This window comes from Rhizobium sp. NFR07 (genome assembly GCF_900111905.1).
In the GTDB taxonomy this organism is placed as follows: domain Bacteria; phylum Pseudomonadota; class Alphaproteobacteria; order Rhizobiales; family Rhizobiaceae; genus Neorhizobium.
The window spans coordinates 565,348-657,692 of the sequence record NZ_FOKM01000002.1 but is presented as its reverse complement, the minus strand read 5'-3'; the positions used below and the strand labels follow the sequence as shown (position 1 = coordinate 657,692).

Below are 92,345 nucleotides of genomic sequence, written 5' to 3'. Positions count from 1 at the left end.
GTGATGTTGCCCGAGCAATAGCCGCAACACCAGAATACGTGCAGTCACGGCATCGCCGTAAGAAGGTCGAGATGCTCTTTGCTCACCTCAAGCGCATTCTCCGGATGGCGCGCCTGAGACTGCGAGGTCCATGCGGTGCCCGCGATGAATTCCTGCTTGCAGCGACCGCCCAAAACCTCAGGAGGCTTGCCAAGCTGAGGCCACTGCGAACGCCGCAAGGCGCTATCGCCGCCTGACGGCGGCGGAGATGAAACCCTGCGCCGAGGCGCGGGGATCGAAAACGCAAACCCGCCGTCCAAAAGGAAAAAACGGCAGGACGAGCGGAAAATCAGTCGAGTTTTTCAACGATATCGGCGCATTTCAGCCATAGCGGCATCCGGCCAATTGCGGACATCGCTTGGAAGGGTAGACTGCCTATCAGAATTGAGGGCAGATAGATTGCACCAGACAATTACGCTTAATGTGGATCCGTACCTTTCCGATGAACAATGGGCAAAAGTTCACGAAGTTTACCGTGGCATGGACGGGTGGATCGACAGGGCTCAGATACCGTGCTGGTACGGTACAGCCAGCAACGAGCCATATATCACTGCTTCAGTCGAGCCAAGCGGCCTTGTCTTCGAAGGTAATGTTGAGCCTATTTTGTGGACGGGATGGATTTCGGTCATCTGTGCGAGGTTGACGCAAACGCTCGGCACTGCGGTTCATGATGCAGAAATGTAGAAGCGGTTCTCACACGTCGGCGCGCATCACGTCTATTGGCGCAAACCAGCCATGATATCTCTCGGCCCAAAGCGGTCCTATGGTGTTGCGACATGCAGGTCCGGTTGATGGCCGGTCACGTCAGCCGGGCGGGCGCTCAGAAGGAATGGCGTAGACGTGGGCCGACGGATCAATGTGGAACTGGGCATTGTGCCTGATGCACCAATCTTCCAGTTCCTTCTTCAATGCGTGCCAAAGAGGTCGCGCCCATTCTGGCCCACGTCGCTCCCATTCCGCCTCAGTTGGGAGATATGCAGACAATACACCGATTGGGAGTTCGAGAACGAAGGAGCCGCCGCTTCCCGAAACCACCAATTCTTCTTTCCAACGTGTATGAAAGCGAAACACTTGCTCTGCCATACCAAAGTTATACGGCACACAGATATCGGTGCAACTCATTGGATTGTCGCCCGAGCGAAAGCTTGTTTCCTAAACGTCCTCCCGACGTCGCCTGACGACCCTAACGGGACAACGATCAATGAACAGTTGCCACCTGAGCAAATACGCGGGTAAGGAAATCTCGGAGAATGGGAGTGACCTGCTCTCTGGGAAGGCGATGGCCGCCTTCTAGCGCGTGAAACTTTACAGGAACCCCTGCACGTGCAAGAGCCTCGGAAAATCGTTCAGCCTGATCGACCAATGCGCGATCATCGTATTTGCCGTGAAGAAGCAGTGTTTCTGATCGTATGTTATGAGCGTGATAGAGCGCAGACCGATCTAGGAAGGCTTCGTGTGAAAGACCCGCTTCTTTCTGAATAGCATGTTGGAGGCCTCGCCCGCTGTTCATATATGCGTCTCTCAAATCATAGACACCGCCAGTCAGGATGATGGCTTTGAGATCGGCCACCTTAGCTGCCACCATGGCAGAGGCGACAGCACCACGGCTATTTCCGTATAATACGATACGCTCTGGATCGACCGACGGCTGCAACTTGAGGAAATTCAACGCCGCGACAATGGCGTTCTGTGTCGACGGTCCGCAGAAATCCTCTGGACCGTCCGATGTCCCGAAACCAGGCTGCGATACGGAGGCCGCTGTTATGCCGAGGCGCGAGGAGAACCGGACGAGTGATCCGTCATCAACCGCCTCCTGCCCACCTATAAGAAGCCCACCCTGATTGCCGTGAACGAACAGTATCGCTCCGCTCCGTCGATCTGACGCACGGGCCTGGAATAGCTGAACACGAGCGCCATCGCCCCGATCTATGGTGTGTTCTGTTACCTCAGACATGGCAGTCATCCCGTTGCAACTGCTGGTGAGGATATGATGGCGAGGCCTACTGTTAATAACAGCTAATCGCGCAAAGCTGCCGAAACGACGCGAGGGTCGCCGCTCAGCCTTGGAGCGGTCAGAAGCAACCGGAAACAAAGCAGGCGCGGGATGGATTTGTAAGTAGGCCGACATATATGGGGCAGGCGGGCAATTTGTGGGCGAGGACATTGGAACTTCTCCCGAAGTTTCCGATTGACTTCGCCGTTACACTTTTCAATTTCCGATCAAAGGCCCCATGAACCGTTCCCCAGTCGATCTTACCAACTGCGACCGCGAGCCGATTCACCTGCTCGGCGCCATCCAGCCAATTGGTTTCCTTCTCGCAGTCACTCTCGACTGGATCATTGCCCGCGCATCGGCCAACGTGGCGGAATTCCTGCCGGAAACGGACGGCGACCTTGTCGGGCTTCCGCTCAACGAAGTTTTTCTGTCCGAAACGATCCATAGCCTGCGCAACAGGCTGGCGACGCTTCGCGGGGCAAATGCCGTCGACAAGATCTTCGATGCCAAGCTGACCGATCGCGGCCCCCTGTTCGACATCGCCATACACACATCCGGCGGACAGATCGTGATCGAGGCACAGCCGTCGGCGACCCGGCACGGCGACACGACGGGCATGGTTCGCTCCATGATCTCCCGGCTCGATCTCATGGGCGAGCCCGAAGCCTTCTATCGGGAGGGTGCGCGGCAGGTGCGGGCACTCACGGGTTTCGACCGCGTGATGGTCTACCGGTTTGCGGAGGACGGATCGGGCGAGGTCGTCGCCGAAACCTGCAAGCCGGGCATCGGCTCGTTCAAGGGCCTTCACTACCCCGCCAGCGACATTCCCGCCCAGGCACGGGAATTGTACAAGCGGAACCTTCTGCGCGTTATTTCCGACGTGGATGCGGTGCCGGTACCGGTGCTGCCGCAACGGGACGAGAAGGGACAATTGCTCGATCTGTCCTACTCGATCCTGCGGTCGGTCTCGCCGATCCACATCGAATACCTGAAGAACATGGGCGTGCGGGCTTCCATGTCGATTTCCATCATGGTCGACGGGGAACTCTGGGGCCTGTTCGCCTGCCATCACTATTCGGCAAAGTCGCCGAGCTTCGAGACCCGATCGGTCTGCGAACTCTTCTCGCAGATGTATTCGATGCGCCTGGAAAGCCGGGAACGCAAGGAAGTGATGGAATACGAGCGGCGGGCGCGGGATATATCCGACCAGCTTCTGGGCGCGGTCGCGACCAACGAGATGCTGCTCAACGATCCCGAATGGCTCGCAGGGATCCTGACCGATGTGATCCCCGCCGAAGGCGTGGGTGTGTGGATCAACGGCAATTATGCCTTCTGGGGCGTGACGCCTTCCACCGAGCAGTTCGCACGCATCGTCAGGGCGCTTAACAGCGCGGCCGCAACACGCGTCTATGCCACCGATGAGATCGCATCGCTGGTGCCGGAGGCGGAGGAATATACCGATAGCGCTGCAGGCATGCTGGCCATCCCCATCTCGCGTTCTCCGCGCGACTACGTGATCCTGTTTCGCGGGGAGCTGGTCCGTTCGGTAAGATGGGCGGGCGATCCCCACAAGCCTGTCGAATATGGTCCGAACGGGCCGCGCCTGACCCCTCGGGAAAGCTTTGCCGAATGGCAGCAGCTCGTTAAGGGCCGAAGCCTGCCGTTCACCGCCCCGGAAAAGCGCGTGGCGGAGACGCTTCGGGCAACGCTGATCGAGGTGGTCCTGCGCCTTGCCAGCGAGGCGAGCGCCCAGCGGGACGCGGCGAACCGAAAGCAGGAAGTTCTCATCGCCGAGCTGAACCATCGGGTTCGCAATATCCTCGGTGTGATCAGAGGTCTGATCCGGCAGGCCAAGCCCTCGTCCGACAAGATAGAAGACTTCGTCGATCTGGTGGACGGCCGCATCCACGCCCTGGCGCGGGCGCACAACCAGATTACCGACGACCACTGGGGACCCGCGCCGATCGGCGCTCTCATCGACGCGGAGGCGCGCGCCTTCCTGGATGACAAGGACAAGGGGATCCATGTCACGGGCGAGCCGGTGCTGCTGAACCCGCAGGCCTATTCCACCATGGCTCTCGTGGTGCACGAGCTGGTGACGAACTCGACCAAATACGGCAGCCTTTCCGATGGCGGTCATGTCGATGTCTCCTGGTCGCGCATGCAGGATGGCGGATTGCTGTTCGAGTGGCAGGAGCGCGGCGGCCCGCCGGTGCAGCCGCCAACCCGCAAAGGGTTCGGAACCACGATCATCGGCCGCTCGGTCCCTTACGATCTGGGGGGCCAGGCAAAGATCGACTACGCGAGCACGGGGGTCCGGGCCACGTTCCAGATCCCGGCACGTCATGTGTCGGATACGGCCGGGCCGCAATCTCCCGCGCCGATCAGGCACACCCGGCACTCCCCCGCTCACCCGATGAGGAAGGTCGAAGAGAAATTCCTTGCCGAGCAGAAGGTTCTGCTGGTCGAGGACAGCCTCATCATCGCACTCGATGCCGAAGATATCCTGACGCGGCTCGGGGCGGAGGTCATGACCGCATCCTCCGTCGAGAGCGGACTGGAAATCGTCGACACAGACCCGCCTACGCTTGCGGTGCTGGACATCAATCTCGGCGACCAGACGAGCTTTACCGTCGCGGATCGCCTCGACGATCTCGGCACGCCCTTCATATTCGCGACCGGCTACGGCGAACAGGCGATCCTGCCCGAGCCCCACCAGCATCGAACGGTGGTTCAGAAGCCTTACACCCTGGAAGGCATCGCCCGCATTCTGGAGGAACTGGTCGCGAAGTAGCGGCCAGCGAATAGAGAAGTTCGATTTCCGGACTTCGAAAAATTATCTGTCGTGCAGTCAACATTCGCAACGCCGCATGCTAGTCGAGAGACGCATTCAAGGGTGTTCCGGCATGGGCGACAGCGGCTCCACTACAATCGTGAGGATCGAGAACCAGGCGCTGCAGCGGGCCGAGGCAGAGCGGCATCTGGCCGCCGGGCACCGCCTGCAGTTCGTCGACTGCCCGATGGAGGAGAACGATTTCTCGGGCCTCGATCTTTCCGGCTCGAGCTTCGAACGTTGCATGCTGACAAGGGCGGTGTTCGACGACGCCAGCCTGGAGAGCGCCCGGTTCGTTTCCTGCCGCGGATCGTTTGCGAGCTTTATCGATGCCGACCTGACCGAGGCGGTCTTCAGCGACAGCGATTTCGCCAACGCCAACTTCCGCCGTGCCACCCTCACCCATGCGTCGATCCGCTCCTGCAAGATGCTGGGCGTGGACTTTTCCGACATCAAGGCGATCACCATGGACCTGCAAGACGTGGGTATGGCGCTTGCCAAGCTGCCCGGGCTTTCGTTTCGAAAGGCACGGCTGACGGGCGTCGATTTCAGCGAGGCGGATCTGCATGACTGCGATTTCCGCGAGGCGATCTTCCAGAAATCATCGCTGAGAGACGCCAATCTGGTGGGATGCCGCTTCACCAATGCCGACCTGAGGGGCGCCGATCTGGGTGGCCTGCGGCTCAACGACGCAAGGCTTTTCAAGGGGGCGATGATCTCGCGCGATCAGGCGGCCGAACTGCTTGGACAGATGGGGCTCAGGATCGGCTAGCGCTCCCCGCGGACGAGGCAGGGCGGGCATGCGGCGGATCGCCCGCTGTGCCACGGCCAGCGCTCGGCATTAACCTGTCGGGACCCAAGCTGCTGTTTTCACACATTAGCAAATAATAAAATAGTTAAAATCTGCGCCCGTCTTAACGACTTGTTTACCATGTTTTCCGACATAGTGGGCGATCCGGCGGCGCGAAGCATTTACCCCGTAAATCAGCCGCAGCCGCCATAGTGGCAAGTCTTGCGTAAGGTTCTTCTTATATTCGAACTTACTTACGGAATGAATCTCCGAGTCAGAGTTCATAGAGTGGAATAGCAGGACCAACGTCGAAGCGAGCGAGCACATGAACGGATCACGATCAGCACCTCCGCGTCACGGCGACCGCTCATCCCTGGATGCGTTGAACCGCACCATCGAGGGACTTGAAGCGCGCATCCAAGGACTGATGGCCGGCGCAGGCCGGACCGCCTACCAGGAACGGGCCGTCGTGGGCGCGCCGGCTCCGGTGGCCGCTGCAGCGCCTTACCCCGCCACCCTGCCACCGGCACAGCACGGTTCCCAGCACACGGGCGGCACGACCCGCAGCGTGCTGGCCGAGATCCGCGAAAGACAAAGGGCGCTCGAAGACGCCGCCCAGCGCGTGCAGGCTTCGCAGCCGGCAAAAGAGACCTATGTCGAGGCACCCCGCATGCCGGCCCCGCGCATGGCGGAACGCCCGGCCGCACCGATGCACGAGCGCGTGCAGCAGACCGAAGCGCGCCGAGGTGCCGCACCGCTGGCCGATCCTTCCCGCCAGCGCATGGTTGCCGCCCGCCTTTCCGACGCGACCCATCGCGGCGATGCAGGTGCAGCCCCGGGTGCGGCCTCGGGCATCCAGGATTTCAACGACGCATTGGCCAGGCTTCGGCAGGACCTGAAGCGTGATTTCTCCGACGGTTTTGGCCGCGAGATGAAGGCGCTCAGGGACGAGGTGCGGGCAATCAAGCTGCAGGCAGAGGATCACCGCCTGTCGCCGAATGTCGAATCCGATCTCACGCGGCTTGCCCAGGGCATCGATCAGCTGACCATGCAGGCGACGCCGGAGGCGGCCGGCCTGCGCGCCGAGTTCGAGGAATTGCGGGTCGTGATGGACGGTCTTGCACGCGAGACCTCGCTGCAGCAGATGCAGAACCAGTGGCAGGGACTGGAAGAGCGCATTCAGGAAGCGGATGCGTCCGCGCTCAGGGAGGAGATCGTCGCGCTCGCCTATCGCACCGACGAGATCCGCAACCAGCTCGGCCTGATGGCCGACAGCCCGGTCATCCGGGCGCTGGAAGAAAAGCTGCTCAGCCTTGCCGGCATGATGGAAAAGCTCGGCACGCGCATGCAGCCGACCGATGCGGAACTGGGCAAGCAGTTCGGCATGCTGGACCAGCGTCTCGACGAAATCAGCCGCGCGATCGCCGCCAATGTCCGCGCCCCGGCCTCCACCGCACTCGATGATATCGCGCTGCAGCGGCTGGAAGGCCGCCTCGGCGCGTTGATGGACCATGTCGAGGACATCGGCCGTGCGACTTCCGACACCAAGGCCACCGATGGCCTGTCGCTACGCATTGAACTCCTAGCCGGCAAGATCGAGGAACTGGCCGAGGAGCAGGCCGCCGCACGGCTGGAAGAGCGTATCGAACAGCTGACGGCGCTGATCCACGAATTGCAGCCGCCGGCCGGACAGACCGAAGAGCTGACAGGCTATCTCTCCGACATTTCCCGCAAGATCGATGCGCTCGATTCGAACTTTACCGAACACGGTCTCGGCGAACGGCTCGAATATCTGGCGCAGCGCATCGATGAGATGGAGAAGCAGCCGGCTGCCGACGAGGAGAGCAATGCGGCCTTCGGACGGATCGAGGACCGGCTGAGCGACATCGCCGCGCGCCTCGACGAGGCTTCCGCCGCGCCGCAGAACAATGACGACGCCCTGCGCGGGCTGGAAGCCCAGATCGCCCATCTTTCGACGCTGATCTCCCAGCCGAGCGGCACGTCCGCATGGTCGCCGGAATTCGACACGCGCATGGCGGCGATCGAAGGCTATATGGCGACCAATGACGAATATATCGTCGAGGCCGCCCGCCAAGCCGCCGAGACGGTGATCGAGGCCTATTCGCGCAATCTGGTGGCCGGCACGGCAAGCTCGGGCGCCGACGTTGCAGCGCTCTCGGGACTGGCCGAGGACCTCAAGCACCTGGAAGACCTGGCGCGCAATTCCGAAAACCGCACCCACCAGACCTTCGAGGCTCTGCACGGAACGCTCGTGCAGATCGCCGAGCGGCTGGACAAGCTGGAAGGCCAGATCAGTGGGGGCAGCGCCCGCGCGCCCCATGCCGAAGAGGCACCTCGCCAACAGATGTTTGCCTCCGCAGCGCCGGCGCGCCAGCAGGTGGCACCGGCCGTCGCTGCCACCGATCCGGCCATGGCACCGGCGCTCTCCGTCGAGCTCGTCGAAGAGCTTGCCGGCATGAATACCGGGCAGACCGAGGCAAAACTGCGCGACAGCAGCGCGATTTCCTCGACCCTTTCCGACCACATTCCTGCGCACGCCGAGCCCGTCGAAATCGATGGCGAGGACGAACAGGCACCGGCAAAGAGCGGTCTGCTCAGTGGCCTGACTCGGCGTTTCCGCTCAGGCGGCAAGCAGGAGGCGGCGCCCGTCGCCCGCACACTGGTCGAACCGGCACCATCCATCGATCCGTCGGAAGCGATGGGCGACGTTCTTCCGCCGGAACGTGAAAACGACCTGCTGGAGCCGGGCTCCGGCGCACCGGACGTCAAGAAGATCCTCGAGAAGGTTCGTGCCAGCCAGGCAGCCGGCGAGTTCGATCGCGAGAAAAGCGGCGAGCGCGCCGATTATATCGCTGCCGCCCGCCGCGCCGCTAAGGCCGCCGCACAGGAAGCCGACCCCTCGCAGCGCGGCTCCCTGCCGAAGGCAGAGGTCAAGTCTGGCAAGGGTAAGGTCGGCGCCGCAAAGGCAGCCAAGGGCCCGTCCGCCTTCTCGCAGCACCGCCGGCCGATCCTGATGGCGGTCGGTGCCGTGCTTCTGGCGCTGATGGCCATGCCGCTGATCAAAACGGTGACCACCAGCCAGGAGCCGCAGATGGCGGCCGTCGAGGCGCCCGCAGAGGAGAATACCGAGCAGTCGGCTGCACCGGAAACCACACCGGCGACAACCGCCGACAGCACGACCACCGATATGGCGACCGACCAGCCGCCGATGCCGGAGGTACAGACGCCGCCGGATACCGGCAGTGAAATGGCCGCCGAAGGGAACGGCACGGACGGGCCGGCGAATGACGCCACCTCCGATGCGACCGCACAGGATGGCGCAATGCCCGAGAGCCTGGCGGAAATGCCGGAGCCGACGAGGACGCAGTCTGAGACCGCCCCCGCCGCCTCCTCCGAGCAGCCCGCCGCGACAGCATCGGCCGACATCGTCGTGCCGGCCGGGATCGAGCCGAAATCGCTTGCCGATGCCGCTTCCGGCGGTGATGCCAATGCATTGTTCGAGATCGGCGCCCGCTTCAGCGACGGTCGCGGCGTGAAGGCCGATCCGGCAGAGGCTTCCAGATGGTACCGCCTCGCAGCCGACCGCGGCCTTCCGCCAGCGCAGTACCGGCTGGGCAACATGCTGGAAAAGGGAACCGGCGTCGTCCGCAATCTCGACGAGGCCCTCTCCTATTACCGGCTTGCAGCCGAAGCCGGCAATTCCAGCGCGATGCACAATCTCGCCGTCCTCTACGCCTCCGGCGTTACCGGCAAGCCCGACTATGCGGCAGCCGTTGAGTGGTTCCGCAACGCGGCCAATCATGGCGTCGTCGACAGCCAGTTCAACCTGGCAATCCTCTATGCCCGCGGCAACGGGGTGAAGCAGGACCTGGAAGAAAGCTACAAGTGGTTCGGCGCAGCCGCCAATGGCGGCGACACGGATGCCGCGGAGAAGCGCGACGAAGTGGCCAAGGCGATGCGCAAGGAGCAGCTGGACAGTGCCCGCGCCAAGCTTGATGCCTGGAAGGCGATGCCGCTGGATCCGAAGTCCAATTCTGTGGACATTCCCGATGAATGGGCCTCCGGCAAGGGTGTAACGACGGCCTCAGTCGACATGACGAAGGCGATCCGCAACATACAGGCCATCCTCAACCGCAACGGCTTTGACGCCGGCACGCCGGACGGAAAGATGGGCGCCAAGACGGTTGCCGCCATCAAAGCCTTCCAGAACTCGATCGGCCAGGAAGCGACCGGCAAGGTGAATGACGCGCTGGTGCGCGAACTTCTGGCGCGCAACGGCTAGGTCCGGCCGGACAACAGCTCTCCAGCGGCTGGATCGGGTCAACGCATCCAGTCCAGCTTTTTTTGCGCGCTGGCCTCGGTCAATGCCGACGCGCGACGGGACGCGGCGCAAGCAAATCTCGACTTAACCGACCGGGATTGCGGTGACGCGGCATATTCGCCACGCAACGGGGAAATCAGCCTGAATCAAGAGCTTGCGACATCATTCGGTGTTCGCAGCGGTTTGACTTGGGCCGTGATGCGGGCGCATGAGGATAACCATCTTCATGCCTTGTTCACCGGGCATGTGAGACCATCTGCTGCCATTCACGCGGAGCGCCGTAAATCGGGCGATTCCGCCATTTCGCCTTGTCGGGGTCAACCGTGACTGTGTACCTGCCCATAGCAGAGCTTTCGGTGAATATTTTCATCATCCTCGGCATGGGCGCGGCTGTCGGTTTTCTCTCCGGCATGTTCGGCGTCGGCGGCGGGTTCCTGATCACGCCGCTCCTGATCTTCTATAACATCCCGCCGGTCGTGGCCGTCGCCACCGGGGCAAACCAGGTCGTCGCCTCTTCGGTTTCCGGCGCGATCACCCATTTCCGACGCGGCACGCTCGACATGAAGCTCGGGACGATCCTGCTTATCGGCGGCCTTGTCGGGGCGACCGTCGGCGTGTGGATCTTCTCCTGGCTGCGCAGCATCGGCCAGCTCGACCTGTTCATCTCGCTGCTCTACGTCGTGCTGCTGTCGACCATCGGCGTGCTGATGCTGCAGGAAAGCGTGCGCGCCATGCGCAAGGCGAAGCTGAACCAGCCGCTTCCCTTGAAACGTCCCGGCCAGCACAACTGGGTGCACCGGTTGCCGCTGAAGATGCGGTTCAAGAAGTCGAAGATCTATCTCTCGGCGATCCCCGTCGTCATGCTCGGATTCTTCATCGGCATTCTCACCTCGATCATGGGTGTCGGCGGCGGCTTCATCATGGTTCCGGCGATGATCTATCTCCTGCGCATCCCGACCAATGTCGTCGTCGGGACCTCCCTGTTCCAGATCATCTTCGTCACCGCCTATACGACCATGGTACAGGCGGCGACCAACTATTCCGTCGATATCGTTCTCGCCTTCATCCTGATGGTGGCCGGTGTGATCGGAGCGCAATACGGCGTGCGCGTGGGCCAGAAGCTGCGCGGCGAACAGCTGCGCGCATTGCTGGCGCTGCTGGTTCTGGCCGTCGGCATACGCCTGGCGATCGGCCTTTTCATCCGCCCGGAGGATCTCTACTCAGTCGCGGTCGGAGGGATAGGCTACTGATGCTGAAGCAGCTCGCCCTCCTCTCAATGTTCATTATCGCGCCGGCCGGCGTGAGCCTCGCACAGCTGCCGCTCGGCGAGGCTTCGAGTGCACAGGAAGGTCTCGACATCGGCGTCTCCTCCAACGAGATCGCCATTACCTCGGATTTTCGCGGCGCCGACCTGACGGTTTTCGGTGCGATCACCAATGCCGACGACCTGCTGCTCGCGATCGGTCAGTACGACATCATCGTCACGCTGGAAGGGCCGCGCGACTATGCCACCGTACGGCGGAAAGAGCGTGTGCTGGGCATCTGGATCAACACCGAATCGATGACCTTCGAGCAGGTGCCCGAGAGCTATTCGATCGCCAGCACGCGCCAACTGGACGACGAGACCCAATTGACCGCGCTCGACAATATCGGTGTCGGCATCGAGCACCTACCGCTCAACCCCACCGGCTATATTCGCGACGTCGGCCAACTGTCGGAATTCCGCGAGGCCTATCGGCGCCTGAAACTCTCCGGCGGGCTCTACCAGAAGGAGACGAGCGGCGTGCGCTTCGTGTCTTCCAGCCTTTTCCGTGCTTCGCTGCGGCTGCCGGCCAACGTACCGGACGGCGTTCACATCGTGCGTGCCTATCTGTTCAAGGGCGGCACGCAGGTGACCCAGCGGGAAATTCCGCTTCGGGTGGTCAAGACGGGTCTCGAACAGGCGATCACCGACGCGGCCCATGACCGGCCGCTCGCCTACGGCGCGTTCTGCGTGCTGATCGCCATGTTGACCGGCTGGGGTGCGAGCCTCGTCTTCCGCAAGGATTAAGCCGCGTGACCGATCAAGAGCAGCAACCGGTTCCTAACGAGGATCAACGCCCTAGTTTGCAGGAGACGTCGAAAACGCTCACTACGGCCATGCTGCAACGCCTTATCGCAAGACTGCCCGATTTCCGCATCCTGCTCGATCCGGCGCAGCTGCGCGTTCTCATCCGCCGCAGCGAGTTCGGCCTGATCCTGATCGCGGCCGTGGTCGGCATCCTGGCCGGCCTGGCGGTTGCGGCGATGAGCTTCATCGCCCATGCCATCCAGATGCTGGTCTACGGCATCGGACGCCACGAAAGACTGAGTGCCACGCCGGGGCTCAATCCCGAGATCGTCATCTGGGCGCCTGCCGCCGGCGGCGTGATCATGGGCCTCCTGTTCCTCATCCTGCGCAGATGGCGCAAGAAGCCGATGGTCGACCCGATCGAGGCGAATGCGCTGCATGGCGGACGGCTGTCGCTGACCGACAGTATCGTGGTTGCGGTTCAGAACCTGATCTCCAACGGCTTCGGCGCCTCCGTCGGGCTGGAGGCCGGCTATACGCAGCTTTCCGCCGGCATCGCCTCGAAGCTCGGCTTTCTCTTGAAGCTGCGCCGCCAGGATTTGCGCGTCCTGCTCGGCTGCGGTGCCGCGGGCGCCATTGCTGCCGCCTTCAATGCGCCGCTGACCGGTGCCTTCTACGCTTTCGAGCTGATCATCGGCACCTATACGATCGTAAGCCTGGCGCCGGTCGTCGTCTCGGCGCTCGCTGCGACCTTCGTGGCAAGGCTCTTCGTCGGCGACGAATTCATGATCGATATCGGCGAAATCGGCGCCGTCGTGCCGGCCGATTACCTGCCGGCCGTGGTGCTGGGCATGGTCTGCGCCGGCGGCGGCATCCTGCTCATGCAGGGCGTAAGCCAGGTGGAGGAACTGGCGCGCAAGAGCTCCATATCACCGATCTTCCGGCCGGCGCTCGGCGGTGTCGTGGTGGGCCTGCTCGCGCTGGTGGACCACCAGGTCCTGTCGGCCGGTCATGGCGCGCTGCATGCAAGCCTCAACCAGGAGATGGCGGTGGGCGCGGTGATCGGCCTGCTGCTCATCAAATCGCTCGCCTCCGCCATCTCGATCGGTGCCGGCTTCCGTGGTGGCCTGTTCTTCGCCTCGCTGTTTCTCGGTGCGCTGATCGGCAAGCTGTTCGCGTATTCGGCACCCTATCTCTTTGCCCATGCAACACTGACGCCGGTCATCTACGCGGTGGTCGGCATGAGCGCGATGGCGGTCGCCGTGATCGGCGGGCCGCTGACAATGACGTTCCTGGCGCTGGAAGTGACCGGCGACTTCCCCATCACGGCGCTGGCGCTTGCCGCCGTCATCACATCCTCGGTCGTCGTGCGAACCACATTCGGCTACTCGTTCGCGACGTGGCGTTTTCACCTTCGCGGCGAGAGCATTCGGAGCGCGCATGACATCGGCTGGATCCGCAACCTGACGGTCGACAAGCTGATGCGCGCCGACGTGAAGACGGCCAAGGCTGGCCTGTCGCTCGATGAGTTTCGCAAGGAGTTTCCGCTCGGCTCGTCGCAGCGGGTGATCGTGATCGACGAGAGCGAGAAATATATCGGCATGATCCTGACGCCGGACGTCTATGCGGCGCCGACCAAGGACGGCGAGGAGAAGCCCGAGCTGTCCTCCTTCATCCGCTACAAGAACGACGTGCTGCTGAGAAGCATGAACGCCAAGCAGGCGGCCGCGATCTTCGACAAGACCGAAGCGGAAGCGCTTGCCGTCGTCAACAACCAGATCGAGCGCAAGGTCGTGGGCCAGCTATCGGAAAGCCATACGCTGCGGCGCTACACGGAAGAGCTTGACCGGCGTCGGCGGGAAATTTCGGGCGAGCTCTGATACGAAAAGGGCGAAGCCTGATGCTTCGCCCTTCTTCTTCAAAACGCGACTGCCGGCCTACATTGCCGGAAGGATGGCGATGTCGCGGACTTCGTTGTCAACGCCGGTGATGGCACCGACCTCGGTCGCGGCACCGGTTTCCAGGTTGACGGTGTAGAGCATCTTGCCGGCGGCGAGATAAGCGGTGTTCTTGCCGCCTTCTTCCCCCTGGATATCGAAGGCATAGGTGGCCGGCATTTCCTTGAGGCCAAGCTTGCCGATCGCCTTGAGCGTGCCGTCATTCGGCTTGGTCTGCTGGATCAGCGCGCCGATCGTGGCGTCGATATTGTACATGGCCGTCTTTTCCGGCTTGCCGATCGAGTTGGTGTAGGCGGCAGCGACGATGTTCGGGGTTTCGCCCTTGTGCATGTCGCCCTCCTCGAAGGCGAGCGTGCCATCGACGGTCACCGCACCGGTGTCCGGATGGACGCGGTGATTGGTGGTGCCGGTCATGAAGCGCAGACGGTCGGCCATCGGGTTGAAGTCGACCACGACCGGGGCTTCCGTCATGGTCAGCATCTTGTCCATCTTGGCGACTTCTGTGGCGGCACCGGTTTCGAGGTTGATCGAGACGATGGCGTGGTCCGGGGTGACGCCGATGACGGTCTTGTTACCGGGGCGGAAATCGATGCCGACGAGCTTGTCGACGCCGGTGACCTCCATCGTCTTGGTGACCTCCGGCTTTGCCGTGTCGAACATGACGAGCGTCTTGTCGCCGGCAAGGCCGAGGACGGGGGCGGCGGATGCGGCAGCGGCCGAGGCGACTAGCATCGTGGATGCGACGAGTGCGGTGCGAGCGATGGTCATGAGTTTCTCCCGTTGTGTTTCCAAAATCATGGAGAGCGTTCCGGCACTTGGCCTTTTCGTTGCTCTCGGAAGGGAGACACATGGCGAGGCGCGCCTGGATGCAGCGTCGAAAAATAAATTCCATCCTGCATCCATTTCCGCCGTCCGCGTGTCTTCTACATGCGGCTTCATAACGGTCGCTGCCCCTTTGAAGACTGGACGAGAGCATGTCCGCCGTGGCAACAGCAGAGACGGAATATTCGCAAACCGGCAAATATTCAGGGAGAGAGGACGCACTGGCCTTGGTGACAGACCAATCGACGGATCTCGGAGCGGCGCTTGCCGCCTGTGCAGCGGGCGACCGCAGCGCCCTGCGCCGCATCTTCGACGAGGAGGCCGGCAGGCTGGTGGCGATGGCGCAGCGGATCGTCAGGCGGCGGGACCTCGCCGAGGAAGTGGTGCAGGAGGCGTTTATCCGCATCTGGACCCATGCCCATCAATATTCGCCGGAGCGGGGATCGGCGCGCGGCTGGATCTACGCGATCGTGCGCAACCGGGCGCTCAACCTTTTGCGTGACGGCAGCCGGGAAGACCTCGTTGCAGATGATAGGTTGGAGACGCTGCAGGATAGCGAACAGCTGGAGCAGATCATGGCCGCCTGGCACAGGCTGGACCGCAACAGCCGGCTGAAGGAATGCCTCGGCCGGCTGGACGAGACGAGGCGGCGCGGCATCCTGATGGCCTATGTCGGCGGCTATACCCATGGCGAGATCGCCGGACGGCTGAGCCTGCCGCTCGGGACCGCCAAATCCTGGATAAGACGCGGGCTCCTGTCACTGCGGGAGTGCATGGCATGAAGCTCACGCCCAGCGAATTTCCCGCTATCGCCGACGAATACGTGCTTGGCCTGCTCGACGAAGCGGACAAGGTGGCGGTGGAAACCGAAATCGAGCGCAACCCCGCGCTGGCCGAGGCCGTCGCCGAAGCTCGGGAGAGCTTCCTGCCGCTCGATACGAGTGTCGATCCCGCCGCCGTTTCTCCGGTTTTGTGGGAGGCGATCGAGAGCCGACTGCCGGAACAGGGTGTATCGCCCTCCCCGACTGCGCCCCCTATCGCGGCTGTTCAGCCCGCGTCACCGATGGCTGCCGGCAACGACAATGCCCGCGCGGGCGGAGTGAGTTCCGGCTGGCGGGCAGCAGCGGTTTCGGCCATCGCCGCTTCGCTGATCCTGGCCGGCGGGCTGGTGTGGAGCGTGACGCGAACGGTCGATCCGCTGGTCGTCGCGGTGCTGTTGAACGAGGCCGGCGAAGTACAGGCCGTGGTGGAGGATTTCGGCAACGACACGGCAAGCATCCGCCTGCTCGCCGATTTTGCCGTTCCCGCCGACAAGACGATGCAGGTCTGGACGCTGCCGTCCCGGGAAATGGGGCCGATGTCGCTCGGGCTCCTGGAAGACGCGCATTCGACGACGCTGCATGGCCCGGCCTTGCCGCGACCGCAGGACACGCAGCTCTATGAGATCACGCTGGAACAGGCCGGGGGTTCGCCGACAGGGCGGCCAACCGGGCCGATCCTCGCCAAGGGGTTTGCCAAGCTGGCCCGCTGACGAGGCTGTTGGCAAAATCGCGATCTTGACGCAGGTCAAGGCAGGTTCGCCGCCCGGGTTCATTCTTCTCCTCAAGACAGGAGAAGACGATGTTCAAGCATGTGCTCATTCCAACCGACGGTTCGGCGCTTTCCACGCAGGCACTCGACAGGGCGCTCGACTTCGCAGCCGAGGTCAAGGCCGAGGTGACGATCCTGGCGGTGATCGAACCGATGCAGGTGTTCACCATCAACCCGACCGGCATGGACATCGCCTATGCCGAATACGAGCGCTACAGCAACGAGGAGGCGGATGCCATCCTTGCGGCGGGCGAGGCAGCGGCGACCAAGCGCGGGCTGTCCTGCGAGACGGCCAAGATGCTGAGCGTCGATCCAGCCGGCTGCATCGTCAAGACAGCGGACAAGCACGGCTGCGACGTGATCGCCATGGCCTCCCATGGCCGCTCCGGCTTCAAGGCCTTCATGCTAGGTTCGGTGACGATGAAGGTGCTGGCGGGGTCGAAGATCCCGGTGCTGGTCTATCGGTAAGGGTAAGGCCCCAGCCCTTCGCTTTCGCTCAGGGCGTTCGTCGCTGCAATCGATTCACTGGATCGATTGCTCAGGCTTCGCCTGACCGCTCCTCACCCCATAAGGCTGCCGTAGCGCACCGAATAAATCCGGTCTCGGCCCAGCAGATGGGCGACCAGCGTTTCCTTGCGGAAAAGGCCCTGCATCGCCTTGTGGCGCAGATCGAGGCCGCCGGCGAGCACGCCGAAGGCCGGCATAAGAAGCCGGTGGCCGTCGCTGGCGAAGCATGGGCGGCGGACCGACTTTTCACGGCGACGCACGGTGGCTGCGGGATGGAGGTGGCCGGCGATTTCGCCCTTAGCGGAGATCAGGCTCGGCTCGTGGCGGAATACGAGGCCGCCATAGACGAGTTCGTCACTCGACAGGCCGGGCAAATCAGTGGTGCCGTCTGGATCGTGGTTGCCGTTGATCCAGATCCAGTCGCGGCCACGCGCCATGTCGGTGATCATTTTCCGCAGGTCGGTGGGCAGGTGCTCGGAGCCTCTACGATCATGGAAATTGTCACCCAGCGAGACGACGACCTTCGGGTCGTAGCGGGCGATGACGGCGGCCAGGATGTTGAGCGTGGCGATCGTGTCATAGGGCGGCAGCATCATGCCGCGGCGAGCGAAGGCCGCACCTTTTTCCAGGTGAAGATCGGAGACGACGAGCATGCCCGTTTCCGGAAGGTAGAGGCCGCCGAGCGGATCGCAGACGGCCGCGACACCGTGGACGAGGATTTCCTCGGTGCCTGCGGCGAGGCCGTTTGTCAGGACTGTGCGGGCGGCGAGGCCCAGGCGATGCATCACGTGTTTTTCGTCTTTCTCGAAACACCCTCACTCCTGTGCTCGTCACAGGAATCCAGCAACCGCGCGTCTGCGCGGTTAAAGACTCTTCCCAGCCCAAGGACTTGGGCTGGCTGGATCCCTGTGACAAGCACAGGGATGAGGGAGCTTATGTCTTTTCTCTCACCACAAATCACGGCGCCATCGCCTCCGCGATCAACTCGTCGGCAGCCTCCTGGAGCACCGCGTCATGGGCTTCGCCGGGCACGCTCTCCTTGCCGATCTCCAGCATGATCGGAACCGCCAAGGGCGAGACGCGATCGAGGTTGCGGTGGGTGATATGCCCCTTGATTCGGCCAAGCATATCGCCCAACCGGCCGATATCCAAAAGTCCCGTCGCCGCATCGCGCCGGGTCGCCTCCAAAAGCACGTGGTCGGGCTCGTGGGAGCGCAGCACGTCATAGATCAGGTCGGTCGAGACCGTCACCTGCCGGCCGGTCTTTTCCTTGCCCGGGTGACGGCGCTCGATCAAACCGGAAATCACGGCGCAATTGCGGAAGGTGCGCTTCAGCATGTAACTTTCATCGAGCCAGGCTTCGAGATCATCACCCAGCATGTCCTCGTCGAACAGGTCGGAGAGGCTGAGCGAACCATCCGCGATCATCGCACCCATGTCGTTCAGCCCCCAGATCGCGAGCGAATAATCCGTGGCGACGAAGCCGAGCGGGCGGGCCCCGGCGCGCTCCAGCCGGCGGGTCAGAAGCATGCCGAGGGTCTGGTGCGCCAGTCTGCCCTCGAAACAGTAGGCGATCATGAAGAAGCGTTTGCCGCGGGGGAAGGTTTCGATGAGGAGCTCGTCCTGCCTGGGCAGCATGGAGCGTTCGAGCTGGATCGAGAGCCAGTCGCGGACCTGATCCGGCAGGGCCGTGCGGCGCTCGGGTTCGGCCAGCATGGCGCGGACCTGATCGGCCAGATAGGTGGTGAGCGGGAATTTTCCGCCAGCATAGGCGGGGATTTTAGGATCGAGCGAGAAGGCGTTTGAGACGAGACACTCATTCTCGCGGATGCCTTCGAAGCGCAGCACCTTGCCGGCGAAGAGGAAGGTGTCGCCCTGGACGAGCTGTTCCAGGAAATATTCCTCGACCTTGCCCAAAGTCATGCCGCCTCGGCCGATCGTGCCCTTTGCGTTGCGCTTGACCAGACGCACGTTGAGCTCCGCCGCCTCGACGATGGTACCGAGGTTCATGCGGTATTGCTGGGCGATCTGCGGATTGGAGACGCGCCAGCGGCCGTCCTCCATTTTGCGGATCTTGGCATAGCGCTCGTAGCTGCGCAGCGCGTAGCCGCCGGTGGCGACGAAATCGACGATGCGCTCGAACATTTCCCAGGAGAGGGTCGCATAGGGCGAGGCCGAGGTGATCTCGTCATAGAGCGCGACAGGATCGAAGGGTTCGGCGCAGGCCATGCCGAGGACGTGCTGGGCCAGCACGTCGAGCGCACCTTCACCGACAGGAGGCGTGTCCTGGGCGCCGAGATAATTGGCATCCAGAGCCGCCTGGCACTCCATCACCTCGAAACGGTTGGCGGGCACGAGGATGGCCTTCGACGGCTCGTCCATGCGGTGGTTGGCGCGGCCGATGCGCTGGGCAAGGCGCGAGGCGCCTTTCGGTGCGCCGACATGGACGACCAGATCGATATCGCCCCAGTCGATGCCCATGTCGAGCGTCGAGGTGGCGACGACGGCGCGGAGTTTGTTGTCCGCCATCGCCGCCTCCACCTTGCGGCGCTGGCTGGCATCGAGCGAGCCGTGATGCAGCGCGATCGGAAGGTTATCCTCGTTGATGGTCCAGAGCGTCTGGAACAGGAGTTCGGCCTGGAAGCGGGTGTTGACGAAGATCAGCGTCGTCTTGTGGCGCCTGATCTCCTCGTAGACCTCGGGGATGGCATAGGTGGAGACGTGGCCTGACCAAGGAATGCGGGTGTCGGTGCCCAGAATGCTGATATCGGGCGCGGCACCGCCTGTGACATGGACAAGGCCGGCGGGCGGGGCCGGGGTTTCACCTTGAGGGACCAGCCAGCGCTGCAGATCCATCGGATCGGCGACAGTGGCGGAGAGGCCGATCGTCTGCATGTTTGGTGCGTGCTTGCGCAGGCGGGCAAGGCCGAGCGAGAGGAGATGCCCGCGCTTGGACGTGACGAGCGAATGCAGCTCGTCAAGGACCACGTATTTCAGGTCCTTGAAGAAGCGCGCCGCCTCCTTATTGGCCAACAACAGCGCAACCTGCTCGGGCGTGGTGAGCAGGATATCTGGCGGATTGAGTTTCTGTCGCTGGCGCTTGGCCTGCGGCGTGTCGCCGGTGCGGTTTTCCACCGTGACGGCGAGGCCCATCTCGTTGACTGGCTTCATCAGGTTGCGTTCGATATCAACGGTGAGCGCCTTGAGCGGCGAAATGTAGAGAGTGTGGATGCCGGTAAAGGCCGAGCCGGGCGGGATTTTTCCGCACGCCACAAGATCGGTCAGCGAAGGCAGGAAACCGGCCAGCGTCTTGCCGGCACCGGTCGGCGCGATCAAGAGCATGTTCTCGCCGGCCTGAGCGCGGGCGAGAAGCTCCAGCTGATGGGCACGCGGCTGCCAGCCCTTCTCGGCGAACCAGTTCAGGAACGGCCGGGGCAAAGTGGCGGCTTGGCTGCCGGAGGGTTTGGTTTCGACGAGATCCACGGGAGACAAGATAAGTCTTCACCCAAGGAAATGAAGAGCGGCTACCTGACGATATAGCGATCCGTGCGGTGGTTGATGGCGAGCGTCAGGTTCAACGTCACCGCTGCAAGGACCGAGCAAGCGATCACGAGCGGGTCGGCAACGAAGAAGGACAGGATCAGAACCACGCAATCCAGTCCCAATTGCACGAAGCCGGCCCGCCAGCCGAACCTGTCCTGCAGGTAAAGCGCCAATATGCCGAAGCCGCCGAGCGACGCCCGGTGGCGAAACAGGATCAGCATGCCGCAGCCGATCAGCAGGCCGCCGAACAGGGCGGCGACGATCGGCTGGATATCCTCGATGACGATGAGTTTCGGCAATATGCCGGTCAGCACCGAGGTGAGCGCAACGGCCGCGAAGGTTTTTACCGTAAAGACGGCGCCGAGGCGTTTGTAGGCCAGCCAGTAGAAGGGCAGGTTGAGCAGGAAGAAGGCGGTGCCGAAGCTGATATCGACCGAATAACGCAACAGGAAGCCGAGGCCGGCAGTCCCGCCGATCAGCAGTTCGGCGCTCGACAGCATTACGACGCCGAGAGCGGCCAGCATGGAGCCGGCGACGATGCCCTGCATGTCCTCGATGATCGAATGCTTTTCGGTCGAGGAGGCCCAGAAGCCGATCGGACTTTTCTTGTCGACCGCGCCCGCCATGTCAGCGCACCGCGATGTAGCGGTCGGAACGGTGATTGATGGTGAGCAGCAGGTTCAACACCACGGCGCTCAACAGCGACCAAAGGACCGTCATCGGGCTGACGACGAAGAAGGCGGCGGCCATGACGCAGAGGTCGAAGGCAAGCTGCACGAGGCCAGCGGGGATCTTGAAACGGTCCTGGATGTAGATGGCCAGAATGCCGATGCCGCCGAGCGAGGCGCGGTGGCGATAAAGCCCGAGCAGGCCGAAACCGATCAGGATGCCGCCGAGAAGTGCGGCCCAGAACGGATCGAGATGCTGGATGACGATGAACTGCCGCTCAAGCTCAGTGATGAAGGAGACCATCAGGATGGCGACAAAGGTCTTGAACGAGAAGCCGATGCCGAGGCGTTTGAACGACAGGTAGTAGAACGGCAGATTGACGACGAAGAACAGTACGCCGAAGGGGATGTCGAAGGCGTAGTGCAGAAGGAATGCGACGCCGGCCGTGCCGCTGGTCAGAAACCCGGCCTGGCTGAGTAGATAGAGGCCGAGAGCCGCGACCATCGAACTGATGAACAGGCCCTGCGCATCCTCGAGCTTCGTGTGACGCGCCGGATCGAGACTGTAGAAACCCAGACGGCGCTTGCTCGCGCTCTGTTCTGCTGCCACGTGTTTTCCCCTTATGGCCGTTCTTTCCGGCCAATTGTTTCATCTGCAATTGTGCATCGCAGCACGGATTTCATCAAGCGGGATCAGGGCAATCGATCACGCTTGCGTGAAAAAGCAAGAAAGCCTTGTTCAGCCGCGTTTTCGCGACAGAAACAGAATACCGTGAACGGGTTTTCCGGCATCCATGCGAATGGCGGTTTTCTTGGAGGAGATGAAGTCGAGGCAGTGGCCGTCGAGAAGCGCGCGGATATAGGGCTCCGCATGGGCATAACGGAGCGAATCCCGCAGCAGGAACCCTGCTTCGCCCTCCCCTGCATCTTCGACCGAAAAGGCAAACAGGCCGTCGGCCGCCAACAGAGCCGTCACCAGCGGGAAGACCGTTTCGAGCGAGCCGAGATACATGAGCACGTCGGCGGCGGAGACGAGATCGGCGCGATGGCGCGGAAGACCGGGACCGAACAGGCCGGCCTCGTCTTCCGCCAGGCTGAGATCGGCCTGGCCGAGATGATCGTAAAGGCCCTTGTCCTGCGCCTTAGCGAGCATGTTGGCGGAAAGGTCGAAGCCTTCCAGTTGCGTAACCCGATCGCGGATCTCGGCGCCGAACAGGCCGGTGCCGCAGCCGAGATCGACGGCCAGCGAGAAAGGCGCGTGCGGCATGACCAGGGCCGCGAGCTTGCCGGGCACGGAATAATCGAGTTTTTCGACCAGCGCCGTATCGAAGCGATCGGCATAACCGTCGAACAGACTTTCCACATAGCGGCTCGGCGGCTGGTCGGGTGCCTCTTCCGCGCCGATAACAGCGAGTTTCAATGTGGCGCCGAAGACGTCCTCAGGTTCCAGTTCGAGCGCCTGACGATAGGCGCCTTCCGCCGTCTCGAGCATAGCTTTCTCGCGATACTCGCCCAGGCGGAACCAGCCGGCGGCCCATGACGGCGCCAGTTCAAGCGCCTGTTCCATGAGTTCGGCAGCGGCAGCGAAATCCTTACCGTCGGCCAGCATGCGGGCATAATCGGCACGGCGGTCGGCGATCACGTCGCCGGAAGAGAACTGGCTCATCATCTATTGTCCTGAAATCCTGCCGCTCATTGCCGGAGCCACAAAAAAACTCAAGTTCTATTTGAGAGGCGGATGGCAATGCCTACCTTATGGGCTATCTGACGGTTGCGGGACAATCCCGGCGCCGTTATGGCATGAAGACACCCTTCGAGGGCAACGGAGACAGTTGAGAATGGCGGATGGCGTGAACAAGTTCCTCGGCGACTCGATCGCCCGCACGATCATCAAGCTGATCGTGGTCTGCCTGATCGTCGGCTTCGTGCTTGCGTTCTTCGGCTTCACGCCGGACAATATCGTCGACAACATCCGCTACTACTTCCTCGACCTCTGGTACAACGGCTTTCGCGCGCTCGGACGGGTGGGAGACTACCTGCTGCTCGGCGCGATCGTGGTGGTCCCGATCTTTGTCGTGCTTCGCTTGATGAGCTATCGCCGCTGACATGACTGTTTCCACGATTTCTTCCCGCCGCGGGTTCCTCGCGCTGACCGGCTTAGGTCTCGTTCTCGCCGGCTGCTCCACCACGTCCGTTCTGGCTCCAACACCGGGTTCGGAAGACGAGACGGCGGCGGCCCTGCCGATGGTCAACAAGCTGCGCGCGAGCAAAGGCCTCTCGGCTCTGACGCTCGACACGCCTGCGCGCAAGGCGGCGGTGATCCAGTCTATCCGCATGGCCAAGGCGGAAGAGATGAAGCACCTGATCGGCCTCGGCGACAATTTCGGTTCGCGGATGAAGAAGAGCGACGTGGCTCTGCCGGCGGCGGAAAACATCGCGGCCGGCCAGCATACGGTGACCGAGGCCGTGCAGGCCTGGATCGACAGTCCCAAGCATCTGGAAAACATGCTCGGCAACTATCGCGGCCTTGGCGTGGCAGTGGCAAAGGCCGAGAACGGGCGCACCTACTGGGCGATGGTGCTTTCCGGCTAATCTTCACTCATCGGGCGGGGGCCTGACGGCAATGACGGTACAGCAGGCGGCAGGCGATGAGGTGTCCGCTCCGGGCGTAACCGAGCGCCCGTTCACCGTGACCCATCGAAGCGTCCTGTCGATCGCCATCCCTATGACGCTGGGTTTCCTGACGACGCCCCTGATCGGGCTGACGGGCACCGGCGTCGTCGGCCGCCTCGGCGACCCCGCAGCGCTTGCGGGCCTTGCGATCGGTGCCATCCTGTTCGACCTCATCTTCGGCAGCCTGAGCTTCTTCCGTACCTCGACCACCGGACTGACCGCCCAGGCCTTCGGGCGCGGTGACGGGCAGGAGGAACAGGCGGTCTTCTGGCGCGCCTTCATCAGCGCGATCGGGCTCGGCATGCTCATGCTGGCCATGACGCCGCTCATTCTGGCCTTCGCGCCCGGTCTGATGACCGACGATACGGCGGTCGCCGACGTGACGCGGCATTATTTCGGCATAAGGGTGCTGAGCAGCCCGGCGACCTTTATCAATTTCGCGGTTCTCGGCTATGTGCTCGGACGCGGCCAGGGGATGACCGGCCTCGTGCTGCAGATCATCATCAATGGCTGCAACATAGCCTTGTCAATCTATCTCGGGCTTCATCTTGGCTGGGGCGTCGATGGGGTTGCGACCGGGACGGCGATTGCCGAGGTGGCCGGCGCATGCGTCGGACTTGCCGTCGTGCTGCGGCAGTTTTCGGCAAACACCGCGAGCCGGCCGAGCTTCCGCCAGATTCTCGACCCCAACCGGCTGAAGGCACTTTTCCAGCTCAATGCCGATATCCTGATCCGCTCGCTGGTGCTGAACGGTGCCTTTGCGCTGTCGACACGGATCGGCTCGAGCTTCGGTCCGGTCACGCTTGCCGCCAATGCCGTGCTGATGAACATCTTCATGCTCTGCTCGTTCTTTCTCGACGGACTGGCGGGTGCGGCCGAGCAACTGGCGGGACGGGCTGTCGGCGCGCGTTACCGCCCCGCTTTCGACCGGGCGCTGAAGCTGACGGCATTCTGGTCGTTTGCCATGGCGGGCGCGCTGGCGCTGTTCTTCCTCGCTACGGGAACGGGCCTGATCGATGCTTTGACGACTTCGCCGGCAGTGCGCGCCGAGGCCTATGCCCATCTCGGCTGGGCGGCGCTGACCGGGCTTACCGGTGCGCTCGCCTTCCAGATGGACGGGGTCTTCATCGGCGCCACATGGTCGCGGGCGATGCGCAACATGATGCTCGCCTCGCTTCTCGGCTTCTGCATCTGCCTTGCGGTGCTCGTACCGCCCTTCGGCAATCACGGCCTGTGGCTGGCGCTCAACCTGTTTCTCGCCATGCGCGGGTTCTTCCTGCTCGCGATGCTGCCGGCAAAGGCGCGTCAGAGCTTCTGATCAGAGAACCTGACCGGCCCAGTGATCGGTGCGGGTATCGCGCAGGTCGCAGATCGAGCGCGTACCGTCCCGGTCGAGAAGTTTCGACAGACCGCGAACGATCGTGGCAGGCAGGCCCGGTCCCTCGTAGACCATGCAGGAATAGAGCTGCACGAGATCGGCACCGGCGCGGATCTTTTCCAAGGCATCTTCCGCGCTTGCAACGCCGCCGACGCCGATGATCGGCAGGTCCGGCCCAACGCGCTTGCGCACCTTTGCCAGCACCGCCGTCGAACGGGCAAACAGCGGAGCGCCGGAAAGGCCGCCGCTTTCCTTCGCATTCGTCCGGTTCTTAAGGCCATCGCGCGACAGCGTGGTGTTGGAGACGATCAGGCCGTCGAGCGGATGGGCCAGCGCTTCGGCCGCGATGTCGTCCAGCCCTTCCTCGGTCAGATCAGGTGCGATCTTCAGGAAGACCGGCAGCGTCTTGCCGGTACGCTCGGCCTCTTCGGCGCGGGCGGCCAGCACTGCTTCGAGAAGGGCTGCGAGGCTTTCACGTGCCTGCAGATCGCGCAGGCCCGGCGTGTTGGGCGAGGAGATATTGGCGGTGAAATAGGTCGCGACGGGATAGAAACGGCGGATGCCGGTGACGTAGTCGGCGATGCGATCGGCCGAGTCCTTGTTGGCGCCGATATTGACGCCGACGATACCGGATGCCGGGCGACGCGCGGAGAGCCGCTGGAAGGCTGCGTCATGGCCCTCGTTGTTGAAACCGAGGCGGTTGATGACGCCGCGATCCTCGACGAGCCGGAAGATGCGCGGCTTGTCGTTGCCGGCCTGGGGTTTCGGCGTGATCGTGCCGACTTCGGTAAAGCCGAAACCGAGCTTGAGCATGGCGTCCGGCACTTCGGCATTCTTGTCATAGCCTGCGGCGAGACCGAGCGGGTTTTCAAAGCGGATGCCGGCCACCATCTGAACAAGGCGCGGGTCGCTCTTCACCACGCAGGATGGCAGGACGCCGGCCTTCAGCGCCGCGATGGACATGCCGTGGGCGGTTTCTGGATCAAAGGCGAAGAGGCTACGGGAAGCGAGTGCAGAGAGACGATTGATCAAGTCATTTTTTCCGGGAAAGCGTGCTGGCCGTCAACGCCGATCAGAAGCGGCATCTCCCAAAGCACAGCGGAGAGCGGCAGGGTGCCGTAGAGATGGGGGAAGAGATCGCCGCCGCGGGACGGCTCGAATTTCAGGGCCTCACCCAGAACCGGCGTGTTGACGGCGACGAGAAGAAGCCCCGTCAGTCCGGCAAAATGCAGCTTTGCCGTTTCACGCGCCTGGTCGGCAGTGGAAAAGTGGATATAGCCATCGCGGTGATCGATCTCGGCGCCGTCGAAGACGCCTTTCTGCTTGGCTTCACGCCACAGCGCCTCGGGCACGATCTTGTAAACGGTATCCGTCATCACACATTCCCAACATTGGCCCGATCAGAGGCCTATCAGGAGCCCGTCGAAGGCTCAATCGAGGTGGTGCCGCATCGTTTGCCGCAAAGCCCGGCGAATGTCCACCGTCATAGAGGAGAAGACGCCATGCGCACAGCCCTAACCCTTACAGCTTTGGCCGGATCCGTCGTTCTCGCCGCCGGCGCGGCAGAGGCGCAACAGCGGTTCCAGATGGAACGCAGCGAAGGCGGGATCATCAGGCTCGACACCGAGACCGGCGCTATCACCACCTGCCGCGACCAGAGCGGCGAACTGACCTGCCGGATGGCGCCCGACGAACGGGCGGCCTACGAGACCGAGCTGGATCTTCTGGAAAAGCGGGTGAGCGTGCTTGAGGAACGCCTCAGCCAGACGCCGCCGGACCGGCTGCCGAGCGACGCGGAGGTCGACCGGTCGCTGTCGATCATGGAACGGTTCATGCGGACCTTCATGGGGATCGTGCGGGAATTCACCGGAGAACCGGAGAAGGAACCGCAGCCCGACCGGACGTGAGTTCAGCTGAATTCGGTGACATAGAAATCGAGGCAATCACTTTCCGGCTCGATCCCGACGGCAAGCGCACGGTAACCGAGATCCCGGATGCCGAAACGCAAATAGGGTTTGGTGATCGGTGACGCCGCGATGAAGGACGCGGCATCGCGATCCTGCACGAAGCCGGTTTCGAACAGGGCATCCCCTTGGCCGGGAGCAACGCCGCACCAGCGCGAGGTGATCAGGCTGTCGAGAAAACCGTCCTCCCTGACATCAACCAGGGACAGGCCGGCAAAGACCCCGCGCGCCTGCTCGTCGTCGATCTCCAGCAGGAGGCCGACCTTGTCCGGTGGAAGCCTGGACAGCGTCGGATCGATGCCGCTCAGCCATTGCAGCGCCAGCAGGACGAGGCAGGCAAAGGCGAGGAAGACGATCGCCGCAATCTTTTTCAACACTCTCAACCACCTTCCGCAAACCGGACTGATCCACGACGCGAGCGAGGCTTAACGCCGGAACGAACCTGCCAAAACCTCGCCCTTGTCTCGACTCACGAAGGAGGTTACAAATTCAACCAGGCCTTGAGGAGGGCCTTAGGGCATCCAGCCCGAGCACGACTATGCCTTTGGGAGGGGGCGTGGGAATGCAGACACTCACAATCATCATCGCAGACGACCATCCGCTGTTTCGCGGCGCGCTCGTGCAGGCTTTGCAGGCCATGGCCGAGAAGCTCGTGATCATCGAATGCGGGGAGTTTGCCGCAGCCCAGCAGGCGGCCGCCGACAATCCGGACGCCGACCTGATGCTGCTCGACCTCGCGATGCCGGGGGTCAGCGGCTTTTCCGGGCTGATGACACTGAGGGCTCAGTTTTCGGCGCTGCCTATCGTCATCGTCTCGGCGACCGATGACTGCACGACGGTGCGGCGGTCGCTGGAACTCGGCGCGTCCGGTTTCATCGCCAAGTCGTCGGGTCTCGACGAGATCCGGGCCGGCGTCCAGACCGTGCTGGAGGGCGGCGTCTGTGCACCTGCCGGCGATATCGGCCAGATGGAGGACGATCCGGGCCTGACCGAGATCCTCGACCGGTTGAAGACGCTGACGCCGCAACAGGCCCGGGTGCTGACCATGCTTGCCGAAGGGCTGCTCAATAAGCAGATCGCCTACGAACTCAGCGTGTCGGAGGCGACGATCAAGGCGCATGTCTCAGCCATCCTCCTGAAGCTCAACGTCGACAGCCGCACCCAGGCGGTCATCAAGCTCGGCAAGATCAACATGGCAATGGTGGCCTGATCCGTCTTTGAAGGGCGAGAGGATTTTATTCCTCTCCTCTCTTTACGGAGACCTGCGGCTCCGCTAAAATCAGCGGCGCCGTATGAGATGGTCATCATGAGACCGTCTCCGGCATTTTCGCGCGAGCGGCGATCGCCGGGCGCTTCATTCTGATCGGAGGCCTTGCCTCGCCCCGCCTGGGCGGCAAGGGCCGGGGCACGGGCGACGATGCTGTCACATGAAACCATCTGGATCGCGATCGACAGGCTCGCCGAGCGTCACCAGCTGACGCCATCCGGCCTTGCCCGTCGCGCCGGCCTCGACCCGACATCCTTCAACCGATCCAAGCGCCTCGGCCCCGACGGGCGGCTGCGCTGGCCATCGACCGAGTCGATCGCCAAGGTGCTCGATGCCACGGGTTCGACGGTCGACCAGTTCATGAGTTTCTTGCCGGCGGGAGGCCGCGGCCAGATCCCCGATGGCAATTTTCCGCCACAGAGCGGCAACATCCCGCTGCTCGGCTTTGCCCAGGCGGGCGCAGGCGGTTTTTTCGACGATGGCGGCTTTCCGGCCGGTCAGGGCTGGGACGTGGTGGATTTTCCCGTCGATCCCGCCCGCAAGCCGGGCGTTTATGCACTCGAGGTGCAGGGCGACTCCATGATGCCGCTCTATCGCGACGGCGACGTGCTGATCGTCGAGCCGGGCGCACCGGTAAGGCGCAACGACCGTGTGGTCCTGAAGACCCGCGAGGGCGAGGTTATGGCCAAGGTCCTGGCCCGCCAGAGCCCGCGTAGCGTCGAGGTGATGTCACTCAACCCGGAGCATCCGAACCGGGTTTTCGACCTGACCGATGTGGAATGGATGGCCAGGATCATCTGGGCAAGCCAGTAACCATCCGCCCTTTATCCTGCAAAGACCGGACCCGTTCCGATCCCCATGCGCTAGGACCAAATTCCCAGGCAATCAGACGCCCTCAATAGAGGCCACTCGGGAAATAGCGAAGGTAGAGATCCTGCAGCCGGCCGTTGCGTGACAGCGCAGCCAGCGCCTGGTCAAAGGCGGAAACGAGGATCGGGTCGCTCTTGCGGACCATGACCGACAGGCCTTCGCCGAGGAATTTTTCCGAAAGATAGGGGCCGTCGAAGAGTGCGCAGCATTTTTCCGACGCCTCGCTGGATATCCAGAAGGGCAGTCGCAGGCCATCGGCGAAGACCGCGTCGACCGCGCCCTTCTTCAGTCCCTCGGTCATTTCCCAGTCATTGCCGAAAGGCACCGCCTGGATTGCCGGGAAATAGGCCTTCAGCATCATTTCGTGGGCGGTATCCTTGACCACGCCCACCTTACGGCCGGAAAGCGCTGCGGCAGTCTCTCCGGGGATCTGCGCCTTGAGATTGCGGGCGAAGCGGGCGGGGATGCCGATATAGGGGCGGGAGAAGAGAAAACGGTCGCGCCGCTGCGGTGTCGCGGCAATGCCCGCCATGACCGCCTCGCCGCCATTGCCTTCCAGCGCCTTTTCGAGATCCTCGAAAGGCAGGGCCTGGATCTGGCATTTGGCCTCAAGCTTCAGCTCGGCGCATATCTCGCGCGCCAGATCGACGTTGAAGCCGGAAAGCCGGCCGGTCTGGTCGGCGAAATTGAACGGCGGGAAATCGACCGTCGTCAGGATGCGGACGCGCACCACCGCCGACAGATCCGGGCGAGCCAGTCGTTCGCGGCCGTCGAACATCGACGGCAAGGCATCTTCCTTACCGGCTTCCTGCGCCATTACCGTGGACGCCGAGAGGGCAAAGAGCGGCGCAAGCAGCGCCGCGGCGAGCATGCCTGCCTGCAGAAGAGCGACTGCCCCCCGCCAAACTGGGGATGTATTCATCCTGTGCCCCCTTAAAATGCTCTGCGGGACAGGCTGGGACGTCCCTTTCGGGGACGGTGTAACAGAACCATGCGCATCGGGGAATATCCGCCGCAGGGGGCGGATGCACATGACGATTTTTCCGCAACAACCGAGGCCCTTCAGGCGGGCGTGGGCGACCCGCAACAGATTCCGCCGGATATCCCGCAGGGAGAACTCGGCGCACTGGCGGCACTCGGCTTTTCCAAGCCGCTGATTGCTGCCATGGTCGATCTGGCTCGGCAGAACGGCACCTCCGTCGAGGCGGAACTACTGAGGTCGGGTCATGTGAAGGAAGAGGCTTATTACGGCGCCATGGCCCGGCTCCTCCGCCTGCCTTTCATAGAGACCATCGAACCGGGGACGGTGCAGGACAGGGCCACGCTGGACAGTCAGTTGATCCGTCCAAACTCCGTGCGGATAAATGGCCGAAACCGCGCGCCACAGATGGCAATCGTGCCGGAGGCGGCCCGTCTTGCCGAAATTGCCTCCGCGCTCATCACCATGCCGCTGCTCGGCCGCGATCTCGCGATTACCACCCCGACGGCGATCCGCGATGCCGTCTGGGCGACCGGTGCGGAACGGCGTGCCCGCGAGACGACAAACGGGCTGTTCGAGGCAAACCCTGCCCTTTCGGCGCGAACGATCCTTACCGGATCACAGGGTTTCGTGGCAGGCATGATCGTAGCGACGGCCGGGGCCACGCTGCTGATGGCGACGGCCGATATGCTTCTCTTTGTGCATGTGCTCCTTTCGCTTCTCTATCTCGCCTCGCTGGTGCTAAGGCTGACAGCGCTTGCCGGACGGATGCGTCGGCGGGAGATGGTGGAGCCCGTGCCGATGCCGTCCGGGCTTCTGCCACGCTACACGGTCATGGTGGCGCTCTACCGGGAGGCGGAGATGGCCGGGCAGCTGGTCGGCTCGCTGAAGAGGCTCGACTGGCCCGTATCGCTGATCGACATCAAGCTGGTCTGCGAGGCTGACGACGAGGAGACGATCACGGCTCTGGAGGCCGTTGGCCTGCCGCCGCAATTCGAGATCGTCCGGGTGCCGCCGATCGGGCCGCGGACGAAGCCGAAGGCGCTGACCTATGCGCTGGCTTCCGCGCGCGGAGAATTGCTGGCGATCTATGATGCCGAGGATCGGCCGCATCCGCAGCAGCTGCGCGAAGCCTTTGCGCGGTTTCACCACGGGCCGGCAGAGCTTGCCTGCCTGCAGGCACCGCTGATCATCACCAATGCCCGAGCCTCATGGCTGAGCGCGCTGTTCTCGCTCGAATATTCCGCGCTGTTTCGCGGGCTGCTGCCGATGCTCGGGCGCCAGCGGATGCCGCTGCCGCTCGGCGGCACCTCCAACCATTTCAGGACGGCACTGCTGAAGGCCGTTGGCGGCTGGGACCCCTACAATGTCACCGAGGATGCCGACATGGGGCTTCGCCTTTCGCGGATGGGATACCGGTCCGACGTGCTGACGCGGCAGACGCTGGAGGATGCGCCGGTCGAATTTTCCGTCTGGATGGCGCAGCGCGCCCGCTGGTTCAAGGGCTGGCTGCAGACATGGCTGGTACTGATGCGAGATCCCGGCCGGCTGATGCGGGAAATGGGTTTTCTGCCCTTCCTCACATTCCAGCTGCTCGTCGGCGGCATGCTGGTCTCGGCGCTGCTGCATCCGTTGATCTTCGTCTTCCTGTGGCTCGGTGCTTCGGCCATGCTCGATGCGCCGAGAGACGACCTGCCGCTTGGCGTCATCACCCTGTTCGTCATGGATTTCGTCAACATCCTCGGAAGCTACCTGATCTTCCTCGGGCTTGGCGTCGGCTCGATGATAGACCACGAGAAGCGGCTGCTTGGATGGCGCTGGGTCTTCGTGCCCTTCTACTGGCTGATGATCTCGCTTGCGAGCTGGCGGGCGGTGATCGAGCTCAGGACCCGGCCTTTCCACTGGAACAAGACACCGCATCATCCGAGCCGGAAGAAATAGAGACGTGGGGAGCCGCCGCCTGTTCGCTCAGAGCGAAGAGTTGGCCGTGACCCCGTTGGTCGCCTCGACGATCATCGGGAGCAGGGACTTCATCACCTGGGCGCTGCCGAAATTGGTGAGGTGGGCCGCGTCGAAATAAAGGAGGCGGCCCTCGTCCATGTAGGGGCAGCGCCCGGCCTGACATTCGACCGCGATCGGATCGATGAATGTCGCACCGGCGGAGACCTCCCGAAGCTTGGCGTTGAACTCGCCGTCGACAACCGAGAACCAGCTTGCACGAAGATCGTCATGGGTGCGGTTGGCATAGGCGATGACATCGACATTGATCACGAAGGCGGGCGACTGGCCGATCACCACGACCTTCACGCCGAGCGAGCGCAGGGTGGCAATCGTGCCCGACAGCAGATCCACCCCGCGGGAGCGCAGGTCGATCCAGCGCGCCGACAGGACGACAGTCTTGATGTCGAGCGACTTGATGATCTCCACGGCCTTTTCGTTGAAAGTGCTGCAGGAGGGTCTGGCATAGGAATAATAGGCGAGAACCGGCGGGCAGCCGGCATAGGTATATTGATAGAGCCGGCCCGGCACGAGATTGGCATTGGCGGTGAGGCCCGGCACGTAATGCGCGGCAAAGGAATCCCCCCAGAGGAGTGTGGCGGGTCCCGGGCCGGGGTCTGATACGAGCGCGCAATCCTCAGCCTTCCAGTTGCCGAAGGGCTGTCCTTCCTCGAAGAAACATTTACCGTTGCGCCAGGTATTGGTCGGCTCGGACTTTGCCATTTCCACTGTCCGGCTCTTCATCGCGAGATAATCCGGAAAACGCCCCGGGAACCCGTTGCTCCACATGCCTGCGCCGCCGAGAACGGCGAGCGCCGCGAGCGTGGCGACGGCACCGACCAGCACTGTGCGGGTGTTGCGCGCACCGGTGGCACGGCGGACGCGGAACGGACGCTCGACGAACCACCAGGAAAAGATCGCCAGCGCGAAACTGGCAAGGATGATCACCACGCAGTGGAGCGCGGTCGGCTCTTCCAGCGTGACGTAACGGATGAAGACCGTGACCGGCCAGTGGGCGAGATAGAGGGAATAGGAAATCTTGCCGATGAAGACGATCGGTCTTGTCGACAGGACGGCGCCGATCGGCGTGTTCCGGCCGGTCAGGATGATTAGAAACGCGCCGAGGCAGGGCGGCAGAGCGGTCAGGCCCGGAAACGGCGTCGCTTCGGTATAACCGAAGACGGCAATCGCGATCAGCAGGACACCGACGATCGCCGCGATGCCGTTGAAGCGCCGCGGCAGGCCGTGCGCACCGGAAATCGCCAGCAGGGAGCCGAGCAGGAGTTCCCATGCACGCGTCGGAAGCAGGAAGAAATTCGCCGTGGGGGCTACGCTTGTCGCATAGACGCTGAGCGCAAGGGACAGCACCGCCGCGATGGCGAGCCCCCAGAACAGAAAGCGCCTGGCATATCTGTGAAGCAGCCACATCGCGATGGGCATGACAATGTAGAACTGCTCCTCGACCGCCAGTGACCATGTATGCAGCAGCGGGCGCAGTAGTGCCGTGTTTTCGAAATAACCGGAATTCTTCCAGAAATAAATGTTGGATGTGAAGGTACCGACCGCGACGAGGCTGCGGCTGAAATCCTCGAAGAAAGACGGAAGCAGCAGGACCCATGCCGCCACGAGCGTGGTCAGCGAAAAGAACGCAAGCGCCGGAAGAATGCGCCGGGCGCGCCGCTCGTAGAATGTCAGGATGGAAAAGCGCTTCGCCTCGAGTTCCTCGGCAATGATGCCGGTGATCAGGAAACCGGATATGACGAAGAAGATGTCGACGCCGACGAAGCCGCCGTCAAAGCCGGGCACGCCCGCGTGAAAAAGTAGAACCGGCAGGATGGCAAGCGATCTGAGGCCATCGATTTCCGGACGATAACCCAGCTTCGGGTGGTGCGCCGCCTTTGCAGGGGCGTCTGATCTAGCATTCACGGAAATCGACACGTCCCGCCTGTCCCCGATATCTGACGATGGAATTCGCACTCAGGAAGATTGCAGGCAAGTTATGCGGACGCTCAATTGGATTACAAGTGCAACTTCTGACACATGCTCACCACCCAATCGCCTACGAGAATGCAATAAAGTGGTAGAGTTCAAGCTGCCGCGTTCCGAGAGATAGGCAAGCACCAGGGTTGCCTTTCGACGCGACGGTAAGCATGACAGAAATGTGGCGCGCCCCTCTTCCCTCCGCTCAAGCGAGCGCTATCTGCCTCAAACATAAGTCTTTTTGAGGAGCACCCCAGCATGTCGATCCTGATCAGCCTATTGATAACATTCCTTGTCATCGTCCTCGTGCTCTATCTGATCGCGCGCCTGCCGATCGATGGCCGCGCCAAGCAGATCGCCCAGGTGATCGTGATCATCATCGGCATCATCTCGCTGCTGCGCTATCTGGCGGTGTTCTGATCGACTATCGATAACTGGCGGATATCGAAATGCCCGGCTGATCATCAGCCGGGCATTTTCCGTTCAGGGCGTGCGGCCCAAGAGCCAGGCCGCATTATCGGAATCGGTGATGATGGCAGTCGCGAGACCAGCTTCGATACAGGCCCGCAGGATCACCCGCTTGTGGGCGCCGCCGGAGGCGATGATGCGGGTGCGGATCTTTCGGTAATCGTCGAGCTCCGGCGAGATGACTTGACGGTTGAGCGGGTGGTCAAGCTCCCTGCCCTCAGCATCGACATAACGGCCGAGCAGGTCGCCCACCGCGCCCGCCGCAACGAGCTGATCGATATCGGTGTTCGGCGGCAGGCCGTAGCGCACCTGCAGGGATTGCGGCGTGACATCACCGACGCTGAGGAACGAGATATCGACGGTCGCGGCCTCCTTCAGCAGGCCCTGGAACACCGTCTGCGCCACGATCGTGTCGCGCGAGGCCGGGTCGTCGGCATAGATCGGCGCGGCCAGGTAGTGGCACTGGGCATTGAGAACCTGAGCGAAGCGGCGGACGATCTCGAACGTGTTGATCTCCGAGCCACGTGTCAGGCCGCCCATCATGGAACGGACCTTCACATCGGGCACATTGGCCGGCGCCATGTGATGCACTGTCTCCCGCAGCGTCGCGCCCCAGCCGACGCCGAGTGAGGCGGGTTCGCTCGCCTGGATCAGCTGTTCGAGAAACATAGCACTGGCACGGCCCATCACCACATGCATCTGGCCGGGATCGGCAGGGGTGGGAACGATGACCACATCCTGCAGGCCGAAACGGCTACGGAGATCAGCCTCCAGCTCGACATTTTCGGCAAGCGGCGAATTGAAGCTGATCCTGACGATGCCCTGGTCGAGCGCTGCGGCGAGCAGTTCGTTGACCTTGCGACGGGTCAGGAGCATGCGCTCGGCAATCTGCGCCTGGGTCAGTCCCTCGACGTGATAGAGCCAGGACGCCCGCACCATATGCTGCTGGTTTGCCATACACACCCCCTCCCAAATGTCACATGAGCGTAACATTTGTAACCTAGAGCTACGCCAAGCCGGCGGGGCGGTAAAGCGGCTTTATTCGATCACAGCCCGCCGACGGAAAATTCATCTGTCGATTTCATGCGACGCCTGACGCGACGGCACAAAGCCTTCGCGATCGACGCCGTGTACCTGCATTGTCGTTGCTCTCTATAGGAGAAATCCATGCTATCCATCAACCGTCGCCATGCGCTGGGCCTGATGTCGGCCGCAGCTGGCAGCATCATTCTGCCGCGCATGTCGTTTTCCCAGGGCGCCCGCCCGTCGATCACCATCGCGGTCCAGAAGATCACCAACAACAACACGCTCGACATCTGGAACGAGCAGTCGAACGTCGGCGAACGCATCTTCTACCCGAACCTCTGGGAAGGCCTGATCAACCGCGACTGGATGGGCAACCAGGGTCCGGTTCCGGGTCTCGCCACCGAATGGAAGCGCATCGACGACAAGACGCTGGAACTGAAGCTGCGCGAAGGCGTGAAGTTCCACAATGGCGACGAGATGACGGCTGAAGACGTCGTCTTCTCCTTCTCCAAGGAACGCGTGTTCGGCAATACCGAACCGGCCGGCGGCAAGACGATCTTCGAAGCCGACAACAAGCCGGCCACCGTCAAGGAACTGCCGGCGATCGTTCCGGGCGTCGGCCGTCGCCTGTGGCCGGCACTTGCCGGTGTGGAAGCCGTAGACAAGTACACCGTCCGCTTCCACAATACGACGCCGGACGTGACGCTCGAAGGCCGCCTCTATTCCGGCGGCAGCCAGATCACCAGCCGTCGCGCCTGGGACGAAGCCAAGAGCTACATGGATTGGGCCCGCAAGCCGATCACCACCGGCCCCTACATGGTCGGCGAATTCAAGCCGGACGTCTCGCTGACGCTCGTCGCCCACGACGAATACTGGGGTGGACGCCCGCCGCTGCAGGAAATCCGTTTCCTCGAAGTTCCGGAAGTGGCTTCCCGCGTCAACGGCCTGCTGTCCGGCGAATACGACTTCGCCTGCGACCTGCCGCCGGACCAGATCTCGGCCATCCAGAACGCTCCAGGCCTCGAAATCCAGAGCTCGACCATCTGGAACCACCGCGTCTCGGTATTCAACACCCAGAACGAGATCCTCGCCAACCCGCTGGTTCGCCGCGCCATGACCCATTCGATCGACCGCCAGGCGATCGTCGAGGCTCTCTGGGCCGGCCAGACCGCGGTTCCCGCCGGCCTGCAGTTCGAATCCTTCAAGACCTCGAACATGTTCATCGACGGCTGGACGGCACCGGAATTCGATCCGGAACTGGCCAAGAAGCTGCTCGCCGAGGCGAACTACAAGGGCGACGCGATCCCATATCGCCTGCTCAACAATTACTACACCAACCAGACTGCCAATGCGCAGATCATGGTCGAGATGTGGAAGCAGGTCGGCCTCAACGTCGAGATCCAGATGAAGGAAAACTGGGCGCAGATCCACGACCCGCAGGGCGTTAAGGGCGTGCGCGACTGGTCCGCCTCCAACACGATCAACGACCCGATCACCCCGATGGTCGTGCAGTTCGGGCCCAACGGCGAAATCCAGCAGAAGAAGGACTGGGCGAACGAGGAGGTCAACAAGCTCTCCCTCGTGCTCGAGACCTCGACCGACCGCGACCTGCGCAAGAAGGCGATTGCCCGCATTCTGGAAATCACCGAGCGCGAAGACCCGGTCTACCAGGTCCTGCACCAGAACGCCGTGTTCACCGGCATGAAGAAGTCGCTGAAGTGGAAGGCCGCGCCGGCCTTCGCGATGGACTTCCGCGCTTCGAACTGGAACGCCTAAGCACGTTCGATCCCGCGCCGGCCGCCCCCAAGCGGCCGGCGTCTTCTATTCTAGAGTAGTTCCGCTTTTCTCCGAATCGCGAACCCACTCTATCTCGTTGATTTGACGCAGTTCCGGACGCAAAACCGCTTCGCACTTTTGCTGGAACTGCTCTAGAAATGGAGATGAGCTCCGATGGCTTCCAATCTCGTGGAACTGCGCGATCTCAAGGTCGCTTTCGACGGTGTCAAGGTCCTGCACGGCATCGATCTCGACGTGGCCCGAGGCGAGGCGATCGGCCTTGTCGGCGAATCCGGCTGCGGAAAATCCGTGACATGGCTTGCCGCACTCGGCCTCCTGCCCGGCAAGGCGACGATCTCCGGATCCGTGCGCGTCGACGGCCAGGAAATCCTTGGGCAAGCCCGGACGGTTCTCGAAGGCGTGCGCGGCAAGCGTATCGCGATGATCTTCCAGGATCCATCGAGCTCGCTCAATCCCGTCCTGCGGATCGGCCGGCAAATCACCGAGGCGCTCGCCATCCATCGCGGCCTTCTCGGCGCGGCGGCGAAAGCCGAGGCGCTCAGGCTGCTCGACATGGTCGGCATTCCCGACGCTCGCCGTCGCTTCGACCTCTTCCCGCATGAATTTTCCGGTGGCCAGTGCCAGCGCCTGATGATCGCGATGGCGCTTGCCGGCGAGCCCGATCTGCTGGTCGCCGACGAGCCGACGACGGCGCTCGACGCGACGATCCAGGCACAGATCCTCGACCTCTTGATCGAACTTCGCGCCGAGACCGGCATGGCGACGATCTTCATCAGCCATGATCTCGGCGCCGTTTCCCAGGTCTGCGAACGCGCCTGCGTCATGTATGCCGGCCGCATCGTCGAGCAGGGTACGATCGAGGCGCTGTTCGACAATCCGCAGCATCCCTATACGCGCGGCCTGTTCGACGCCATTCCACGGCTCGATGGCCCGCGTGAGCGGCTGATCCCCATTCCCGGCACGGTGCCCAATCCGCGCCATCTGCCGGAAGGGTGCGCCTTTTCGCCCCGCTGTTCGCATGCCGCCGTCGACTGTCGCACCCGCCGGCCGGAGCTTTTGTCGATGGGCGACGGCCGGCTTCTGTCCTGCTTCCACCCGGTGGGCCTGAATTCATCCGATGAGACCCGTCAGACCGAGACATGCTTATTGGAGACCGCATCGTGACCGCTCCCCTGATCGAAGCGAAAGAGCTGGTAAGGACTTACGAGACGCGCCAGGGCATGTTCGGCAAGGTGACGCCGGTGCGGGCAGTCGACGGGATCAACCTGACCGTCATGCCGGGCGAGACGCTCGGCATCGTCGGCGAATCCGGATCCGGCAAGTCGACGCTCGGGCGCATGCTGCTCGGCATCGATCCGCCGCAGGAAGGTGAGACCTTTTTCGAAGGCCAACCGATGCCGAAGCTCGGTACGCCGGAATGGCGGGCGCTCAGGGCCAGAATGCAGCTCGTCTACCAGGACCCGCTGGCAGCACTCGACCGTCGCCTGACGATCGCCGAACAGATCGCCGAGCCGCTTGCGATCCACAAGCTGGTGCCGAAGGAACATCGCGCCACCCGCGTGGCCGAACTGATGGCCGCTGTCGGCCTGCGTCCCGATCAGGCCGATCGTTATCCCCACGAGCTTTCCGGCGGCCAGCGCCAGCGTGCAGTCATCGCCCGTGCCCTTGCCGCGCGACCGAAACTGCTCGTCTGCGACGAACCGGTCTCGGCGCTCGACGTGTCTATCCAGGCGCAGGTCGTCAACATGCTGCGCGACCTGCAAGAGAATAACCGTATCGCCATGGTGTTCATCAGCCACGACCTGAAGGTGGTGCGCAACATCGCCGACCGGGTGGCGGTGATGTATCTCGGCCGCATCGTCGAGGAAGCGTCCTCCGACGTGATCTTCGCCTCGCCGCTGCATCCCTATACCAAGGCGCTGGTTTCCAGCGTGCCGGTGCCGGGCAAGCCGCTCAAGGGCCGCGTCATCCTGCAGGGCGAGCCGCCGAACCCGGCCAACCGCCCGTCCGGCTGCGCCTTCCATCCACGCTGCCCGCTGGCGGCCGATATCTGCCGCAGCAGCGTGCCGCCGCTTCGCCAGGTCGCGGATGGCCGCACCGCCGCCTGCCACATGGTGGCCGGCGTCGACCAGCCCGTCGCAGCATAAGGAGCGCCCAGAAGATGCTTCGTTTCGTTTCCATCCGCCTCCTGCGCGCGCTGATCACCATTCTCGCGGTGCTGACCTTCGCCTTCGTCGTGCTGCGCATGTCGGGCGATCCGGCCCAGGTCATGCTCGGCCCCGACGTGCCGCAGGAATCCGTCGATGCCTTCCGCAAGGCCTGGGGCCTCGACCAGCCGCTGTGGATCCAGTATCTCGCCTATATCAAGGCGATCTTCACCGGCGATTTCGGCGTCTCGATGCGCGACAAGGCGTCGGCCATGCAGCTCGTCATCGACCGCATACCGGCGACCCTTCAGCTGACCATTCCGGCGCTGTTCCTCAAGGTCGTGATCGGTATTCCGGCCGGCGTCTATGCCGCCCTGCACCGCCAGAGCGCGGTCGATCGCGGCGTGATCCTCGCCGCCATCTTCGGCTTCACCATCCCTTCCTTCGTCATGGGCCTGCTGCTCGTGCTGATCTTCTCGATCACGCTCGGCCTCTTACCCTCCGGCGGGCAGGATACCTGGCAGCACGGCATCCTGCCGACGCTGACGATGAGCATCGGCGGCATCGGCATCCTCGCCCGTTTTTCGCGTAGCGCGATGATCGAGGTGATGGGCCAGCCCTATATCCGCACGGCGTCGGCCAAGGGCATGCCGTGGCAGGACGTCGTCTGGCGCCATGCGCTGCCGAACGCCGCCGTGCCGATCGTCACCATCGTCGGCTTCATGGTCGGTTCGCTGATTGCCGGCGCCGTGGTGGTGGAATCGATCTTCTCCTGGCCGGGCATCGGCCGCCTGCTGGTGGTCTCCGTCACCAACCGCGACCTCGCGGTCGTCCAGTGCATCCTGCTGATGATCGCCGCCACCATGGTCGTCTCCAACCTGATCGTCGACCTGCTCTACGGCTGGCTCGATCCCCGGCTTCGCGCCCAGAGCGCTCACTAAGGAGGAGGACGACCATGACCATCGTAGACGCCACCCGCCCGCAATCACCCGAACTTCCGCTCTTCACCCGCTTCATCAAGCAGGTGCGCAAAGTGCCCTTCTCCGTCGGCCTCGGCATCTTCTGGCTCGCCGCCATGGTGTTCGTCGCCTTCTTCGCCGACCTGATCCGGCCCTATGGCATCACAGCCATGGATCTTCGCGCCCGCCTGTCGATGCCGGGCCATCCGTTGCATCTGCTCGGCACCGACGAACTCGGCCGTGACGTGCTTTCGCGTCTCATCCAGTCGATCCGCGTGTCGCTGGCGATCGCCTTCGGCGCGACGATCATCTCCGCCGTCTTCGGCACGGCACTCGGCTTTGCGGCGGCAAAATTCCGCGGCGCTGTCGAGCATTTCGTGCTCGTTCTGGCCGATTTCCAGGCCGCACTCCCCTTCCTCATCATGTCACTGGCGGTTCTCGCCTTCTTCGGCTCGTCCATGCCGCTGCTGATCGGCCTGATGGGTTTCTATGGTTGGGAACGTTACGCCCGTATCGCCCGCGGTCTCGCCATCTCGGCAAGCGCACAAGGCTATGCCTCGGCCGTGGTGCAGCTCGGTGCAACACCGATGCGCGTCTACATGAAGCATATCCTGCCCAACGTCGCCTCGACGCTGATCGTGTCGATGACGCTTACCTTCCCGGAAATCATCCTGATGGAAAGCGGGCTCTCCTTCCTCGGTCTCGGCGTGCAGCCGCCGGAAACCAGCCTCGGCAACATGGTGGGCTTCGGCCGCGAATACCTGACGCGCGCACCGTGGATCATGCTGGCGCCCGCCTTCGTGATCATGATGACGACGCTTTCCATCTCGCTCGTCGGCGACTGGCTGCGCGACAAGCTCGACCCCACCCTTCGATAATCTCTCTTCATTCCCTGAGGATATTTCGCATGACGAAGACAAAGATCACCGGCCATCGCGGCGCCCGCAACATCTGGCCGGAAAACTCGCTGACCGGTTTCCGCAACGTGCTGGCGCTGGACGTCGACGCGGTGGAATTCGACGTGCACCTCACCGATGCCGGCGAGCTCATCGTCATCCACGATGCGACGCTGGACCGCACGACGGACAAGACCGGCGAAGTGCGTGTACTGACGCCTGACATGCGCGGCGAAACGCATCTGGAAGGCACGGCCGACACCGTGCCGACGCTTGCCGATGTGCTGGCCGTATTGGCCGAAAAGGACGGCAAGCAACTGCATGTCGAGATCAAATCGGATGCGGCGAAGCAGCCCTATCCGGGCATCACCGAAAAGGTCGTCGCCGAGATCGAGCGCTTCGGCTTGGCCGACCGCTGCCACCTGACCTCCTTCGACGTGACCGTGCTGGAAGAATGCCGCCGCGTCGCGCCAAACATTGCCCGCCTCGTCTCGGTCAATGCCGAATGGGCAGCGAAGCAGGGCGGCCTTGAGACCTTCCTGGACAATGTCGAGGGTCTCGCAGCGATCGTTGCCATCCATCACGAACTGATGGCCGCCGAGTGGGATCTGATCACCGCAAAACTGCCGCTGGAGCGGCTTTGCGTCTGGACACTGAACGAGGAGGCACTGATGCTGCCCTGGCTGGAGCGCGGCATCGGCCACCTGACCTCCGACAGCCCGGACCTCGCACTGAAACTGCGCCACAACATTCAATCGCACCGTGAACCGGCCTGACAGGGAGAGACAGACAATGGGTAATATCATCGCCACCGGCTTCAATGCCGGTTCGGAAGACGGGGAAATCGCCAGCCTCGAGCAGGAACTGCGCGTGCTGGCCGATATCGGCGTCGACACGGTCGAACTCGGCCTGACGAGCCTCGACCTGATCGCCGGCGGCAGGATCATCGAGGAACGCGTTTCGCGCCTCGTCGCCCTGACCAAGCAGTTTAATTTCCGCTACACCGTGCACGGTCTCGTTTCCTCCAATTTCATGGACCCGACGACCTGCCGCTACCAGATCGACGCCGCCAAGGCGCTGGCGCAGATCTGCGACCGGATCGGCGCACGTATTCTCGTGCAGCACGGCGGCAACCTGCGCGCCGAACAGATCGACGAGCGGGCGCAGGCCGACGCCAGGGAGCGCGAGGCCCTGTTCGAGCTTGCCGAAGTCTGCAAGCCCTATGGCGTGCGCATCGCCTTCGAGAACATCTTCTCCACCGAACCCGGCCAGTATCGCCAAACGCCGACCCAGGTCGCCGAGACGGTGAAGGCGGTCAACCATCCCAATCTCGTGGCGCTGATCGATTTCAGCCACGCCTATATCGAAAGCACCTATCGCGGCCTGAACTTCCGCGACGAGCTGCGCGCCATGGCGCCGGTTGCCGGACACCTTCATGTGCATGACTCGTTCGGCCGCCCGCAGGCCTTCTACAAGGCCTATCACCCGCAGGAAAACACAGCCCTCGGCATCGGTGACCTGCATATGCCGCTCGGCTGGGGCGATATCGACTGGGAAGACATCTTTTCCGAACTGACCTTCCTGCCGGACACGGTCCTGATGATGGAAATCGGCCGCCGCTACCACGCAGAGCAGCCGGCAAGCCTTGAGCGCGCCAAAAATCTGATGGCTCTCAATGCCGGCAAGACGGCGATCGCCGCCGAATAATGCTGCAAGACAAGCACTCCTTCGCGGCGGATGGTTCGCGAAGGAGTTCCCGCTCGACGGTATGACCGTCAGCAGCACTCTAGTATCAGTCTGTACGGATAGCTGGAGCGGGTGAAGGGAATCGAACCCTCGTATTCAGCTTGGGAAGCTGCTGCTCTACCATTGAGCTACACCCGCCTGTACCAAGCAGGTTTCCAGCAACGACCCGGTTCTGTCAAGGCCGCCGCCTGCATCTGATCTTGCAGGCCGCGATCGTACAGGGTTTAGCCGCGAAAATGCTTCGAGAGCTTCAGGCCCTGGGCCTGGTAGTTGGAGCCGAGGCCGGAGCCGTAGAGCCCGCCCGGCGCCTCCAGCATGTGCTCGTAGACGAGGCGGCCGACGATCTGGGCGTCTTCGAGGATGAAGGGCACCTCGTGACTGCGCACTTCGAGCACGGCGCGGCTGCCGCGGCCGCCGGCTGCCTCGTGGCCGAAGCCCGGGTCGAAGAAGCCGGCATAGTGGACGCGGAATTCACCAACCAGCGGATCGAAGGGGGTCATCTCGGCCGCGTAGAGCGGCGGCACATGCACGGCCTCGCGGGAGACGAGGATGTAGAACTCGTCCGGATCGAGGATCAGTTCGTTGCGGCCGCGGCTGTAGAGAGGCTCCCAGAAGTCGAATATGTCGTGCTGCGCCTTCTTGTCGACATCGACGACGGCGGTGTGGTGCTTGCCGCGATAGCCGATCAGGCCGTCCTTGTCGCCGGCCAGATCGATGGAGAGCGCGATACCGCCGCCGGAGACATTCGGCTTCGAAGCCGCAACCAGCGTTTCGGTCTCGTGCAGGTTCAACAGTTCCGGTTCGGTCAGCAGCGCATTGCCGATGCGGAAGCGGATCTGCGACAAGCGGGAGCCCTGGCGCACGACGATCGGGAAGGTGCGCGGCGAAATCTCAAGATAAAGCGGCCCGGAATAGCCAGCCGGGATCTTGTCGAATTCCTGCGCATAGTCGGTGATGACGCGGGTGAAGATGTCGAGACGGCCAGTCGAGCTCTTCGGGTTCGCCGAGGCCGACATGTCTGCCGGCAGATCGAGGCGCTCCATCAGCGGCACGATGTAGACGCAACCGGTTTCCAGAACGGCGCCTTCGGACAGGTCCACGACATGCAATTTCAGCCGGTCCAGCTTGTCGGAGACGAGGCTGTTCGGACCCGGCATGAAGGACGCGCGGACACGATAGGCCTTGGTACCGAGGCGCAGGTCTAGGCTTGCCGGCTGGATCTGGTCACTATCCAGTTCCCGCTCGGTTTTCAGCCGTCCGCTATCGAAGAGCGCCGCAATCGCGCGGTCCGCCAGAATTCCCGTCGTCCTGTCCATCGCCATAGTCCCGAATATCAAGTGCAACACAAAAACAAAATCGCGACCGTTGACGCAAGCACGGAGCGGGATTAAGGCAGTGTTATCCCGTGGTGATTTGGCCGGTCGGCTTGCAGCCACGTTAAACAAGTGGCTAAAAAGACCGGGTTCAGAACCGGTCTGCTTTTGCGACCGGTTTTTTTGTATCACGAAGGTGGTCAGTACATGAGCAAGATCCCGAACAAGAATTGGCGTCCCGCAACCACGCTCGTGCATGGCGGCACGCTGCGCTCGCAATATGGCGAGATGTCGGAAGCGATCTACCTGACGCAAGGCTTCGCCTACGACTCTTCCGAATCCGCCGAGGCGCGGTTCAAGGGAGAGACCGAGGGCTATATCTACGCCCGCTACGGCAGCCCGACCAACGACATGTTCGAGAAGCGCATGTGCGCGCTGGAAGGTGCGGAAGAAGCCCGCGCCACCGCCTCCGGCATGGCCGCCATCACCGCCGCCCTGCTCTGCCAGCTTCGCGCCGGCGACCACATCGTCGCCGCCCGCGCCCTGTTCGGATCCTGCCGCTGGGTGGTCGAGACGCTTGCACCGCGCTACGGCATCGAATGCACGCTGGTCGACGGCCGCGATCTCGCCAACTGGGAAAAGGCGATCAAGCCGAATACCAAGGTGTTCTTCCTGGAAAGCCCGACCAACCCGACGCTCGAGGTGATCGATATCGCCGGCGTGGCTGCGCTCGCGAACCAGATCGGCGCGCGTGTCGTGGTCGACAACGTGTTCGCCACGCCGCTCTTCCAGAAACCGCTGGAACTCGGCGCGCATGTGGTCGTCTATTCGGCGACCAAGCATATCGACGGCCAGGGCCGCAGCCTTGCCGGCGTCATCCTCTCCGACCGCGAGTGGGTCACCGAGCATCTGCAGGACTATTATCGCCATACCGGCCCGGCCATGTCGCCGTTCACCGCCTGGACGCTGATCAAGGGGCTCGAGACCCTGCCGCTGCGCGTTGCGCAGCAGACGGAAAACGCCTCCAAGATCGCGGACTTCCTGGCCGAACAGCCGCAGGTCGCCAAGGTCATCTATCCCGGCCGAAAGGATCATCCGCAGGCGGACATCATCGCCAAGCAGATGACCGGCGGTTCGACGCTGGTCTGCTTCGAGCTGAAGGGTGGCAAGGAAGCGGCCTTCAAGCTGCAGAACGCGCTGGAAGTGGTGACCATTTCCAACAATCTCGGCGATACCCGCAGCCTGATCACCCATCCGGGCACGACGACGCACAAGAACCTGACGGACGAAGCGCGCACCGAACTCGGCATCTCGCCGGGCACAGTACGCTTCTCGGCAGGCATCGAAGACGCCCAGGACATCCTGGACGATTTCGCCAAGGCGCTGGCCGCGATCTAGCACTACGGCAGGGCCTTCGGAGTGGTGGATCCCAGAATAGTGGGATTCACCATATCAGTTATCCCTAATTTCAAGAACGTTTCACGGCTTAGCGCCTAAGCCGTGAGTTTTCTTGACGTTTGAGGCGCCCTGTACAATATCCGACACGAGTGAGTTGAGGTGTTGTCCATGTATCGCGCCCGGACAAGAGACATAGAAGTCGTCGTAGAGCCGTTCTATCTGGAGGAGCAATCCAGCCCGGAAGACAGCCGCTATGTCTGGGGCTACAAGATCGTGATCGAGAACCACTCGATGCTGACGGTGAAACTGGTGCATCGCTACTGGCACATCACCGACGAGAACGGCTTGGTGGACGAAGTGGACGGCCTCGGCGTCGTCGGAGAACAGCCGAGCCTGAAGCCGGGCGATTCCTACGAATATTCTTCCGGCTGCCCGCTTGATACGCCTTCGGGCATGATGTTCGGCCATTACGACATGCAGACGGACGAAGGCGAGGTGTTCAAGGTCGACATCCCCGCCTTCTCGCTGGATTCACCGGGCATCGTCCGCGTCCTCAACTGAGAACGCGGCCAAGGCTGGATTCATTTCAGGCTGCGACAAATTCCGAGACTTCGTAGCGATAGGTCGTCGAGCAGAACTCACAGGTGACGGCGATCTGGCCATCTTCCTGGGTGTCCCTGATCTCGTCGGCCGTGAAGCCGTCGAGAACACCCTTGATCTTGTCGCGCGAGCAGCTGCAGCGGTCTAAGACCGTCTGCGGCTCGTATACCCGCACGCCGCGCTCGTGGAAGAGCCGGTAGAGAAGCCGCTCGATGGCGACCTGCGGATCCGTCAGCTCGTCGGTGTCGATCGTCTCGACCAGAGTACGGGCCTCGTTCCAGGCGTCGTCGGCGAGATCGGTATCGCGCTCGTCACCATCGCCGCCATGGAGGTCCGGATGGCGCATGCGCTCGGGGGCCTGCGGCAGGAACTGGGCGATCAGACCACCGGCCCGCCAGTTGTGGCGCGGCTTGCCATCCTCGTCACGGTCGAAGAGTTCGGCGACGCCGAGGCGCACGCGCGTCGGGATCTGTTCCGACTGACGGAAATAGACACCGGCGATTTCTTCAAGCGACGAGCCGTCGAGCGGCACGATACCCTGGTAGGGCTGCATGCCCTGACCCTGGTCGATGGTGAAAGCAAGCACGCCCTCCCCGAGAAGCTCAGGCGGCGAAATCCTGCCGTCCTTGACCGCGGCCTCCAGCGCTTCCTCGTCGAAACGGGCATAGGCGCGCAGGGAGTCCGGCGTCGAGAAATCGGCAACCAGAAGATCGACCGGGCCGTCGCCCTTGGTCTGGATGGTGAACTTGCCGTCGAACTTCAGCGAAGTCCCCAGCAAGGCCGTCAGCACGACTGCCTCGGCGAGCAGGCGCGCGACCGGCGCGGGATAGTCATGCCGGCCCAGGATCGCGTTCAGGAGCGGTCCCATCTGCACCGCGCGGCCGCGCACATCGAGCCCTTCCACCTGGAACGGCACAACGCGATCATCACCGGCAAAGTGGAGATCCTTCAGTTCCACAATCGCTTCCGCCATCATTCTCTCCTTCGCGCCGATCACCTGGGGTCTCGCCCCCGACCTTTACACAAACGGCAAGGCAAGCGGAACCGCTGGCCGCCGGAAAGGTATCGGCAATGTGTGTTGAAGCGCCGATTACACGAGTAAGGCGCAGACTGAAAGCCGACAGATGGTATCGGCTTCAGGTCAGTTCAAGATCGGGTGATTTTGCCGCTCAGACGACGCCAAAACACCAGGCAAGGATCGACTTCTGTGCATGAAGGCGGTTTTCCGCCTCATCGAAGACGACCGACTGCGGTCCATCGATAACCTCGTTGGTGACTTCCTCGCCGCGATGTGCCGGCAGGCAATGCATGAAGAGTGCATCCTGGTTGGCACGCTTCATCAGTGCCTCGTTCACCTGGTACGGCTGGAAGATGTTGTGGCCGCGGGCCTTGTGCTCCTGGTTCATCGACACCCAGGTATCGGTGACGACGACATCGGCGCCGTCGACCGCACGCTCGGCATCATGGCAGAGCATGATATTACCGCCATTGTCGCGGGCCCAGTTGAGGATCTTGTCGTCCGGCTCCGAGCCCATCGGCACGGCCATGTTCATTCGGTAGCCGAAACGGGCCGAGCCTTCGACCAGCGAATGCAGCACGTTATTGCCGTCGCCCGTCCAGGCGATCGTCTTGCCTTCGACCGAACCGCGATGTTCCTCGAAGGTCATCAGGTCGGCCATGATCTGGCAGGGATGGGTGAGATCGGTGAGCGCATTGATGACCGGCACTGTCGCATGCTCGGCCATTTCCATCAGGCGCGCATGCTCGGTAGTGCGGATCATGATGGCATCGACATAACGCGACAGGACCTTGGCGGTGTCGCCGATCGTCTCCGCCCGGCCGAGCTGCATTTCGGTGCCCGACAGGAACAGGGTCTCGCCGCCGAGCTGGCGCATGCCGACATCGAAGGAAACGCGGGTGCGGGTGGAGGGCTTCTCGAAAATCATTGCCAGCATCTTGCCGGCAAGCGGCTTGTCGGCGGTGCCGGCCTTGGTGGCCTGCTTGCGCACCTTTGCGTCATCCAGCATGACGCGCAGGTCAGCCGACGAAACGGCGGAAAGATCGAGGAAATGCTTCGGTGATGCCATTGACTGGTTCCCTATCCGAGGGAACCGGAAAAGGTACCCTCTCTGATATCCGCTTAGGCGGTTTTCTTGAGCTGTTCGGCGGTAAGCGCTTCGGCGGCACGCTCGATGCGGGCCAAGCCTTCGCGTGCTTCTTCCGCAGTGACGGTGAGCGGCGGCAGAAGACGGACGACATTGTCGCCTGCCGGAACTGCCAGCATGTGTTCGTTGCGCATGCCCGCCACGAGTTCGGCCGCCGGCGGCTTTGCCTTGATGCCGAGCAGCAGGCCTTCACCGCGGATATCTTCGATCACTTCCGGAAAGCGATCCTTGAGCGCGGCAAGGCCCTGACAGAAGACGAGTGCGACATCGCGGACGTTTTCAAGGAATCCGTCGGCCAGAACGATATCGAGCACGGCATTGCCGCAGGCCATGGCCAGCGGATTGCCGCCATAGGTCGTGCCGTGGATGCCGGGCTTCATGCCGGAAGCCGCCTCGGCGGTCGCAAGGCAAGCGCCGAACGGGAAGCCGCCACCGATGCCCTTGGCGATCGCCATGATATCGGGCGTGACGCCGGACCATTCATGGGCGAAGAACTTGCCCGTGCGGCCGACGCCGGTCTGAACCTCGTCGAGGATCAGCAGCAGGCCCTTTTCGTCGCAGATACGACGAAGTTCGCGCATGAATTCCTTCGGCACGGGACGTACGCCGCCCTCGCCCTGGATCGGCTCGATGAGGATGGCGCCGGTGTTTTCGTTGATCGCCGCATTCAGAGCATCAAGATCACCGAACGGAACCTGGTCGAAGCCTTGGGCCTTCGGACCGAAGCCTTCCATGTACTTTTCCTGGCCACCGGCGGCAATCGTCGCGATCGTGCGGCCGTGGAATGCGCCTTCGAAGGTGATGATGTGGAATTTTTCCGGGTGGCCCTTGGAGAAGTGATAGCGACGCGCCGTCTTGATGGCGCATTCCAGCGCTTCCGCACCCGAATTGGTGAAGAAGGCCTTGTCGGCGAAAGTGGCTTCCGTCAGGCGGCGGGCAAGACGCTCCTGCTCCGGGATCTCGTAGAGGTTTGACAGGTGCCAGACCTTCTCTGCCTGCGACTTCAGCGCATTCACGAGATGGGGATTGGCATGACCGCAGGAGGTGACCGCGACGCCGGCGCCGAAATCGAGATATCGCTCGCCGCTTTCCGTCACGAGCCAAACGCCCTCACCGCGCTCGAAGCGCAGCGGAGCCCGGGCAAAAGTGTCGAAAAGCGCAGATTCAGCCATGGCGACATCACTCCTGAGGTAGTCATCGTCCCTTTGGCAAAGGACATTGCAAAAAATCAAAATGCCGCCCTCGGGGCGGCGGGGGCACTATCTTAGCTCAGTGCCGGAATGTCAACAAAAGCCGCGGAAAATCAGGGCTATCAGCACCCAATGACACCACCGTCGGCTGTGACAAAAATGACTCTTCGGGGAAGCAAGTTGGGGAAAACCGAGAAATCGATTCACGTCGATTCGCCCGACTCTTGCCACGGAGTCCGCCTGCTACTAGGTTAAAGATCAATTACTAGACTGCATGCGGCGGAACTAGTCACCAAAAGCATAGATATAGTGCCTGTTGCGGAATGACTTCCGTAGCAACGGTGAGGGATTCTGCATGCCTAAACGTTCAAACGGCGGAGAACGGGCATGAACTGGACGGACGAGCGCGTTGAAAAACTCAAGAGACTTTGGTCGGAAGGCCTGAGCGCCAGCCAGATCGCGGCACAACTGGGCGGTGTAAGCCGCAATGCCGTCATCGGCAAGGTCCATCGCCTGAACCTTCCGGGCCGAGCGAAAGCCGGCGGAACCGTTGCCACCAACCGCGCGGTAAAGCGCCCGGCGGCCGCTCCCCGTCCGCAGACCTTCGCAGCGCGCACCGCGACCCGCACGGTAGCCCGTCCGGTCGGTGCGACCGCCCTGAAGGAAGAGGTCGAATTCGAAGCTTCGCAGGAACTGGTCTACCGCCCGGCGTCCAACGTCGTGCTGCCGATCTCCCGCAAGCTGGCTCTGACCGAGCTGACCGAACGCACCTGCAAGTGGCCGGTCGGCGACCCGCTGACCGACGATTTCCACTTCTGCGGCTGCGAAAGCCCGGACAATTCGCCCTACTGCACCTATCACGCCAAGCTGGCCTACCAGCCGGTTCACGATCGCCGCAAGGCATCGGCGGCGCGTGCCTGATCAGGCAATTTGCGAGATTATGAAAGCGGGCTCAGGCCCGCTTTTTTTGTGCCTGTGGTCAATGCCTGCCCCTCTGCGCAAAGCTGCCTTGCCAAGTTGCAGCTTGCCCACCGGCAAACGAACGCCTATCTAGTGCCTGCGAGGACGACCTCCCCCAGCATGGGTGCAATCGCCGGGACGACCCGGCAGAACCCAAGGGGTCAGAGATTATGCGCACTACACGTGACCGCATCCGCCACGCCATCAGCTTCGAAATCATCGGACTTGCCCTGTTCATTCCGTTCAGCGCGGTCCTATTCGGCATGCCCATCGAACATATGGGCGTCATCGGCATCGTCTCTTCGACGCTCGCGACGATCTTCAACTATGTCTACAATCTCGGTTTCGACCACCTGATGCAGAGACTGCGCGGCAGCACCGAGAAGACGCTCCCGCTCAGGGTCATCCATACCGTCCTGTTCGAACTCGGACTGCTTATCGTGCTTCTGCCGTTCATCGCCTGGTATCTCGGCGTGACCATCTGGCATGCGCTGGTGATGGATATCTCGTTTGCGCTCTTCTACCTGGTCTATGCCTTCGTCTTCAACTGGGCCTATGACCGCGTGTTTCCGCTGCCGGAATGGCGGGAGAAGGCCGAAGCCTGATCAGCCGACAACAAAACAAATCAGCCCGGGAACGGCGACCGCTCCCGGGCTGAATTCATTCGAAGCAGGTTTTCGCCGGATCAGGCTTCCATCGAATAGCCGGCGCCGCGAACGGTGCGGATGACATCCTGCATGTTGGAGAAGTTGAGCGCCTTGCGCAGGCGGCCGACATGGACGTCGACGGTGCGTTCGTCGACATAGATGTCGTGGCCCCAGACGCCGTCCAGGAGCTGCGAACGCGAGAAGACGCGACCCGGCGAGGTCATCAGGAATTCCAGCAGGCGGAATTCCGTCGGGCCGAGGCGCACTTCGCGGGTCTTGCGATGAACGCGATGGGTCTCGCGGTCGAGCTCGATGTCGCCGCAGCGCAGGACGCTGGAGAGAACTTCCGGCTTGGCGCGACGCAGCATCGCCTTGACGCGGGCCATCAGTTCCGGCGTCGAGAAGGGCTTTACCACATAGTCGTCTGCGCCGGTGGCGAGGCCACGAACCCGTTCACTTTCCTCGCCGCGTGCCGTCAGCATGATGATCGGCAGCCGCTCGGTTTCGGGCCGCATGCGCAGGCGACGGCACAGCTCGATACCGGAAACGCCGGGAAGCATCCAGTCGAGGAGCAGAAGGTCGGGCGCCCGTTCCTGCAGCCTGATCTCGGCTTCGTCACCCCTGAGGATAGTTTCGACCTCGTAGCCTTCGGCCTCAAGGTTATAACGGAGGAGGACGCTCAGCGCCTCCTCGTCTTCCACGACAGCAATTCTTGGCTGCATTTCGTCTCTGCTCCGTCACATTGCCTTGGCGGTCGCCAGCCGACCTCAGTCGGCGAGCGCGCCGACCGTGTTCGACGTGTCGTCCTTCGGACGCTCGCCTTCCGGTTGCGCGCCGGTCGTCATGTAGTAAATGGTCTCGGCGATGTTGGTCGCATGATCACCGATGCGCTCGATGTTCTTGGCGCAGAACAGGAGATGGGTGCAGGTGGTGATGTTGCGCGGATCTTCCATCATGTAGGTCAGAAGTTCGCGGAACAGCGAGGTGTACATCGCGTCGATCTCTTCGTCGCGGGCGCGGATGGCTTCTGCCTTTTCAGCCGAACGGCTGGCATAGACGTCAAGCACTTCCTTCAGCTGCACCATGGCGAGATCGGAGAGATGCTCCAGACCGCGGGCGAGCTTGCGCGGAACGCCGGTGCCCTGGACGGCGATGACGCGCTTGGCGGTGTTCTTGCCAAGGTCGCCGACGCGCTCCAGGTCAGCTGCAATGCGCAGCGAGCCGATGATTTCGCGCAGGTCGCTTGCCACCGGCTGGCGGCGGGCGATGGTGACGATCGCCTTGTCGCCGATCTCGCGCTCGGCGTGATCGAGGATCACGTCGTCGGAGATGACCTTCTGGGCGAGAGCCGCATCGGAATTGACCAGAGCGCGCACGGCATCGCCGCACATCTGCTCAGCCAGGCCGCCCATCTCGGAAATGCGGCGGCGCAGGTATTTCAGTTCTTCGTCGTAAGCCGACAGGATATGCGATGAAACCATCTTCTTGTCCTCAAGATCCGTAGCAGGCGACAGCGCTGATCAGGCGATCAGCCGAAGCGACCCATGATGTAATCCTGGGTGCGCTGGTCATCCGGATTGGTGAACATCTTGTCCGTGTCGTTCTCCTCGACCAGCTGGCCGAGATGGAACATGGCGGTGCGCTGGGAAACGCGGGCTGCCTGCTGCATGGAGTGGGTTACGATAACGATCGTGTAGTTGGCGCGAAGTTCGTGGATGAGTTCCTCGACCTTGGCCGTCGCGATCGGGTCGAGCGCCGAGCAGGGCTCATCCATCAGGATGACTTCCGGCGAGACGGCAACCGCACGGGCGATGCACAGACGCTGCTGCTGACCACCCGAGAGACCGGTGCCGCCTTCGTGAAGACGATCCTTCACTTCCGACCAGAGGCCGGCGCGCTGCAGGGATGCTTCGACGATCGCATCCATATCCGCCTTGTTGCGGGCGAGACCGTGAATGCGCGGGCCGTAGGCGATGTTCTCATAGATCGACTTCGGGAACGGGTTCGGCTTCTGGAAGACCATGCCGACACGGGCGCGAAGTTCCACGACGTCGATTTCCTTGTCGTAGATATCGTCGCTGTCGAGCGTGATCTTGCCGGTAACCTTGCAGTTCTCGATCGTGTCGTTCATGCGGTTCAGCGTCCGCAGGAAGGTCGACTTGCCGCAGCCCGATGGGCCGATCAGCGCGGTCACGGTGTTTTCGCGGACGTTGAGGTTCACGTCGAAAAGCGCACGCTTCTCGCCGTAATAAACCGACACGTCCTTGCCAATCATCTTGTACGCAACGTCATTCATCTTCTTGTCCAGAGCCTTTTCAACTGCTGCTTCTGACAACATATTCATTGTGTCGATCTCCTACCACCGGCGTTCGAAACGCCGCCGCAACAGAATTGCACCAACATTCATGACAATGAGGAACAGGAGCAGGATGATGATCGCTCCCGAGGTTCTTTCAACGAACGCGCGTTCCGCCTCGTTCGCCCACATGTAGATCTGCACCGGCAGGGCCGTGGACGGATCCATCGGCGTCGTCGGGTAATTGGCGACGAAGGCGACCATGCCGATCAGCAGAAGCGGCGCGGTTTCACCGAGCGCGTGCGCCAGGCCGATGATCGTGCCGGTCAGGATGCCCGGCATGGCAAGCGGCAGGACATGATGGAAGATGGTCTGCATCTTCGATGCGCCGAGGCCGAGAGCGGCCGCGCGGATCGACGGCGGGACCGCCTTCAGCGCCGCGCGAGTGGCGATGATGATCGTCGGCAGCGTCATCAGCGTCAGCACCAGACCACCTACCAGCGAGGCCGAGCGGGGCAGGCCCATGAAGTTGATGAAGACAGCGAGACCCAGCAGACCGTAAACGATCGAGGGCACGGCCGCGAGATTGTTGATGTTCACTTCGATCAGGTCGGTGAACTTGTTCTTCGGCGCGAACTCTTCGAGATAGATCGAGGCAGCGACGCCGATCGGCAGCGAAAGCACCAGCACGATCAGCATCATGTAGAAGGAGCCGATCAGGGCGACGCCGACGCCGGCGGCTTCCGGACGGCTGGAATTGCCGTTGACGAAGATGCCGCCGTTGAAATGCTTGGCAAGCGAGCCGCTTTCGGCGAGCTGGTTCATCCAGCCAACCTGCTGGTCGGAAACCTTGCGGTTGTTTTCCGACACGGTGAGGTCGATCTGGCCCTTCCAGGCGCTGTCGATGTCGCCGGCCGCGAGAAGCGAGACCGTCTGGGTCGTGCCGATGATCTGCGGATTGGCGACGACCATGTCGCGCAGCTGGCCGCGGACGCCGTCCGAGATCATCTGGTTGACAGCGCGCAGGCCCTGGCGATCGTTTTCGGCAACGCCGAGCGCCTTGGCCACCGCGTTACGGGCGATGACGGGATAGTTGGCCGTCATCAGCTTGGTCGGGTCGGTGGCGCGCTCATTGTCCTTGTCGATGATCTGCTCGGAAAACTCGACCGGAACGGTGATCATCGTCTGCTGGAAGGCGGTGTAGCCCTTGGACACGACCGACCACAGCAGGATGAAGAGAAAGAGGATGCCGAAGGACAGAGCAGCAATGCCATAGGCACGGAAGCGGCGTTCTGCGGCGTAGCGGCGCTTGATGCCGATGTCGCGACGGGCGGGCTTCGCCAGGACGCCGGCGGGGGTGGAAACCACGTCGGTCATTCGTACTGCTCCCGGTATTTGCGCACGATGAAGAGCGCGTAGATGTTAAGGCAAAGCGTGATGGCAAACAGCGTGATGCCGAGTGCGAAGGCAACCAGCGTCTGCGGCGAGGTGAATTCAAGGTCGCCCGTCAGCTGGCTGACGATCTTGACGGTCACCGTGGTCATCGGTTCGAACGGGTTGAGCTGCATGCGGGCGGCGACGCCGGCGGCAAGCACCACGATCATGGTTTCGCCGATGGCGCGCGAGGCGGTCATCAGAAGCGCGCCGACAACACCCGGCAGCGCTGCCGGCATGACGACCTTCTTGATGGTTTCCGACTTGGTGGCGCCGAGACCGAGCGAACCGTCACGCAGGGCACGCGGCACGGCGGTGATGATGTCGTCCGACAGCGAGGAGACGTAGGGGATCAGCATGATGCCCATCACGAAACCGGCGGTCAGGACGCTCTGCGCCTGGATGAAGTTGGCAAAGTCGCCGGTGGCGATGCCGTTGATCTGCGAAGACAAGTCACGCAGGAACGGACCGACCGTGGTCAAGGCGAAGAAGCCGTAGACGATGGTCGGGATGCCGGCCAGGACCTCGAGCAGCGGCTTGGCCACCGAGCGAACCTTGGGCGAAGCATATTCCGCCATGTAGATCGCCGAGAACAGGCCGACCGGAACGGCGACCAGCATGGCGACGAGGCCGATATACAGCGTGCCGAGCAGCAGCGGGATCAGGCCGAACTGGCCTTCCGACGCGGCAGCACCGGCGGCGGCAAAGCGCGGATCCCAAACCGTGCCGAAGAAGAATTCCCAGGCGGGAACGCGGCCGAAGAAATGCCCGGCTTCCGTCAACATCGACAGGACGATGCCGATCGTGGTGACGATCGCGATCGACGAGGCGAGTACGAGAGCGCCTAGAACAACCCGCTCGACCCTGTTGCGGGCACGGAAGCGAGGGGAGATGCGTGTATAGGAGAAACCGGCACCGGCGAGAGCGACAATCAGCACGAGGGCGGTCATCACCCGGTTGCTGATCTTGGTCATGGCATTCAGATCGCCGGCGGATTCGACCATGTAGGGCTCGGGATCGCCGGCAAGCGGCACGCCCTTGGCGCCGAGCGCGGAGCGCAGCTCAGCCGGATTGGCACCGACGCGATCGATTTCCTCGAGCGTCAGCACGTCCATGCCGCGCGCGACGGAGCTGATCATGCCGAAGGCAAGGCCCTGTTCCGCTTCAGACTTGGCCTTGATGTCTTCGGGAAAGCCGCCGCGGACAGCGGAATTGATATAGAGCGGGCTGGCAATGAGCCAGGCGGCAAGAAGAATGGCTGCCGGCAGAACCGCGCAGAGCGCAACGAACGTGCCGTAATAGCCGGGACGAGAGTGCAGCTTGGAGGACACACCGCCGGCAATTGCCAGCGCGTGACGCGTCCCGACGACGTAACAGACGATCGCGATGATCGCCAAAATCAACAAGATCAATGGTGTGCTCATCACAATCCCCCGGCCTACCGCCATCGGCGGCAGCCACTACCGCACAAATCCCATCACCGGAACCCAATTATTCGCAAATGCCCAACTTCGGACTTGCCCTAAAGGCCTGCCTTGCGAGGGCAGCGGCCGCGAAGCCGAGAAACCGGCGCCGCCCGAAAGGCGGCGCCGGATCGTTCATTACATGGTCTTGCCAGCTTCGAAGTCCTTGCGGACTGCTTCGCGCTGGTCGTCCGGAGCGGCAACCAGGCCGTATTCGGCGAGCGGGCCTTCCGGGCCGACCATGTCATCAGAGATGAAGAATTCGACGTATTCCTTCAGGCCCGGGATTACGCCCAGGTGAGCCTTCTTGACGTAGAAGAACAGCGGACGGGAAACCGGGTAGGTGCCGCCGGAGATGGTTTCGGTCGACGGAACGACGTCCGAAACGGTCGCAACCTTCAGCTTGTCCATGTTGTTTTCGTAGAAGGCCAGGCCGAATACACCGAGGCCGGTCTTGTTGGCAGCGATACGCGCGAGCGTCTCGGTGTAGTCGCCGTCGATGTCAACAGCTACGCCGTCCTTACGGATGGCAACGCACTTGGCAGCAGCCTGCTTGGCGTCGGAGATGGCAGCCTTGATGACGTCGGTGGCGCCGGCTTCCTTGCAGCCTTCAGCCATGATCTTCTCTTCGAAGACTTCGCGGGTGCCGTGCTTGGAGCCCGGGATGTAGGCAGCGATCGGGCCCTTCGGCAGGGTCTCGTTGACTTCCGACCAGTTCTTGTAGGGGTTGGCGACGAGCTTGCCGTCAACAACAACTTCAGCGGCGAGAGCCTTGTAGAGGTCCTTCGGCTCGATCTTCATGTCGCCGTTGGAGCTATCGGCAGCAAAAACGATACCATCGTAGCCGATGCGGATTTCCTGGATGTCGTTGACGCCTGCAGCCTTGCAAGCTTCAGCTTCGTTCTTGTTGATCGGGCGCGACGCGTTTGCAACGTCGATCGTGCCTTCGCCAACGCCAGAGCAGAACGCCTTGAGACCGCCGCCGGTGCCGCCAGACTCAACAACCGGAGCCTTGAAGTTCGGGAAGGTCTCGGCAAAGGTCTCAGCAACGATCTTCGCATAAGGAAGAACGGTGGAGGAGCCGGCAACCTGAACCTGGTCGCGCGCAGCAGCAGCGCCAGCAAAGGCTACAGAGGCGACGAGGGCCGCTGCGGAAAGTTTCAACATGTTCATCGATGTTCTCCCGTGATGGGTTTTGTGAAAGCGTTTATCGCCGGCTTTCGCGCTTGCCGGCTTCGGCCCGCTCGTCATAGCGGCCGTTGGCCCTAGCTTTTATGTCACTTCGATGAAACATTTGTGACAAATTAAGTCACTGTTTTTGCTTTAAAAATTTACAGCACACCTGTGCAGTGCAACCGTTATATGTCAAAATCTTACGGTAAACTCGGAACCGGTCCCCAAACGCGACTTCACGATGAGCCGGGCACGGTGCCTCGTAAGGATATGCTTGACGATGGCCAGCCCCAGTCCGGTCCCCTTCTTGGAGCGGCTGTCGGCAACGCTGACCCGATAGAAACGCTCGGTCAGACGGGGAACGTGCTCGGCGGGAATGCCCGGGCCGCGATCGACGACGCTCACTTCGGCGGGCTGGGAGCCGCCGCCCCTCAGATAGACATCGACGAACTTGCCTTCCTGCCCGTATTTGCAGGCATTCTCGATCAGGTTTTCGATGACCTCGATCAGTTCGTCGCGATCGCCCATCACCTCGATGCCGTTTTCCGGCAGGTGAAGACGGATTTCGACCCCGAGATCCTCCGCCAGGGGCAAGAGAGCGTCGCGCACATGGCCGATCAGCGGCTTCAGGTCGACGGTCTGGTCGGGGGCGATATGGGACTTGAGCTCCAATCTGGAGAGGGAAAGGAGATCATCGACCAGACGGCTCATGCGTGTCGCCTGATCGAACATGATGCCGAGGAAGCGATCCTGCGCTGCGGGATCGGATTTCGCCGGGCCCTGCAGGGTCTCGATGAATCCGCGCAGCGAGGCCAGCGGCGTGCGCAGTTCATGGCTGGCATTGGCAACGAAATCCGAGCGCATGCGGTCGATGCGCCGCAGTTCTGAAATATCGCGGAAGGAGAGGAGATAGAACCGTTCGGAGACGATGGCGGGATCGGCATCCATCGGCGCGATCCTCACAATATAGACTCGCTCCGAGGGAAGTCGTTCGGAATGCTCGATCTGGTTCGCCTCGCCGGTCGCGATCGTTTCGTTGACCATGTCGAGAATGCCGGGGGAGCGCAGGCGGGCCGAGAGATGCGCATCAATAGGGAGCGAACCCAGCGCCCTTTCGGCGGCCTTGTTCTGGGACAGCAGGACAGCCTCGCCGTTCAGAACCAGCACCGGCATGTCGAGCGCCGCAAGGGCCGAGGCGATATGGGGCAGCGAATCCTGCGGCTCCTCCTCATCATCGCTCTCTTCGGGCAGCGGCTCCGACGCCGAAACGGCGACGGGTTTTCGGCAGAGGCAGGCGATTACGATCAGCAGCCAGCAGGGCAGAACCGCATACCATCTGATGCCGCCCACGAGCGCGATCAAAGCCACCAGCGAAACAAGCAGCAGGATGGGACGCTCGCGCCGCGCGGCCGCAATAATTTTCCCTGCAATATCGCGCAGCTTCGCTTCCATGATGCCCCGCTCGAATCCCGGCTCTTTCACGATGAACAGTTGGTCATATAAGCCTTACATGACACTTGTGCATCACGGGCTATGGAAAACCTCGTGCCTCCGGCCGGCTGTGCACTAGATAAGCAAAACCAGCGAATTCGCGTTCAAGAGGAGAGCAGAATGCCGGGTGCCAGCGAAAGCAGAGCCGTCGACCTTAATATCAACGGCAAGCAGCGACGCTTCGATATCGACGACCCCAAGCTTCCGGACTGGATCGGCGACCGCGATCTCTCCTCAGGCGGCTATCCTTACGAGGACAAGCTGAAGAAGGACAAATACGAAAAGCAGCTGGAGGCCCTCCAGGTCGAGCTGGTGAAGATGCAGTTCTGGCTGCAGGCGAGCGGCAAGCGGCTGATGGCAATCTTCGAGGGCCGTGACGCCGCCGGCAAGGGCGGCACGATCTTCTCGATCCGCTCCTACCTCAATCCCCGCTCCGCCCATGTCATCGCGCTCACCAAGCCGACAGAACGCGAGGCGGGACAATGGTATTTCCAGCGTTATGCCTCGCATTTTCCGACCAAGGGCGAGATCGTGCTCTACGACCGCTCCTGGTACAACCGCGCCGTCGTCGAGCCGGTGATGGGCTTCTGCACACCAGCCCAATACGACGGCTTCATGAAGGCGACGCCGCGGTTCGAGAAGCTGATCGTCGAGGACGGCGTCCACTTCTTCAAGTTCTGGCTGGATATCGGCCAGGAAATGCAGCTGAAACGGTTTCACGACCGCAGGCATGATGAGCTGAAGATCTGGAAACTGTCGCCGATGGATATCGCCGCGCTGACGAAGTGGGACCAGTATACGGAAAAGCGTGACAGGATGCTGGAAGAGACCCATTCCAAGGACGCGCCCTGGGCGGTCGTGCTTGCCAACGACAAGCGTCGCGCGCATCTCAACGCCATCCGCCACATCCTGCTGTCGCTCGACTACGAGGGCAAGGACAAGGGCGTCATCGGCGAGATCGATGACAAGATTCTCGGCTTCGGGCCCAAGTTTCTGAAATGACCTCGGCCAGTCTTCCGGGACGTTGTATTATTGTCCCGGAAGAGCCCGGATCGAGTAGATGAAGACCGGCCGGTCAGCGCCCTGTATGCCGGTGTTGAAAACCAGGCGGCCAGGGGCATTTGGGGCAATGCTCCGATCGAACGTGACCCTGAAGAGCGCGTCGAGCTTTTCCTGCGTGGCAATGAAGCGATGCCGGGAGCATGTGCCGAGGCTGCCGAAATCACACCGGACGGAGATCTGCGACGGCTGATTGGTGGCCGACTGTATGGTCAGCGCAAGCGTCGAACTCTTGCCGGCGATCTCCCGCAGGATTTCCGCCGGAACTTCGACTGCGATATCACCGCCCGCACCAGGGGTGGCGGAGATGACCTTGAGCGCCTGCCCTTCCGAGCCGGTCGCGACCTCGGCCCGGGCCTGCGGCCCCGCCCGGAACGCCGTGCTCTCGTCGGGGTCAAATATATCCGCCCATTCCTCGGAAAAGCCGCCGCGCGAGGTAAGCGCCGAAGGGCCCTGCCCCGAGGACCGCAGGGCGGGCGGGCGGCGGGCGGATTCGATCGCATCATCGACGATCGACTGAACCATGCCCGATTGGTAGAAGATCCAGCAGCCGACGGCGACCACGCCGAGGGTGATCATCCATGTGATCAGATGGGAGAGGAAGCTGCGACGGCGGCGCGGCTTGGCAGCGCGCTCGGCCGGCATGTCGAGCGATGATTTCGCGCCGCGACGGGCCTTGCGCTCCCTGCCCTTGTTCTTGCCCGGCAGAGGAGCGGCCTCGGTCCTGCCCGGATCGGCACGCTCCGCGAGATGGGGCACATCGACACTGAAAGGAACCGGTTGCGCCTGCGCGGCCTGCGGCTCGGAGCGGGTAACGCCACCGAGCGAAGCGGCATCGGCGGCCGCAGGAGTTGCACCAGCCTGCCGGGGCGCATCGACCATCACAACGGGATCAGGAGCGACACCACGGTTGGGATGGAGGCCCGGGGCGGCGGCCTGAGGGGCATCCAGCGAAACATCCACGCTGGGTGCCTGATCGATTTTGGCCTGTCGCGGAGCCTCGATGTCAGCCTGCGGCCAGGCGGCTTCTCGCACTGGCGGCTGTGCCGACTGGGCCAGCTTGTCGATTTCCTCGTTCTCGATTTCGCTGATCTTGTCCTCGAGCCGCTTGCGCTGCTGCATGATCACCAGATTGTCGGTAACGCCCTGCTTGCGCAGCCCGGCATCCAGTGCCTGACGGGCAGACTGGTAGATGCGCGCACGCACCTGGCCGTCGCCCCGCTCCGAGCGATCCAACGCATTCCTGATGGCTGTCTCCAAGCCGCTCACTGCCGGTCCTTCCGGTTTCTCATGACTTTTCAGCGCGAATTAATTTCTCGGTAACGTCTCAATCGCCGAACTGCAAGCATTCGAAACCCGTCGTCCCGCGTTGAATTGGCCGAAATGTGGCCATCGCCCGAAGGTCGATCACTCCAAATAGCGCGACTTTCCACAGCCACAACGATCTGATATTCCATCTTACGTAAAGGTAATTCGGGAGGTTTCCTTCATGCTGCCAGCCGTTCTGAAGGACGGGTTGCGGTTGCCGGTCATCGGCTCACCGCTGTTCATCATTTCGCATCCGGAGCTGACGCTCGCCCAGTGCAAGGCGGGCGTGGTCGGCGCCTTTCCGGCGCTCAACGCGCGGCCGGAAAGCCAGCTGGACGAATGGCTGGCCGAGATCACCGAAGAGCTGGCGGCCCACAATGCGGCCCATCCAGAAAGGCAAGCAGCCCCCTTTGCCGTCAACCAGATTGTACACACGTCCAACCGCCGTCTCGAACACGACCTTATGATGTGCGTGAAATACAAGGTGCCGATCGTCATTTCCTCGCTCGGCGCCGTCGCGGAGGTCAACGATGCGATACATTCCTATGGCGGCATCGTGCTGCATGACGTGATCAACAATCGCCACGCCAACTCCGCCATCCGCAAGGGCGCGGATGGGCTGATCGCGGTGGCGACCGGCGCCGGCGGCCATGCCGGCACGCTTTCGCCTTTTGCGCTGGTGGAGGAAATCCGCGAATGGTTCGACGGGCCGTTGCTGCTCGCAGGCGCGATCGCGACGGGCGGCGGTATCCTGGCCGCACAGGCCATGGGTGCCGACATGGCTTATATCGGCACCCCATTCATCGCGACGCGTGAAGCGCGCGCCGCCGATGGCTACAAGGAGATGATTGTCGGTTCCAATGCGGCAGACATCGTCTATTCCAACTATTTCACCGGCGTACACGGCAACTACCTGAAGGGCTCGATCTCGGCCATGGGCATGGACCCCGACAAGCTGCCCGTCGCCGATCCGACGAAGATGGATTTCGACGCAGCCGTATCCGGCCCGAAGGCCTGGAAGGAAATATGGGGGGCGGGCCAAGGCGTCAGCGCGGTCAAGGCAGTCGGCACCGTGGAGGAGCTCGTTTCGCGCATGGAGCGGGAATATGCGCAGGCCCGGCAGCGGCTGGCTGTTTGAAGCCGCGCAGCGGGCTGCGCAGGAAAAACGAAAGCTTCTTTCAAATCCGGCTTGAAATCGCCATTCGTTGCCTGTATCAGCGCATCACTCGCAGCCGGCGCTTCGCCGCCGCTGCCGGGCCGCTTTAGCTCAGGTGGTAGAGCACATCATTCGTAATGATGGGGTCGCAGGTTCGAGTCCTGCAAGCGGCACCATTTCTTCCTTCATGCTTTGCATCTTGCGTTTCGGGCAACCGTCGCTGACCGGCTATGCGCTTCCGCTATCTCGATGCAGACGCCGAGCTCAATTCGCTGGTTTCAGTGCCGATCGTCATCATGTTGCCGCGCCAGTCGAAGGAGCCGCTGAGCCAGCTGCGGACCCATATTGCGGGGCCGAGTGTGTCGCGAGCGATCATGGCCGGCAGGGTCCAGGCGGAAAGCTGCCAGTTCTTGGCGAAGATCAGTGCGAGTTCCGGCAGATAGACGGCAGCAAAGACCGCGGCAGCCACCAAGCTGAAGGAAACATCCGTGGCCGAAGTCGCCGCTGCTGCAAGCGCTAGCGCGAGCGGCGGCAGGATGCCGAGCAGGATTTCCGGAGTAAAGAAGGCCGGGAAGGTGACGCGTCGAAGTCTTGCCCAGCGAGCTTGGCGCGACCAGATCTGGCCGAGCCTGCGCCGGCCGAGAGGCTGTTCGAACGGCGAGGCAACCAGATGCACGCGGCGGCCGAGGCGACGGACAAGCTTTGTCGCGGCAGCGTCTTCGGCGATCTCGGCACCGAGTGCTGCAATGCCACCCTCGGCGTCGAGCATGGGCTTGTACCACAGCATGCTCTTGCCTTGGGCAAAGCCGAGACCGAGCGCCTCGCCGACATATTGCCAGCGGGCCTGCTGGGCGTTGAGGAAGGCGCATTCCACCTCGGCCCAGAAGCCGTCGGGCTGCGAACCGAGCGGTGTCGAGCAGACCAAGCCGGTATTGGGCCGGCGGGCCGCCATCAGATGGGCGATGTAGTCGCGCGGCATCAACACGTTGGAATCGGCCAGCACGACCCAGTCGTGCCACGCCGCCTGCCAGCCCTTGACGCAATTGTTGAGCTTGGGATTGGCGCTGACGCGATCATCCCCGATCAGCAGCCGCGCCGAGACGGCGGAATGTCTTTCCATCGCCTCGCGGATCGCCGGGATGACCGGGTCCTTGGCGTCGGCGACGCAGAAGATCAGTTCATAGTCCGGCCATTCGAGGAGGAAGGCGCGCTCCAGCGTCAGCGGCGTAAAGTTTTCGATGCCGCAGGCCGGTATGACGAGCGAGACCGGTGGCCTTTCGGCAAGCTGCGGGGCGGCATGGCCGTTGCGCGACAGGCGCCCCATGGCGATGCCGATGCTGATGCCGTTGGCGAGGATGAGCGCGCATGCGGCAAGGGCGAGAATAAGCGACAACGACATCGGCAAACGTCCTTCCGCCTCGACGCAAAGATTGAGAATCGCTTGTACGTGGCGCGGCTCGTCGGGCTTGGCGAAGGAGGACACCATGCAGACGTGTCAGCCGCATGACAGACGGAAGACGGGCCAGATTCTTGCGGCCGCGACTTGGCCCGCGCCTAGTCCGAGACTAAGCTCCAGACCTCGTCGGCAATCGCAAGAGAGGCGGTAAGGCCCGGGGATTCAATGCCATAGAGCGCGACATAGCTTGGATGGCCGGTCTCTTCCGGTCCCTGGATGACAAAGTCGCCGCCACCGCCGCCATCCGGGCCGACAGTCTTCGGCCGGATGCCGGCATAGGCCGGCTGGAGCATATTGTCCTTCAGAAGCGGCCAATACCGGCGAATCGCTGCGTAGAACTTTTCAGCGCGCGCCAAGTCGACATCGTAGTCCGGCTGAACGGTCCATTCGACATCCGGGCCGAAACGCGCTTGGCCGGCAAAGTCGAGCGTCAGATGCACCCCAAGACCACCCTGTTCCGGCACCGGATAGATCAGCCGGCTGGCCGGCGACCTGCCCGAAAGCGAAAAATAGCTGCCCTTGGCAAGATGTCTCTGCGGTATCGTTGCTGGATCCAGGCCTTGCATGCCCATCGACACGGACCAGGCGCCGAGACCAGCCGCGTTGATGACGAGGCCAGCCTTGGCCCGAAAGGGATCGCTGCCGCCAACCGAGAGCAGAGCTCCCTCGGCACACAGTTCACCATCCAGGACAGCGGAATTGACCACGATCGTGCCGCCATGGGCTTCGATGTCAGTTTTGTAGGCCTCCATCAATCCGTGGCTGTCTATGATACCTGTCGAAGGCGAGAGCAGCGCCGCATGCCCTTCGATCTGCGGCTCCATGGACCGCAACTCGCTCGCATCGATCAGACGGCAATCGTCGACGCCGTTGGCGGAGGCCTGGACAAGCAGCTTTTCCAGATAGGCAACCTCTTGCGGGCTGGACGCGACCACGAGCTTGCCGCATTGTCGATGCGGCACATGACGCTCGCGGCAATAGGCGTACAGGTCCTGCTTGCCTTTGACGCACAGTTCGGCCTTGCGGCTGCCGGTCGGATAATAGAGTCCGGCATGGATGACCTCGCTGTTGCGCGATGACGAGATGCTTCCCGTCAGCGGTTCGCTCTCGAGCAGGACGACGTCCCGTCCGGCGATCGCCAGTCGGCGGGCAATCGCCAGGCCCACCACCCCGCCACCGACCACCACGCAGTCGAGTTCAAGCAATTCATCCATGCAATCCCCGCATCCTCTGCACAGCGGCCGAAGACCCGATTGTGTTCACCAACACGGTCACAAATGCAAGGCGCTGCCGGATGGGGAGCCCGCCACGGGTTCATCGGCAGGATTGGAGGCGAGCGCACGACCTTTGCGGACATATTTTGAAATGCTTAAATAGAAAAATGTGAACTTAGGGAAACATTCAGGTCTTTACAGCAAGGTCAAATCCGCGACGATGAGGGCCGCTTCTTTGCAAGCTCCTGACACGCTGTCTTTACTGGGAAGGCTTTGTTTGATGACTGAACGTTTTACCGCTGCGGTTCGTGAGTTCATTTCAGAGAATTTTCTTTTTCGCGCCGATGCCGAGCTTGATAATGATCAATCCCTGCTCGAAAGCGGTGTCATCGATTCCACCGGCGTGCTCGAAGTCATCGCATTTCTGGAGCAGACTTACGGTATCTCGGTTGCCGACGAAGAAATCATTCCGGAAAATCTCGACAGCATCAACAACATGACGCGCTACCTGGCGGCGAAGCTGCCGGCCGCGTCCGCCTGAGCACGGCTCGGGGGATGCGCATTGAGGACCATCTTCGCGAGAGCGCCAGGCGCTTCGGCACGAAGACGGCGCTCATCATGGCAGAGGTGTCGCTGACCTATGGGGAGCTGGACGCCCTGTCGGACAGGTTTGCGGAAAACCTCGCCCTGCACGGCCTCGGTGAAGGCGACCGGCTGTTGATCGTGGCGGAAAACTCCGCCGAGATCGTGGTTTGCTTCTTTGGGGCCTGGAAAGCTGGTGCAGTGCCCTGCCCTCTCTATTCATCGATCAAGGCGGACAAGCTGCGCGCGATCGTCACCAGGACCGAACCGAAGGCGATCCTTGCCCAGGGACGCTTCGTGCCGGTGGTGGATGCGGCTCTCGGAGAGACAGATACGGCGATACGGAAAATCGCCTTCGGTGCGGCCACGATCAATGCCGAGCGCGGCTGGCTACGCTACGAGACGATCATCGCACCGGGCGAGGCACGCACGCAGCCGCCGCAGCACGATGATCAGGCTCTCGCCCTTCTCATCCACACATCGGGTTCGACCGGCACGCCGAAAGGCGTGATGCACACCCATGCCACCCTGCTTGCCGCCTGCGGCTCGATCGCCGGCTATCTGGGCAACACGTCCAGGGACGTGGTGCTGAGCGTGCTGCCGCTTTCCTTCGGTTATGGCATCACTCAGGTCATCACCATGGTGATGGTCGGCGGGACCGTGGTTCTGGAAAAGAGCTTCGCCTTCCCGCGCAAGATACTGGCCCGTCTGGTCGAAACACGGGCGACCGGTTTTCCGCTCGTGCCTGCCATGGCGGCGCTGATTGCCGGCATGCAGGACCTGCAGCCCGCCTTTCTGCCCGACCTGCGCTACATGACCAATGCCGCATCCGCCATGCCGCCGTCCGTCGCCCAGCGCCTGCGCGAACTGTTGTCGGAGACGCAGCTTTTCCTGATGTATGGCCAGACGGAATGTATCCGGGCGACCTATCTGCCGCCCGAGGAGGCCGATCGGCGGCCGTTTTCCGTCGGCAGGGCCATCCCCGGAACCCAGGCCTATGTGGTCGACGAGGCGGGCAATCCGGCGCCGCCCGGCGTGACCGGCGAACTGGTCATCGAGGGGCCTCATGTCATGATGGGCTATTGGCAGGACGAGGCGGCGACGCCGGAAAAAGTCACCCCCGTCGATGGCGGCCGGCGGTTGCAGACCGGCGACCTGTTTAAGACGGACGAGGACGGCTTTCTCTATTTCGTCAGTCGCCGCGACGACATCATCAAGACGCGCGGAGAAAAGGTTAGCCCGCAGGAAGTCGAGGCGGTTCTTTACGCCATGCCCGGCATCCGCGAGGCGGCGGTCGCCGGCGTCGACGATCCCGTCTTCGGCCAGCTGATCCGCGCCTATATTGCACTGGAACCATCGGCGGAGCTGACGGAGAAAGAAATCATCCGCTACTGCGCCCAGCACCTCGAAGATTACATGGTGCCGAAAAGCGTCGAATTCCGCGACGCGCTGCCGAAGACGAGCACCGGCAAGATCAGACTGACCGCCGAAACACCGGCTACCGAACCACCCGGCCCCGAAACCAAGGAAACCGTTGCATGACGAACGCTCCCGCCGCGAAGACCGAACCTTTTTCCGCCCGCGCGCTGGTCCTCGATGCCGAGGTCGAGATCGAACGGATCTGCGAATGGCTGCGCCTTACCGTGCTGAAGGACCTGCGCAAGCGCGGTGCCGTTCTCGGCCTTTCCGGCGGTATCGATTCCAGCGTCACCGCAGCGCTCTGCGCCCGCGCGCTCAGCACTGGCAAGGTCACCGGCGTGTTCATGCCGGAACATGACAGCGACCCGGACAGCCTCAGGCTAGGCAAGGCGCTGGCCGAAGCTGTCGGCGTCGAGACGGTGCTGGAGGATATCGGCCCTTCGCTCGCCGCGCAGGGATGTTATGCCCGCCGCGACGGTTTTATCCGCCAGGTCGTGCCGGAATTCGGCGAGGGATGGGGCTGCAAGGTGGTTCTGGAAGACGCGCTCTCCAACCGCGGCTACAATATTTCCTGGCTGGTCGTCGCCGATCCGGAAGGCAATCAGAGCCGTCACCGCATGCCGCTCGACGTCTATCTGGGCATGATCGCCGCCGCCAACATGAAGCAGCGGACCCGCAAGCAGATGGAATATTACCATGCCGACCGGCTGAACTTCGCGGTCGCCGGCACGCCGAACCGGCTGGAATACGACCAGGGCTTCTTCGTCAAGAACGGCGATGGTGCTGCCGACTTCAAGCCGATCGCGCATCTCTACAAGACCCAGGTCTATCAGCTGGCGGAAGCGCTCGGCGTGCCGGAGGAAATCCGCCGCCGCCCGCCGACCACCGACACGTGGTCGCTGCCGCAGGGCCAGGACGAATATTACTTCTCCCTGCCCTATGACCGGATGGATATCTGCCTTTATGCGCTGAACAACGGCATTTCCCGCGAGGAGACGGCCAAGGCCGTCGAGTTGACGACAGAGCAGGTGGATGCCGTGTGGCGCAACATCGCTTCGAAGCGGAAGGTCGCGGAATATCTACACGCCCAGCCAGTTGCGATGGCTGACTGAAGCAGAAGCCTCAGTCGAAGTCGTCGCCGATCAGGCGCGTCCAGTTCTCTCCGGCCAGGCCGCTGATCAGCCCCTGGCCGGCCTTGATGGGCTCGAGCAACGTCTTGTCCTTGGCGTGAGCGACGAAGAAGGCGCGGCCGTAGAACAAGGTCTTGCGGCTGATCAGTTCCGGTGTCAGCCAGGGATGGCCGGCGCCGCGGATCGCGACGCAGCCTGCCGCATCCGCATGGGAAAACAGGTCCTCAACCATCTCACCCGCAACATTCGGCGTGCAGAGCGCCTGCAGGAGCCAGCCGATGCCACCCGCGCGACCGTAATAGGCATAGCAGCCGACCAGTTCGCCGCTGCGGGATTCGGCAATGCGCCAGCAAGGATCGCCGAACTGCCGCTTGGCCTGGGCCTGATCCATGAACCAGTCCAACGTCGTACGATCCCATTGCGGGCGAAGAGGAAAACGATCGCTGAGTTTCAGCACGGCTTCGGCAAAGTCATCGCGCGAGGCGTCCCAGAAATTCACCCGTCCCGGGCCTGAAGCGGCCGGTGCGCGAAATGTCTTCATTCCCGCGCGCTCGACGATGCCGTCGGTCAGGGACGCAAGCGGGCGCATAAGCCGAGCCGCCTTCAATCCGCGCTCGGCGACCTGGATCGCGGTACCGGCCGGGCGAAGGATGCGGATCCAGTTGAGACTGTAGGCGATGTCGAGCGGCAGTGCGAGCTTCTGCCACATGCCGAGCGCGAGCGAATTCGCGGTTTCGGTGAGTGAGATATCCTGGGGGCCGGCGAGAAAGGAGCGCAGAAGCCTCGCGCCCGCAAGCGGGTTCTGCTCCGGGCGATCGACCATCATCGAGCCTGCAAAGGCCGCGCGGATCGGTCGCCCGTCGAGTTCCAGCCGCGACGGAAACACACCGATGAACCCTTCGATCTCGCCATCGGAATTGACGAAGACCTTCGAGCGGATCTCCTCGTCATACCAGGGATGATCGAAGAAGATCTCGCGGAAATAGCGGATCATGGACGGGCGGGCAGGCTCCGAACGGCGGAAGGTCTTCTGGAAGAGATGCACGACCGAGGGCAGATCCTCCGGCTCAAGATCGCGTACGCCGCCCGCCTTCTGCATCATGATCATCTGCCCTCCCGGCACTCATGCCGTCGGCAGACCGTGCCAGAAAGGACTTAATCAAACGAAAAGAGGCCCCGCGGGGCCTCTCTCGATCAGAGCGGAAATTCTACATCCAGTAGGGCGGGACGCCATAATAATCGTAGATCGTCCTGTCCTTGGCGCGGTACCAGCTCTCGTCCTCGAGATCCTGGTATTTTGGCGCGCCGGTGATCTGATCCTTGGTCAGATCGATGCGGTAGCCGTCGAGTTCATCGTCATAACGAAGCTTCTCCCACGGAAGCGGATAATAATCGTCGCCGATGCCGAGGAAGCCGCCGAAGCTCAACACTGCATAGGCGACACGACCGCCACGCTTTTCGAGCAGCACGCGCTCGATCGAGCCGATGCGCTTGCCATCTGCGCCATAGACAGCCGTACCAACCACCTTGTCGCTGGCGATCAGCGACGGGGTGTCTTTGACATAGGGATCCTGTCCCGCACGCGGTTCCTGATGCAACATGACGCACCTCCTTTGGGTTAGCCGTTTAGTCACACAGTAAAAACTCTTCGCGGCGGTGATCGTTCCCACGCATGAGATTGACGTTTACGTTAAGGTTATATAACGCATCATTGATACAGTCGCCTTTTCGGCGACCTGTGGATGACTTACACTGCGGCCATGGTGGAGGGGAGGACTTCGCCACGGCATTGCGGTACATGCGTGTGAGCAAGGAGGAGAGCGCTCTCATGAAGGAAACGGCGGCGAAAGCCATGAGCCCGACGAAGATCTGGCTTGCATCCTACCCCCCCGGCGTTCCGGAGACCATCCCGCCGCTGGCCCATCTGTCGCTTGGCCAGCTGTTTGAGGAAAGCTGCGCGCGCTATGCCGACCGCCCCGCCTTCACCAGCATGGGCAAGAGCCTGAGCTTCCGGGAGCTGGAGGCAGAGAGCCGCAAGATCGCTTCATGGCTTCAGGCCCAGGGACTTGCGAAAGGCGATCGGGTGGCGGTGATGCTGCCGAACATCCTGCAGAATCCCGTGATCGTCTATGGCATTCTTCGCGCAGGCTTTGTCGTCGTCAACGTCAACCCGCTCTACACGCCGCGCGAGCTGGAATACCAGCTCAGGGATTCCGGTGCGAAAGTGCTGTTCGTCCTGGAAAATTTTGCGCATACCGCGCAGCAGGCGCTGCCCGCGACCGACGTTAAAAAAGTAGTCGTGGCAACCATGGGCGATATGCTTGGTCTCAAGGGCCATATCGTCAATTTGGTCGTCCGCAGGGTCAAGAAGCTCGTGCCGGCATGGTCGTTGCCCTCTGCCAAAAGCTTCCGTCAGGTGGTTTCGGAAGGTGCGCGTCTTTCGCTTGCCACTCCCGATGTCAAACCTGACGACATCGCCTTCCTGCAATATACCGGAGGCACTACGGGCATCTCGAAGGGAGCGATGCTGACCCATGCCAACCTTCTGTCCAACAAGGAGCAGATGGGAACCTGGCTCGAGACCGCATTCCTGACCAAGCCCAAGCCGGAGCAGCTGCAGTTTCTCTGCGCGCTGCCGCTCTATCATATCTTCGCCTTGACGGTGAATTCCCTGATGGGTGTTGCGACCGGCAGCAATAACGTCCTGATCGCCAATCCGCGTGACATCCCCGCCTTCGTCAAGGACCTGCAGAAGCACAAGGTCCATATCTTCCCGGGGCTCAACACGCTGTTCAACGCTCTGATGAACAATGCCGACTTCCAGAAGCTGGACCACTCGTCGCTGCTCCTGGTCTTCGGCGGTGGCATGTCGGTGCAGCGGCCGGTCGCCGAACGCTGGCTTGCGATGACAGGCTGCCCGCTCACGGAAGGCTACGGGTTGTCGGAGACATCTCCGGTCGCTTCCGCCAACCGGCTGGATACGACGGAGTTTTCCGGCATGATCGGCCTGCCGTTGTCATCCACCGAGATCGCGATCCGCGACGATGACGGGCGCGACCTCGACCAGGGCGATGTTGGAGAGATCTGCATCCGTGGCCCGCAGGTGATGGCCGGCTACTGGAAACGCCCGGACGAGACGGCCAAGGTAATGACACCGGACGGTTTCTTCCGGACCGGCGACATGGGCTACATGGACCGGCAGGGTTATACCAAGATCGTCGACCGCAAGAAGGACATGATCCTCGTTTCCGGCTTCAACGTCTATCCGAACGAGGTGGAGGAAGTGGCGGCGATGCATCCGGGCGTGCTTGAATGCGCCGCGGTCGGCGTGGCCGACCAGCATTCCGGCGAGGCGGTGAAGCTGTTTGTGGTGAAGAAGGACCCGACGCTGACCGAGGCAGAGCTCAAGGCGCATTGCATCGCCAACCTGACCAACTACAAGCGCCCCCGCTTCATCGAGTTTCGCGAACAATTGCCGAAATCGAATGTCGGCAAGATCCTGCGACGCGAGCTGCGGTAAGCAAGGCGCGGCGTTGCATCGGGGCGACAGGTGCGAACCAAGCACGGCTGATCCTCATCTCAAGCCGACTTTAGCGGTGGACGTCACCGCCGGGCTCCGTTAGCGCTTCTGACGGGGCCGGGAAAAGTTGTTGGAGTTCGCTTGCAAGACCGTGCCGGATTTTCGTTTCGCATGATCGCTGTCACCATGCTGCTGGGCGCGCTTTCGAGTTGCGCCGGAAGGCCTGAAGGCGTGCTGATCCCGACCGCTTCGGCATCCGCTCCGGGCGCATCCACGGTGGATGTACTGGTCGCCACGACACGCAAGTCGACGGAGACGCCGGGCGTGCTGTTTTCCGGTGAGCGCGGCAAGGAACCCACGGTCACCGAGATCAAGGTATCGATCCCGCCCGACAGCGCCCGCGAAGTCGGGCAGGTACAGTGGCCCAAAAAGCTTCCCGCCAATCCTGCCAAGGAATTCGCCACGCTTTCCGTGACGCCGCGCACGCCGGAAAGCTCGCGCAGCTGGCTGAGGGAGAACCTACCCAAGAGCCGGCGGGTGATGGTGTTCGTCCACGGGTTCAACAACCGCTATGAAGATGCGGTCTACCGGTTTGCCCAGCTAGTTCACGATTCCAAGGCAGATGCGGCGCCGGTGCTTTTTACCTGGCCGTCGCGCGGCAGCGTCTTTGCCTATAATTACGACAAGGAAAGCACCAACTATTCGCGCGACGCCCTGGAAACCATGCTGCATCGGTTGGCAAAGGACCCAGCCGTCGGCGAGGTGACGATCATGGCGCATTCGATGGGATCGTGGCTGACCGTCGAGGCTTTGCGCCAGATGGCGATCCGCGACGGGCGCGTCGCACCGAAAATCAGCAACGTCATTCTCGCCTCTCCTGACCTCGATGTAGACGTATTCGGCCGCCAGATGGCGGAGCTCGGCAAAAACCGACCGCATTTCACGCTTTTCGTCTCGCAGGACGACCGGGCACTCAGCCTGTCGCGGCGTATCTCCGGCAATATCGACCGCCTTGGACAGGTCAACCCGACGGTCGAGCCCTATCGCAGCGAGTTCGAGAAGGCGGGCATCGTCGTGCTCGATCTCACCAAGCTGCAGGGCGGGGACCGCCTAAACCACGGCAAATTCGCCGAAAGCCCGGAAGTGGTGAAGCTGATCGGCAACCGGCTGATCGCCGGGCAGACGGTGACCGACAGCGATGTCGGCATCGGCGAGCGACTGGGTGCCGTGGCGCTCGGCACGGCACAGACCGTGGGCGGGGCGGCAAGCGTGGCCGTCAGCGCGCCGATCGCGATCTTCGACCCGACGACCCGGCGCAACTATAATGAACAGGTCGGGCGGCTGGGTCAGGCGATCGGCAACACGGCCGAAACGGCAGTCGGACAGTAAGGCGAACAATTGGCTGCGGCATTACGCAAAAGACGCATGGCCAGCGCTTGATTTGAACAAGAAAGCGAATAGGTTTCCGTTCATCATTCCGCAGAATGCGAGGAAATCATGCAGACCATCGTCCAACAGCTCAAGGCCACCGCAGACGCAACCAAGGCGACGGATATCCGTGACGCTTTCGCCAAGGATGGAAGCCGCTTCGAGAAGTTCACCGCCCGCTTCGATGATCTCACGATGGATTATTCGAAAACCGCGGTGAACGAAGAAATCCTCGCATTGCTGGAAAAGCTGGCTGATGCCGGCGGCGTGGCAAAGAAGCGCGAGGAGATGTTCTCGGGCGTCGCCATCAATTTCACCGAGGACCGCGCGGTGCTGCACACGGCGCTGCGCAACCGTTCCAACACTCCGGTGCTCGTCGACGGCAAGGATGTCATGCCGGACGTCAACGCGGTTCTGGCCGCGATGGGCAAGTTTGCCGACGGCATCCGCTCCGGCAGCCTCAAAGGCGCGACGGGCAAGAAGATCACCGATGTCGTCAATATCGGCATCGGCGGTTCGGACCTCGGCCCGGTCATGGCGACGCTGGCGCTCGCCCCCTTCCATGACGGCCCCCGCGCTCACTTCGTCTCCAATGTCGACGGCGCCCATATTGCCGACACGCTGAAGACGCTCGACGCCGAAACGACCCTCTTCATCATTGCGTCGAAGACCTTTACGACGATCGAGACGATGACCAATGCGGCTTCCGCCCGCAGGTTCATCGCCGACAAGCTGGGCGATGCGGCCGTGCAGCATCACTTCTGTGCTGTTTCCACCGCGCTCGACAAGGTCGCCGCCTTCGGCATCGATGCCGAACGCGTCTTCGGCTTCTGGGACTGGGTCGGTGGTCGCTATTCGATCTGGTCGGCGATCGGCCTGCCGCTGATGATCGCCGTCGGACCACAGAATTTCGGATACTTCCTCGACGGCGCCCATGCCATGGACAACCATTTCCGCGAGGCGCCGGTCCGTGAAAACCTGCCGATGCTGCTCGGCCTGATCGGTTTTTACCATCGCAACGTGCTGGGCTATCCGACCCGCGCCATCCTGCCCTATGACCAGCGTCTGCTGCGCTTCCCGGCCTATCTGCAGCAGCTCGACATGGAATCGAACGGCAAGGGCGTGACGATCGACGGTACGCCGGTCGAGGGCAATTCCGGACCGGTCGTATGGGGCGAGCCCGGCACCAACGGCCAGCACGCCTTCTACCAGCTGATCCACCAAGGCACGAGCATTATCCCGGCCGAGTTCATGATCGCGGCCAACGGTTTCGAGCCGGAGCTTCGCCACCAGCACGATCTGCTGATCGCCAATTGCCTGGCGCAATCGGAGGCGCTGATGAAGGGCCGTACCTTCGAAGAGGCCAAGGCCCAGCTCACCTCCAAGGGCATGGACGACAAGAAGGCGGACTTCATCGCGCCGCATCGCGTGTTCACCGGCAACCGCCCGTCGATCACCTTCGTGCATGACAAGCTGACGCCATTCGCCTTCGGCCGCCTCGTGGCACTCTACGAACACCGCGTCTTCGTCGAGGGCGTTCTCTTCCGCATCAACTCCTTCGACCAGTGGGGCGTGGAGCTCGGCAAGGAACTCGCCACCGGCCTGCTGCCGGTGGTCGAAGGCAAGGAAAGCGCCGAAGGCCATGACTCGTCGACGCAGGGTCTGGTGAAGACGCTGGCTGGGCTGAAGAAGTAGGCGAGAAGACAGAAATACAAAAAAGGCCTCGCCGATAGAACCCGGCGGGGCCTTTTTGATTATTGAAGAAGCTCTCTGACCTTGCCGCGAATGAAGGCTTCGAAAGACGGAGCGATCGTTCTGACGCTCATGTCCGTGGAATCGATTTCAACGACGGACCAGGATGCCGGATCGAACGCCTGCGACCAGCCCTGAAAATCATCACCGAACAGTAGCAGGTCGGAAAACTCCGGAGGCGTGTCGTCAAAGATCTCGCCCGGGGTGAGCAGACCGCCGTAAAGCATGTAGTGATCATCGCCGACGGCTCCTGCTCCGAGGTCTTGCAGGAAGACGACATAATCGGCAGGAATGCCTTCGAACTGCTTTTCCAGCGCAGCCAGATGTTCGGCCGAAACCGGCGTTAGCTTTTCCATAATACTGGCAGTTCGTGCATCCTGCAGAAGGTCGCCGTACAGTGCCATCACGCCACGCTCGTCAGGCTTACAGCCCTATCTCGTTTGCGAACGGCGGATTGGCCCCTGCCCTCGACACCGTGACCGCAGCGGCCTTGGCGCCCAGCGCCAGCGCCTTGGCTATCTGGTCTTCGGTCAGGCTCGCCACCTGCGCCTTGGTCAGCAGGTTCTGCATCTTAAGCGATGCCAAGATGCCGGCATCAAAGGTGTCGCCGGCGCCGACCGTATCGACCACCGTTACCTTCTCGCTCGGCACCGTCACCTTCTGGCTCGCCGTATAACCGACCGCGCCTTCGGCACCGCGGGTAACGACGACCAGTTTTGCGCCGTGATGCAGCCAGTGGCGGGCGAGCGTATCCTCGTCGCCTTCAAGGCCGAACCAGGCGAGATCCTCATCGGAGAATTTAACGATATCCGACATTGCGGCCATGCGGCGGATGCGGGCGAGATGGGATGCCTTGTCCTTGATGAAACCCGGACGGATGTTCGGGTCGAGCGAGATCACACGCTTCTCATGCTCGCGCACCATCAGTGCCTCGTAGGTCGAGCCGCAGGGCTCGGGAATCAGGCTGATCGCTCCGAAATGCAAAGCTTCGCAATCGTCGCCGAGTGCAGGCAGGTCCGCCTCTGTGATCATCCGGCCGGCCGTGCCTTCGTCATAGAAGGCATAGGTCGCGTGGCCATCGACGAGCTTGACGAAGGCGATAGTGCAAGGACGGGAAGCGAGCGCGCAGTAGCTGAAGTCGACATTGCTCTTGCGCAGCGTGTCGCGCAGGATATCGCCCATCATGTCGTCGGCGAGACCGGTGAAGAAGCCGGTCTCGATGCCCAGGCGGCCGAGTGCGATCGCCGTGTTGAACACCGCGCCGCCGGCATAGGGTGCAAAGCCGCCCTCGCCGAGCGTCGTCTCGCGCGGAAGCATGTCGATAAGGGCTTCGCCGCAGCACAGGATCATGGATTTCCTCCCAAGGAATTTTGCCTGTTTTGAACAGGAATAAGCGAGCTTTTGTCCGTTGACCAGAGCAAAAGCTCGCCTTTGCTTATCGCTTATTTCGGCAGTTCGCTGATGCCGCCATTGCGGGACGACCATGCAAGCGGCGCGTCGAGGAAGGATTCGACTTCCGACAGGGTCTTTTCGTCGAACAGCTTCTGGTCGCGGGCGACGGAAAGCACGTTGCGCCAGGTGGCGATGTGGTGGAACTGCACCTTGCCATCTGCAAAGCGCAGTGCGCCTTCATCGAAGATGCCGTAATAGAACAGCGCCATGCCATGATCGACGATGCCGCCGGCGGCGCGGATCGCGTCGATGAACGTGAACATCGAGCCGCCGGCCGTCGTCAGGTCTTCGATGACCAGTACGCGCGAACCTTCCGGCATGTTGCCCTCGATCTGCGCATTGCGGCCATGACCCTTCGGCTGCTTGCGGACATAGATCATCGGCAGAGAAAGGCGATCGGCCAGAAGGGCGGCAAAGGGAATACCTGCGGTCTCGCCGCCGGCGATGCAATCGAACTTTTCGAAGCCAGCGTCGCGCAGCAGGGTCGAGGCGGCAAAATCCATGATCGTCGACCGGACGCGCGGATAGGAAAGAAGCTTGCGGCAGTCGATATAGACCGGGCTCATCATGCCGGAGGCAAACTTGTAGTGCTTATCGGCATTGAAATGCACCGCACCGATTTCCCACAGCATCTTGGCCATCAGTTCGGCCATTACGTTACGGTCTGGAAATGTGGTCTGGATCATGCGCCCGCTCCTTGACTGAATTGCTCAAAACCACGCGCCGCAATAGCAGCATGGCAGAGGCTTAGCCAGAGAAAGAGCGCGGCCACCTGAAGTTTTCGCGCCGCCGACGTTATGCGGAGGTGCGGCTCTCCGGCACGGCGGGAATGGATCTGAGATAGGAGGCGAGTTCCACGCGATCGCGGCCTGACCGCTTGGCCTCATAAAGCGCGCTGTCTGCCAGGCTCAGCACCGTCTCGAAGGGCTGTCCCTCCGGCAATCCGACAGCAACGCCGGCACTTACCGTGCAGCGCAGGATGGTGCCATCGGCCAAGATATCGCGGGCGGCAAAACGCTTGCGCACCTCGTTTGCGATCCGCTCTGCCCGACCGGGCATGATCTCGCTGACGATCATGGCGAATTCCTCGCCGCCGAGCCTTGCCGCACAGGCAGCAGGCGTCACCTCGGCCAGCATATCCCTGGCAAAGAGCCGCAGGACCTCGTCGCCGGCAGAGTGTCCATATTCATCGTTGATGGTCTTGAAGCGATCGATGTCGAAGACGATCACCGCCGTGGAGGCGCCGAAACGTCTTTCGCCATATTGCGCGAAGAGCGCGCGCCGGTTGAGCAGTCCGGTCAAGGAATCCGTCATCGCCTCGCGCCGGTGAAGGGCGGCCATCCGCCATTGATGCAGCGCCAGCGACAGGGCGCCGATACCGGTCATGCCGGCGATGCAGATGCCGATATTGAGGTTTTCCGCCCAATTGGTCGGGGCGCGGCCGAGAGTCATCTTACTGTCGGCGAGCAGGACCGAGGCGCAGAGCGCGAAGGACAACCCGCTGACCGCATAGAGCAGCACCATGCCGCCAAGCGGGCCCGGGGCTTCGGCGCGCGCCGTCCAGTATTGGCCGGCGGTGCCGATCAGCAGAAGCGCGGTCAGGATGTTCATCATGATCAGGCCGAGGCCATCGAGGCCGGCGAGGAACAGGGGCAGGCCGAGCGCCAGGCAGACGATAAATATGCCGCCGGCGAGATACCATGGCTTCTCGCCAGTGCGGAACTGCACCGATGCCGCATAGATCGTCGAGAAGCCGGCCATCAGGAATGTATAGGCGATGACGGCCGGGATCATGCCGGACTGGGTCGTATAGGAACTGTAAGCCACGATGCCCGCGACGACGAGGCATAGCGAAGCCACCAGCGTGAGCAGGAAGGAATCGGTGCGACGGGAGAACCATGTCCCGAGCAACGTCACCATCAGACACGCGGCCGACACGCCAAGGGCAAGCAGAAGAGACTGATAATCCAGCATCATGCCTGAAATTCTCTTCAATGATGTATTTTTAAAAATTGCAGTCAGAACATATGAGCGGAATCTCTCCAAAGACTTAGCAGCGGAGAGATCCCATAGTAGTCGATATTAGATTCGAGAATAAATCAGCTTCAGATCGTGTCAACGACATCCCAGAAGATCGGGAAACCGGGATCGAAGACTGTGATCAGTCCCGCACCCGTGTCCCGCTTGGCCGGAAACTCGACCTTGCTCTCACGCTTCTCCAGGATGATCGTCTCCGAGTTGGGCTCGACGCCGTACCAGGCCGGGCCGTTCAGGGAGGTGAAGGCCTCGAGCTTGTCCAGGGCACCGTCATCTTCGAAGACATGGGCAAGGCAGCTCATCGTGTTGATCGACGTATAGATGCCAGCGCAGCCGCAGCCGCATTCCTTGAGCGGATCGACATGCGGAGCAGAATCGGTGCCAAGGAAGAAACGACCATCGCCCGAAGTCGCCGCGGCACGCAGGGCAAGGCGATGGCTCTCGCGCTTGGCGACCGGCAGGCAATAATAATGCGGGCGGATGCCGCCGACGAGAATGTCGTTGCGGTTGATGATCAGGTGATGCGTGGTGATCGAGCCGGCAAGGTTCTTATCGGCCGACTTGATATAGTCGATACCGTCCGACGTCGTGACATGCTCCATGGTGATCTTCAGCTCCGGCAAACGGCGGCGAAGCGGATCGAGGACGGTTTCGATAAAGACAGCCTCGCGATCGAAGATATCGACCGACGGCGTCGTGACTTCGCCATGGACGCAGAGTGGCAGGCCGATCTTGGCCATGCGCTCCAGAACCGGCATCGCCTTTTCCATGTCGCGCACGCCGCCGTGAGAATTGGTCGTAGCACCCGCCGGGTAAAGCTTGACGGCGGTGATCAGTCCACTCGCCTTGCCGGCTTCCACGTCATCGGCGCTGGTGTGCTCAGTAAGATAAAGAGTCATCAGCGGCTCGAAGCGATGTCCGGCAGGAAGCGCTGCCATGATTCGCTCACGATAGGCCGTGGCATCCGCGGTGGTGACCACCGGCGGCACTAGGTTCGGCATGATGATCGCACGGGCGAAGTGCCGGCTGGTGTCTGCGATGACGCCGGAGAGAACCGCGCCATCGCGCAGATGAAGGTGCCAATCGTCCGGGCGGCGAATTGTGAGCGTTTTCATGCAGCTGTTCCGATGAGACTTTTATTCCGCTTATCACCAAAGCGCGCGCAGACACAATTGCGGAACGTAGAAACATCCAATAGGTCGAGATGGAGGGCGCGCAAACTCACGAAATCGTGCAGGCTTTAGGGCCGCCAATTGGGATCCGCGAAAAGATTCTGCGGAACCAGCGCCGGGATCGGGCGTTCGTTAAACAATCTGAAAGAGATTTTGAGTCGGACGGAGCACACCATGAAATCCCGGTCATCGAAAGTCAACAGGGGTTTTGCGATTACCACAGGCGCTGCTGTCGCGCTTTGCGCGCTGACAGTTTCCCCCGGCGCCGAGGAGCGCATGACCATCAACGTCGCCACCGCCATGCAGAGCGAATGCGATCGCCTTGCTGGCAGCCCCTTCGATCAGCAGCGCAACGGCGAGTTTTCGCCGGTCAATATTGCAGAGATCGGCGGTGGTGCCGCGGATGCGTGCCGCATGGCATTTGAGGCGACGGGTAATCCGCGCTTTGCCTACCAGCTTGGCCGCGCACTCAACAAGGATGATCAGCCGGATCAGGCGATGAGCGCCTATGACGCTGCCGTCAAGGATGGTTATGCCGCCGCCATGGTGAACTACGGCATGCTGATGGGTCGCCTCGGCGACGAGACAGCCGAATTCGGCCTCTATCAGCAGGCAGCCACCAACGGCAATGTTCTCGCCGCATACAATCTCGGCGTCGCCTATCGCGACGGCCTCGGCACCCAGCCGGACGTCAACAAGGCACTGAACTGGTTCGAGAAGGCCGCCGCCGAAGGTGACGATACCGCCGCCTTCAACATCGGCGCCATCTATGACGAAGGCCAGCTTCTGCCGGCCGACGACCAGACGGCAGTTGCTTGGTACGACCTCGCAGCCCAGCGCGGCAATACCGACGCGATGATCAATCTCGGCATCATGTACGAAACCGGCGAAGGCGTGCCTGCCAATGCCGAAAAAGCTGCCGACATGTATCGCCAGGCCGCCATGAAGGGCGACGTCTTCGGTGCGTACAAGTTCATGCAGTTCCAGGAAATGGGCGTCGTGCCTGCTCCATCCCAGGAAGGCGTCGAAGGCGTCAACTCGCTGGTGCTGAAGCAGGGCGACATGGAGACCCCGGCCAAGGTCGGCCGCGAGATCTAAATCCCGCGCAGCAGCAGGCGATCGTCAGATGATGTCGCCTGCCGAAGGCCCCCAGACGTCCGTCATGGCAAAACCATCCGCCAGCGGGTCGAACGGGTCGAGCGCCACCTGATGCAGACCGAAGGTAAATCCCCGGCCGGCGATCGTTGGAACGATTGCCGGCTTTCCTGCGACCTGCGTTTCGCCGGCGAGACCCACTTCGAACTGCGTGCCGATGATCGAGCGCGACAGGAATGTATCGCCAACCTTCACCTTGCCGCGCGCATGGAGCGTCGCAAGATTGGCCGAGTTGCCGGTACCGCAGGGCGAGCGATCCGCCCTGCCCGGCCACATGGTGGTGCAGGTCCGAACCGTGCCGTCAGCTTCCGTATCGCGGAACATGACATAGGCGACGCCGGAGATCGCCGGAATTTCCGGATGGGCAACCGGGATCTGTCGGTTGATCAGGTCCTTCAGCACCATACCGGCCTGAACGAGGGCAGCGGCGTTCTTTTTCTCGATGGTCAAGCCGATCTGCGAAACGTCGACGAGACCGTAGAAAATGCCGCCATAAGAGATGTCGAGGGTGATCTCGCCCCATTCCGGCGTCTGCAGCTTCACGTCCAACTGATGGACGAAGGACGGCACCATGGTGAGCTTCACCTTTTCGCAACGGCCGTCGCGGCAGGTAGCAACCGCCCTCACGAGGCCGGCAGCGGTCTCCAGCGTCACGACCGTTTCCGGTTCCTTCATCTCGACGATGCCGGCTTCCAAAAGCGCCGTGGTGGCGCAGATCGAGTTCGAGCCCGAGCTCGCATGCGCCTGGTCCGGCTGTAGGATGACAAAGGCGGCATCCGCATCCGGGTGCTTGGCCGGCAGGAGAAGATTGACCGAGCCGATCGGGGTTCCGCGCGGTTCAAGGCAGAGAAAGCGGCGCAGCTCCTGTCCCTTGGGATCGGAATTCATCCAGGCGAGCTGGTCGGCGACGGTTTCACCCGGGATCTTCGGAACGCCGCCGATCGCGACACGGCCGATCTCGCCTTCCGCATGAACATCCAACAGCTGGATCGTGCGCTTCCATCTCATTCGTCAGAACTCCGCATGCTTTAAGATGCGGCCATCGAGGCCGCAAACGAAATAACTCAATCTGCATGTCTGGATAGCGCAAGCAGGCGATCCTGCCTATTGGCCAAGCCAGAGATAGCTCAAGGAAAATTGGCGCTTCCCGCCACTGAAGAGGTAAGGCTGCTCGATACGCCCGGCCGTTGACGGCGTTGCCGCCCTACCCTGCAGGATCGCATCGATTTCGGCGGGCGGTGCCACGTCGGCATCGTCACCTGCGCCCCAGATCATAAGCATCGGTCCGGCTGGAGGCGACGCAAGCGCATCCTGCCAGTCCTCGAGCCTGTGGACCTCGGCTCGCGGAAACTGCAGCCGCATGTTGCCTGCCAGATGCTGGCTATCGGCCAGGATCAGCGACGGCTCCGCCTGGCCGCGAAGAACGGCGGCCATATCCGCCATCGGCTGGTTGATGCGGGAATAGGAGCCGGTGGCGCCTGCCAGCAGCGTCTTGCCAGGCACAGACAGGAGTGTGACCACCATGATCACCGCGAAGACGGGCAACAGGCGCGGCAGGGCCGCCCTCGTGTCGGCGCCGGCACGCTCGAATTTGAGCAGCAGCCAGAGCGGCAGGACGAGCAGGTAGGGATCGAGCCAACGCTCGGTGATCTTTGTCGTGCCGGTCGAGATGATGACCACCACGACACCGGCAAGCGAGAAAAGCATGATACGGCCGAGAAGTCGCGTCCATTCATCTCCACCGGCCAGCGCCGCCTTGAAATGGCCGCGGCTAGCGAGGCCCAGAACAGCGACGCTCAACCCACCAAAGGCGATGCAGGCGAGCAGCAGAGAAAGAACCGCCTTCATGATGCGGCCGAAGCCGTTCGGCGCGCCGGACGCCGCCATCTTGCTCAAAGTGCCGCTGGAAGCAAGATCCACATGGCTTATGAGCCAGAGAGCGTGAGGCATGACGACTGCTGCGGCGACGGCGACCGACAGAAGCAGCCGCGGATCGATGAGCCTTGTTCGCCAATGCCGGTCGGAGGCGATGGCGAGAAGTGTAGCGACCGGCAGGAGGACGAAATTGTATTTCGAGATGCAGCCGATGCCTGCGGCAAGGCCGACGATCAGGAACGACTGCCAATCGGATCGCGTCAGCGCGCGAAACAGGCCGTAGAGGAAAAGCGAGGTCGCCATCAGGACCGCGACCGTGTGGGTCAGGTCCTGCTGCGGCATGTAGGAGAGCTGCGGCAGGGTCAGCAGGCTCAGCATGGCCAGCGACGCGAAACCCGGCCTTGCATCGATCTGCCGTGCCGCCATGCCATAGAAGACGTAGCAGAGCAGCAACATTGTAAATTTGGGCAGCGTCAGGGCAGCCAGCGAGATGCCGGCCAGTCCGTCGACGGCATTCTGTACCCAATTGTAGAACGGTGGCTGGGGGCCGTATCCGAGCAGCCAGAATTGCGAAAAGAAGGATTGCTCGGCTTCGTCAAGCGTCAAACCATTCGGCAACGCGATTCTGACCGCCGCACTCAGGACAAAATAAGCAACCAACACGATGATCGCCGGCCGCAGCCCGGTCGACACAAATCGCGCCAGCCGGTGCATCGCACCCTCGGCAGACCGCGCGCTTCCTGCGCCATGGTGATGTTTCATAACCACTCCCGCCGAACCGGCCTGTGCAGGAAGTGACACGCGCCGCATCCCGGATCAAGGGAGGAATCGGACAGGAATGGGGATTCAGCGATGCAGCAACAGGCACCCGTCTGGTCAGCAAGGTCAAATCGCCATATGAGGCTTCCGGCCAAGAATAAGAGTATGAAATGCTGAAAGACAAGAAGACGCAATATCGACCCGACATCGATGTACTGCGCGCAATATCAATATTCGTCGTGACGTTCTTCCATCTGGGCGTGCCGGGCTTTTCCGGCGGCTTTATCGGGGTCGACATCTTCTTCGTCATCAGCGGCTTCCTGATGACCTCGATCATCTGCGAAGAATTGATCAACACGGGCCGGCTGAACTTCCTGCGCTTCTGCGAGCGCCGGATGCGGCGGATCCTGCCGGGGCTGCTGGCGACGCTGGCGGTAGTCACCATCACCAGCCTCTTCGTGCCGACTTCCGGCATCGAGGCAATGCGCGCCCAGATCATCTCGTCTGCGATGTTCATCTCGAATGTCTATTTCTGGAGTGTCTCGGGCTATTTCGATACCGCCGCGATCACCAAGCCCCTGCTCCATACATGGTCGCTCTCGGTCGAGACCCAGTTCTACCTTATCTGGCCGATCTTCATCGCCATCGTCTGGAAGATCCGGGGCGCAAAGGCCCTGCCGCTTGCGTTGGCCCTGAGCGCCCTCGTCAGCTTCGTCGGAGGCCTGTTCTTCACCGATCCCGACGAGCTATCCACGCTCTTCTACATGACGCCCTTCCGGATCTTCGAGTTTGCCATCGGAGGGCTTCTTTATTTCGAGCGGTGGACGATGCGCCTTGGCCAGATGGCCATGCGCGCCGCCATCATCCTGTGCATCGGCGCAATCGGCGCCTGCACCTATCTCTATACCGACAAGATGGTGTTTCCGGCCTGGAACGCGCTTTTGCCGTGTCTGGCCGCCGCAGGCATAATCCTGCTCGGCAAGCGCACGCCTTTCCCGCTCCTGTTCCAGTCACGCCCGCTGCTGGCGCTCGGCAGGCTGAGCTATTCGATCTATCTGGTGCATTGGCCAATCATCGTCTTCTACCCTCACCTCGCCGGGAGGGGAGCTCGACTGGCTGGATACGGTCACCATGCTGATCGTGACACTTGCCGCGGCGGTGGCACTCCATATCGGCGTCGAGCACCGGTTCCATCGCCGGCCGACAGGCGAACCCCGCCTGCCTTTCGGCTTCGGCAGCGGCGCATCCTTCGCCACCGCGTTGCTCACGACCTTCGCCTTCTTCACGCTTGCCATGGGGCGGCCTGACGAGAAGCAGTCCGGCCAGTCGCTTGATGTCGTGGAAATCCAGCGCAGCAACGAAGGGTATACGTGGCGCAACCACCGTGCGCTCAACTCATCCTTCGACACCGATTCCAACAACGAGATCCTGGTCATCGGCGACAGCCAGGCCGCGGACATGGTGAACCTGCTTCTCGAATACGATCCGTCCCTGCGTTCGCGATTGCGCACATTCGTCAGCACGGCCGGCTGCCAGATCAAGCTTCTCGATCAATATTACCAGCAGCGGGAGACGAATAACGGCAAGGCCGATGAAACCATCGAACGGTGCAGGAGGGACAGGCAGCGGTTCCAGCAGGACGCACGCCTAAAGGCCGCTGACACGATCATCCTCGCCTATTCCTGGCGCCCGGCCGCGATCGATTATCTCGATGATGACATCGCCGCACTCTCGAGATGGAACCCGACAGCCAAGATTTATGTAGCAGGGCTGAAAACGCAGCCGCAGAGCGGCATCTGGTATCTTGAACAGGGCATCGCCGGCGGTGCCGCTTCGTCCTTCGCCAAACAGAACGCCGTGCAGGAAGTACAGCAGATCAACACGCGACTGGCGGCGGAATTTCCGGACCGCTTCCTCGACCTCCTGGATGTCGCATGTTCGCGACAGGCCTGCGACGTGTTCACCGATTCAGGCTATCCGATCTTCTTCGATTCATCGCACCTGACCTCCGCCGGCGCGAGATATCTGGCGAGCCGCGTGCCATTCTACACGCTTGTCGGTACCCGCCTGCAACTGGAGCCGGCGCAGTGAAACAATGCGGCTCCGGCGCAAGATGGAGCCGTACGAACCGGATCACGGGATGATGTTAGCGAGAGCGTCAGTCCCGCGCCGCAAAGTCGGCGGGTGGTGAATCAGATGGAAAAGATAAGCGGTTGCCAACGCGACGTGCATCCTGCAGCGCGAATGCCAGCTTGCTCGCCAGAAGCCACGGCTTCTTCAGTCGATTTCAGATGAGAAGGTAAGAATGGCGCACCCGAAGAGATTCGAACTCCTGACCCCCAGATTCGTAGTCTGGTGCTCTATCCAGCTGAGCTACGGGTGCGTCTGCAGCGGTGTGTTCCGCTTGCGTGGCGATCCTCTAAAGGGTGCCGGGAAAGATTGCAAGCGCTTTTCCGCCGTCTAATGTCATTTTGCTGTCACGCAGACATTAAGACACTGTTTTAGTTATAAATTTTCCATCATGCTCTGACGCGGTAATCGTCCAGGGCTACCGGACGGTCAGGAATCTCGATGCGGAACTGGGTGCCGGGGCCTGGCTTTTCGACAAGCGCGATCGTGCCGCCATGGGCAAGCACCAGCTCGCGCGCGATCACCAGGCCAAGACCCGTGCCGCCGGAACGTGCCGAGCCACGGAAGGCCGAGAACAGGTTCTCGCGCGCCTTGCGCGGCATGCCCGGTCCGGTGTCGTCTATGGTGATGCTGACGACGCTGCCGAGGCGGTGGGCGGAGACCGTGATCCGGCGCGAGGCCTGCGGGTCATCCGGATCATAGGCCAGCAGAGCCTGGACGGCATTGCGGCAGAGATTGTGGATGACGCGGAAGATCTGCTCACCGTCGCCGTCGACTTCAAGGTCGGTGGAAATCTGGTCTGCAAACTCAACGCCCGAATCGGGGTCGATCGCCAGCATGTCCTTCACTTCCTGGGTCAGCACGGAGAGATTGATCCGTCGGCGCCGGGGCGCCGCTTCCGAGGCCTGGCCATAGGCCAGCACTTCGTTCGTGTAACCGACTGCGCGGTCGATTGTACGCAGCAGTTTCGGCGCGAAGCTGCGGACCATCGGATCCTCGACATCGGTCAGACGGTCGGACATGAGCTGCGCGGAGGCGAGGATGTTACGCATGTCGTGGTTGATCTTGGAAACCGCAAGACCGAGGTCGGCCAGGTTCTTCTGCTGCTTCAGCGTTCGCTGAAGCTCCACCTGCATCGCCGCAAGGTGCCGGCCCGCAACCGCAAGCTCGCCGCGCGAGCGGTCGGCGGTGAAGACGCGCGAGGGATCGTCGGGCTGCTCGGAGAAAAGCTGCATGCTGTGCGTGAGCCGCCGGATCGGCAGGATCATCATGCGATTGATGGCGACGAAGATGAGCACCGCCGTCATCAGTGAAATCAGGATCGAGATGATGAACATCATCTTCGAATATTTGAGCATGTCCTTGCGCAGCGCGTCATCGGTCATGACGAGCTCGATGATCATATCGCTCTCACCGATGGGACCGAACACGCGCATCACCCGACCGCCACCGAAGACAAGCGTATCGAGGGTATCGCGCATGGAGGTGATCAGCGACGTATCCGCCAGATCGTATTGCGCATCGATTTCGGGCGGAACCTCCGTCGCGGCAAGAAGGCGCGAAGTCCCGTCCTTGCGAAGCGCGATGACCTTGGTGCCGGTAGCAAGCAGGGTATCGTTCTGCACGGCGCGCGGCAGTTCCGCAGGCTGGAGACCATCGATGACGATGCCGGCGGCAGCCGCAGTATCGAGGCGATCACGCAGCCAGTTCATTCGCATGCTGGCGATGGACGGCATGAAGATCAGGATTTCCGCCAGCATGACGAAAATGACTGTCAGCCACAGCAGCCGCCCGGACAGGCCGCGGAACAGCGTCGGCATCGGCTCCGGCCCGGTCGCATCAGGCCAGCTTCCCTGCCGCTCCGAGGTGTGAACCTCGCTATCCATAAGGATCTCCACTTCCAGGCAAAGGACTTCACGAAGTCCCGTGTGCAGCGCACATTTTAGCGCGTCACCAGAATTTGAACAGCCCAGGCCACCACGCAAAAAGGCGGAAGCCCGGGGCTCCCGCCTTAAATTTCGGTAATGTTCGGGTTTTGGATCAGAATTCTTCCCATTCAGACGCATTCGACACCGCGGCAACGGAGCCACCGCCGAATGCCCGGCCGAGGGCCGCCGTCATCTTTCTTGCCGGCGACGGCTGCGAACGGTGCGCGATGCCGACCGATACCGGCCGTGCCACCTGACCGGCATCGTTGCCGATCTTGAAATGCGCGACAAGGCGGTACAGGGCATCGGCCTCGGATGACAGCTTGCTGGTTGCCGCCGAGCTTTCCTCGACCATGGCCGCGTTCTGCTGCGTCACCTGATCCATCTGGTTGACCGCCGTATTCACCTCAGCCAATCCCGTAGCCTGCTCACGCGAGGCGACTGCGATCGAATGGATATGATCGTTAATGCGGCTGACGCGGGATTCGATCTCCGAAAGCGCGGCACCCGTCTTCTGGACAAGTTCCACCCCGCCGGCGACTTCCTGACCGGACTTGCCGATCAGGCCCTTGATGTCCTTCGCGGCGCTGGCCGAACGCTGGGCGAGTTCGCGTACTTCCTGGGCGACGACCGCAAAGCCCTTGCCGGCCTCGCCTGCCCGCGCCGCCTCGACTCCGGCGTTGAGTGCCAGAAGATTGGTCTGGAAGGCGATCTCGTCGATGACGTTGGTGATCTGCGCAATCTCGCGGGATGCCTGCTCGATGCGGCCCATCGCCTCGATCGCGTTGCGGACGACCGCGCCGGACTGGACTGCACTTTCCTTGGCCTCGCCGACCATGACGGTCGCCTCGTTGGCGCGTTCCGTCGAAGTCCTCACGACCGAGGTGATCTCGTCCAACGCGGCGGAGGTTTCCTCCAGCGCTGCCGCCTGCTGTTCGGTGCGCTTCGACAGATCGTTGGAGGCGCTGCTCAACTCGGCAGAGCCATCATTCATCGCGCCGGTCGCATTGCGGACCTGCCCCATGGTGCTGCGCAGCGTTTCCATCGTGCCATTGACGTTCTGCTGGAGTTCGCCGAACGCACCCTTGAAGTCGCCGCGCATGCTGTCGGTCAGGTCACCGTCGGAGAGGCTGCGCACGACGCGACGCGTCTCGGAGACGCCTGCATCGACGCTCGAGACCAGCTGGTCGATATTGCGTGCAACGCGATCGAGGCTCTCGACACCCCATTGCTTGTCGATGCGGCGGGTGAAATCACCTTCGGCAGCGGCGGAGACGACCGCGGACATACGGGTCTGCAGATCGTCGTTCTTCGCCTTCATGCCGGCCTCGACACCCGTCATGCGGGCCACTTCCCGGCCATTCCGCTTGAACACTTCCACTGCGGCAGCCATGTCGCCGATCTCGTCCTTGCGGCCGGCAAAGGGCACCTGCGTGTCGTAATCGCCCTCGGCCAGGCGGCCCATGGACGACGTCAGCTTCAGGATCGGCTGGCTGACCTGACTGCGCCCGAGATAAAGGCCGAAGGCAAGTCCGCCACCCACACCGAAGATCGCGACGGCGAGAACGGAGTAGAAGATGATGTTCTCGAACTGGACCATCTCGGCGCTGAGCTTGTCGAGATCGGCGCGGTCGGCGGTGACGACCGCATCGATATCCGCCTGGTAGGCCTTGCGGTTGGCGCGATTGGCTTCGTTATTGCCCTGAACGTTTGCGGCTTCCGGGCCTTCGGTCGCGCCAAGGCGGACGGTCTCGCTGCGGAAGACCTTGAAGTCCTTGAAACCGGCTGTCAGCTTGTCGAACTGTGCTCTTTGCGCAGAAGGAACGACCGCCGACCAGTCGGCGACCAGCTTCTCCATTTCGCCAAGGTTTTTCGTAACGCCCTCGCCGAAGGGTTTGGCTGCTGCAACGTCCTTTGCCGCATACATGCCGCGCGCATCCATGACGACGGCGGTGACCAGGCGGTTCAAACGCTCACCTTTATAGACGCGATCTGCGATATCCGCGTAAGCGACCTGCTTGTCATGGTATTGCGCGACGGTAAAGATAGACAAACCGGCAATCACGCACGCAACAAGGCTCATCAACCCCACAAGAAGGTTGATCTTTGCTCCAATTTTCACGACTAATCCCCTCCAAAGACACAGCCAAGGAACATCGGACCTTGCGTCTATTCTTTGGCTATTGTGAAAATTAGCATAAAGTTGTTAACAACCCCTGAGCACAACCCGCTCATAAGCGCCTTCGCAAGAAAGCAACAACATTGCGCCACCGGCGCGAATAGGCCGGTGATTTTTTTAGAAAATCGACCTCGATCGGCAAGTTGCGAGAAATTCCTTCCTCACGAGCGCAACCATTGGATTTGTAATCTTATTCTGATTATTAATAATTGCATTCGACTTTACTTAAATACGAACGTGGGCGGAGCATGAGCGCCCCGGAAACGGGCAGGAGATTGACTTTCGGCCTGAACCTGAACTATATGCCCGCGCGCTCAAGCGGCAGGTTGCCTTTGCATTCCCGCACGCCGCGCATTTCCGAAACGCTTTGCCTCGGAAGAGGCATACCCAAGAAGGGCCGCACACCGCGGTATTAAATAAATGAAGCGTACCTACCAGCCGTCCAAGCTTGTTCGCAAGCGTCGTCATGGCTTCCGTGCCCGTATGGCCACCAAGGGTGGTCAGAAGGTTCTTGCTGCTCGTCGCGCACGCGGCCGCGCTCGTCTTTCGGCCTAACGGCCGAACTGCCCGACCGGGGCATGACGACGACTGATACAAAGCGAAATACTGTCGGGCGGCTGAAAAGCCGGCCGCAGTTTCTTGCCGTAAGGGCGGGAGAAACCCGCCGCGGCAAAGCCTTTCTTCTCGAGGTGCTTGATCGCAAGCAGCCGGATGAACAGCCGCGCGTCGGCTTCACCGTCACCAAGAAGCACGGCAACTCAGTCGAGCGCAATCGAATGCGCCGGCGCCTCCGCGAAGCCGTCCGCACCTCCGCCGGGTTTGCAATGAAGGACGGACACGACTATGTGATTGTCGCGCGCAGGGACGTTCTCACAATTTCCTTCCCGGAACTTACGGAACGGCTTGTCGAGCGCATCGAAGGCAGGCAGAAACCCAGGCCAGCCTCAGGAACACCCTCCAGGAAAGCATGATGGAAAAGAACCGCAATTACTTCATCGCGATCGGCCTTTCGGTATTGATCGTCCTTGCCTGGCAGTTCCTCTATATGAACCCGCGCATGGAAGCGCAGCAGCGCGCCGCTGAAGCACAGCAGGCCCTCGAGCAGGCGCAGAACCAGAACCAGAATTTCACGCCGGAGAGCCCCGGTGCCGCGACAACGAGTGGCAACCTGCCCGGCGCGAACCAGGCCCAGGCGACCGCGACCCGCGAGCAGGCGCTGGCCAAATCCGAGCGCGTGCAGATCGATACCCCGGCCGTCGTCGGTTCGATCAACCTGACCGGCGCCCGCTTCGACGACCTGAAGCTGCGCGAATATCACGAGACCGTCGACGACTCGAGCCCGATCATCACGCTCTTCTCCCCGGCCGACACCAAGGACGGGTATTTTACCGAACTCGGCTATATCGGCAGCGAAACCAGCGGCCAGACGCCCGGTTCCGGCACGAAGTGGACGCTCGCCAGCGGCGACAAGCTGACCACGCAGACCCCGGTCACGCTTTCCTTCACCAACGACAAGGGCGTGGTATTCAACCGCACCATCTCGATCGACGATCACTACATGCTGACCGTGACGGACAAGGTGGAGAACCCCGGCACGGAAGCGATCACGCTTTCCTCCTACGGTCGCGTCACCCGCAACAACAAGCCTGTAACGCCGTCCGTTTGGGTCATCCATGAAGGCTTCCTCGGCGTGCTCGGCGCCGACGGCAGCCTCAGCGAACACACCTATTCCAACATCGAGGAAGAGGCGCTCACCAATCCGAAGGCGACCGGCGGCTGGCTTGGCATCACCGACAAGTACTGGGCAGCCACGATCGTGCCGCCGCAGGCGACGCCGTTCGAATCCCGCTTCACCCATTTCACCGACGGCCAGCCGCGCTACCAGGCTGATTACAAGGGTGACGCTCTGACCATTCAGCCGGGCCAGTCGACCGAACTGATGAACCTTGTCTTTGCCGGCGCGAAGGAAGTGCCGCTCGTCGATGCCTATGCGGAGAACAATGCCATTCCGCATTTCGATCTCCTGATCGATTGGGGCTGGTTCTACTTCATCACCAAGCCGATGTTCCAGCTGATGGACTTCTTCTTCCGTCACGTCGGCAACTTCGGTGTCGCCATCCTGCTGACCACCGTTGTCGTCAAGCTGATCTTCTTCCCGCTGGCCAGCAAGCAGTACGCCTCCATGGCCAACATGAAGCGCATGCAGCCGAAGATGGAA

At 62.1% G+C, this 92,345-nt stretch carries 82 protein-coding genes, 3 tRNA genes and 1 riboswitch (1 of these 86 running past the window's edge); of the genes, 44 read left to right on the top strand and 41 right to left on the bottom strand.

The window, feature by feature from the left end:
* A partial coding sequence (locus tag BM216_RS06815; protein ID WP_177230718.1) for a transposase occupies positions 1–236 on the top strand: 236 nt, incomplete at its 5' end.
* Positions 237–843: 607 nt separating this feature from the next.
* On the opposite strand, the gene BM216_RS06805 is transcribed toward BM216_RS06815, so the two are convergent.
* Together BM216_RS06805 and BM216_RS06800 are read right to left on the bottom strand one after the other, a co-directional pair.
* Positions 844–1,161, bottom strand: a complete 318-nt coding sequence (locus tag BM216_RS06805) for a hypothetical protein (RefSeq protein ID WP_210217027.1) — start codon at positions 1,159–1,161, stop codon at positions 844–846.
* 76 nt (positions 1,162–1,237) lie between these two features.
* Complete coding sequence (locus tag BM216_RS06800; protein ID WP_092996874.1) at positions 1,238–1,993, bottom strand: alpha/beta hydrolase family protein; 756 nt, start codon at positions 1,991–1,993, stop codon at positions 1,238–1,240.
* A 277-nt stretch (positions 1,994–2,270) separates the two neighbouring features.
* Between BM216_RS06800 and BM216_RS06795 the strand changes: the two genes are divergently transcribed.
* The 6 genes from BM216_RS06795 to BM216_RS06765 all read left to right on the top strand — a co-directional run bounded on the left by BM216_RS06795 (position 2,271) and on the right by BM216_RS06765 (position 13,930).
* Positions 2,271–4,829: an HWE histidine kinase domain-containing protein gene (locus tag BM216_RS06795; RefSeq protein WP_092996871.1), complete on the top strand. Its 2,559-nt coding sequence runs from the start codon at positions 2,271–2,273 to the stop codon at positions 4,827–4,829.
* Positions 4,830–4,941: 112 nt separating this feature from the next.
* On the top strand, positions 4,942–5,640 hold the full coding sequence (locus BM216_RS06790; RefSeq protein WP_092996868.1) for a pentapeptide repeat-containing protein: 699 nt from the start codon (positions 4,942–4,944) through the stop codon (positions 5,638–5,640).
* Between the two features lie 343 nt (positions 5,641–5,983).
* Positions 5,984–9,961, top strand: a complete 3,978-nt coding sequence (locus BM216_RS06780) for a peptidoglycan-binding protein (RefSeq protein ID WP_092996862.1) — start codon at positions 5,984–5,986, stop codon at positions 9,959–9,961.
* Positions 9,962–10,323: 362 nt separating this feature from the next.
* On the top strand, positions 10,324–11,250 hold the full coding sequence (locus tag BM216_RS06775) for a sulfite exporter TauE/SafE family protein (protein ID WP_092996859.1): 927 nt from the start codon (positions 10,324–10,326) through the stop codon (positions 11,248–11,250).
* Positions 11,250–12,050: a TIGR02186 family protein gene (locus BM216_RS06770; protein ID WP_092996856.1), complete on the top strand. Its 801-nt coding sequence runs from the start codon at positions 11,250–11,252 to the stop codon at positions 12,048–12,050. Before BM216_RS06775 ends, BM216_RS06770 begins: the two co-directional genes overlap by 1 nt.
* An 89-nt stretch (positions 12,051–12,139) precedes the next feature.
* Positions 12,140–13,930: a chloride channel protein gene (locus BM216_RS06765; protein ID WP_092996853.1), complete on the top strand. Its 1,791-nt coding sequence runs from the start codon at positions 12,140–12,142 to the stop codon at positions 13,928–13,930.
* 57 nt (positions 13,931–13,987) lie between these two features.
* Here the strand turns inward: BM216_RS06765 and BM216_RS06760 are convergent, their stop codons facing one another.
* Entirely contained in the window at positions 13,988–14,776 is a 789-nt protein-coding gene (locus BM216_RS06760) for a DUF4394 domain-containing protein (protein WP_092996850.1), read from the bottom strand.
* 284 nt (positions 14,777–15,060) lie between these two features.
* Here BM216_RS06760 and BM216_RS06755 point away from each other — a divergent pair, with 284 nt between their 5' ends.
* From BM216_RS06755 to BM216_RS06745, 3 genes are all read left to right on the top strand, one after another.
* Positions 15,061–15,612 carry a sigma-70 family RNA polymerase sigma factor gene (locus BM216_RS06755; RefSeq protein ID WP_244530108.1) on the top strand — a complete coding sequence of 184 codons (552 nt, stop codon included), beginning with the start codon at positions 15,061–15,063 and terminating at the stop codon, positions 15,610–15,612.
* On the top strand, positions 15,609–16,361 hold the full coding sequence (locus BM216_RS06750; protein WP_092996844.1) for an anti-sigma factor: 753 nt from the start codon (positions 15,609–15,611) through the stop codon (positions 16,359–16,361). Before BM216_RS06755 ends, BM216_RS06750 begins: the two co-directional genes overlap by 4 nt.
* A gap of 89 nt (positions 16,362–16,450) precedes the next feature.
* Positions 16,451–16,888, top strand: a complete 438-nt coding sequence (locus BM216_RS06745) for a universal stress protein (protein ID WP_092996841.1) — start codon at positions 16,451–16,453, stop codon at positions 16,886–16,888.
* 92 nt (positions 16,889–16,980) lie between these two features.
* On the opposite strand, the gene pdeM is transcribed toward BM216_RS06745, so the two are convergent.
* The 5 genes from pdeM to BM216_RS06720 all read right to left on the bottom strand — a co-directional run bounded on the left by pdeM (position 16,981) and on the right by BM216_RS06720 (position 22,804).
* Positions 16,981–17,712 carry a ligase-associated DNA damage response endonuclease PdeM gene (gene pdeM / locus BM216_RS06740; protein ID WP_092996838.1) on the bottom strand — a complete coding sequence of 244 codons (732 nt, stop codon included), beginning with the start codon at positions 17,710–17,712 and terminating at the stop codon, positions 16,981–16,983.
* Positions 17,713–17,884: 172 nt separating this feature from the next.
* Entirely contained in the window at positions 17,885–20,365 is a 2,481-nt protein-coding gene (locus BM216_RS06735; protein ID WP_244530107.1) for a ligase-associated DNA damage response DEXH box helicase, read from the bottom strand.
* A gap of 86 nt (positions 20,366–20,451) precedes the next feature.
* The gene (locus BM216_RS06730) at positions 20,452–21,096 is read right to left on the bottom strand and encodes a YitT family protein (RefSeq protein ID WP_092996832.1); all 645 of its coding nucleotides are present in this window, start codon (positions 21,094–21,096) and stop codon (positions 20,452–20,454) included.
* A gap of 1 nt (position 21,097) precedes the next feature.
* Complete coding sequence (locus BM216_RS06725) at positions 21,098–21,748, bottom strand: YitT family protein (RefSeq protein ID WP_244530093.1); 651 nt, start codon at positions 21,746–21,748, stop codon at positions 21,098–21,100.
* A 129-nt stretch (positions 21,749–21,877) separates the two neighbouring features.
* Positions 21,878–22,804 carry a class I SAM-dependent DNA methyltransferase gene (locus tag BM216_RS06720; protein ID WP_092997028.1) on the bottom strand — a complete coding sequence of 309 codons (927 nt, stop codon included), beginning with the start codon at positions 22,802–22,804 and terminating at the stop codon, positions 21,878–21,880.
* A gap of 172 nt (positions 22,805–22,976) precedes the next feature.
* On the opposite strand from BM216_RS06720, the gene BM216_RS06715 reads away from it, so the two are divergent.
* The 3 genes from BM216_RS06715 to BM216_RS06705 are packed head-to-tail and all read left to right on the top strand — an operon-like array spanning position 22,977 to position 25,129.
* Complete coding sequence (locus BM216_RS06715) at positions 22,977–23,243, top strand: DUF6460 domain-containing protein (protein WP_092996830.1); 267 nt, start codon at positions 22,977–22,979, stop codon at positions 23,241–23,243.
* A 1-nt stretch (position 23,244) separates the two neighbouring features.
* A complete protein-coding gene (locus tag BM216_RS06710) occupies positions 23,245–23,730 on the top strand; it encodes a CAP domain-containing protein (protein ID WP_092996827.1) in 486 nt (161 codons plus the stop codon).
* Positions 23,731–23,761: 31 nt separating this feature from the next.
* Complete coding sequence (locus tag BM216_RS06705) at positions 23,762–25,129, top strand: MATE family efflux transporter (RefSeq protein WP_092996824.1); 1,368 nt, start codon at positions 23,762–23,764, stop codon at positions 25,127–25,129.
* Here BM216_RS06705 and BM216_RS06700 read toward each other — a convergent pair whose 3' ends face one another.
* Entirely contained in the window at positions 25,130–26,221 is a 1,092-nt protein-coding gene (locus BM216_RS06700) for a quinone-dependent dihydroorotate dehydrogenase (RefSeq protein WP_244530092.1), read from the bottom strand.
* On the bottom strand, positions 26,218–26,565 hold the full coding sequence (locus BM216_RS06695) for a DUF952 domain-containing protein (RefSeq protein ID WP_092996821.1): 348 nt from the start codon (positions 26,563–26,565) through the stop codon (positions 26,218–26,220). Before BM216_RS06695 ends, BM216_RS06700 begins: the two co-directional genes overlap by 4 nt.
* A gap of 126 nt (positions 26,566–26,691) precedes the next feature.
* Here BM216_RS06695 and BM216_RS06690 point away from each other — a divergent pair, with 126 nt between their 5' ends.
* Positions 26,692–27,096 (top strand): hypothetical protein, encoded by a 405-nt coding sequence (locus tag BM216_RS06690; protein ID WP_092996817.1) that lies wholly within the window; start codon positions 26,692–26,694, stop codon positions 27,094–27,096.
* A 2-nt stretch (positions 27,097–27,098) separates the two neighbouring features.
* Here BM216_RS06690 and BM216_RS06685 read toward each other — a convergent pair whose 3' ends face one another.
* Positions 27,099–27,530, bottom strand: a complete 432-nt coding sequence (locus tag BM216_RS06685; protein ID WP_143102736.1) for a hypothetical protein — start codon at positions 27,528–27,530, stop codon at positions 27,099–27,101.
* A 185-nt stretch (positions 27,531–27,715) separates the two neighbouring features.
* Between BM216_RS06685 and BM216_RS06680 the strand changes: the two genes are divergently transcribed.
* Both BM216_RS06680 and BM216_RS06675 read left to right on the top strand, forming a co-directional pair.
* Positions 27,716–28,363, top strand: coding sequence for a response regulator (locus BM216_RS06680; protein ID WP_092996811.1), 648 nt, complete (start codon positions 27,716–27,718; stop codon positions 28,361–28,363).
* Between the two features lie 207 nt (positions 28,364–28,570).
* A complete protein-coding gene (locus BM216_RS06675) occupies positions 28,571–29,233 on the top strand; it encodes a S24 family peptidase (RefSeq protein ID WP_092996808.1) in 663 nt (220 codons plus the stop codon).
* An 82-nt stretch (positions 29,234–29,315) separates the two neighbouring features.
* Here BM216_RS06675 and BM216_RS06670 read toward each other — a convergent pair whose 3' ends face one another.
* Positions 29,316–30,161 (bottom strand): transporter substrate-binding domain-containing protein, encoded by an 846-nt coding sequence (locus tag BM216_RS06670; protein ID WP_244530106.1) that lies wholly within the window; start codon positions 30,159–30,161, stop codon positions 29,316–29,318.
* 120 nt (positions 30,162–30,281) lie between these two features.
* Between BM216_RS06670 and BM216_RS06665 the strand changes: the two genes are divergently transcribed.
* Positions 30,282–32,210 carry a glycosyltransferase family 2 protein gene (locus BM216_RS06665; RefSeq protein ID WP_092996802.1) on the top strand — a complete coding sequence of 643 codons (1,929 nt, stop codon included), beginning with the start codon at positions 30,282–30,284 and terminating at the stop codon, positions 32,208–32,210.
* Positions 32,211–32,237: 27 nt separating this feature from the next.
* Here BM216_RS06665 and BM216_RS06660 read toward each other — a convergent pair whose 3' ends face one another.
* Positions 32,238–34,205, bottom strand: coding sequence for an acyltransferase family protein (locus BM216_RS06660; protein ID WP_210217026.1), 1,968 nt, complete (start codon positions 34,203–34,205; stop codon positions 32,238–32,240).
* A gap of 300 nt (positions 34,206–34,505) precedes the next feature.
* On the opposite strand from BM216_RS06660, the gene BM216_RS06655 reads away from it, so the two are divergent.
* Positions 34,506–34,667 (top strand): Thivi_2564 family membrane protein, encoded by a 162-nt coding sequence (locus tag BM216_RS06655; RefSeq protein WP_092996799.1) that lies wholly within the window; start codon positions 34,506–34,508, stop codon positions 34,665–34,667.
* Between the two features lie 63 nt (positions 34,668–34,730).
* On the opposite strand, the gene BM216_RS06650 is transcribed toward BM216_RS06655, so the two are convergent.
* Complete coding sequence (locus BM216_RS06650; protein WP_092996796.1) at positions 34,731–35,672, bottom strand: sugar-binding transcriptional regulator; 942 nt, start codon at positions 35,670–35,672, stop codon at positions 34,731–34,733.
* 210 nt (positions 35,673–35,882) lie between these two features.
* On the opposite strand from BM216_RS06650, the gene BM216_RS06645 reads away from it, so the two are divergent.
* The 7 genes from BM216_RS06645 (at position 35,883) to BM216_RS06615 (ending at position 43,247) form a co-directional block, all read left to right on the top strand.
* A complete protein-coding gene (locus tag BM216_RS06645; RefSeq protein ID WP_092996793.1) occupies positions 35,883–37,517 on the top strand; it encodes an ABC transporter substrate-binding protein in 1,635 nt (544 codons plus the stop codon).
* Positions 37,518–37,691: 174 nt separating this feature from the next.
* Complete coding sequence (locus tag BM216_RS06640; protein WP_092996790.1) at positions 37,692–38,702, top strand: ABC transporter ATP-binding protein; 1,011 nt, start codon at positions 37,692–37,694, stop codon at positions 38,700–38,702.
* Positions 38,699–39,685 carry an ABC transporter ATP-binding protein gene (locus BM216_RS06635; RefSeq protein ID WP_092996787.1) on the top strand — a complete coding sequence of 329 codons (987 nt, stop codon included), beginning with the start codon at positions 38,699–38,701 and terminating at the stop codon, positions 39,683–39,685. The genes BM216_RS06640 and BM216_RS06635 overlap by 4 nt, the downstream gene beginning before the upstream one ends.
* Positions 39,686–39,699: 14 nt before the next feature.
* Positions 39,700–40,626 carry an ABC transporter permease gene (locus BM216_RS06630; RefSeq protein WP_092996783.1) on the top strand — a complete coding sequence of 309 codons (927 nt, stop codon included), beginning with the start codon at positions 39,700–39,702 and terminating at the stop codon, positions 40,624–40,626.
* 14 nt (positions 40,627–40,640) lie between these two features.
* Positions 40,641–41,522: an ABC transporter permease gene (locus BM216_RS06625; RefSeq protein WP_092996780.1), complete on the top strand. Its 882-nt coding sequence runs from the start codon at positions 40,641–40,643 to the stop codon at positions 41,520–41,522.
* Positions 41,523–41,551: 29 nt separating this feature from the next.
* Complete coding sequence (locus tag BM216_RS06620; protein WP_092996777.1) at positions 41,552–42,316, top strand: glycerophosphodiester phosphodiesterase family protein; 765 nt, start codon at positions 41,552–41,554, stop codon at positions 42,314–42,316.
* Between the two features lie 16 nt (positions 42,317–42,332).
* Complete coding sequence (locus BM216_RS06615; RefSeq protein ID WP_092996774.1) at positions 42,333–43,247, top strand: TIM barrel protein; 915 nt, start codon at positions 42,333–42,335, stop codon at positions 43,245–43,247.
* 103 nt (positions 43,248–43,350) lie between these two features.
* On the opposite strand, the gene BM216_RS06610 is transcribed toward BM216_RS06615, so the two are convergent.
* Both BM216_RS06610 and BM216_RS06605 read right to left on the bottom strand, forming a co-directional pair.
* A tRNA-Gly gene (locus BM216_RS06610) sits at positions 43,351–43,424 on the bottom strand.
* Between the two features lie 86 nt (positions 43,425–43,510).
* Entirely contained in the window at positions 43,511–44,602 is a 1,092-nt protein-coding gene (locus BM216_RS06605; protein WP_092997020.1) for a 2'-deoxycytidine 5'-triphosphate deaminase, read from the bottom strand.
* Between the two features lie 79 nt (positions 44,603–44,681).
* A riboswitch (SAM riboswitch) is annotated at positions 44,682–44,760 on the top strand.
* Positions 44,761–44,806: 46 nt separating this feature from the next.
* Here BM216_RS06605 and BM216_RS06600 point away from each other — a divergent pair.
* Both BM216_RS06600 and apaG read left to right on the top strand, forming a co-directional pair.
* Complete coding sequence (locus tag BM216_RS06600; protein WP_092996771.1) at positions 44,807–45,997, top strand: O-succinylhomoserine sulfhydrylase; 1,191 nt, start codon at positions 44,807–44,809, stop codon at positions 45,995–45,997.
* A 168-nt stretch (positions 45,998–46,165) separates the two neighbouring features.
* Positions 46,166–46,558: a Co2+/Mg2+ efflux protein ApaG gene (apaG, locus tag BM216_RS06595; RefSeq protein WP_092996768.1), complete on the top strand. Its 393-nt coding sequence runs from the start codon at positions 46,166–46,168 to the stop codon at positions 46,556–46,558.
* A 25-nt stretch (positions 46,559–46,583) separates the two neighbouring features.
* Here apaG and BM216_RS06590 read toward each other — a convergent pair whose 3' ends face one another.
* The 3 genes from BM216_RS06590 to BM216_RS06580 all read right to left on the bottom strand — a co-directional run bounded on the left by BM216_RS06590 (position 46,584) and on the right by BM216_RS06580 (position 49,934).
* Positions 46,584–47,570, bottom strand: a complete 987-nt coding sequence (locus BM216_RS06590; RefSeq protein ID WP_092996765.1) for an Hsp33 family molecular chaperone — start codon at positions 47,568–47,570, stop codon at positions 46,584–46,586.
* Positions 47,571–47,766: 196 nt separating this feature from the next.
* Positions 47,767–48,684 (bottom strand): ornithine carbamoyltransferase, encoded by a 918-nt coding sequence (gene argF, locus BM216_RS06585; protein ID WP_092996762.1) that lies wholly within the window; start codon positions 48,682–48,684, stop codon positions 47,767–47,769.
* Positions 48,685–48,737: 53 nt separating this feature from the next.
* A complete protein-coding gene (locus tag BM216_RS06580) occupies positions 48,738–49,934 on the bottom strand; it encodes an aspartate aminotransferase family protein (RefSeq protein WP_092996759.1) in 1,197 nt (398 codons plus the stop codon).
* A 405-nt stretch (positions 49,935–50,339) separates the two neighbouring features.
* On the opposite strand from BM216_RS06580, the gene BM216_RS06575 reads away from it, so the two are divergent.
* Both BM216_RS06575 and BM216_RS06570 read left to right on the top strand, forming a co-directional pair.
* Positions 50,340–50,873, top strand: a complete 534-nt coding sequence (locus BM216_RS06575) for a GcrA family cell cycle regulator (RefSeq protein ID WP_092996756.1) — start codon at positions 50,340–50,342, stop codon at positions 50,871–50,873.
* A 209-nt stretch (positions 50,874–51,082) separates the two neighbouring features.
* Positions 51,083–51,517 carry a PACE efflux transporter gene (locus BM216_RS06570; protein WP_092996753.1) on the top strand — a complete coding sequence of 145 codons (435 nt, stop codon included), beginning with the start codon at positions 51,083–51,085 and terminating at the stop codon, positions 51,515–51,517.
* 80 nt (positions 51,518–51,597) lie between these two features.
* Here BM216_RS06570 and phoB read toward each other — a convergent pair whose 3' ends face one another.
* The 7 genes from phoB to phoR all read right to left on the bottom strand — a co-directional run bounded on the left by phoB (position 51,598) and on the right by phoR (position 59,377).
* Positions 51,598–52,281 carry a phosphate regulon transcriptional regulator PhoB gene (phoB, locus tag BM216_RS06565; protein WP_092996750.1) on the bottom strand — a complete coding sequence of 228 codons (684 nt, stop codon included), beginning with the start codon at positions 52,279–52,281 and terminating at the stop codon, positions 51,598–51,600.
* 45 nt (positions 52,282–52,326) lie between these two features.
* Entirely contained in the window at positions 52,327–53,040 is a 714-nt protein-coding gene (gene phoU / locus BM216_RS06560; RefSeq protein ID WP_092996747.1) for a phosphate signaling complex protein PhoU, read from the bottom strand.
* A gap of 47 nt (positions 53,041–53,087) precedes the next feature.
* Positions 53,088–53,903: a phosphate ABC transporter ATP-binding protein PstB gene (gene pstB, locus BM216_RS06555; protein ID WP_092996744.1), complete on the bottom strand. Its 816-nt coding sequence runs from the start codon at positions 53,901–53,903 to the stop codon at positions 53,088–53,090.
* A gap of 12 nt (positions 53,904–53,915) precedes the next feature.
* Positions 53,916–55,232, bottom strand: coding sequence for a phosphate ABC transporter permease PstA (gene pstA / locus BM216_RS06550; RefSeq protein WP_092996741.1), 1,317 nt, complete (start codon positions 55,230–55,232; stop codon positions 53,916–53,918).
* On the bottom strand, positions 55,229–56,713 hold the full coding sequence (gene pstC, locus BM216_RS06545) for a phosphate ABC transporter permease subunit PstC (RefSeq protein WP_092996738.1): 1,485 nt from the start codon (positions 56,711–56,713) through the stop codon (positions 55,229–55,231). Before pstC ends, pstA begins: the two co-directional genes overlap by 4 nt.
* A gap of 177 nt (positions 56,714–56,890) precedes the next feature.
* Complete coding sequence (locus BM216_RS06540; RefSeq protein ID WP_092996735.1) at positions 56,891–57,925, bottom strand: substrate-binding domain-containing protein; 1,035 nt, start codon at positions 57,923–57,925, stop codon at positions 56,891–56,893.
* 192 nt (positions 57,926–58,117) lie between these two features.
* The gene (phoR, locus tag BM216_RS06535) at positions 58,118–59,377 is read right to left on the bottom strand and encodes a phosphate regulon sensor histidine kinase PhoR (protein WP_177230717.1); all 1,260 of its coding nucleotides are present in this window, start codon (positions 59,375–59,377) and stop codon (positions 58,118–58,120) included.
* A 159-nt stretch (positions 59,378–59,536) separates the two neighbouring features.
* Here phoR and ppk2 point away from each other — a divergent pair, with 159 nt between their 5' ends.
* Positions 59,537–60,418, top strand: coding sequence for a polyphosphate kinase 2 (gene ppk2, locus BM216_RS06530; RefSeq protein WP_092996732.1), 882 nt, complete (start codon positions 59,537–59,539; stop codon positions 60,416–60,418).
* Between the two features lie 27 nt (positions 60,419–60,445).
* On the opposite strand, the gene BM216_RS06525 is transcribed toward ppk2, so the two are convergent.
* The gene (locus BM216_RS06525) at positions 60,446–61,744 is read right to left on the bottom strand and encodes a hypothetical protein (RefSeq protein WP_143102735.1); all 1,299 of its coding nucleotides are present in this window, start codon (positions 61,742–61,744) and stop codon (positions 60,446–60,448) included.
* Positions 61,745–61,964: 220 nt separating this feature from the next.
* Here BM216_RS06525 and BM216_RS06520 point away from each other — a divergent pair, with 220 nt between their 5' ends.
* Positions 61,965–62,921, top strand: coding sequence for an NAD(P)H-dependent flavin oxidoreductase (locus BM216_RS06520; protein WP_092996725.1), 957 nt, complete (start codon positions 61,965–61,967; stop codon positions 62,919–62,921).
* Between the two features lie 118 nt (positions 62,922–63,039).
* Positions 63,040–63,115, top strand: a tRNA-Thr gene (locus tag BM216_RS06515).
* A 65-nt stretch (positions 63,116–63,180) separates the two neighbouring features.
* Here the strand turns inward: BM216_RS06515 and BM216_RS06510 are convergent.
* The gene (locus BM216_RS06510; protein ID WP_092997014.1) at positions 63,181–64,338 is read right to left on the bottom strand and encodes a ceramide glucosyltransferase; all 1,158 of its coding nucleotides are present in this window, start codon (positions 64,336–64,338) and stop codon (positions 63,181–63,183) included.
* 155 nt (positions 64,339–64,493) lie between these two features.
* Positions 64,494–65,609: an NAD(P)/FAD-dependent oxidoreductase gene (locus BM216_RS06505; protein WP_092996722.1), complete on the bottom strand. Its 1,116-nt coding sequence runs from the start codon at positions 65,607–65,609 to the stop codon at positions 64,494–64,496.
* A 169-nt stretch (positions 65,610–65,778) separates the two neighbouring features.
* On the opposite strand from BM216_RS06505, the gene BM216_RS06500 reads away from it, so the two are divergent.
* From BM216_RS06500 to nadE, 3 genes are read left to right on the top strand one after another with little or no spacing between them, the layout of a single operon-like run.
* A complete protein-coding gene (locus tag BM216_RS06500) occupies positions 65,779–66,150 on the top strand; it encodes an acyl carrier protein (protein WP_244530091.1) in 372 nt (123 codons plus the stop codon).
* A 14-nt stretch (positions 66,151–66,164) separates the two neighbouring features.
* Entirely contained in the window at positions 66,165–67,733 is a 1,569-nt protein-coding gene (locus tag BM216_RS06495; RefSeq protein ID WP_092996716.1) for a class I adenylate-forming enzyme family protein, read from the top strand.
* Positions 67,730–68,722, top strand: a complete 993-nt coding sequence (gene nadE / locus BM216_RS06490) for an NAD(+) synthase (protein ID WP_092996713.1) — start codon at positions 67,730–67,732, stop codon at positions 68,720–68,722. The genes BM216_RS06495 and nadE overlap by 4 nt, the downstream gene beginning before the upstream one ends.
* A gap of 10 nt (positions 68,723–68,732) precedes the next feature.
* Here the strand turns inward: nadE and BM216_RS06485 are convergent, their stop codons facing one another.
* Together BM216_RS06485 and BM216_RS06480 are read right to left on the bottom strand one after the other, a co-directional pair.
* Positions 68,733–69,848, bottom strand: a complete 1,116-nt coding sequence (locus BM216_RS06485) for a GNAT family N-acetyltransferase (protein ID WP_092996710.1) — start codon at positions 69,846–69,848, stop codon at positions 68,733–68,735.
* A gap of 100 nt (positions 69,849–69,948) precedes the next feature.
* Positions 69,949–70,341: a PRC-barrel domain-containing protein gene (locus BM216_RS06480; RefSeq protein WP_092996708.1), complete on the bottom strand. Its 393-nt coding sequence runs from the start codon at positions 70,339–70,341 to the stop codon at positions 69,949–69,951.
* 227 nt (positions 70,342–70,568) lie between these two features.
* Between BM216_RS06480 and BM216_RS06475 the strand changes: the two genes are divergently transcribed.
* The 3 genes from BM216_RS06475 (at position 70,569) to pgi (ending at position 75,383) form a co-directional block, all read left to right on the top strand.
* Positions 70,569–72,260, top strand: coding sequence for a long-chain fatty acid--CoA ligase (locus tag BM216_RS06475; RefSeq protein ID WP_092997011.1), 1,692 nt, complete (start codon positions 70,569–70,571; stop codon positions 72,258–72,260).
* Between the two features lie 171 nt (positions 72,261–72,431).
* Positions 72,432–73,649 (top strand): alpha/beta hydrolase, encoded by a 1,218-nt coding sequence (locus BM216_RS06470; RefSeq protein ID WP_092997008.1) that lies wholly within the window; start codon positions 72,432–72,434, stop codon positions 73,647–73,649.
* A 108-nt stretch (positions 73,650–73,757) separates the two neighbouring features.
* Positions 73,758–75,383, top strand: a complete 1,626-nt coding sequence (gene pgi, locus BM216_RS06465; RefSeq protein WP_092996705.1) for a glucose-6-phosphate isomerase — start codon at positions 73,758–73,760, stop codon at positions 75,381–75,383.
* A 59-nt stretch (positions 75,384–75,442) separates the two neighbouring features.
* Here pgi and BM216_RS06460 read toward each other — a convergent pair whose 3' ends face one another.
* The 5 genes from BM216_RS06460 to pyrC all read right to left on the bottom strand — a co-directional run bounded on the left by BM216_RS06460 (position 75,443) and on the right by pyrC (position 80,044).
* On the bottom strand, positions 75,443–75,844 hold the full coding sequence (locus tag BM216_RS06460; RefSeq protein WP_092996702.1) for an SMI1/KNR4 family protein: 402 nt from the start codon (positions 75,842–75,844) through the stop codon (positions 75,443–75,445).
* Positions 75,845–75,863: 19 nt separating this feature from the next.
* Entirely contained in the window at positions 75,864–76,790 is a 927-nt protein-coding gene (locus BM216_RS06455; protein ID WP_092996699.1) for a carbohydrate kinase family protein, read from the bottom strand.
* 92 nt (positions 76,791–76,882) lie between these two features.
* The gene (locus BM216_RS06450; protein ID WP_092996696.1) at positions 76,883–77,578 is read right to left on the bottom strand and encodes an orotate phosphoribosyltransferase; all 696 of its coding nucleotides are present in this window, start codon (positions 77,576–77,578) and stop codon (positions 76,883–76,885) included.
* 109 nt (positions 77,579–77,687) lie between these two features.
* The gene (locus BM216_RS06445) at positions 77,688–78,869 is read right to left on the bottom strand and encodes a GGDEF domain-containing protein (protein ID WP_092996693.1); all 1,182 of its coding nucleotides are present in this window, start codon (positions 78,867–78,869) and stop codon (positions 77,688–77,690) included.
* Positions 78,870–78,997: 128 nt separating this feature from the next.
* Positions 78,998–80,044, bottom strand: coding sequence for a dihydroorotase (pyrC, locus tag BM216_RS06440; RefSeq protein ID WP_092996690.1), 1,047 nt, complete (start codon positions 80,042–80,044; stop codon positions 78,998–79,000).
* A 231-nt stretch (positions 80,045–80,275) separates the two neighbouring features.
* Here pyrC and BM216_RS06435 point away from each other — a divergent pair, with 231 nt between their 5' ends.
* Complete coding sequence (locus BM216_RS06435) at positions 80,276–81,199, top strand: tetratricopeptide repeat protein (RefSeq protein WP_092996687.1); 924 nt, start codon at positions 80,276–80,278, stop codon at positions 81,197–81,199.
* Between the two features lie 24 nt (positions 81,200–81,223).
* Here BM216_RS06435 and BM216_RS06430 read toward each other — a convergent pair whose 3' ends face one another.
* On the bottom strand, positions 81,224–82,264 hold the full coding sequence (locus tag BM216_RS06430; protein WP_092996684.1) for a 4-hydroxyproline epimerase: 1,041 nt from the start codon (positions 82,262–82,264) through the stop codon (positions 81,224–81,226).
* A 96-nt stretch (positions 82,265–82,360) separates the two neighbouring features.
* Positions 82,361–83,893: a glycosyltransferase family 39 protein gene (locus tag BM216_RS06425; protein ID WP_244530090.1), complete on the bottom strand. Its 1,533-nt coding sequence runs from the start codon at positions 83,891–83,893 to the stop codon at positions 82,361–82,363.
* 167 nt (positions 83,894–84,060) lie between these two features.
* Here BM216_RS06425 and BM216_RS06420 point away from each other — a divergent pair, with 167 nt between their 5' ends.
* Entirely contained in the window at positions 84,061–85,197 is a 1,137-nt protein-coding gene (locus tag BM216_RS06420) for an acyltransferase family protein (RefSeq protein WP_092996678.1), read from the top strand.
* The gene (locus tag BM216_RS33980) at positions 85,151–85,981 is read left to right on the top strand and encodes an SGNH hydrolase domain-containing protein (protein ID WP_092996676.1); all 831 of its coding nucleotides are present in this window, start codon (positions 85,151–85,153) and stop codon (positions 85,979–85,981) included. Before BM216_RS06420 ends, BM216_RS33980 begins: the two co-directional genes overlap by 47 nt.
* A gap of 215 nt (positions 85,982–86,196) precedes the next feature.
* On the opposite strand, the gene BM216_RS06410 is transcribed toward BM216_RS33980, so the two are convergent.
* From BM216_RS06410 to BM216_RS06400, 3 genes are all read right to left on the bottom strand, one after another.
* Positions 86,197–86,273: transfer RNA gene (locus tag BM216_RS06410), tRNA-Arg, on the bottom strand.
* Positions 86,274–86,409: 136 nt separating this feature from the next.
* Positions 86,410–87,840: a sensor histidine kinase gene (locus BM216_RS06405; RefSeq protein WP_244530105.1), complete on the bottom strand. Its 1,431-nt coding sequence runs from the start codon at positions 87,838–87,840 to the stop codon at positions 86,410–86,412.
* 220 nt (positions 87,841–88,060) lie between these two features.
* On the bottom strand, positions 88,061–90,070 hold the full coding sequence (locus BM216_RS06400) for a methyl-accepting chemotaxis protein (RefSeq protein WP_092996670.1): 2,010 nt from the start codon (positions 90,068–90,070) through the stop codon (positions 88,061–88,063).
* A gap of 477 nt (positions 90,071–90,547) precedes the next feature.
* Here BM216_RS06400 and rpmH point away from each other — a divergent pair, with 477 nt between their 5' ends.
* The 3 genes in view from rpmH to yidC are tightly spaced (at most 23 nt apart) and all read left to right on the top strand, a layout consistent with a single transcriptional unit that may run on beyond the window.
* Positions 90,548–90,682 carry a 50S ribosomal protein L34 gene (rpmH, locus tag BM216_RS06395; protein ID WP_092996667.1) on the top strand — a complete coding sequence of 45 codons (135 nt, stop codon included), beginning with the start codon at positions 90,548–90,550 and terminating at the stop codon, positions 90,680–90,682.
* 23 nt (positions 90,683–90,705) lie between these two features.
* The gene (gene rnpA / locus BM216_RS06390; protein ID WP_092996664.1) at positions 90,706–91,098 is read left to right on the top strand and encodes a ribonuclease P protein component; all 393 of its coding nucleotides are present in this window, start codon (positions 90,706–90,708) and stop codon (positions 91,096–91,098) included.
* On the top strand, positions 91,098–92,345 hold the 5' portion of the coding sequence (gene yidC / locus BM216_RS06385) for a membrane protein insertase YidC (protein WP_092996661.1). The gene runs 555 nt beyond the window's last position; only the first 1,248 of its 1,803 coding nucleotides appear in the window; the start codon lies at positions 91,098–91,100; its stop codon lies beyond the right edge, outside the window. The genes rnpA and yidC overlap by 1 nt, the downstream gene beginning before the upstream one ends.

Excerpts from the sequence above, each read along its gene's own strand:
- BM216_RS06640 (WP_092996790.1), top strand. The coding sequence starts at position 37,692 with ATGGCTTCCAATCTCGTGGAACTGCGCGATCTCAAGGTCGCTTTCGAC.
- BM216_RS06670 (WP_244530106.1), bottom strand. The coding sequence starts at position 30,161 with ATGCTCGCCGCGGCGCTGCTTGCGCCGCTCTTTGCCCTCTCGGCGTCC.
- BM216_RS06730 (WP_092996832.1), bottom strand. The coding sequence starts at position 21,096 with ATGGCGGGCGCGGTCGACAAGAAAAGTCCGATCGGCTTCTGGGCCTCC.
- BM216_RS06650 (WP_092996796.1), bottom strand. The coding sequence starts at position 35,672 with ATGGCAAACCAGCAGCATATGGTGCGGGCGTCCTGGCTCTATCACGTC.
- BM216_RS06790 (WP_092996868.1), top strand. The coding sequence starts at position 4,942 with ATGGGCGACAGCGGCTCCACTACAATCGTGAGGATCGAGAACCAGGCG.
- phoR (WP_177230717.1), bottom strand. The coding sequence starts at position 59,377 with ATGGAAGCGAAGCTGCGCGATATTGCAGGGAAAATTATTGCGGCCGCG.
- pstA (WP_092996741.1), bottom strand. The coding sequence starts at position 55,232 with ATGACCGACGTGGTTTCCACCCCCGCCGGCGTCCTGGCGAAGCCCGCC.
- BM216_RS06655 (WP_092996799.1), top strand. The coding sequence starts at position 34,506 with ATGTCGATCCTGATCAGCCTATTGATAACATTCCTTGTCATCGTCCTC.
- phoU (WP_092996747.1), bottom strand. The coding sequence starts at position 53,040 with ATGGTTTCATCGCATATCCTGTCGGCTTACGACGAAGAACTGAAATAC.
- BM216_RS06435 (WP_092996687.1), top strand. The coding sequence starts at position 80,276 with ATGAAATCCCGGTCATCGAAAGTCAACAGGGGTTTTGCGATTACCACA.
- BM216_RS06510 (WP_092997014.1), bottom strand. The coding sequence starts at position 64,338 with ATGTCGTTGTCGCTTATTCTCGCCCTTGCCGCATGCGCGCTCATCCTC.
- BM216_RS06680 (WP_092996811.1), top strand. The coding sequence starts at position 27,716 with ATGCAGACACTCACAATCATCATCGCAGACGACCATCCGCTGTTTCGC.
- BM216_RS06620 (WP_092996777.1), top strand. The coding sequence starts at position 41,552 with ATGACGAAGACAAAGATCACCGGCCATCGCGGCGCCCGCAACATCTGG.
- BM216_RS06745 (WP_092996841.1), top strand. The coding sequence starts at position 16,451 with ATGTTCAAGCATGTGCTCATTCCAACCGACGGTTCGGCGCTTTCCACG.
- BM216_RS06600 (WP_092996771.1), top strand. The coding sequence starts at position 44,807 with ATGAGCAAGATCCCGAACAAGAATTGGCGTCCCGCAACCACGCTCGTG.
- BM216_RS06605 (WP_092997020.1), bottom strand. The coding sequence starts at position 44,602 with ATGGACAGGACGACGGGAATTCTGGCGGACCGCGCGATTGCGGCGCTC.
- BM216_RS06715 (WP_092996830.1), top strand. The coding sequence starts at position 22,977 with ATGGCGGATGGCGTGAACAAGTTCCTCGGCGACTCGATCGCCCGCACG.
- argF (WP_092996762.1), bottom strand. The coding sequence starts at position 48,684 with ATGGCATCACCGAAGCATTTCCTCGATCTTTCCGCCGTTTCGTCGGCT.
- BM216_RS06780 (WP_092996862.1), top strand. The coding sequence starts at position 5,984 with ATGAACGGATCACGATCAGCACCTCCGCGTCACGGCGACCGCTCATCC.
- phoB (WP_092996750.1), bottom strand. The coding sequence starts at position 52,281 with ATGCAGCCAAGAATTGCTGTCGTGGAAGACGAGGAGGCGCTGAGCGTC.
- BM216_RS06750 (WP_092996844.1), top strand. The coding sequence starts at position 15,609 with ATGAAGCTCACGCCCAGCGAATTTCCCGCTATCGCCGACGAATACGTG.
- BM216_RS06570 (WP_092996753.1), top strand. The coding sequence starts at position 51,083 with ATGCGCACTACACGTGACCGCATCCGCCACGCCATCAGCTTCGAAATC.
- BM216_RS06405 (WP_244530105.1), bottom strand. The coding sequence starts at position 87,840 with ATGCCGACGCTGTTCCGCGGCCTGTCCGGGCGGCTGCTGTGGCTGACA.
- BM216_RS06520 (WP_092996725.1), top strand. The coding sequence starts at position 61,965 with ATGCTGCCAGCCGTTCTGAAGGACGGGTTGCGGTTGCCGGTCATCGGC.
- rnpA (WP_092996664.1), top strand. The coding sequence starts at position 90,706 with ATGACGACGACTGATACAAAGCGAAATACTGTCGGGCGGCTGAAAAGC.
- BM216_RS06580 (WP_092996759.1), bottom strand. The coding sequence starts at position 49,934 with ATGGCTGAATCTGCGCTTTTCGACACTTTTGCCCGGGCTCCGCTGCGC.
- BM216_RS06720 (WP_092997028.1), bottom strand. The coding sequence starts at position 22,804 with ATGAGCCAGTTCTCTTCCGGCGACGTGATCGCCGACCGCCGTGCCGAT.
- BM216_RS06645 (WP_092996793.1), top strand. The coding sequence starts at position 35,883 with ATGCTATCCATCAACCGTCGCCATGCGCTGGGCCTGATGTCGGCCGCA.
- BM216_RS06495 (WP_092996716.1), top strand. The coding sequence starts at position 66,165 with ATGCGCATTGAGGACCATCTTCGCGAGAGCGCCAGGCGCTTCGGCACG.
- BM216_RS06795 (WP_092996871.1), top strand. The coding sequence starts at position 2,271 with ATGAACCGTTCCCCAGTCGATCTTACCAACTGCGACCGCGAGCCGATT.
- pyrC (WP_092996690.1), bottom strand. The coding sequence starts at position 80,044 with ATGAAAACGCTCACAATTCGCCGCCCGGACGATTGGCACCTTCATCTG.
- BM216_RS06805 (WP_210217027.1), bottom strand. The coding sequence starts at position 1,161 with ATGAGTTGCACCGATATCTGTGTGCCGTATAACTTTGGTATGGCAGAG.
- BM216_RS06425 (WP_244530090.1), bottom strand. The coding sequence starts at position 83,893 with ATGAAACATCACCATGGCGCAGGAAGCGCGCGGTCTGCCGAGGGTGCG.
- ppk2 (WP_092996732.1), top strand. The coding sequence starts at position 59,537 with ATGCCGGGTGCCAGCGAAAGCAGAGCCGTCGACCTTAATATCAACGGC.
- BM216_RS06540 (WP_092996735.1), bottom strand. The coding sequence starts at position 57,925 with ATGAACATGTTGAAACTTTCCGCAGCGGCCCTCGTCGCCTCTGTAGCC.
- BM216_RS06430 (WP_092996684.1), bottom strand. The coding sequence starts at position 82,264 with ATGAGATGGAAGCGCACGATCCAGCTGTTGGATGTTCATGCGGAAGGC.
- BM216_RS06690 (WP_092996817.1), top strand. The coding sequence starts at position 26,692 with ATGCGCACAGCCCTAACCCTTACAGCTTTGGCCGGATCCGTCGTTCTC.
- BM216_RS06575 (WP_092996756.1), top strand. The coding sequence starts at position 50,340 with ATGAACTGGACGGACGAGCGCGTTGAAAAACTCAAGAGACTTTGGTCG.
- BM216_RS06505 (WP_092996722.1), bottom strand. The coding sequence starts at position 65,609 with ATGGATGAATTGCTTGAACTCGACTGCGTGGTGGTCGGTGGCGGGGTG.
- apaG (WP_092996768.1), top strand. The coding sequence starts at position 46,166 with ATGTATCGCGCCCGGACAAGAGACATAGAAGTCGTCGTAGAGCCGTTC.
- BM216_RS06470 (WP_092997008.1), top strand. The coding sequence starts at position 72,432 with ATGATCGCTGTCACCATGCTGCTGGGCGCGCTTTCGAGTTGCGCCGGA.
- pstC (WP_092996738.1), bottom strand. The coding sequence starts at position 56,713 with ATGAGCACACCATTGATCTTGTTGATTTTGGCGATCATCGCGATCGTC.
- BM216_RS06460 (WP_092996702.1), bottom strand. The coding sequence starts at position 75,844 with ATGGCACTGTACGGCGACCTTCTGCAGGATGCACGAACTGCCAGTATT.
- BM216_RS06625 (WP_092996780.1), top strand. The coding sequence starts at position 40,641 with ATGACCATCGTAGACGCCACCCGCCCGCAATCACCCGAACTTCCGCTC.
- BM216_RS06445 (WP_092996693.1), bottom strand. The coding sequence starts at position 78,869 with ATGATGCTGGATTATCAGTCTCTTCTGCTTGCCCTTGGCGTGTCGGCC.
- BM216_RS06420 (WP_092996678.1), top strand. The coding sequence starts at position 84,061 with ATGCTGAAAGACAAGAAGACGCAATATCGACCCGACATCGATGTACTG.
- BM216_RS06630 (WP_092996783.1), top strand. The coding sequence starts at position 39,700 with ATGCTTCGTTTCGTTTCCATCCGCCTCCTGCGCGCGCTGATCACCATT.
- nadE (WP_092996713.1), top strand. The coding sequence starts at position 67,730 with ATGACGAACGCTCCCGCCGCGAAGACCGAACCTTTTTCCGCCCGCGCG.
- pdeM (WP_092996838.1), bottom strand. The coding sequence starts at position 17,712 with ATGCATCGCCTGGGCCTCGCCGCCCGCACAGTCCTGACAAACGGCCTC.
- rpmH (WP_092996667.1), top strand. The coding sequence starts at position 90,548 with ATGAAGCGTACCTACCAGCCGTCCAAGCTTGTTCGCAAGCGTCGTCAT.
- BM216_RS06455 (WP_092996699.1), bottom strand. The coding sequence starts at position 76,790 with ATGATCCTGTGCTGCGGCGAAGCCCTTATCGACATGCTTCCGCGCGAG.
- BM216_RS06480 (WP_092996708.1), bottom strand. The coding sequence starts at position 70,341 with ATGTTGCATCAGGAACCGCGTGCGGGACAGGATCCCTATGTCAAAGAC.
- BM216_RS06705 (WP_092996824.1), top strand. The coding sequence starts at position 23,762 with ATGACGGTACAGCAGGCGGCAGGCGATGAGGTGTCCGCTCCGGGCGTA.
- BM216_RS06765 (WP_092996853.1), top strand. The coding sequence starts at position 12,140 with ATGCTGCAACGCCTTATCGCAAGACTGCCCGATTTCCGCATCCTGCTC.
- BM216_RS06800 (WP_092996874.1), bottom strand. The coding sequence starts at position 1,993 with ATGTCTGAGGTAACAGAACACACCATAGATCGGGGCGATGGCGCTCGT.
- BM216_RS06675 (WP_092996808.1), top strand. The coding sequence starts at position 28,571 with ATGCTGTCACATGAAACCATCTGGATCGCGATCGACAGGCTCGCCGAG.
- BM216_RS06760 (WP_092996850.1), bottom strand. The coding sequence starts at position 14,776 with ATGACCATCGCTCGCACCGCACTCGTCGCATCCACGATGCTAGTCGCC.
- BM216_RS06770 (WP_092996856.1), top strand. The coding sequence starts at position 11,250 with ATGCTGAAGCAGCTCGCCCTCCTCTCAATGTTCATTATCGCGCCGGCC.
- BM216_RS06450 (WP_092996696.1), bottom strand. The coding sequence starts at position 77,578 with ATGATCCAGACCACATTTCCAGACCGTAACGTAATGGCCGAACTGATG.
- BM216_RS06475 (WP_092997011.1), top strand. The coding sequence starts at position 70,569 with ATGAAGGAAACGGCGGCGAAAGCCATGAGCCCGACGAAGATCTGGCTT.
- BM216_RS06590 (WP_092996765.1), bottom strand. The coding sequence starts at position 47,570 with ATGGCGGAAGCGATTGTGGAACTGAAGGATCTCCACTTTGCCGGTGAT.
- BM216_RS06615 (WP_092996774.1), top strand. The coding sequence starts at position 42,333 with ATGGGTAATATCATCGCCACCGGCTTCAATGCCGGTTCGGAAGACGGG.
- pstB (WP_092996744.1), bottom strand. The coding sequence starts at position 53,903 with ATGAATATGTTGTCAGAAGCAGCAGTTGAAAAGGCTCTGGACAAGAAG.
- pgi (WP_092996705.1), top strand. The coding sequence starts at position 73,758 with ATGCAGACCATCGTCCAACAGCTCAAGGCCACCGCAGACGCAACCAAG.
- BM216_RS06665 (WP_092996802.1), top strand. The coding sequence starts at position 30,282 with ATGCGCATCGGGGAATATCCGCCGCAGGGGGCGGATGCACATGACGAT.
- BM216_RS06695 (WP_092996821.1), bottom strand. The coding sequence starts at position 26,565 with ATGACGGATACCGTTTACAAGATCGTGCCCGAGGCGCTGTGGCGTGAA.
- BM216_RS06710 (WP_092996827.1), top strand. The coding sequence starts at position 23,245 with ATGACTGTTTCCACGATTTCTTCCCGCCGCGGGTTCCTCGCGCTGACC.
- BM216_RS06485 (WP_092996710.1), bottom strand. The coding sequence starts at position 69,848 with ATGATCATGATGCAGAAGGCGGGCGGCGTACGCGATCTTGAGCCGGAG.